The 115,343-nt window shown below is 44.3% G+C and carries 83 protein-coding genes, 3 pseudogenes, 1 riboswitch and 1 other annotated feature (1 of these 88 only partly in view); of the genes and pseudogenes, 71 read left to right on the forward strand and 15 right to left on the reverse strand.

Translation table 11 applies throughout. The features are described 5' to 3' along the window. The first annotated feature begins 35 nt into the window (after positions 1–35). The 15 genes from MCG46_RS05530 to MCG46_RS05600 all read left to right on the forward strand — a co-directional run bounded on the left by MCG46_RS05530 (position 36) and on the right by MCG46_RS05600 (position 21,349). Positions 36–1,571 carry an FAD-dependent oxidoreductase gene (locus tag MCG46_RS05530; RefSeq protein WP_240278370.1) on the forward strand — a complete coding sequence of 512 codons (1,536 nt, stop codon included), beginning with the start codon at positions 36–38 and terminating at the stop codon, positions 1,569–1,571. Between the two features lie 288 nt (positions 1,572–1,859). Then, the gene (locus MCG46_RS05535; protein WP_240278372.1) at positions 1,860–4,781 is read left to right on the forward strand and encodes an EAL domain-containing protein; all 2,922 of its coding nucleotides are present in this window, start codon (positions 1,860–1,862) and stop codon (positions 4,779–4,781) included. A gap of 113 nt (positions 4,782–4,894) precedes the next feature. Next, complete coding sequence (locus MCG46_RS05540) at positions 4,895–5,692, forward strand: Cof-type HAD-IIB family hydrolase (RefSeq protein WP_240278374.1); 798 nt, start codon at positions 4,895–4,897, stop codon at positions 5,690–5,692. A gap of 236 nt (positions 5,693–5,928) precedes the next feature. Further along, entirely contained in the window at positions 5,929–6,921 is a 993-nt protein-coding gene (locus tag MCG46_RS05545; protein WP_240278377.1) for a hypothetical protein, read from the forward strand. Positions 6,922–7,698: 777 nt separating this feature from the next. After that, on the forward strand, positions 7,699–9,450 hold the full coding sequence (locus MCG46_RS05550; RefSeq protein ID WP_240278381.1) for an FAD-dependent oxidoreductase: 1,752 nt from the start codon (positions 7,699–7,701) through the stop codon (positions 9,448–9,450). 71 nt (positions 9,451–9,521) lie between these two features. Further along, the gene (locus tag MCG46_RS05555; protein WP_240278382.1) at positions 9,522–10,418 is read left to right on the forward strand and encodes a LysR family transcriptional regulator; all 897 of its coding nucleotides are present in this window, start codon (positions 9,522–9,524) and stop codon (positions 10,416–10,418) included. 217 nt (positions 10,419–10,635) lie between these two features. After that, the gene (locus MCG46_RS05560; protein ID WP_240278384.1) at positions 10,636–12,090 is read left to right on the forward strand and encodes a 4Fe-4S dicluster domain-containing protein; all 1,455 of its coding nucleotides are present in this window, start codon (positions 10,636–10,638) and stop codon (positions 12,088–12,090) included. Between the two features lie 18 nt (positions 12,091–12,108). Then, on the forward strand, positions 12,109–12,357 hold the full coding sequence (locus MCG46_RS05565; protein ID WP_020224632.1) for a (2Fe-2S) ferredoxin domain-containing protein: 249 nt from the start codon (positions 12,109–12,111) through the stop codon (positions 12,355–12,357). Next, positions 12,354–14,036 carry a [Fe-Fe] hydrogenase large subunit C-terminal domain-containing protein gene (locus MCG46_RS05570; RefSeq protein ID WP_240278385.1) on the forward strand — a complete coding sequence of 561 codons (1,683 nt, stop codon included), beginning with the start codon at positions 12,354–12,356 and terminating at the stop codon, positions 14,034–14,036. Before MCG46_RS05565 ends, MCG46_RS05570 begins: the two co-directional genes overlap by 4 nt. Next, complete coding sequence (locus MCG46_RS05575) at positions 14,029–15,216, forward strand: SpoIIE family protein phosphatase (RefSeq protein ID WP_240278387.1); 1,188 nt, start codon at positions 14,029–14,031, stop codon at positions 15,214–15,216. The genes MCG46_RS05570 and MCG46_RS05575 overlap by 8 nt, the downstream gene beginning before the upstream one ends. 18 nt (positions 15,217–15,234) lie before the next feature. Then, positions 15,235–15,777 carry an NUDIX hydrolase gene (locus MCG46_RS05580; RefSeq protein ID WP_240278389.1) on the forward strand — a complete coding sequence of 181 codons (543 nt, stop codon included), beginning with the start codon at positions 15,235–15,237 and terminating at the stop codon, positions 15,775–15,777. Between the two features lie 552 nt (positions 15,778–16,329). Beyond that, entirely contained in the window at positions 16,330–17,157 is an 828-nt protein-coding gene (locus tag MCG46_RS05585; RefSeq protein WP_240278391.1) for a papain-like cysteine protease family protein, read from the forward strand. 151 nt (positions 17,158–17,308) lie between these two features. Beyond that, positions 17,309–18,475 carry a GGDEF domain-containing protein gene (locus tag MCG46_RS05590; protein WP_240278394.1) on the forward strand — a complete coding sequence of 389 codons (1,167 nt, stop codon included), beginning with the start codon at positions 17,309–17,311 and terminating at the stop codon, positions 18,473–18,475. Between the two features lie 461 nt (positions 18,476–18,936). Beyond that, entirely contained in the window at positions 18,937–20,529 is a 1,593-nt protein-coding gene (locus MCG46_RS05595) for an ABC transporter substrate-binding protein (RefSeq protein ID WP_240278396.1), read from the forward strand. Positions 20,530–20,770: 241 nt separating this feature from the next. Then, positions 20,771–21,349, forward strand: coding sequence for an ECF transporter S component (locus MCG46_RS05600; RefSeq protein ID WP_240278398.1), 579 nt, complete (start codon positions 20,771–20,773; stop codon positions 21,347–21,349). Between the two features lie 155 nt (positions 21,350–21,504). Here MCG46_RS05600 and MCG46_RS05605 read toward each other — a convergent pair whose 3' ends face one another. Both MCG46_RS05605 and MCG46_RS05610 read right to left on the reverse strand, forming a co-directional pair. Continuing rightward, the gene (locus tag MCG46_RS05605; protein WP_240278400.1) at positions 21,505–22,749 is read right to left on the reverse strand and encodes an MFS transporter; all 1,245 of its coding nucleotides are present in this window, start codon (positions 22,747–22,749) and stop codon (positions 21,505–21,507) included. Positions 22,750–23,073: 324 nt separating this feature from the next. Continuing rightward, positions 23,074–24,309: a pyridoxal phosphate-dependent aminotransferase gene (locus MCG46_RS05610; protein WP_240278403.1), complete on the reverse strand. Its 1,236-nt coding sequence runs from the start codon at positions 24,307–24,309 to the stop codon at positions 23,074–23,076. 97 nt (positions 24,310–24,406) lie between these two features. On the opposite strand from MCG46_RS05610, the gene MCG46_RS05615 reads away from it, so the two are divergent. Next, positions 24,407–25,537, forward strand: a complete 1,131-nt coding sequence (locus MCG46_RS05615) for a pyridoxal phosphate-dependent aminotransferase (RefSeq protein ID WP_240278405.1) — start codon at positions 24,407–24,409, stop codon at positions 25,535–25,537. On the opposite strand, the gene MCG46_RS05620 is transcribed toward MCG46_RS05615, so the two are convergent. After that, positions 25,521–26,102: a manganese efflux pump gene (locus MCG46_RS05620; protein ID WP_240278407.1), complete on the reverse strand. Its 582-nt coding sequence runs from the start codon at positions 26,100–26,102 to the stop codon at positions 25,521–25,523. The genes MCG46_RS05615 and MCG46_RS05620 overlap by 17 nt on opposite strands. Positions 26,103–26,233: 131 nt before the next feature. Here MCG46_RS05620 and MCG46_RS05625 point away from each other — a divergent pair, with 131 nt between their 5' ends. Beyond that, on the forward strand, positions 26,234–26,584 hold the full coding sequence (locus tag MCG46_RS05625) for a hypothetical protein (RefSeq protein ID WP_020224619.1): 351 nt from the start codon (positions 26,234–26,236) through the stop codon (positions 26,582–26,584). On the opposite strand, the gene MCG46_RS05630 is transcribed toward MCG46_RS05625, so the two are convergent. Next, positions 26,581–27,234, reverse strand: a complete 654-nt coding sequence (locus MCG46_RS05630; protein ID WP_240278409.1) for a YggS family pyridoxal phosphate-dependent enzyme — start codon at positions 27,232–27,234, stop codon at positions 26,581–26,583. The two genes, MCG46_RS05625 and MCG46_RS05630, sit on opposite strands and share 4 nt — an antisense overlap. Before the next feature lie 52 nt (positions 27,235–27,286). Between MCG46_RS05630 and MCG46_RS05635 the strand changes: the two genes are divergently transcribed. The 13 genes from MCG46_RS05635 (at position 27,287) to MCG46_RS05695 (ending at position 44,992) form a co-directional block, all read left to right on the forward strand. Next, positions 27,287–28,168 carry a PHP domain-containing protein gene (locus MCG46_RS05635; protein WP_240278412.1) on the forward strand — a complete coding sequence of 294 codons (882 nt, stop codon included), beginning with the start codon at positions 27,287–27,289 and terminating at the stop codon, positions 28,166–28,168. 309 nt (positions 28,169–28,477) lie between these two features. Then, positions 28,478–29,443: an ABC transporter permease gene (locus MCG46_RS05640; protein WP_020224615.1), complete on the forward strand. Its 966-nt coding sequence runs from the start codon at positions 28,478–28,480 to the stop codon at positions 29,441–29,443. Positions 29,444–29,456: 13 nt separating this feature from the next. Next, on the forward strand, positions 29,457–30,308 hold the full coding sequence (locus tag MCG46_RS05645) for an ABC transporter permease (protein ID WP_020224614.1): 852 nt from the start codon (positions 29,457–29,459) through the stop codon (positions 30,306–30,308). Positions 30,309–30,322: 14 nt separating this feature from the next. Next, on the forward strand, positions 30,323–31,291 hold the full coding sequence (locus tag MCG46_RS05650) for an ABC transporter ATP-binding protein (RefSeq protein ID WP_020224613.1): 969 nt from the start codon (positions 30,323–30,325) through the stop codon (positions 31,289–31,291). A gap of 3 nt (positions 31,292–31,294) precedes the next feature. Beyond that, positions 31,295–32,299 carry an oligopeptide/dipeptide ABC transporter ATP-binding protein gene (locus MCG46_RS05655; protein ID WP_240278415.1) on the forward strand — a complete coding sequence of 335 codons (1,005 nt, stop codon included), beginning with the start codon at positions 31,295–31,297 and terminating at the stop codon, positions 32,297–32,299. Between the two features lie 155 nt (positions 32,300–32,454). Next, positions 32,455–34,047: an ABC transporter substrate-binding protein gene (locus MCG46_RS05660; protein WP_240278417.1), complete on the forward strand. Its 1,593-nt coding sequence runs from the start codon at positions 32,455–32,457 to the stop codon at positions 34,045–34,047. Between the two features lie 169 nt (positions 34,048–34,216). Beyond that, the gene (locus MCG46_RS05665; RefSeq protein ID WP_240278418.1) at positions 34,217–35,818 is read left to right on the forward strand and encodes an ABC transporter substrate-binding protein; all 1,602 of its coding nucleotides are present in this window, start codon (positions 34,217–34,219) and stop codon (positions 35,816–35,818) included. A gap of 92 nt (positions 35,819–35,910) precedes the next feature. Then, positions 35,911–37,293, forward strand: a complete 1,383-nt coding sequence (locus MCG46_RS05670; RefSeq protein ID WP_240278419.1) for a M14 family zinc carboxypeptidase — start codon at positions 35,911–35,913, stop codon at positions 37,291–37,293. A 194-nt stretch (positions 37,294–37,487) separates the two neighbouring features. Then, positions 37,488–39,083 (forward strand): ABC transporter substrate-binding protein, encoded by a 1,596-nt coding sequence (locus MCG46_RS05675; RefSeq protein ID WP_240278420.1) that lies wholly within the window; start codon positions 37,488–37,490, stop codon positions 39,081–39,083. 238 nt (positions 39,084–39,321) lie between these two features. Continuing rightward, the gene (locus MCG46_RS05680; RefSeq protein ID WP_240278422.1) at positions 39,322–40,914 is read left to right on the forward strand and encodes an ABC transporter substrate-binding protein; all 1,593 of its coding nucleotides are present in this window, start codon (positions 39,322–39,324) and stop codon (positions 40,912–40,914) included. A gap of 105 nt (positions 40,915–41,019) precedes the next feature. Then, the gene (locus MCG46_RS05685; protein ID WP_240278424.1) at positions 41,020–42,597 is read left to right on the forward strand and encodes an ABC transporter substrate-binding protein; all 1,578 of its coding nucleotides are present in this window, start codon (positions 41,020–41,022) and stop codon (positions 42,595–42,597) included. Between the two features lie 197 nt (positions 42,598–42,794). Continuing rightward, the gene (locus MCG46_RS05690; RefSeq protein WP_240278426.1) at positions 42,795–44,384 is read left to right on the forward strand and encodes an ABC transporter substrate-binding protein; all 1,590 of its coding nucleotides are present in this window, start codon (positions 42,795–42,797) and stop codon (positions 44,382–44,384) included. Between the two features lie 56 nt (positions 44,385–44,440). Next, positions 44,441–44,992 carry a GNAT family N-acetyltransferase gene (locus MCG46_RS05695; protein WP_240278428.1) on the forward strand — a complete coding sequence of 184 codons (552 nt, stop codon included), beginning with the start codon at positions 44,441–44,443 and terminating at the stop codon, positions 44,990–44,992. Positions 44,993–45,005: 13 nt separating this feature from the next. Here MCG46_RS05695 and MCG46_RS05700 read toward each other — a convergent pair whose 3' ends face one another. Further along, positions 45,006–45,188 carry a hypothetical protein gene (locus MCG46_RS05700; protein WP_240278430.1) on the reverse strand — a complete coding sequence of 61 codons (183 nt, stop codon included), beginning with the start codon at positions 45,186–45,188 and terminating at the stop codon, positions 45,006–45,008. Between the two features lie 108 nt (positions 45,189–45,296). Continuing rightward, entirely contained in the window at positions 45,297–47,282 is a 1,986-nt protein-coding gene (locus tag MCG46_RS05705; protein ID WP_240278432.1) for an alpha/beta hydrolase family protein, read from the reverse strand. Positions 47,283–47,434: 152 nt separating this feature from the next. Between MCG46_RS05705 and MCG46_RS05710 the strand changes: the two genes are divergently transcribed. The 9 genes from MCG46_RS05710 to MCG46_RS05750 all read left to right on the forward strand — a co-directional run bounded on the left by MCG46_RS05710 (position 47,435) and on the right by MCG46_RS05750 (position 56,217). Continuing rightward, positions 47,435–48,574, forward strand: a complete 1,140-nt coding sequence (locus MCG46_RS05710; protein ID WP_240278434.1) for an amidohydrolase family protein — start codon at positions 47,435–47,437, stop codon at positions 48,572–48,574. Further along, positions 48,571–49,737, forward strand: a complete 1,167-nt coding sequence (locus MCG46_RS05715) for an amidohydrolase family protein (protein ID WP_240278436.1) — start codon at positions 48,571–48,573, stop codon at positions 49,735–49,737. The genes MCG46_RS05710 and MCG46_RS05715 overlap by 4 nt, the downstream gene beginning before the upstream one ends. 26 nt (positions 49,738–49,763) lie before the next feature. Continuing rightward, positions 49,764–50,873: a DUF362 domain-containing protein gene (locus MCG46_RS05720; protein ID WP_240278438.1), complete on the forward strand. Its 1,110-nt coding sequence runs from the start codon at positions 49,764–49,766 to the stop codon at positions 50,871–50,873. An 88-nt stretch (positions 50,874–50,961) separates the two neighbouring features. Continuing rightward, the gene (locus tag MCG46_RS05725; protein ID WP_240278440.1) at positions 50,962–52,134 is read left to right on the forward strand and encodes a CapA family protein; all 1,173 of its coding nucleotides are present in this window, start codon (positions 50,962–50,964) and stop codon (positions 52,132–52,134) included. A 121-nt stretch (positions 52,135–52,255) separates the two neighbouring features. Next, entirely contained in the window at positions 52,256–52,717 is a 462-nt protein-coding gene (locus tag MCG46_RS05730) for a VanZ family protein (RefSeq protein WP_240278442.1), read from the forward strand. Positions 52,718–52,956: 239 nt separating this feature from the next. After that, positions 52,957–53,952: a hypothetical protein gene (locus MCG46_RS05735; protein WP_240278444.1), complete on the forward strand. Its 996-nt coding sequence runs from the start codon at positions 52,957–52,959 to the stop codon at positions 53,950–53,952. Positions 53,953–53,956: 4 nt separating this feature from the next. Further along, positions 53,957–54,619 carry a radical SAM protein gene (locus tag MCG46_RS05740; protein ID WP_240278446.1) on the forward strand — a complete coding sequence of 221 codons (663 nt, stop codon included), beginning with the start codon at positions 53,957–53,959 and terminating at the stop codon, positions 54,617–54,619. 57 nt (positions 54,620–54,676) lie between these two features. Further along, positions 54,677–55,402 (forward strand): hypothetical protein, encoded by a 726-nt coding sequence (locus tag MCG46_RS05745; RefSeq protein WP_240278448.1) that lies wholly within the window; start codon positions 54,677–54,679, stop codon positions 55,400–55,402. 68 nt (positions 55,403–55,470) lie between these two features. Beyond that, on the forward strand, positions 55,471–56,217 hold the full coding sequence (locus MCG46_RS05750; RefSeq protein WP_240278450.1) for a hypothetical protein: 747 nt from the start codon (positions 55,471–55,473) through the stop codon (positions 56,215–56,217). 251 nt (positions 56,218–56,468) lie between these two features. Here MCG46_RS05750 and MCG46_RS05755 read toward each other — a convergent pair whose 3' ends face one another. Both MCG46_RS05755 and MCG46_RS05760 read right to left on the reverse strand, forming a co-directional pair. Beyond that, on the reverse strand, positions 56,469–57,080 hold the full coding sequence (locus MCG46_RS05755; protein WP_240278452.1) for a folate family ECF transporter S component: 612 nt from the start codon (positions 57,078–57,080) through the stop codon (positions 56,469–56,471). Between the two features lie 61 nt (positions 57,081–57,141). Then, positions 57,142–57,238, reverse strand: a riboswitch (THF riboswitch). 43 nt (positions 57,239–57,281) lie between these two features. Beyond that, positions 57,282–58,220: a calcium/sodium antiporter gene (locus MCG46_RS05760; protein WP_240278454.1), complete on the reverse strand. Its 939-nt coding sequence runs from the start codon at positions 58,218–58,220 to the stop codon at positions 57,282–57,284. Positions 58,221–58,547: 327 nt separating this feature from the next. On the opposite strand from MCG46_RS05760, the gene MCG46_RS05765 reads away from it, so the two are divergent. The 4 genes from MCG46_RS05765 to MCG46_RS05780 all read left to right on the forward strand — a co-directional run bounded on the left by MCG46_RS05765 (position 58,548) and on the right by MCG46_RS05780 (position 63,407). Then, positions 58,548–59,462, forward strand: a complete 915-nt coding sequence (locus MCG46_RS05765; protein ID WP_240278456.1) for a peptidase U32 family protein — start codon at positions 58,548–58,550, stop codon at positions 59,460–59,462. Next, positions 59,459–60,676 (forward strand): peptidase U32 family protein, encoded by a 1,218-nt coding sequence (locus MCG46_RS05770; RefSeq protein WP_240278458.1) that lies wholly within the window; start codon positions 59,459–59,461, stop codon positions 60,674–60,676. The genes MCG46_RS05765 and MCG46_RS05770 overlap by 4 nt, the downstream gene beginning before the upstream one ends. Continuing rightward, positions 60,673–61,392: a TrmH family RNA methyltransferase gene (locus MCG46_RS05775; protein WP_240278462.1), complete on the forward strand. Its 720-nt coding sequence runs from the start codon at positions 60,673–60,675 to the stop codon at positions 61,390–61,392. Before MCG46_RS05770 ends, MCG46_RS05775 begins: the two co-directional genes overlap by 4 nt. A 314-nt stretch (positions 61,393–61,706) precedes the next feature. After that, positions 61,707–63,407, forward strand: a complete 1,701-nt coding sequence (locus tag MCG46_RS05780) for a hypothetical protein (protein WP_240278464.1) — start codon at positions 61,707–61,709, stop codon at positions 63,405–63,407. A gap of 142 nt (positions 63,408–63,549) precedes the next feature. Here MCG46_RS05780 and MCG46_RS05785 read toward each other — a convergent pair whose 3' ends face one another. From MCG46_RS05785 to MCG46_RS05795, 3 genes are read right to left on the reverse strand one after another with little or no spacing between them, the layout of a single operon-like run. Further along, the gene (locus MCG46_RS05785; RefSeq protein ID WP_240278469.1) at positions 63,550–64,920 is read right to left on the reverse strand and encodes an FAD-dependent oxidoreductase; all 1,371 of its coding nucleotides are present in this window, start codon (positions 64,918–64,920) and stop codon (positions 63,550–63,552) included. Continuing rightward, positions 64,904–65,374: an RrF2 family transcriptional regulator gene (locus tag MCG46_RS05790; RefSeq protein WP_240278471.1), complete on the reverse strand. Its 471-nt coding sequence runs from the start codon at positions 65,372–65,374 to the stop codon at positions 64,904–64,906. The genes MCG46_RS05785 and MCG46_RS05790 overlap by 17 nt, the downstream gene beginning before the upstream one ends. After that, entirely contained in the window at positions 65,371–65,733 is a 363-nt protein-coding gene (locus MCG46_RS05795; RefSeq protein WP_240278473.1) for a rhodanese-like domain-containing protein, read from the reverse strand. The genes MCG46_RS05790 and MCG46_RS05795 overlap by 4 nt, the downstream gene beginning before the upstream one ends. 190 nt (positions 65,734–65,923) lie before the next feature. Here MCG46_RS05795 and MCG46_RS05800 point away from each other — a divergent pair, with 190 nt between their 5' ends. The 5 genes from MCG46_RS05800 (at position 65,924) to MCG46_RS05820 (ending at position 72,203) form a co-directional block, all read left to right on the forward strand. After that, positions 65,924–66,733 (forward strand): MerR family transcriptional regulator, encoded by an 810-nt coding sequence (locus tag MCG46_RS05800; protein ID WP_240278475.1) that lies wholly within the window; start codon positions 65,924–65,926, stop codon positions 66,731–66,733. Positions 66,734–67,121: 388 nt separating this feature from the next. Further along, a complete protein-coding gene (locus tag MCG46_RS19555; RefSeq protein WP_240278476.1) occupies positions 67,122–68,501 on the forward strand; it encodes a polysaccharide deacetylase family protein in 1,380 nt (459 codons plus the stop codon). Positions 68,502–68,600: 99 nt separating this feature from the next. Next, positions 68,601–69,338: a TrmH family RNA methyltransferase gene (locus MCG46_RS05810; protein WP_240278478.1), complete on the forward strand. Its 738-nt coding sequence runs from the start codon at positions 68,601–68,603 to the stop codon at positions 69,336–69,338. Next, positions 69,335–70,075, forward strand: a complete 741-nt coding sequence (locus MCG46_RS05815) for an alpha/beta hydrolase (protein ID WP_020224574.1) — start codon at positions 69,335–69,337, stop codon at positions 70,073–70,075. Before MCG46_RS05810 ends, MCG46_RS05815 begins: the two co-directional genes overlap by 4 nt. A gap of 67 nt (positions 70,076–70,142) precedes the next feature. After that, positions 70,143–72,203: a PTS sugar transporter subunit IIC/EAL domain-containing protein gene (locus MCG46_RS05820; protein ID WP_240278479.1), complete on the forward strand. Its 2,061-nt coding sequence runs from the start codon at positions 70,143–70,145 to the stop codon at positions 72,201–72,203. A gap of 408 nt (positions 72,204–72,611) precedes the next feature. On the opposite strand, the gene adhE is transcribed toward MCG46_RS05820, so the two are convergent. Then, entirely contained in the window at positions 72,612–75,239 is a 2,628-nt protein-coding gene (adhE, locus tag MCG46_RS05825; protein WP_240278481.1) for a bifunctional acetaldehyde-CoA/alcohol dehydrogenase, read from the reverse strand. A gap of 234 nt (positions 75,240–75,473) precedes the next feature. On the opposite strand from adhE, the gene MCG46_RS05830 reads away from it, so the two are divergent. Next, entirely contained in the window at positions 75,474–77,393 is a 1,920-nt protein-coding gene (locus MCG46_RS05830) for a peptidoglycan-binding protein (protein WP_240278483.1), read from the forward strand. A gap of 118 nt (positions 77,394–77,511) precedes the next feature. Here MCG46_RS05830 and asnB read toward each other — a convergent pair whose 3' ends face one another. Then, positions 77,512–79,092 (reverse strand): asparagine synthase B, encoded by a 1,581-nt coding sequence (gene asnB, locus MCG46_RS05835; protein ID WP_240278486.1) that lies wholly within the window; start codon positions 79,090–79,092, stop codon positions 77,512–77,514. A gap of 38 nt (positions 79,093–79,130) precedes the next feature. Further along, positions 79,131–79,387 (reverse strand) — a binding site (T-box leader). Positions 79,388–79,628: 241 nt separating this feature from the next. Further along, on the reverse strand, positions 79,629–79,901 hold the full coding sequence (locus MCG46_RS05840) for an acylphosphatase (RefSeq protein ID WP_240278488.1): 273 nt from the start codon (positions 79,899–79,901) through the stop codon (positions 79,629–79,631). A 397-nt stretch (positions 79,902–80,298) separates the two neighbouring features. Between MCG46_RS05840 and MCG46_RS05845 the strand changes: the two genes are divergently transcribed. The 7 genes from MCG46_RS05845 to MCG46_RS05875 all read left to right on the forward strand — a co-directional run bounded on the left by MCG46_RS05845 (position 80,299) and on the right by MCG46_RS05875 (position 92,075). Then, entirely contained in the window at positions 80,299–82,911 is a 2,613-nt protein-coding gene (locus MCG46_RS05845) for a calcium-translocating P-type ATPase, PMCA-type (RefSeq protein WP_240278490.1), read from the forward strand. Between the two features lie 185 nt (positions 82,912–83,096). After that, entirely contained in the window at positions 83,097–84,179 is a 1,083-nt protein-coding gene (gene serC, locus MCG46_RS05850) for a 3-phosphoserine/phosphohydroxythreonine transaminase (protein WP_240278493.1), read from the forward strand. Continuing rightward, a complete protein-coding gene (locus tag MCG46_RS05855) occupies positions 84,173–85,333 on the forward strand; it encodes a phosphoglycerate dehydrogenase (RefSeq protein ID WP_240278494.1) in 1,161 nt (386 codons plus the stop codon). Before serC ends, MCG46_RS05855 begins: the two co-directional genes overlap by 7 nt. A gap of 617 nt (positions 85,334–85,950) precedes the next feature. Beyond that, positions 85,951–87,444 carry a hypothetical protein gene (locus tag MCG46_RS05860; RefSeq protein ID WP_240278496.1) on the forward strand — a complete coding sequence of 498 codons (1,494 nt, stop codon included), beginning with the start codon at positions 85,951–85,953 and terminating at the stop codon, positions 87,442–87,444. 412 nt (positions 87,445–87,856) lie between these two features. Next, the gene (gene pheS / locus MCG46_RS05865) at positions 87,857–88,891 is read left to right on the forward strand and encodes a phenylalanine--tRNA ligase subunit alpha (RefSeq protein WP_240278497.1); all 1,035 of its coding nucleotides are present in this window, start codon (positions 87,857–87,859) and stop codon (positions 88,889–88,891) included. A gap of 23 nt (positions 88,892–88,914) precedes the next feature. Continuing rightward, a complete protein-coding gene (pheT, locus tag MCG46_RS05870; protein WP_240278498.1) occupies positions 88,915–91,308 on the forward strand; it encodes a phenylalanine--tRNA ligase subunit beta in 2,394 nt (797 codons plus the stop codon). A 224-nt stretch (positions 91,309–91,532) separates the two neighbouring features. Then, positions 91,533–92,075 carry a hypothetical protein gene (locus MCG46_RS05875; protein WP_240278500.1) on the forward strand — a complete coding sequence of 181 codons (543 nt, stop codon included), beginning with the start codon at positions 91,533–91,535 and terminating at the stop codon, positions 92,073–92,075. 102 nt (positions 92,076–92,177) lie between these two features. Here the strand turns inward: MCG46_RS05875 and MCG46_RS05880 are convergent, their stop codons facing one another. Further along, entirely contained in the window at positions 92,178–94,364 is a 2,187-nt protein-coding gene (locus tag MCG46_RS05880) for a glycoside hydrolase family 9 protein (RefSeq protein ID WP_240278502.1), read from the reverse strand. Between the two features lie 1,820 nt (positions 94,365–96,184). Between MCG46_RS05880 and MCG46_RS05885 the strand changes: the two genes are divergently transcribed. The 15 genes and pseudogenes from MCG46_RS05885 to MCG46_RS05960 form a co-directional block, all read left to right on the forward strand. Then, positions 96,185–97,276 (forward strand): acyltransferase, encoded by a 1,092-nt coding sequence (locus tag MCG46_RS05885; RefSeq protein WP_240278504.1) that lies wholly within the window; start codon positions 96,185–96,187, stop codon positions 97,274–97,276. 63 nt (positions 97,277–97,339) lie between these two features. Next, complete coding sequence (locus MCG46_RS05890) at positions 97,340–98,533, forward strand: glycosyltransferase (protein ID WP_240278512.1); 1,194 nt, start codon at positions 97,340–97,342, stop codon at positions 98,531–98,533. Positions 98,534–98,671: 138 nt separating this feature from the next. Continuing rightward, a complete protein-coding gene (locus MCG46_RS05895; protein ID WP_240278514.1) occupies positions 98,672–99,784 on the forward strand; it encodes a glycosyltransferase family 4 protein in 1,113 nt (370 codons plus the stop codon). An 89-nt stretch (positions 99,785–99,873) separates the two neighbouring features. Further along, entirely contained in the window at positions 99,874–101,169 is a 1,296-nt protein-coding gene (locus MCG46_RS05900) for a flippase (protein WP_240278516.1), read from the forward strand. Continuing rightward, on the forward strand, positions 101,166–102,395 hold the full coding sequence (locus tag MCG46_RS05905) for a glycosyltransferase family 4 protein (RefSeq protein WP_240278518.1): 1,230 nt from the start codon (positions 101,166–101,168) through the stop codon (positions 102,393–102,395). Before MCG46_RS05900 ends, MCG46_RS05905 begins: the two co-directional genes overlap by 4 nt. A 65-nt stretch (positions 102,396–102,460) precedes the next feature. Next, positions 102,461–103,633 (forward strand): glycosyltransferase, encoded by a 1,173-nt coding sequence (locus MCG46_RS05910; RefSeq protein ID WP_020226352.1) that lies wholly within the window; start codon positions 102,461–102,463, stop codon positions 103,631–103,633. An 801-nt stretch (positions 103,634–104,434) separates the two neighbouring features. Beyond that, positions 104,435–105,508: a glycosyltransferase family 4 protein gene (locus MCG46_RS05920; protein ID WP_240278521.1), complete on the forward strand. Its 1,074-nt coding sequence runs from the start codon at positions 104,435–104,437 to the stop codon at positions 105,506–105,508. A 97-nt stretch (positions 105,509–105,605) separates the two neighbouring features. Further along, positions 105,606–106,814, forward strand: coding sequence for a hypothetical protein (locus MCG46_RS05925; protein WP_240278530.1), 1,209 nt, complete (start codon positions 105,606–105,608; stop codon positions 106,812–106,814). Between the two features lie 1,293 nt (positions 106,815–108,107). Continuing rightward, positions 108,108–108,446 (forward strand): annotated as a pseudogene (gene tnpA, locus MCG46_RS05930) (IS200/IS605 family transposase); the annotation flags it as partial. Positions 108,447–108,963: 517 nt separating this feature from the next. Next, positions 108,964–110,540: pseudogene (gene ltrA, locus MCG46_RS05935) on the forward strand (group II intron reverse transcriptase/maturase). 85 nt (positions 110,541–110,625) lie between these two features. Beyond that, positions 110,626–110,751 (forward strand): annotated as a pseudogene (locus MCG46_RS05940) (IS200/IS605 family transposase); the annotation flags it as partial. 872 nt (positions 110,752–111,623) lie between these two features. Further along, the gene (locus MCG46_RS05945) at positions 111,624–112,634 is read left to right on the forward strand and encodes an SDR family NAD(P)-dependent oxidoreductase (RefSeq protein WP_240278538.1); all 1,011 of its coding nucleotides are present in this window, start codon (positions 111,624–111,626) and stop codon (positions 112,632–112,634) included. 18 nt (positions 112,635–112,652) lie between these two features. Further along, complete coding sequence (locus MCG46_RS05950; protein WP_240278540.1) at positions 112,653–113,771, forward strand: NAD-dependent epimerase/dehydratase family protein; 1,119 nt, start codon at positions 112,653–112,655, stop codon at positions 113,769–113,771. 29 nt (positions 113,772–113,800) lie between these two features. Beyond that, positions 113,801–114,928 carry a non-hydrolyzing UDP-N-acetylglucosamine 2-epimerase gene (gene wecB / locus MCG46_RS05955; protein ID WP_240278542.1) on the forward strand — a complete coding sequence of 376 codons (1,128 nt, stop codon included), beginning with the start codon at positions 113,801–113,803 and terminating at the stop codon, positions 114,926–114,928. A 100-nt stretch (positions 114,929–115,028) separates the two neighbouring features. Continuing rightward, positions 115,029–115,343, forward strand: partial view of a glycosyltransferase family 2 protein gene (locus tag MCG46_RS05960; protein WP_240278544.1) — the beginning only. The gene runs 351 nt beyond the window's last position; only the first 315 of its 666 coding nucleotides appear in the window; its start codon is at positions 115,029–115,031; its stop codon lies beyond the right edge, outside the window.

Consider the following 115,343-nt stretch of genomic DNA (forward strand, 5'->3'; position numbering starts at 1 on the left):
TGGATAATAAAATCACAAAACAGGAGGAAAGAAATATGGCAAAAAAATCAATCAGCCGCCGGGATTTCCTGAAGGGAGCGGCCGCATCCACCTTAGGTTTAGCGGCTGTCGGGATGTTAGGCGGATGCAGCAGTGAAGAAACACCGAAGTCTTCGGCATCTTCAATCAACTGGACAAAGGAAACCGATGTTCTGATCGTCGGCGCTGGCGGAACGGGGGTCTGTGCGGCGGCGGCCGCTGCTGAAGCGGGGGCGAAGGTTCTGGTTTTGGAAAAGGCCGGGATTGCCGGAGGAACCACTAATCTGTCCGGCGGCGTCATGCAGGCTGCTGGAACTACCTACCAGAAACAATTTACGCAATATCAAGATGACACACCGGAAAAGCATTTTGAATGCTGGATGGCAGAAGGCGAAGGCCAGCTAGATGAAGCGCTGGTCAAAGATCTGGCCTTGGGTGCTCCGGAAGACATTGAATGGCTGGCCAGCACCTGCGGCTTGAAGTGGACGAGTGTCTACGGTCATTGTCATGTGCCGTATTTAAAGGATGAAGTGTTAGCTGATCGAATTCATGTTTATGAGGGCGGCGGTGCTTCCGGCAGCGGCGGAATTTATGTTCAGGCCGTTTTAAAAGTTGCCGAAGGCTTAGGCGCCGTGGTTGAATATGAAACGGAAGTGACACGGCTGATCACAGAAAACGGCAAAGTCATCGGTGCGGAAGCGACACAGAACGGACAGACAATCACGATCAAGGCCAATCGCGGTGTTATTCTGGCTGCCGCAAGTGTCGATCAGAATGCTGATATGGCGAAGGAACTGAATCCGCAGCAATATTGGGATGATACGACACAGATCTGTCTGTGCGTGGCTACCGATACCGGCGATGGCATCCGCATGGGCATGGAATTGGGCGCAGCCTATGTGAGCGGCGGAACGATTGACTTCTGCGGCAAGACCGGAGCGGCGACGGACAACCGCAATCCGTTGTTCCCATCGTTCATCGTCAACCAGGCTGGACGGCGGTTTGTCTGCGAAGATGCGACCTATGCTTATCATTATCGTGCGATCTATCAGCAGGAAATGCAGCTGCAGGGCCCGACTTATATGATTTTCGGCACCAGCAGTCTGAATGCGCCAACTTCGCCATGGACGGCGGAAACCGCGGCTAAAGATGTCGAGGATGGCGTGCTGGTCATGGCAGAAACTTTGGAGGATCTGGCAGGAAAGCTGGGCATTGACGCGGCCGGTTTGGTCAGAACGATGCGGGACTGGAACGAAGACGTCGCGGCAGGAACGGATCCTTTCGGACGCAAAGACGGTCTGGAACCACTCAGCGGGCCATTCTATGCCTATAAGAACACTTCCTATAATCTGGGCGCCTTAGGCGGATTGAAGATCACGACAGACTGCGAAGTGGTCGATGTCAACGGCAAGGTCATTGAAGGCTTATATGCCGCAGGCTTAAATGCCGGCGGCTGGGTCGGTCCCTATTATCCAGGCAGCGGTACAGCGGTCATCGGTACATGCCACTTTGGCCGCAAAGCCGGAGCGGCTGCCGCTAAACGTTCAGCATAACAGAAGTTTATCGGGTAACGGTTCTCATTGACCGTTATCCTTTTTTCTTAAGCTTTAGTGAGGGAAAAGGTATACTGAATTAAAGCAGCGATTTCCATGGCGTCTGGGAAGTAAAAGAAGCAATTTCGGAGCAAACGGTTTGGCGCAAGAATCATTCACCTTTTGGATGGATCAATGTTATAATTAACATATGGAACTAATTGGAAAGTCACTTATGGATGACTGCCTGAAAATCGGCAGCGGCCTGAATCTGATCGTTCATCGGAAAGGAAAGATTGAGAAAGCTGAATGAAAAAACGCAGTTTTATTTTTATGCTTATCCTCTGCCTGGGATGGAGTCTTATCAGTCCTTTCTTTCAGCCTGCCTCGGTTCGTGCGCAGTCACCGGTGATTCGGGTAGGCTATATTGATTATGCCGGGTTTATTGAACCGGGCGAAGAAGACGAATATACCGGCTACGGTGTGGAGCTGTTGGAGCGGATCGCTGCGATTACAGGCTGGCAGTTTGAATATGTCTATGGCGACTGGCAGCAGATCCTTGAGCAAGTTCGCGAGGGTCAGCTGGATTTGACACTCTGTGCGCAATGGACTCCGGAGCGGGAAGCCCAGTTTTTGTTTTCCAAACAGCCGATTGGCAATGAATTGACGGTCGTTTATACCCGGGAGGAAATGCCGATTTATTATGATGACCCGGAGGCGATGGACGGGCTGCGCGTGGGACTGCTTGAGGGCAGTTACCAGAACCGCTGTTGGCAGGAATACGCTGAGAAACATCATCTGGAATGTCCTTTGGAGGAATTCAAAACTGAAAGTCAAATGATGGAGGCCTTGCTGAGTGAAAAGGTGGATCTGATTGTCAGCGGTGCACTGGCTTTGCATAAGGAAGCTAAGGTTGTACTTAAGCTAAAGCCCTCGCCTTTTTACATCATCACCAGTAAAACGAATACCCAACTGATGGAACAGGTCGACGAGGCGTTGGAGGAAATCTTGTTAGCCGATCCGTATTTTGAAGCCCATTTATATGATACCTATTACGGCGATAGTCAGTATTCAATTCAGCCGCTGTTTACCCGAGAAGAAGCGGCCTATATCCAAAACAGCGGTGAAATTCCTGTCGGCCTGGATGGCGGGCAGATTCCCTTTGCTTACGTCGAATCGGGAACACTGAAAGGGATCTGGCCGCAGCTGCTTGCATTGATTGAGAAGAAATCAGGTCTGCGGTTTTCATTGCAGCCGCAGTTCAGTCAGCCAGATTACACAGTGTTTTTAAACCAGAATCCGCAGCAGGGCTTATACGTTGGGATAACCCGGCAGAACTTGCGGCTGCGGGAAAATGAATCATTTCAGCTCAGCGATCCGCTGCTGGATCTGGACTTGATGGCAGTGGTCAGCCCGGATGAATCTTGGTCAGCAGGGGAACAATTCAGCTTGATCGTCACCGAAAACACGGCTCTGGGCAGCGAGTTTCTAAATCAAATCCCAGATGGAATCCTTTTGTATGCGGATACGCTGGAACAATGTCTGCAGGCGGTGGCGGATCATCAGGCAGCGGCCACGGTCTGCGATTCGTATACACTCAATTATTATAATTGGAAACCGGGAATTTCAGATTTGCGGGATGATTATCCGCTGGAATTTCCGTCCCTGCAGCCCTGTTTTGCGGCCAGCTCCAAGCTGGATCCGATGCTGATGTCGGTTCTGAATAAAACGATTGCCAGTTTGTCCCAAAAGGAAATCAATCAGGTCATCTACGAAGCCACGGTGGGCCTGCATTATAAACAATCCTGGACGGACTGGCTGAAAGCCAATGCGGATTTAGCTGCCTCTTTGGCTCTGGCTCTGATCTTGGGGGTTACGCTGCTCATCTACCGCCGCCGCAAGCAAACGGAGGAACAAATTCAGAAGCGCAGAACAGAAATGTTCCAGCATAAGGCCGAAGTGGACCGCATCAGCGGTTTGTATAATGAGGAGGCATTTACCGAAAGAGCAAGAACCTTTCTGCTTCAGAATCCGCAGCCTTATTATCTGGTTTATATGAACATTCAGCGCTTTAAAATCGTCAATGAATTAATGGGCGTGGAAATGGCCGACCAGCTGTTGGCTCATATCGGCACCCAGCTGAAAGCCTATTGCCAACGCTATCCTAGCTCTTTAGCCTGTCGGATTACCGCCGATCATTTTATGCTTTTGACTCCGCAGGCGGCTTATCAGAACAACGGTCCTGTGGATATTCTGAAAGATTATCATACCGAACTGAATCTATCCTTGGAATTTGGAGTATATCCGATTACGGAGCGGACCCTGCCAATGAAGCTCATGCAGGATCGGGCAGCTTTGGCAGCAAAGAATCGAACCGATCCGCTGTTTTCTCAGGTCGGCTTCTATACGGATGAGCAGCGCCAGCGCTTCATTCGCGAACAACAGGTGCTCGATGAAATTGAAGGTGCGATGACCCGTGGGGAAATCATCATTTATATTCAGGCAAAATACGACATCGAAGCGCGTCAGGTCATCGGCGGTGAAGCCCTGGTCCGGTGGCAGCATCCGGTGCGGGGCTTGCTGGGGCCCGGTCAATTTGTCGGCATTCTTGAAGAAAAAGGTCTGATCATGCACCTGGATTTGTATGTTTGGGAAAAGACCTGTCAGTTTCTGCATCGGCAGCGTGAACAGTACGGGCAGGTTCTGCCCGTTTCCGTCAATGTTTCCAAATATAACTTCTACCGTCAGAACCTAGTCAACTTATTTACGGATCTGATCGCAAAGTATCAGCTGGAAACGAAGGATCTGCAGCTGGAAATCACAGAAACCGCCTGTGCGGAGGATACCGAACAGATCTATGCCGCTGTCAGGCAGCTGCAGAAGGCCGGTTTCACAGTGCTGATGGATGATTTCGGGGCAGGCTATTCCTCGCTGAATATGTTCAAAGATGCACCGGTCGATATCATCAAGCTGGATATGGGCTTTATCAGCTCAGATGAAATCAATGCCCAGCGCAGCTTCGCGATTATTGAGGCGATCGTAAAACTGTCGCATTCGTTAAATGTTCCGGTCATCGTCGAAGGGGTTGAAACTCAAGCGCAGGTGGATTTTCTTAAATCGATCAATACCCGTTATATTCAAGGCTATTATTTCTCCCGTCCGGTCCCGGAGGAGGACTATGCGGCTTTGTGTCAAACAGCGGCTCTGCCGCAGAAAAAAGTCTCAGAATAAAAATATTCTTGACTTAGACCGCAGTGTCGGGGCCCAAGAATATTTTTTAATCCATGATTTGCATCTTTCTTGTTTTGAATTTCTGGTACAATAAAACTTGGGAGTGAGTGAATATGTTAAAACTACTGGTCTTTGATGTGGATGGTACGTTATATGATCTAAAAAACCATGAAATTCCTTCTTCATGCCAAAAAGCGATCGCCCAGGCCAAGCAGAACGGATTGATTTTCGTGATTGCGACCGGGCGGACGCATTATGGCTTGGGCGCGGCGCTGAACGCCTTGAATCCGGATTACATTTTGGCGGTGAACGGCGCTGTGGTCGCCGATGGCCAGGGACGAGTTTTGGCTCATCATGACCTAACGTCAACGCAAGTCGAACGGATCAATGATTTCTGTCATCAAACGCAGGCCGGACTGGCGTGGAAGTTTCTGGATCATTGCTATATTTATCAATATCCGGAAAAAATCGACTGGCTGCAGCCCCAAAAGGAATCTGACATTGGTTCTGAACCTTTTGTTGACTGTCCGGCCCAGGATCGGCATCAGCTCGATCTACCGCAAAGCGCAAGTGTGCATGCTGATCCTAAAGCGGTGGAAGCGGTCTTTAACAAAGATCCCGAATTGGCTTTTCTGCGCTACAGCGAGGATGGCTATGATGTTGTTCAGCGGGGGATGAACAAAGCCGTGGGCTTACAGGAGCTGCTGGATCAGCTAGGCTTCACTTGCAACGAAGTCGCGGCTTTTGGGGATAATTATAATGATATCGAGATGCTGAAGCTGGCCGGAACGGCAGTGGCCATGGGCAACGCTGTGGATGAAGTGAAACAGCTGGCTGACTATGTTACTTCCTCTACGGATCAGGATGGAATTGCTCGGGCTTTGATCCATCTGGGTTGTGTGAAGGCCTGAATTCAATCTTTCTTTGCAAAGCTTGAGAAGGTGCAGACGGACGGTGAGGCGGAGCATCGGTATGTTTAAACACACATGAAAACAAATTCGCACGGATCTTGAGTTTTGAACTATCCAGGTCAATCTGTCTGCAGCTTGGCGCTGAGGATGTCGGGATAAAATTCGGATTTTTATTCAGGAAAAGGGGTTAAGCCTGCCGAAACTTGGAAATACTGCAAGGGAAAGCAGGTGATTCCGTGCGGGCTGCACAAATACGCAAAGAAGAAATGGGGCTGCATTCCCTGGGTGAAAAAAAGAGTTATTTTGAAGGCTGGTATTTCCGCTTATGGGATGAGCGGTGTTCATTGGCAGTCATTGTCGGTTTCAGTCCCCAACGCCAGGAAGCTCCGTTTTTTATTCAGACAACGGATACTTTGACCGGCCGTTCCATCTGGGCGGAGTTTGCCTGGAATGAAGTGGTTCTGCGCCAGAAGCCTTTTCATTTGACCTTAGGTGAAAATGAATTTTCTTTAACGCAGGTCAGGCTGAACCTGCCGGATCTGCAGGTTCGGCTGCGGATGACCGATCTGACTCCACTGCCCTTTTCCCGTTATATGCCGACGATTATGGGTCCGTTTGCTTATCTGAACAATATGGAATGCATCCACGGCGTGATCAGTTTGCATCACCGTATGGAGGGGGTTGTCAGCAGTGCGGGCAAAACCGTCCCCATCGCAGGGACAGGTTATTTGGAAAAAGATCGCGGAACTTCTTTTCCGCAGCGGTATATATGGTTTCAGTCAAATCAATGCGGCGTTCAGGATTCCTGTTTTTTCTTCTCCCTAGCCAGCATCCCTATCGGACCGCTGACGTTCAACGGCTGTCTGATCGTCGTGAAGCTGCAGGATCAGCTGCACCGTTTTGCGACCTATACCGGCTGCCGTCTACAGTCGCTGCATTGCGATCAGCATCAGGATGGTTCCGGCTGGGCACAGCTGCGCTTTCATCAGGGAGCCTGGCAAATCTGGATTGATCTGGAATGCGGCCCGGCCTGCACCTTAGCATCGCCTAAGCAAGGAAAGATGCAGGGACGGATTCAGGAAAGTCTGAGCGGCAAGGCTCATGTAACCCTATTTCATCATGGAATGAAAAGGCATGAAAGCTTATGGGAGCAGGGCGGCATGGAGCTGCAATGGGAACTGGCAGCTGCTGAACAAGGACCGAAGAATAGAAAAAGAGGGTTGTCGTAAAAGACAGCCCTCAACAAATCTATTATAACATGAAAAAAAATTAAATGAAAGGGCTTACTTTTATGAGAAGTCTGACTATAATGTAGATGAAGATAAGGAAAGAGATCTTCAAATAGAGGAAGCAGGATCCTCATCCAGCCGATCAGAACGGTAGAGTCCGTTAAGGAAAGAACCTAGATTCTTAGATATTCAATAAGGCTGAAAAGAAATGAGGAATGAGGCTTTCAGAATAAACGTGATGTTTATTCTAAGGAGGTTAAAGTGAATGGAACCTGGACAGAGAGGAAACCGCCGCTAGTAAGCTGGCGTTGTGCGATGAATCGCAGATCCGTGTGATGCTTCTTACAACTTCCCATTTTGCTGAAAATTTGCAAAACAGCCATCGAATAGATAAACAGCCATTTTGTGAGTGTGAAGGGTAAACGCGAGGAAGAAATGAGAAAAGGTTTGGTTTCAGCAGTGGAATCGAATTGATGTCATAGTGATAGTTGCGGAAATGTTGGAAAACAGCCGCTGCGGTTCATCGGTATAAATTAGATTAACGATATAGATGAAGAACCTGCAAAAAATGCGGGTTCTTTTTTCGTTGGGGATCGTGGTCTCTGCCACTGAGATATGCAGATAATGCATGGCTCAGCAGTCCTAAACTGGCTTTCTATGCCCAAAGGTTTAATATTCATGACTTTTTCATCCCAATTCTGATTTTTGATATGCAGAACATCGATCACTGTGAAAACGTGAGCATGTTATATTTTGAACATAGGGAGGAAAATCGAAATGAAAAAAGCTTTTTTGATTCTTTGTTCGTGGATGTTGTGTTTCTCTTTGACTGCCTGTTCAGCAAAAGAGAATACTCAGCCGACTGCCAGCGGAACTTTTTCAGCGACAGAAAAGGGGTATGGAGGAGAGGTCGAAGTGACGCTGACGATCGAAAATTCAATATTAACCGATGTGATGATCGTTGGTGAGCAGGAAACACCAACGGTTGGCGGACAGGCGATTGAACAGCTTCCGGCTAAAATGATAGCAGCTAACAGTGTTGAGGTTGATGGAGTGACTGGAGCAACAATGACCTCCAATGCGATTTTAGCAGCGGCCAAAAACGCATTGGAAGTTTCAGGAATGACGCTTGTCCAAAAAGAAAAGGAAGTTTCAGCTGATATTACGCATGAAGATGTACAATCGGATGTTCTGGTTTTAGGCGGTGGATTGGCAGGGTTAAGCGCAGCCGTTTCGGCAAAAGAAAATGGAGCAGCGCATGTCATCTTGCTTGAAAAACTATCTTTCTTAGGAGGGTGTGCCTCCTTGTCCGGCGGTGTGCTGACGCGGGCAGCTCAGGCCGGTGATCCAGTTGGAACCTTTGATAAGGAACAATTAAACAATTATTTCAATATGCGAACAGGCGGACATGCGGATCCGAAGGTCATTCAGACTTATGTGGATCATTCTGTGGATGATTTTAACTGGATTGATTCGATGTATGAAACGGGTGTTGAATATGAACGTTTTGCCTTAAATCCGGAAGGGCTGATGGCGCTGCGGCCGAAACAGGATTCAGCGGTTGGTGCTGGGGCTCAGCTGATTGGAGCGATTGCCAGCAGTGCAGAAAAATTAGGCATTGACGTTCGCTTGTCACATCCAGTAACCGATCTGATTGTGGATGGAGATCAAGTGATCGGGGCGCAGGTTACCTTTGACGATGGCTCAATCCAGAATTTTTATGCCGATGGCGGGATTGTTTTGGCTACCGGCGGATTTGCCTTCAGCCAGGAAGCCCTAGCGGAATATTCCAGCTCCAATGCGGAACAAATTGTAAGTTATGCCAGTGCGGGTACGACCGGAGACGCGCTGAAATGGGCAAAAGAAATCAACGCAGACATTCAGTTCGGTGAGGATTGGGACAGCTGTGGTTCTTTCTCCTTAGCCTTTACCGGCTATCCGACTGAGGAACTGTTTAAGCTTGTGCTGTTAAATGCTGAGGGAGAACGCTTTATTAACGAAGAAGCCATGCAGCCTGAAATCTATCTGGAAATGCGTCATCAACTGGCTCAAGGAAGTTCTCACTTCTATTATTTAACAGATGAAACGATGGAGCAGGAAAACAAACAATGGCTGCTTGACAACGCAGGGGCATTTGTCTGTGAAACTCTGGAAGAGGTGGCTGAAAAGACGAATATGGACTTGGAAACGTTGACCCAAACACTGCGTTCCTATAATGATTGTGCTAAGACTGGAAATGATCCGCTGGGCAAGTCAGTTGCTTATAATTTGGGAATTGAAGCGCCGTATATTGTCATTCCAACAGATCCGATTCGCACAACTACAATCGGCGGTTTGGTTACCAATGAAAAAGCAGAGGTGCTTTCTGCAGACCAGACAGTTATTGAAGGTTTATATGCGGCAGGCGAAGTGGCAAATTACAGTTTCTTCTACAACGTTTACAGCTGCTGCGGAAGTGCTAATATGGATGCTGTTGTTTTCGGCCGTATTGCCGGAGAACAGGCAGCTCAGTGGCAAAGAGCACAATAGTCTGAAATTTAAGGGGACAATGTTCCCCTTTTTTAATTATAATATGAGAAGAGAAGAGGCAGGATAAGAGGATGAAATTAGAAACAATTCAATTATTTCTTAAAGTTGCGAAATATCGAAGTTTTTCAATCGCTGCCGCCAAGTTGTATACGACGCAATCGACGATCAGCCGCAGTATCCATGAAATTGAGGAAGAAATGGGCTGCCAGTTATATCAGCGAAGTGCGCACGGAGTCAAGCTAACGCCGGCTGGTGAAGTCGTTAAGGGCCATTTTCAAAGAATTATGGAGGAATGGAAGCTGACAAAAAAAGAAATTGAAGTTTTCCGCGGCGATTACAGGCCAAAACTCAGAGTCGGCTATACTTTTATCGGACAGCTGCAGTACATGATTAAGTCACTGGAAAAAAAGCGCTTTGCCTATCAGGACGTTGACTTTATTTTTCAGTTTGGCGACAGCACTCCGCTGTTGGAAAAACTCAGAAAAGAACAGCTGGATTGTATCGTGATGCATCGTCCAAGTCTGGGTGTGACGTCGGAATTCACCGCTGCCAGAATTCAGGAATGTTCGATGGATGTTCTTGTCAGCCGTCAAAATCCGTTAGCCTGTAAAAACTCAATTCTAATTCAGGATTTAATCGGTCAGACTGAAATACGGACATCCGGCGAAAAGAATTATTATCAGTCGTTGGATGAAGCTTTTCTGCAGGTGGGTGCACAGCCGTTAAAAAAAGAATATGCGGAAGCTCAGGAATGTCCTTATCTGGTTAAACTTAAAAATTATGTCTGCTTTAATCCGAGTATTTATAACAAAGAAGAGGAAGAACTGATTCAGCTGCCGATTTTGGATTGGTCCATTGATTATGATCTGGTCTTTGTCTGCCGTAAGGAAAGTACCAATCCAATGGCTCAGAAACTTTATCTTCTTTTAAGCCGACAATCAGAAGAGGAAGATGGCAGCGCCAGCTAGGTTTAACATACCAGAGTAAAGATTTCCTATCAGCAATCCGCAAACAGGATAAGCGTGTACGATTTCCCAGGAAATAGTAAACTTACCTGTGTTTCGATCACTATGACAATTATTTTGAAAGCCTATACAGAATATGCGATAATAAAATAGAGTTAGAGAATTGAAAATGTTCGCTATCTATGGTAATGTGAATTTGTTAGCAATGGAGGAGAAAACGATGTCCATGTTCAATCACGAAGCACGGCAGTTTAAGTTTGACGTGCTCAAAGAAATTTCACAGCTGGCTTATGAGGGAAACTTAACGGAGGACAGCGCGGCGGCGATCAGCCGCAAACTGATTCCCGGGCGCAAAGCGGAATTCCGCTGCTGCGTGTATAAGGAAAGAGAAATTCTGCGGCAGCGTACACGGCTGGCCTGCGGGAAGATGGCGGATGAGGGAGCCGCGTACAATCCACGTCAGATTGTTCAGGTTATTGATGCGGCGTGCGACGGCTGTACCATCCGCAAAATTCAAATTACGGATAACTGTCGGAAGTGCATGGCGAAAGCCTGTCTGGCTTCCTGTAAATTTGATGCCATCAGCATGGGGCTGCACCGTGCCCAGATCGATTATACGAAATGTAAAGAATGCGGGGCCTGTGCCCGCGGCTGTCCTTACAATGCGATTGTGGTCACAGAACGTCCTTGTTCGCAGCATTGTCCGGTGGATGCGATTCGCTGGGATGAAAATGGGATTGCTCAGATAGACGAATCCAAATGCATTAACTGCGGCGCCTGCCAAGCGGCTTGTCCGTTCGGCGCAATCGAGGATATGTCGTGGATTGTTCCGGTAGTCAGTTTGTTAAAAATGGGAACGCCGATGTATGCGATCATCGCTCCGGCCATTCAGGGGCAGTTTGACAGTGCCACCCTGCCGCAGATCAAAAAAAGCATTGAGCTGTTAGGCTTTGAAAAAGTCTACGAAGTTGCTTTGGGCGCGGATGCCGTAGCCTGGGAGGAACAAGCCGAGCTGGCGGAAAAGATGGAAGCCGGCATACCGCTGACGACCTCGTGCTGTCCGGCGTTTGTCAATCTGGCTAAGATGCACTTCCCGCAAATCTATGAAAACAACATGTCCACGGTGGTTTCACCGATGATGGCGCTGGCCCGCAAGCTGAAAAAGGATCATCCCGATCACGGCGTGATCTTTATCGGCCCATGCTTGGCGAAAAAACAGGAAGCCATGGAATCCTTTACCGCGGTGGATTACGTTTTGACCTTTGAAGAAGTAGCTGCGATGATGATCGCCAAACACATTGATCCATCAGAAGTTCAGGCCAATGAAGAAGACTATCCGTCTGTCTTTGGACGCAACTTTGCCCAAGGCGGCGGCGTCAGCAAAGCGGTCGTGCAGGCGGCAAAAGAAAAATCCATGACGACGCCGGTCGGCGTGTATGCCGATGGCTGTCAGGAATGCAAGAAGCAGCTGACGCTGATGAAGTTCGGCAAGTTTACCGGCAATATTCTGGAAGGCATGGCCTGTCCGGGCGGCTGCATCGCCGGGCCGGCGGTCATCGAACCGCCGATGATTACCAAAGGCCGGATGGCAAAAGAGAATATCGGCAATCAGAAGACAATTGAGGAATCCGTGGAAAGCTTTGATTTTACGGATGTACCGATGCATCGGAAATAAACGAAAAGGAGAGTCGACATGGTCACAGTTGAAGTTTGTATTGGAAGTGCCTGCTACGTCAAGGGCAGCAATGAAGTCGTAACGATTCTGCAGGAATTAATCAAAGAAAAGGGCTGGGAAGACCAGGTGAATGTCAAAGGAGCCTTCTGCATGCAGGTCTGCACACAGGGCCTGGGACTGCGCGTGAACGGCAAGCAGCTGCTGGGCGTCGGTCTGCATAATGTCAAAGAGGTGCTCCTGCAGGAAATTACGGCGGCTTTGGCATGAGCTATATTCAGCTTTCTGAAGCGAACTGCCGCAACTGCCTGCGATGTGTGCGCGTCTGTCCGACTAAGGCGATGACCTATCAGAATCATCAGCCTACCATTATTGAAGAGGAATGTATACTGTGCGGTAAATGCTATGCGATTTGTCCGCACAGCGCGAAAAAGGTTCACAGTGATATTGAGGCTGTTCGGCAGTGGATTCGTGAAGGACAGCCGCTGGCGCTCAGCATTGCTCCTTCGTTTGCTTCGGTCTGGCCGGATTATCCGCAGCTGAAGCAGCAGCTGCAGGCCCTAGGGTTTGCGGTTGTGGAGGAAACGGCGGTCGGCGCACGGTTGGTTTCCGAAGCCTATATGCAGCTGATTGAACAACGGCAGATGAAAAACATTCTGTCGACGTGCTGTCCGGCGGTCGTCACGTATGTGGAAAAGAATTTTCCGGAGCTGATCGATCAGCTGGCACCGGTCGTTTCTCCGATGATCGCTCATGGCTTTGATTTAAAAGCCCGTTTTCCGGGGTATAAGACTGTTTTCCTTTCACCGTGCATCGCCAAGCAGAAGGAAGCGGCGGATCCGCGGTTTGCCGGAGCGATTGACGCGGTCTTAACGATGCCGGATCTCTCCGCCTGGCTCAAGGATATTCCGGTTCAGGAAATGAGTGAAGCGGTACCGTGGGAAAATCTTCAAGCCAGTACAGTTCGGATGTATCCGACTCCGGGTGGGGTCATCCGTACCTTAAGCAGCTCGGATGAAGTTTACGAACGGGTCAGCGCCGAAGGCATGGAACGCGTAAAGGATGCGCTGAATTCGATTGCCCAGGGACACATGGAAGGCTATTTCTTTGAGCTTTCTGCCTGTGAACAATCCTGTTTGGGCGGCCCGTTGTTATGTCATGTCGACCACAGTGAATGGAAAGCCCGCAGCGCGATCCGGCGCAACATGGATCCGCAGGATCAGGTGCGGCAGGCTCAGCTTCCGTCAAGACTGCGAGCCGACTGGCAGGCCGATCCAATTCAGCGGTCGGTCCATACGGAAGAAGAAATTAAAGACATGTTGTTTCTGATGGGCAAAACGACCAAGGAAAAAGAACTGGACTGCGGCGCCTGCGGTTATGAAAGCTGCCGTGCCAAAGCGATCGCCGTGCTGGAAGGCAAGGCGGATCCAAAGCTGTGTCTGCCGTATGCGCTGGAACATGCCCAGTCGATATCCAACCTGATCATTGAGAATACGCCCAACGGCATTCTTGTTCTGGATGAAAACAACTGCGTGCGCGAGATCAATCCCGCAGCGCTGAATATGATGAACCTGCAGGAATTTGATCCGGTCGGCATGCCAGTGGAATCAATTCTGCCGGATCAGGGGCTGCATGAACTGCTTCAGGATTTTGTCGGCGTGCAGTATTACCGCTGCGAATATTCGCAGTATCATAAAATCTTAAACCATGCGATGATCTCGATTGAGGATCACCGATATGTCATTTTAATCTTAATGGATCTGACCGTCGAAGAAACCAAGGAAAAGGTCATTCGTCAGATGCAGATGAAAACAGTGGAAGTCGCTCAGACCGTCATTGATGATCAGATGCGGGTCGTTCAGGAAATTGCCAGTCTGTTAGGTGAAACTACAGCCAAGTCGAAGGTGGCATTGACGCGGTTAATGAAAGCGATGGATGAAGATGACTGAGGAAAAAATCCATGTGGAAACCTCGTTTTCCTCATTAATCAAAAAGAATGAGGAGCTTTGCGGTGACAAGGTGGCGATCCGCTACTGCGATCAGTTCTGCATTCTTGTTTTGGCGGATGGACTGGGCAGCGGGGTAAAAGCGAATATTCTTTCGACGCTGACCAGCACAATTATCTGTGAGATGATGGCGGAAGGGTCAACGCTGCAGGAGGCTGTCGATACGATTACGGCGACGCTGCCGCAATGTCAGGAGCGGGGAATCGCTTACTCCACCTTTACGATCGTTCAGATCTATTACGATGGAACTGCTTATCTGATCGAATTCGACAATCCGGCGGCGGTCATCATGCGCAGAGGGCAGTGCCTGGAACTGCCGCGGACAACACGGATGATCGGTCAGCGGAAGATTCGCGAAAGCAGTTTCCAAGTCGAACCGAATGATTTTATCGTGGTCTTTTCCGACGGGATTATTCATGCCGGAGTCGGAACATTTCTGAACTTTGGCTGGGACCATGCCGATGTCGAAAAGCATCTGACGGAATACTGCCGCTCGACCGATCCGGCCCGCGAGGTAACGCGGATCTTACTGGCCTGCGTCAATGATTTGTATCAGGGTAAGCCGGGTGACGATTCGACAGTCGCTACCGCTAAGATTGTTCCGGCTGCCGAAGCCCGCGTGATGGTGGGACCGCCGGAGCATCCGGAAGATGACCGTAAGGTGGTCGGCCGGCTGTTAAGCGCGACCGGAAAGAAAATCTGCTGCGGTGGAACGACGTCCAACATTGTTTCGCGGATTACCGGAAAAGAAATTCAGATCGAAAATCTTCTGTCATTAGCTTCCGATGTCCCGCCGATGGCCTATATCGAGGGGCTGGATTTGGTGACGGAGGGTGTCCTGACACTGCAGAAAGCCAATGAATATCTGCATGAATGCGCGCAGTCACCGCAGTTTTATGAACAGTTTCTGCTGACGAAGCAGGAAGACGGAGCGATCCTGTTAACCAAGATGTTTCTGCAGGATTGTACGAAAATTGTGTTCATGGTCGGCCGTTCGGATAATCCGGCACATCGCCAACTGGCCTATTCCACGATCTCCCTGCGGGCTAAAATCCGCATGATCGAACGGATGGCAGAAAATTTAAAGAAGCTGGGCAAGATCGTTCAGATTGAACTGTATTGATGAAAAGGAGTCAGGCGGATGAAGCTCACTTGCCGAAAACGTCAGCTCAAGGTTAAAAATCAATGGATTGAGGTTTATGAGGATGAAGCGGAATATGCGGACGGTCAAATTCTGCCGGTCTATACCGTGCTGCATTATCCGCAGGCTTCCGCCGCGCTCGTCGTGGAAAACACGCGGGGACAGGTGCTTTTGATCCGCAGCTGGCGTTATCCGATTCAGCAGGAAGGCTGGGAAATTCCGGCAGGTTCAGTGGATTGCGGTGAAGATCCCGCTGCCGCGGCGATCCGTGAGGTAAAGGAAGAAACCGGGTTGGATGTCAATCATTTAGTTCTGCTTTGTCAGTTTTATCCTTCTAACGGCATGTCGGATCAAAAGGTCTATGTATACGAAGGGAAGGCTGAGGAATCAGAGTTTATCTTGGATGAAAGGGAAGTCGAAGAAGCGCGCTGGTTTGCCCCGGAAGTCCTTCATCAGATGCTGAACAGCGGTCAGATTCAGTGCGGAATATCCCAGCTGGGTTTGCGAACCTGGCTTATGAAGCACGCGGAAACGGTGGAATAGAGAAACACGAAGGGTTGATCTCAGCAGGAAGAGTCAATCCTTTTTATTATGTTTTTTTGGTGGAAAATCTGTGAATTGGAAATTAAAATCAGCACTGTCATGAAAAAGGCAAGAAAAATAATTTAAAAGTTTAGTTATACTAAACAAACGATTTCACTCTATTAAATTTATGCTTGCGTTCACGGAAATTTTTGGTATAATTTTCCCGTGATTGAGATTGAAGGAGGGATGGGGAAAAGACGATCACACCCGTTCATTTTGAATGATTAGACGCACATCATTGCCGGTTATTGCTAACCGGCCGCATGACCTGATGTTCCACGAAGAACAGGCCTCGGACAGCCGGGTCAAATGCCGAAATTGAAACAGGGTCACCCTTGTTGATGCCAAAGCTAAGCTTTGAAAAAGTTCTGTGACACGCAATCACCAAGCGGCCAAAAGCCATCGTCTTGTCTTTCTGTCCCGGCGCATGGAGCGTACCGGAAGAAAATTGAAGAAACGAAAAGAACTGTTGTTTTTGTTTTTCTATTTTGAAAGGGGAATCATCATTTTATGAAAAAATTAATTTCTGTGCTCTGCGCACTGCTTTTCATTGCGGGCTGTTCCGCTTCGCCTGCCGCTGTGCCTACACCTTCAGCCCTTCCGCAGACTGGGGTTTCCAATTCTATGCAAGGCAACTTTACCGACGAGATGAAGCTGGCCTACCGCGATGATTTAGATCCGGAAGCGGGGGCGGATTCAGTGGAACGGGAAGGCGATCATTCAGATTCTCCGTATTTTTCCAGAGTTGATTTCTACAATGCGAAAAATACGGATACCCTGACGATTTTACCGCAGTTTCAGACGATGCAGCAGACGTCAGAATGGTCCTGCGGTGTCGTTTCCGCTTTGCTGGTGTTAAACTATTATGATCAGTTAGGGGATCAGACGGAGCGCACGCTGGCAGAGTATCGAAGCAATGGCTTGACGCCGGCTGCGACAGATATGGAATCGATGATCGCGATCTTTGACCAAATCGGCGGCTTTGAGCTGGAAAGCAGTCTGGATTATTCTGCGGATGAGCTTTGGGATGTCTTTCCGTTAGAACGTTTTGAAGCCTTGCTGAAAGAAGGGACACCGGTGATGGTGGCCTGGAATGACTGGGGCGGACATTGGCAGGTTGTGATCGGCTATGATAATATGGGAACGGAAACGACGCAGGACGATGTGCTGATTGTTGCCGATCCTTACGATACGACGGATCACAATCAGGATGGATATACAGTCTATGGTGCGGAACGGTTTTATTACAACTGGACGATGTATGATTTCTTTGAAGGCCAGGGGATTGAAAATCAGCGTGATCTGATGTTTTTGATTGCCAAGCCGATCGCTGAGTAACTCGGTCAGTCATCGATTTTGACGAAAAAAAGCTGCAGCGTCTTCCTCTTGTTCTGAAAGAGGAAGCGCTGCTTTTGTATTTGTTGGCGAAAGCCTGAGTTTCTTATGCTATACTAAATAAGAAATCAATACAGAAAGCGAGGTCAGCGGAATGATTGCGATGATAGAAGACGTCATGATCCTGTTTTTTAATCTTTTGATCTTTGCCCAAATGATTACGCTGAAGGATCATACGCGGCGGAAAATGATCGAACTGGCAGTCGGGTGTGCTGTCTTTTTCACGGCTTACGGCATTTCTGTCTATGTTTTGCATTTCCCGATGGTGCTGTCTTCGCTCTTGACGATGAGTCTGCCGAGTCTGGTGCTGTTCTGGCTGTTTTCAGCTTTTCGCGACGCCCGGTTTTTTCTGTCGTTTGCCTTGGCGGATACCCTGGCGATGATCACGGCGTCCTTCAGTAAATATCTCAGCTTGTTTTTTCCTCAGGGGGAGATTTTCTTTCTGGGGCTGACGCTGCTGCTGTTTATTGCGCTGCTTGTTTTTGCCAATCCTTATTTTCGGCTGTTGAAAACCTTAATGCGGCAAGTTGAGGATGGCTGGACGTCGATGGCGGTGACCGCGATGCTGATCTATTTTGTCTTGGGATTTATCGCAGCGTATCCCACGCCGATCGCTCAGCGGCGGGAATATGTTCCGGTCTTTATGGCCGTCTGCCTGCTGACATTTGCTTTTTATCTGGTCGTGCTGCATTCGCTGCAGAAAACCCAGAAAATTGTTCAACAGAACATTCAGCTTCAGGAAGAACAGAAAATTTATCACATCGCCTATACCGATGCGCTGACAGGACTGGGCAACCGCGCGGCGTATCTGGAGCGGATCAATCAGCTGGAACGACTGCGGAAAAACGGCATTTCGATCTGCTGCATCGAGCTGGACATGAACGGTTTGAAACAGGTTAATGATACATTAGGCCATGCGGCAGGGGACAGAGCGTTAAGAGAAATCGCTGCGGCTTTGAAGACGGTGTTTCTTTGCCGGCAGCCGGACAGCGTATTTCGGGTAGGCGGCGATGAATTCTGCGTGCTGCTCAGCGATGTTGAAGAAGATGAAACCGCAGAATGTCTGAATCAGCTGGAAAATCAGTTGAAGCAAAGCAGTCAGACGCTTGGGTTTTCCTTAGCGGCCGCGGCCGGTAGGGCCTGGGTTCAGCCGGAAGAGTCGATAGAAACCACGATGATCCGTGCCGATGATCAGATGTATAAGCATAAACGTGAGAATCAGAAAGTTTCTGAAAAAGAGAATGAAACAATTTCTTTGTGATGATGAATTTTCAGAAAAAGTTGAAAAAAGAATTGACAAGTTTTCTGCCCTGCGGTAAACTAAACCCATCAACACAAATGCATAGATCAGGAAATGAGAAACTGGAACGTCTGATTCAAGAGAGCTGCCGTCAGGTGCAAGGCAGTACAGACACCGGGGACAACTGCCCTGTTAGCAGCGAACTGAAAGGTTATCCGAGTAGGGGAAGCCGGGAATTCCCGTTATAGAAGAAGGCATTCTTGCAGCTGCAACGATGCCCGCAGAGTGATCCTGTTTTTATGGCAGGATAATAGGAGTGGTACCACGGATTGATCAATCCGTCTTCTAAACAGAAGGCGGATTTTTTGTGTTTGATTAAAGGGGGCATGAGAGTGTGAAACAGGTGAAATGTACCGGTGTTTCCGGAGCACTGCTTTTCTAAAACGGATGAACTAAGGTTTTAGAAAAAGGAGAAAACGAAAATGAAAAACTGGATAAAGAAAATGATCATCGGCGTTTGTGCCGTCATGATGACAGCCTGCGCAGTTCAGGGAGAAAATACTGCCGCACCGACCGCATCGGCTTCCAACGAACCGATTCAAGGCGGAACGTATATCGTCCGCGGCGCGGGGGACCCTTACAGCTTTAATCCCGATCTGAAAGTCGATGACTGGGGTGTCGTTGCTTATCAGAATATTTTTAACCGGCTGGTCAAACAGACGGTTTCCAATGAAGTCGTCGGCGATCTGGCGGAAAGCTGGGAGTTTTCCGAGGACGGCCTGACGCTGACCTTCCATCTGCATGAAGGCGTAAAATGGCATGACGGCGAACCGTTCAGCTCGGAAGACGTCAAATGGACGTTTGATAAGATCCGGACGGAAGGTTATCAATCCAACAGCTTCAAACAACTGAGTGAAATTACCTGCCCGGATGAGAATACCGTGGTGTTCCATCTTTCCGAACCGAATTCCGGGATCGTTGCGACCATCGGCTGGCTGGGGACGTTTATCATGCCGAAGCATATTTATGATACGCCGGACTATGACTGGTCCACCAATCCTGCTAACTTCCAGCCTGTCGGCACCGGACCGTTCAAATTTGTTTCTTATGAAAAGAGCGTCGCAATCCGAATGGAACGCAACGCGGATTATTTCAAGGGTGCGCCTTATATCGATGAGCTGATCATCTCGATCATTCCGGATGAATCGACAGCTTTCCAGGCCTGGCAGAATGGCGAAGTTGACGATATCCTCGGCAAGGCACCGTCTTCTGAGATCGCTTCGCTGAAACAGGATCCGAATTACAACGTTTATCAGTATGTTGCGACCGGCCGCGTCTATCTCTCGTTTAATCTGAAAGAGGGGCCATTCGCGGATGTCCGTGTTCGTCAGGCTGTCGATATGGCGTTGAATCGTCAGGAAATTCTCGACAAGGCGGCCAAAGGAATCGGCAGCGTACCTGAGACCTATATGTCGCCGGTCTTTGATTGGGCAATGAGCGAAACGGCTCGGATTCCGGAGATGGACCGTGAAGCCGCGAAGAAGCTGATTGAGGAAGCGGGCTATACTCAGGATGAAAATGGAATGTATTTCACCTGTTCGCTGGATACCTTTGAAAGCGGAAACTTCAAAGATACGGCCACAGTCATTCAAGCGCAGCTGAAAGAAATCGGCATTGATGTGAAGCTGAATATTTCTGAGATTGCCAACTTCCAGACCAAAGTCCTTGATAACTACAACTTCGATATGGCGATGAACTCCGGTGCTCAGGGGCCGGATGCCAATGCGATTGAAAATCGCATCAGTTCCAACGGATCGCTGAATATTTCCAAATATGCCAATCCAGAAGTCGATGAATTGCTGAAGCAGGGGATTGCCGTTTCAGACAAAACGCAGCGTGGGGAAGTGTATAAACAGATTCAGGAAATCATGAAGCGGGATCTGCCGATGGTGATTGTTACGGATGAAATTTACAGTTATCCGATCAAGGCCACGATTCACAATCATCCGCTGTCAGAAGAAAAATCAACGACTTTGGGAACCAATGAGTTCTCCGAAGTCTGGATTGAACAGTAAACAGAGAATTAGCGCTGTACCCATCCTCGGAAGACTCTTCCGGGGATTTTTATGATGCTGACAGAAAAAAACGAAAAAGGGAATCAATTCTGTACAGAAACCGCAAGTCTAAAGTCATTTCCCGCATTAAAAAGTTTCCTGTTGCAAGGTTTTGTATTACAATAGAAAAGGTTGTCAGGTTTGCCGATCAGGGAAAATCGGCATAAAACGGCAGCAGTGTAAAAGAAGAGGGGGATGAAAGATGAAAAAGAATACGAGGACAATGGCGTTTATCGCGATCTTTGCGGCAATCAATTATGTGGTTTTCAGTTATTTGAAGATTGATATCCCGCTGGCGGCTGGATCTTCGGTGGCGATTCATGTTGCCAATGCCGTCGTTGTGGTTTCAGCGTTTTTATTGGGACCTGTGGAGGGCGGAATTGCCGGAGCGATCGGTCTGTCCATTGCGGATCTGTTAGACCCGCGTTATGTCGCATCTGCGCCGAAAACATTTTTTCTGAAATTCTGTATTGGTTATATTTCTGGAAAAATGGGCCAGAAGTTAGGTCTGGCAAAGGCAGAGAATTCCCGCCAGGCAATCAAAATTGCCGCAGTCAGTGCGATTGCAGGGTTAGGCTTCAATGTGATCTTTGATCCGATCATCGGTTACTTGTTCAAAAGGTTTATCCTGCAGATCAATGCGGAAGCAGCAGCGATTATTCTGACTTGGACCGGCGGAGTTACGGCCTTCAATGCGGTGATCTGCGTCTTTGTTTCCGTTGTGCTGTATATGGCGCTGAGAAAGCCGTTCGCCAATCTTTATGGCAAAAATCGGCGCTGATCAGCATCAAGGTGTTTTATTGGAATTAGAAGTTTAGATCCGCTATGATCGGCAATCCGGAAGGTTTTCCGGATTTTTTTGCGTGCAGAAAAAAGAACGCATTCATGAAAATGCGTTCAGCGAACCTTGATTTATTCTGAGCAAAACGAAGATGCTTATAATTCAGGACTTAATTCTGCCTGCAAAAAGCGTTTCTGTACTTCTGGATAGATGAACATCAGGGCAAACGGCAGAATGGAGATCAGGCTGGATACGGTACCCAAGAGACTCAGATCCACAAATTCGGCAACCAAACCAAATACCAGTGAGGATAAAGCCTGTCCGCCGCTGGAGGCCATCATGATGAAGCCGGAAATCATCGCCCGTTTCTCGCGTGGGATGACAAGCATGAAGGCGGCGTTGAGGATCGCATTGGCGACGGCGCTGACAAAGAAGGTGATCAAAAAGGACAGAGCCAGGGTGTTGAAAGTTTGCATCGAATAGCATACGGCAAACAACAGGGAACTGAGCGGGAATCCGAACAACATCAGCTTGATCCGCAATTCAGGCCTGATGTTGAGCGTACCCATGACAATCGTTCCGATTAAGGCGGAAATCGACTGCAGCGACATCAGATAGCCATACTGTACGACATCCAGTCCTTTGCCTAAACAAAACGGGAGAAATACGGCATTCATGCCGGAACCGAAGAAGTTGGCCGTCACGGCGATCACAACGATGATGCGGAAGCAGCGGTCATTCAGGACATAACGGGCACCCTCTTTTAAATCAGCCAATAGGATCTTTAAGTTGATGGGCATTCCGGTTTTCGGAGCTCTTGGCACATCAATAAAGCATTCGGTGAAGGCGGAGATCAGCAGCGAAATCCCGTTGAGCAAGATGACAAAGGGAACACCTAGAAAAGCGATGATCGCCCCGCTAAGTCCCTTACCGATCATGGCAACCAAAGAACGCATCCCCCCAGCCAGTGACTGGGCCCGGACTAAATCTTTGGGCATGACCAGATCGGTCATGACGGTCATTGAAGCCGGTGTGAAGAAAGCGTTGCATAAGGCTGCGATAAAGGCCGTAGCCAGAACCATCCAGACTTCCAGATGCTGACTCATGGCGATAAGACCCAGTCCGATCATGGTTAAGCCGCGGATCAGGTCAGTGCCGACGATCATCCATTTGCGGTGGCTGCGGTCGATGATCGCGCCGCAGAAGGGCCCCAGAAACATCGCGACGAACATGGATATACTGCTCAGTAAGCCCATCAGGGCAGTGGATCCGGTTTTTTCGTAGACCCAATAACCGATGCAGATGCTGTAAAGAACATCCCCGAAAGTGGAGAACAGCGTACCCTGCCACAGCAGGATAAAGTTTTTATTCCAGAGCTTCAGTGTTTTCGTTTCATTCATGGTATTTACCTCTTGTTAGTTCTATGATATGACGTGAATGTTTATTTGTCAATTGAAAATATCAATTAGAAGTTAATTTATTTTAATTTGTTGTTTAATAAATTGAATTTTACTGTGAAATATCACGTCGATGAGTTCGAGTGATGAAGATTGGATAGAGAGACGGATGCTGCGGTTTCCGTTTTTTATATTTTATCTGACATCCTGCCGTGTTTTCTTGCAGGCAAAAAAAGATGAGCCGATTGAAAGCAGCTCATCTGTTACAGATTATATTTAAAACGAATTTTTAGCAGCGGATCTGGTTAAGCGAATTGAAGGCACTGATTACTGCATTGAGTTGAGAATCTGTTTCATTCGTTCTGCCAGTCCTTTGACTTTTCCGACGCTTAACGAACAAACGGCAACCCGGATGCCTTGGTTAACCTTCACGGTATAGATATGATTGGCGATCAGTTTTTCGTGGTATTGATCACGCAGGGTGTTGTCCGGTGTTTTCAGCGTGACGAAGAAGCCTTCCTTATAAGGATAATACGCCAACCCGCAGGCGTCGGCTTCCTGAATGAATAAGGCACTGCGCTGTTTCAGCAGATCGACATAGATCTGCTTCTCCGCTTCAAAGGCAGCGCGGTTTTCAGTGGTGATCCAGGTGAAGTTTTCCATCGCCGCATTGGGAATGTTGCTCCAGGTAGCGCGGGCCGTTTTTTCAAAAACGATTTCCGCTTCGCGCACACGTCGTTCATCCTGCCCTAAGATTAAGGCAGCGCCGCAGCGCAGACCGTAAGACGTCAGGGTTTTGGAACAGCTGAAGGCGATCACCGCCAGAACGTTTTCATTCATGGCGTTAAGGCAATTCAGGTAATCGCGGTTATGCTGTCCCTGATAGCTGTAGTCAATATAAGCGATATCATTCAGGATGACGCAGGGACCCTGTTCACTCAGTTCGTTGAGGAAGCGAACGACCTGCTGCCATTCATCGAGGGTCATGGAATAGCCAGTCGGGTTATGACAAGGATCGTTGATCACAGCCAGTAAGCGTCCCTGATCGGCCATGACGCTCCGGCATGTTTCCTTGAAGGAAGGGAGATTGAAGTGATCGCCGTCAAACATCGAGTAAGCGGCAGTCTTCAGTCCAGCCTGGGCTGCCATCAGGTTATACGAACCCCAGCAGATTTCCGGCAGGACGACAGTCTGCCCCGGTTCCAGGACATTGATCATGGTCATGTTGACAGCGCCGGTACCGCCGGGCGTAGCGATGACGGAAGCGTTCAGATGGATTGGCTGATCCTGCAGGACCCAGTTTTTGACCTGAGCACGATAGCCGGGATTGCCGGTAAAGCTGGCAGCGTAAGCAGCCTTCACTTCCTTGGCGATGGCGTTATAGTGGTCGAAAACATTCTGGTAAGCGACAAGCTTGCCATGTTCATCGTAAAGCGAACCAATTGTGGCATCGACGACGGCGTCTGCGCCATGCTCGGCGATATCCTGCTTCGCCATGGAAACAACGGCGAAAACCGTATCTTCAATCGGCTGCAGATTGGCGGATTGTTTCATAAAAGACATCGGGATCATCTTCTTTCCTTTTTTAATGACTTGATTATAACTGAATTGCACAGAATTGAAAAGAACCTTTCATACAATGAAAAGGAAGGAGGCAACTATGCGAATTCATGAAGAAGTACGAAAAATGCCGGTGAGTCCGATCCGCGCCTGGACAAGCCGGCTGCATGATTTAAGTCCGCGCGCAGAATTAACTCTGGGCGAACCCCCTCAAATCACTGACAGCCGAATCATTGAAGCAGCCAAGACGGCACTGGATCAGGGAATGACACATTATCCCCCAGCAGCCGGCCTGGAGTCTTTGCGTCAGGAACTGGCAACACGGGAGCGTCCGCTGCGCGGCTGGACGATTCATCCCCAACAGGTGCTGATCACAGACGGAGCACAGGAGGCGCTGGCGGTCTGCTGCCTGGCGCTGCTGAACCCTGGGGATGAGGTGTTAGTCAGCGATCCCGGCTATCCTGGGACACGCAGCGTAATCAGCCTGGCTTCCGCTGTGCCGGTCGCGTGCGCGTCGGATGAGCATCTGCAGCTGGATATCGCTCGGATGGAACGTCTGATCAGTGTCCGCACGCGGGCCATCATCGTGGCCAGTCCGAACAATCCGACTGGCCAGATTTTATCTCCGGCAACTTTAAACCAATTGGGGATGCTGGCGGAGAAATACGATTTAGCCTTCATTGTGGACGCAGCGTATGAGCAGTTAAGCTGGCAACCGCTCAATTTTAAGGTGCTGCGTCCCTATCGCCACCGTGTCATTTTTATCGGAAGCTTTTCCAAAACCTATGCGATGACCGGATGGCGGCTGGGCTGGATCAGCGCGCCGCGGCGTTGGGGAGCCGCTTTGTTAAAAACCCACCAGGCACTGGTGTCGGGAGTAGCAGGGTTTGTGCAGCAGGCAGCCTGTACGGCGCTGACGCTGCCGACAGAAGCCTGGCGCCAGGAAGTCAAAGAACAATGTGAGACTGCCTGGCGGCGCTTCAATGCCATCGGAATGTCCTGTCCTTGCCCCGGCGGCGGTTTTTACTGTTTTCCCGCCATTCCCACTCAGTTTGAAAGCAGTGAACCCTTTGCGCTGCAGCTGGCGGAGCAGGCCGGGGTCGCCGTATTGCCGGGGACGCTGTTTGGTCGGGGTGGGGAAAAGCATGTGCGTATATCCGTTGGCGTGCGGCGCGAAACCCTCCAATGGGCGCTGGATCAGATTGAAATGTTCGTCAAAGCAAACGGCTGAATGCCAAAATCAGAAACAACAGCGAAGGCAGGTATTCACTGCCTTTTTCCATGCGCCGCACAAACGGCAGCGTCTGGCAGAGATTTCCGGCCTTGACTAACAGAAAATTAACGACCGCAAAGCACAGCGCTGTTGACCAGACCGGGGCTCCATCCAGAGCGAAGCTGAATCCCAATACAGCGTTGTCCAGACTCAGTGCTAACCCCAGAAGCAAGGCTTCACGGCTGCTTAAATGCTGATTTTGATCAAGATCCGAACAGTAGGGATTGTTGATCACAGCGATTAACGATGGTGAACTGGAACTGCGTTTTTTCAACGCATCCGCAAAGGACAGATAGGCCAGACAGAAAAACAGGACGAAGCCTAATCCCTTGGAGGCCTGCGCAGGAATCTCGGCAGTTAATAACTGTGAGGATAACATCACCGCGGCAACGATAACCAGCGGACAAAGCGAAATCAAAAGCAGCTGCGGAAGCCGGATGCGGATTTTTTTCAGGCTGAAGCTGAATCCGCTGAAAAAGCCATCCAGGCTGACCAGCAGGCTTAAAAAGATCAAATGGGCCATAACACTCCTCCTCTATCGTCAGGGTATGAGCAAGCCAAAAGGGGTGGACAGGCGAAAGACCCGGGAATTTTTCTTTGTCAGATTCTGTCGAAGTCATGTATAATAGAAACCGTTAAGTTAGGAGTGAGTTTATGAGCTTTGCCAGAAGATACGGCATTCCCTTTCTGATCATGATTGTCAGCGGTCTGATCGTGCGGCTGTTTCAGCTTTATCTGCCGGCTTCGATTCGATCGGTGCTGGTTACGATTGCGATTGCCGTGAGTTTGTTTGCCTTCGGTCTGAGTCTGCATATCCATAAAAAAAGAAGAGATGAATCGTGGTTTAAAAAACTCGTCATCTCGTTCTTTCTGATGTTTTTCCTGTTGTGGGATCTGGGCTATATCGTTTTCCCGCAGCTGAAATCCATTTTCAACTTTCTGGGAATTCAGGGCTTTGTGATCTATATGGTTTATGTGTACTGCGGCTGGGCCTTTTTCGACTAATCTGCGGATTGATCCTCAAACAAAATCGTTCCCAAGCGCAGCTGGGTCGATCCCTCGCGCAAGGCGATCGGATAATCGTGGCTCATCCCCATCGAACATACGGTAAAGTGTTCACCACCCCATTGCGCTTTGAGCTCTTCAAACAGTGCGCGGGCTTCATGGAAGACGGCGGCAATCGCTGCTTCGTCATCGACGTGCGGTCCCATCACCATGATGCCTTCCGGGATCAGGTGTTCATATTGCTGCAGAGCCTGGAAAAAAGCCGCGGCTTCCTGTTTTGCCAGACCGGTTTTGCTGGACTCTTCGGCCAGGTTAAATTCGACCAGAACGCCCAGCGTCCGGTTCAAGCGGGCGGCTTCCTTATCTACAATTGCGGCTAAGGCCAGCGAATCCAGGGAGCAGAGCCGGCTGATATAAGGCATGACGGCGCGGACTTTGTTGCGCTGCAGATGTCCGATAAAATTCCAGCGGATATCCTGGGGCAGCTGCGGTGCTTTCTGAAGCAGCTCTTGAACGCGGTTTTCGCCGAAACTTCGGGCCCCCTGATCGTAATAGGCTTGAATTTGTTCGACTGAGCGATGCTTGGAGACGATCAGCAGTTCACATTGTTGTGAACATTGTTGTAAAATTGTTTTATAAAGATTCGGCATAGGATCCCTCTTTTCATGGGATATTATACCACCTTTCAAGGAGGAATGAAGGATGAAAGCAGATCTGCATATCCACTGCTCGGCCAGTTTTGACGCGACGGAGTCGATTGATACAATTCTGGAACTAGCGCGTGAAAACCAGCTGGATCTGATCGCTGTGAGTGATCACAATGAAATTGATGGCGCTTTGGAATTGGAACGCAAGGGCGAGGCGGCCGGTGTTGAAACGCTCTCAGCGATTGAGATCGACTGTTTTTTCGGAAGCAATATCGTGCATTTGTTAGGCTATGGCTGCAATCTGCGGGATCCCGGATTCACCCGGTTAAAAAATCATTATATCGAAGAACTGCGGCGGACAGGCCGGCAGCGGCTGCAGCTGATTGAAGAGCACTATGGCTTAAAACTGAACGAACAGGCGATTCTTGAGCGGGCCAAGGGGCGGCCTTATACCAATGTTGAAATCACTCAGGAACTGCTGGCCACGCAAACGCATCCTTCATTAGTCCCATATCAAAGCGGAGAGCGCAGTGCCAATCCAATCGCCAATTTCTATTGGGATCAGCTGGCGGTCGGCTGCTGGGGTTATGCTGAGCTGCGGCTGCCGGAGTGGAAGCAGGTCACAGATTATGTGCATCAATGCGGCGGCGCGCTGATCGTAGCGCATCCGATGCAGAATCTGAAGCTGGATGAAACCGCGGTGGAGCAGCTGCGTCAGGGCGGTGTTGACGGGTTTGAGGTTTACAGCTCCTATCACGATGGACGCGGCCGGCAGTTTTACCATGAGGTTTGTCAACGCTGGGGTCTGGCTGAAACCTTCGGCAGTGATTTCCACGGCACGACCAAACCGAATATCGTTCTGGGACAGACAGGATATGACGGCGATTGTGACGCTGCGGTTCAGATCTTAAAAGAACGCATTGCGCACTGGCGCTAAACTACATGTGATTACTGTCAGGCTTATTCTAAAGGGGAAAAATGAGAACTTCCAGCGGCAAAATTGCACAAGTTCAGGTTTACAAGCGCTTTCTGAAAAAGAATGTAAAAAATAAGAAAAACGGCGCAAAATGGTAAAAAAATCAGGAAAATTCTTTTCAGGTTATTCCATTTGACGGATTTTCGTGTATAATAGAAAGCAATGAAATTATGTTTCATTGAATGTAAAATTATGAAAATTTTACATTTTTATTTTCCCGTTTGAGAGGACAGAGGAAAAAGATTTTAGGTAAAAGGAGGAAATCTTGAAATGAAACGTTATATTGGAAAACGTGCATTGAGTGGTCTTCTCGTTGTCCTGTTGTCGGTCTGCTTCAACTTTACGTTGATCCGATTGGCGCCGGGCGATCCGATCCGCATTATGGCGGGTACGGATAATCCAAACGAAGAGATGATCGAAGCACTGCAGCAAAAATATGGCTTGGACAAATCCATTCCGGAGCAGTTCGTCATGTTTCTTGGCAATGTAGCGAAGGGGGACTTAGGCTATTCTTACATCAGTGACGAATCCGTCATTAAACTGATCGGCGAGAAGATCGGCCCAACACTGGCGCTGTCGTTAACCGCGGTGCTGCTGTCAGTCACTTTTGGTACATTGATAGGAATCTACGCCGCACGCAAAAATGGATCGCGGTTTGATCGCTTTGTGTGCAGCATTTCGTATGTGTTCGACGCGACGCCGGGGTTCTGGCTCGGTTTGATGATGATCCTGATCTTTGCTTCATCGCTGAAATGGTTCCCGACTTCGGGGATGGTGAACCTGCGGGCCAATTATAAAGGGTTTGCGTACTTCGCGGATGTCTGCCGCCATTTGGTGCTGCCGATTTCGACGATGGTGCTGACGCAGACACCGTATTATTTCCGAATCGCACGTTCTTCCGTTCTGCAGGTCATGTCGGAAGATTTCATTACGACCTTTAAGGCCACAGGCATGAAGGAAAGCCGGATTTTCAACAAGTATGTTCTGCGCAACGCGATTCTGCCGACCGTTACAGTTCTGGGGATGTCGCTGGCCTTTCTGCTTTCCGGTTCCGTCTTAATCGAAACCGTTTTCGCATGGCCGGGGATGGGCCGACTGATGTTCAGCTCGATTTCCAAGCGTGACTATCCGGTGCTGACAGGAATTTACCTTGTCACATCCGTCGTTATCTGTATCGCGATGATTCTGGTCGATATCCTCTATGGCTTTATCGATCCGCGGATTCGCTACGACTAGGAGGAACTGAACAATGAAAAAAGACAATATTTTTCAGGCGGTAATGCGGGTATTGAAGAAGAACTCGCAGCTGCGCATGGGTGTGATTCTTCTGATCGTCCTGCTTTGTGTAGCGCTGTTTGCACCGATTATCGCTCCATGTGATCCGTATAAATTATATGATGCGCTGGTTGCCGGACCGGGCACCCCGGGACATATCCTGGGCACAGACGGTTTAGGCCGCGACGTCTTAAGCGAAATTATCTATGGAACACGGACTTCGTTAATGATCGGTGTTGTAGCCGCGAGCATTTCCGGTATCTTAGGAACCTGCATCGGCGGAATCGCCGGTTTCTTCGGCGGCAAGATCGACCGCTTCATCTCAGAGTTCATGAACTTCTTCCTGATGACGCCGTCGTTCTTCTTGATCCTGATCATCGTTGCGCTGTTTGGCAGCAATATCATGTATATCATGATCGTTATCGGTTTGACTTCCTGGACTGGCAATGCCCGTCTGATGCGGGCTCAGGCGATCTCCTTGAAGGAGAGAACGTTTGTTAAGAGTGCTCAGGCGATGGGAGAAAGCCGCTTCAGCATCATGTTCAGACATATTATTCCAAATGGAATTTTCCCGATTATCGCGCAGACGACGATGAACGTATCGAGCGCGATCCTGTCCGAAGCCGGCCTGTCGTTCTTGGGCTTAGGTGATCCAAACGTCGTCAGCTGGGGTCAGATTATCTACCATGGCAAGCAGTATATGCCGAAGGGCTGGTGGATTTCCACCTTTGCCGGCGTTGCCGTTGTCTTCACCGTTCTGACATTCTTCCTCATCGGTGACGGCCTCAACCGCGTGCTCTCGCCTAAGATGGACGCCAATAACTAGGGAGGAAGGAAAAAATGGCATTATTAGAACTGAAAAACGTCAATGTACGTTATATTATGAAAGACAAAAAGGTCCATGCCTGTCAGCATGTCAGTCTGGAAATTGAGGAACAGGATTCAATCGGTATCGTTGGTGAATCCGGCTCCGGCAAATCCACGCTGGCCAGTGCCGTACTGCGCTTACTGCCGCAGCGGATTACGCAGGTCGACGGCGAAATTCTTTACAACGGCAAGGATCTGTTAAAGTTAACCAAGGATGAAATGGATGCGCTGCGCTGGACCGATCTGTCGATCGTTTTCCAGAAGTCAATGAGCGCGCTGAGTCCGGTGCATAAAGTCGGAGCTCAGATGGAAGACGTTTACCGCGTGCATTTCCCAAATGCACAAAAAGAAGAGATCAAACAGCGGGTTTATGATTTGTTTAAAGTTGTTAACCTGTCCGACCGTGTTTATGAGTTATATCCGCATGAATTATCCGGCGGTATGATGCAGCGTGTTTCCATTGCGCTGAGCTTGCTTCATAATCCGCGTCTGTTGGTTCTGGATGAAGCGACAACGGCTTTGGACGTTGTGACACAGAGCCAGATTCTGCGTGAAATCATGAGCTTGGAACAGAATTTGAATGTTACCCGCATCATGATTACCCATGACGTATCCGTCGTTGCTTCCACCTGCAAGAAGATTGCCGTCATGTATGCCGGCCGGTTGATGGAAAGCGGCGAAACGAAAGACGTTTTAGTCAATCCGCAGCATCCGTATACACAGGGTCTGCTCAAATCGTTCCCTTCCTTTAAGGGAGCGAAGAACGACCTGCGCGGTATTCCGGGTTCGCTGCCGGATTTAAGTCAGGAAATTCCAGGCTGTGTTTTCGCTCCGCGCTGTCCGTTTGCGACTGAAAAGTGCCGCACGGTAGAGCCGGAATTGAAGACTGTCAATGGAAAGGGCAACTGGAAGGTTGCCTGCCACAAGGTAGGAGGTGAATAAGCGATGTCGGATACAGTTATTCAGGTAAAAGACCTGACCCGCTGGTATATCCAGAAAAAGGTAACCAAGCAGGATGGCAAAGTCAGCAAAAAGCAGACGATCAAAGCTGTCGACGGCGTTAGCTTTGAACTGAAAAGGGGCGAAACCCTGGGCGTTATCGGTGAATCCGGATGCGGTAAATCGACACTGGGCCGAGTATTGATTCATTTGGAAGACCCAACTGCCGGTGAAATTTTATATGACGGTGTGTCCAGTACACAGCTGAAAAAGAAAGACCGTCTGGCGTTCTGCCGGACCTGTCAGATGATTTTCCAGAACCCGTTTGATACCTTTGATCCGCGTTATACGATTGAAAAAATCTTCATGAGCGTCCTGAAGCTGCACAAGATCGGTGCGAATGAAGAAGAGCGCCACAACATTATGATTAAGACGCTGGAAGATGCGGGAATGGCGCCGGCTGAAGATTATATCTATCGTCATCCGCATGAATTGTCCGGCGGCCAGCTGCAGCGTATTTCGATTTTACGAAGCATGCTGCTGCGCCCAACGTTCTTAGTTGCTGACGAACCGGTCAGCATGCTGGACGTTTCAATCCGTGCCGATATCATCAACATGCTGCAGACATTAAGCAAGGAAGAAAACACGGCGATGGTTTTCATCAGTCATGATATTGCGACAACCCGTTATATTTCCGACCGGGTTGCGGTCATGTATTTGGGTCGGATCGTGGAAACCGGCATTACCGATGAGGTTCTGCACAATCCGCAGCATCCGTATACCAAAGTTCTGATTTCCAACTGCGCGTCTTTGGATCCGCTGGAAAAACGTGAAATCATTGAAATTGAAGGTGAACCGCCGACCCCGATCAACACCGGCCCGGGCTGCTATTTTGCGCCGCGGTGTTATCAGGCCTGTGAAAAGTGCTTTAAGGAATATCCGGAAGCCAAGGATCTGGGCAATGGTCATATTGTGTCCTGTCATTTTGTCGGCAGCGACGCTGAAAAATAAATGGCATTCCAGGCTCATCTGACATTTCAGATGGGCCTTTTTTCAGAACTTTACTTCCTTCATTCATCGATAAGAATGTTTTGAAAGCAGACTAAGGGTGGGGAGTTTACCGCTCCGGTAAGGAAGAAAAAAATAGAAAACGAGGAGAGAGAAAGATGAAATTTGCAAGAAAAGCACTGACTGCTCTGTTAGCGCTGGCCATGCTGGCGGGTTGCTCATCAGCGCCGAAAGAAACCGGCGATGTGCAGACACCATCCGGCGATACCGGCGAGCCCGTTCAGGGAGGCACCTACATCGTTCGTCAGCCGAGCGATCCGGCCAGCTTTAATCCGGATGTCAAGGGCGACGACATGGCAACCTATACTGCAATGAACGTATTTAGCCGCTTAGTTAAAACGACAGCTTCGACGGAACTGGTTGGAGATCTGGCGGAAAGCTGGGAATTTAGCGAAGATGGCAAGACTTTGACATTCCATCTGCATGACAATGTGAAATGGCATGACGGCGAGCCGTTCAGCTCGGAAGATGTCAAGTGGACGTTGGATATGATCCGTACAGAAGGCTTCCAGTCCAACAGCTTCAAAATGATTGAGGAGATTACCTGTCCGGATGCGAATACTGTTGCAATTCAAATGAGCTCACCGAGTGCTGCTATTTTAAGCTCATTGGGCTGGTTAGGCACGTTCATTCTGCCGAAGCACATTTATGAAAATACAGATTGGGCAACCAATGAAGCCAATATGCATCCAATTGGTACCGGCCCATTCAAGTTTGAGAGCTACGAGAAATCGCAGACCATTACTTTAGTTCGCAACGAAGATTATTTCAAAGGTGCGCCGTATCTGGATAAATTGATCTTTACGATCATTCCGGACGCGAACACAGCTTACCAGGCCTATATGAACGGCGAAGTTGATGATCTGATGCTGAATATCCCAAGCAATGAGATCGCCGGTCTGAAAGCCAATCCGGATTATACCGTTTACGAACGAGCTTCCAATAACCGGACTTATCTGACGTTTAATTTTGATGAAGCTCCGTTTAATGATGTTCGTGTGCGCGAAGCAGTCAATCTGGGCATTGACCGGCAGGAAGTTCTGGATAAGGCTGCCAAGGGAATTGGTGCTGTCCCGCAGTATTACATGAGTCCAGTTTTTGCCTGGGCCATGAATGATGAAGTTACCATTCCTGCGCGCGATGTAGAAGCCGCCCGCAAGCTGATTGAAGACGCTGGTTATACGGCAGATGCCAACGGAATCTATTTCTCTGTAACCCTGGATCTGTTTGACAGCGGTGATTTCAAGGATACCGCGACGGTTCTGCAGCAGAATTTAAAAGAAATCGGCATTGATGTGAAGCTGAATGTCACAGAAATGGGAACATGGCAGCAAAAGGTTCAGGTTGACAGCGATTATCAGATGGCGATGTTGTCCGGATCGCAGGGTCCTGATGCGTCCGCCATCTCGATGCGTGTCCACTCTGCCGGTGCCTTCAACTTGGCCCATTGCAAGAATGCTGAACTGGACGCTTTGTTGGATGAAGGCGCAGTGACAACCGATGAAGCCGCGCGTGCTGAAATTTACAAACAAGCACAGGTAATCTTGGCGGAAGAACTGCCGATCGTTCCAGTGAAGGAAGCAACGTTCACCGTTGCCGTACGCAACACAATTCATGGCCATCCATATTCTGAGGAGGGCATTCACTCTGTGGCTTCCAATGAATTCTCGCTGATCTGGATCGAAGAATAGTAAAGAAGCTGAGGAAATGAGTTTGATCACAAATAAGATCGGACTCATTTTCATTTTGTGAAAGAGCTTTCTGAAAAACAGAAAATTTGATTAGAAAGAGATTGACTTGATTTACAGGAAGGAATAAACTTAAATTATCTCGAGGGGGAGAAAAGAAAGGATTAAAATTATGAAGAAACTGTTTTTAGGCGTAATGACCTTGCTTTGTGCAGCCTTAGTTTTATCAGGCTGTGCGGGTACGGATACTCCATCTACGCCGCAGCCCGAAAATGCCGATCAAACTGGCGAACCTGTGATGGGGGGAACTTACGTTATGCGCAGTTCCAGCGATCCGAATTCATTCAATCCGAATATGAAAACGGATGATATGCAGCTGCCGGCGACGTATAACATTTTTAATCGTCTGGTCAAGATGACCGTTGACAACCATGTGGTTCCAGATCTGGCTACAGATTGGGAATTCAGTGAAGATGGTATGGATTTGACGTTTAATCTGCGTGAAAATGTTAAATGGCATGATGGCGAACCGTTTACCTCTGCCGATGTTGTCTGGACATTTACTCAGGTTTTGAAAGATGGCTATCAATCCAACACATTAAATATGATTGATTCTGTCACTGCGGATGGAGATTATAAAGCTGTATTCCATTTGAAACAGCCGGATGCTTCTGTTGTCAGCGTATTAAGCTGGCTGGGAACCTGGATCATGCCGGCCCATTTATATGAAGGTACGGATTGGACGCAGAATGAACATAACATGCATCCAATTGGCACCGGCCCGTTTAAATTTGAGAAATATACACCGGGCGTTTCGATTGAAATGGTGCGCAACGAAGATTATTGGGATGGTGCGCCATATTTGGATAAATTGATTATCTCGATTATTCCGGATGCCTCAACAGCTTACCAGGCTTATCTGAATGGGGAAGTCGATGATATGCAGAGCGGAGTACCAACCTCCAATCTGCAGGAATTAATTAACGATCCGGAACATTATCAGGTTTATCAGTATGTTTCCAGCTCACGAACCTATCTCTCGTTCAATATCGGTGAAAATAACCCATTCCATGATGTCCGTGTTCGTCAAGCGGTTGATTTAGCAGTGGATCGTCAAGCGGTTCTCGATAAAGCGGCGAAGGGGTTCGGTGCTGTTTCCGAATATTACATTTCACCAATGTATCCATGGGCCTTAAATGACAACGCAAAAATTCCGGCGCGGGATGTAGAAGCCGCCCGCAAGCTGATTGAAGATGCTGGATATACAGCGGATGCCAACGGCATGTATTTCAGCTGTGAGCTGACAACCTTTGATTCCGGTGATTTCAAAGATTCCTCAATCGTTGTTCAGGACAGTTTGAAGCAGATTGGGATTGATGTGAAGCTGAACGTGTTGGAAATGGGTGCCTGGATGACCAAAGTTATTGATGATTACAACTTCGATATCGCTTTGTGTTCCGGCGGACAGGGACCGGATGTTTCCGCGATCCGCAACCGCGTGCATTCCGAAGGCTCATTGAACCTGACGAAGTACAACAACCCAGCTTTAGACGAAGCGTTAAACGAAGGCGTTAAGGTGTTCTCAGAAGAAGAACGTGCGCCATTCTACAAAGAAGCGCAGCAGATCATGCATGACGATGTGCCGATCGTTATTCTGAAAGATTTCACAGCTGTGTATCCAGTGAAAAACTATATTCATAACAGTCCGTTTGAACCAGAAATGGCCAGCTTGTATGGAACTTATGAAATGGCCAAAGTTTGGATGGATCAATAATTCAAAGTATGTAGAAAAAGACAGGCAAATCCAACCGATTTGCCTGTTTTCTGATATAATGATAACCATGAAAGAGAAAAGGAGAATTAAACATGGCTGATTTTATTCAAAAACTGATCGACAATATTCCTGATTATCAACAATTTCTTACCGTTGATGAAATGGATGAAAATTCAAAAAAACTAGCTGCCGAATTTCCGGATATCGTAGAAATTTTTGAAGCTGGAAAATCCCGCAAAGGGCATCCGATCTACTGCCTGAAGATCGGTAAGGGAAGCCGCAATGCGCTGATGTTCGGCTGTCCGCATCCCAATGAACCGATGGGAGCCATGCTGCTGGAGTATTTCTCCCGTGCTTTAGCGGAGGATGAAGGGCTGCGCAGCGAACTGGATTATACCTGGTACCTGATCAAAAGTATTGATCTCGATGGCACCCAGCTGAATGAAGGCTGGTTTAAAGGCCCGATTACCCTGACAAACTTTACCCGTCACTATTTCCGTCCGGCGGGCTATGAACAGGTAGAATGGAATTTCCCTTTCCACTATAAAAATTATACTTATGATACGCCGATTCCGGAAACCGTTTGCCTGATGAATTTGATTGATAAGATCCAGCCGCAGTTTATGTATTCGCTGCATAATGCAGGCTTCGGCGGAACGTATTGGTATTTGACAAGAGAAATTCCTGAACTGTGGGACAAGCTCTATGCGGCAACAGCCAAGCAGGATATTCCGCTGCATTTGGGCGAGCCGGAGGTTAACTATATCACACCGTTCTCCCAGGCGATCTACCCGATGATCACTTCCAAGGATACTTATGATTACAATGAAAAATTTGGAAAGGTAGCGCCGGAAAAACTGATGTCTACGGGTACCAGCAGCGCGGATTATGCCTTGCAGCAGGGCTATGATACGACGACGCTGGTCACAGAGTTGCCTTATTTCTATGAGCCGCGGATTCAGAGTGACAAGCTGATGGATTTCTCACGCCGGGAAGCTGCCTTAAAAGGCCGTGAGATCCTGCATGAAAACCGTAAGGCTGTCAAGGCTTACTATGATCAGATTGCTGACTTGATCAGCGACGACAATGGATTTGCAAAGATGGTCAGCAACGGCTATGAACATTTTGAAGAAGACTATCGTCAGGAATGTGATTTTATCCGCCAGGATCCAAATTATGAAGAACCGTGCAAAGAATCGGAAGCCTTTGATAATCTGGAAATTCCTAAGTATCGTGTCCTGCATCAATGGTCACTGTTAATTCGGGCCTGCGAACATGAGCTGGCTAAAAATCCGACGCCGGAGGCGGCTGCGCGGCTGCAGAGAGTCCATGAGGAAGGCGAAGCTGAATTTGCCAAACGTGCTGAAATTGCGGAAAAAGAACTGCATTATCAGGTCATTCCGATTCGCAAGCTGATTGCCGTTCAGCTTGAAAGCGGCATGCTGGTTGCGGATTATCTGCAGAAAAATCGGTAAATATGTTGAAACAGGAGTAAAAGAAACTCCTGTTTTCATTTCTTTCATTGTTCAATGAATAATTTCATAAATTTCACAGAAAATGTCTGATTTTCATTTTTACAATTATCACAAATCCTTCACATTTCATAAAAAATCGTTTATCATTATTCTAACGATTGCATCAAAACAATCGATAGAGGAGGAAAGAATACATGAAAAAACTGCTTAAAGTTTTAGTCGTGTGTCTGGCTCTGGCTTTGACGCTGGCTGGTTGTGGATCGAACAACAACGGCGGCGGAACTAACGAAGGCGGACAGACAGACGGCGGAAATGGCGGAATTCCTACGGATCAGACTTTGATCATGGTCACCACACAGGATCCGCAGAGCTTCAACCCGGATTTTAAGTCCGATGACGGCGCGTGGCCGATCAACCAGAACATTTTCAACCGTCTGGTTAAATTAGGCTCTAAAACTTCGATTAATTTAGACTTGGCTGAGTCTTATGAATTCAGCGAAGACGGCTTGACGCTGACATTCCATCTGCATGATGGTGTAAAGTGGCATGATGGCGAACCGTTTACTTCTGCAGATGTTAAATGGACGTATGATACTGCAATCGCTGAAAAATGGGCAAAAGCGGACAATCTGTCGAACATTGACAGCATTGAATGCCCAGATGACAACACAGTTGTCATGAACTTAAAGACTCCGGACGTTTCGATTATTGCGAAGTTAGCTTGGTATGGTACATTCATTATGCCGAAGCATATCTATGAAGGTACAGATACAGCAACGAACCCAGCGAACCAGAACCCAATCGGAACTGGACCATTCAAGTTCGTTGAATACAAAGCGGGTCAGTATGTTACTTTGGAACGCAATGAAGATTTCTGGGGCGACAAGGCAATTGCCAAGACGCTGAAGTTTGCGATCATCAATGATGATAATACATTGTGGGAAGCTTTCATGAATGGCGAAGTCGACGATCTGTGCAACATGATCCCGGCAGCTCATGATGGCGAACTGGATGGCAATCCAGATTATGTTTTCTACGAAGAAATGGGCATCAACCGTACTTATGTCACATTTAATTTAGCTGACGAACGTTTCCAGGATCCACGTATCCGTGAAGCCTTCGCCTTAGCGATTGATAACCAGGGCTGCTGGGACAGAACCATGGCTGCTGGCGAACCTTCTAAATACATGATTTCTCATGCTTTCACAGAATATCTGGATGAAGATTCCAAACTTCCTGAAAGAAATGTTGAAAAAGCAATGCAATTGCTGGAAGAAGCGGGTTTAACAAAAGATGCTGACGGCTACTATATGCATATTACATTAGATGCCTTTGAAAGCGGAAACTGGAAAGATCTGGCTGCGGTCATTCAGCAGAATGTTAAAGAAGCTGGAATTGATCTGAAGATCAACATGATGGAAATGGCGGCTTGGCAGGATAAAGTTCAGATCAATAAGAACTTTGAAATGACGATGCTGGCAGGCTACCAGGGACCAGATATCGCTGGTGTATCCGGACGTGTAGAAACAGGTGCGTCGATGAATATTGGCGGCTATTCCAATCCTGAATTGGATGCTTTATTAGCAAAGGGTGTAACTCTGTCTAATAAAGAAGAAAGAATCGAATGCTACAAAGAAATTCAGAAGATCATGCGTGCTGACCTGCCGATTATCCCAATTATCGACAATGGTTATAAATATGCGATCAAGAAGGAAATGAAGGGCATGCCGATTGAATTGTTTGATAAGGCAGCTTCTTCGGAATACACTTACACATACCGCGCTGAATAATTAAAGGTAGTGCTTGAAGACACATTCATCTGAGTGTGTCTTTTTCTTATGATCAAAAAACGATTTTTGTCTTTGCTCTGAAAAACAGCTTACATATAAAAATGAAATTTTTACAAAATGATATTGAATAATTTTTCAGAGTCTTGTATCATAAGCTTATGTGAATGGGAGGGATTCTATTGGAAAGTGATAATGCTCCGTAATTTTTTTATTTAGAAAGGGAAAGGAAAAATAAAAAATGAAAAAATGCTTTAAAATTCTAGCAGCTTTACTCAGTGCGGCACTCTTCTTAGGTGGATGTCAGAGCGGTGGGGATAATCCATCTCAAACGGCAGATTCAGGGACAGATAAGACAGAAACCATCGGTACGTTTATCACGGCTGTTCAGGGTGATCCATCCAGTTTTAATCCGGATATGAAATCCGATGACTATCTATGGCCAATGGCGCAAAATATATTTAATCGCTTATATAAATTAGCGCCGGGAGATGTCCCAATTCCAGATTTGGCGACCTCCTATGAATGGAGCGATGACAATATGACATTGACATTCCATCTGCGTGATGGCGTGAAATGGCATGATGGTGAACCACTGACTTCCAAGGATGTTAAATGGACTTATGACACCATTATTGAAGAAAAGTGGAATAAATCAGATACGTTCGTTAATGTCGATACAATTGAAGCTCCGGATGATTTGACCGTCGTCTTCAATATGAAAAATCCAGATGCAGGACTTGTTCCGTTATTGGCTTGGTATTCAACATTTATTCTTCCGGAACATATTTGGAATGATCCGCAGTATCCGGATTTCTCAAAGAACCCGGCAATGCAGAAACCAATTGGATCAGGGCCGTTTAAGTTTGTTGAATACAAGAGTGGACAAAGTGTAACCCTGGAACGCAATGAAGATTTCTTCAATGGCGCACCGGAAATCGAACGCTTGGTTTATCAGATTATGCCGGATTTAAATACAACGCTGGAAGCCTTTAAAAATGGAGAAATTGACTATATCGTAAGTCTTCCGACGGCGAATCTGCATGATTTTGATAATGATCCAAATTATGAAGTTTTCTCATTCTTAAGTATTAACAGAACCTATCTGACCTTCAACATGGAAAAAGAACCATTCAACAATCCGAAGCTGCGTCAGGCAGTGGCTTATGCCATTGATCGTCAGGCCATCGTTGACCGTATGGGCAATGGTGTCAGTGCTCTGCCGGAATATTTTATCTCTCCGTTGTTTACGGAATATCTGAATGATGATTACAAACTTCCGGAACGGGATATTGCCAAAGCTCAGGCCTTAATGGAAGAATGCGGGCTGAAGAAAAATGCGGATGGTTACTATATGACAGTAACTTTAGATGCATTTGAAAGCGGCAACTTCAAGGATGTTGCGGCAATTGTTCAGTCCAGCTTGAAAGAAGCTGGAATTAAGGTTGATCTGAATATGATGGAATATGCCGCATGGGGCGATCAGGTAAAACAGGGACGTAATTTCAGTATGACGATGCTGGCAGGCTACCAGGGGCCAGATATTTCTGGAATTTATATGCGTGTCGGAATTAACGGCTCGAATAACTTTACCGGCTATGCCAGCAATGCAATGGAAGCAGCTTTGGAAAAGGGCGCGCAAAACTCTGATCCGGCAGTTCGTAAAGAGGCTTATGATGAAGTTCAGCGGCTGATGAGCGAGGATATGCCAATTGTATTATTATTGGACAACGGACAGGTAATTCCAGTCAAGGCAAAATTTGACGGAACACCTTATCAGGTTCCTGATAAAGCAGCGACCAACGAACTCACTTACGTAACACTAAAAAAATAAACATTGTTCTATAAACGGAGTGTTTTTACAGAAATACTCCGTTTTCCTTGTTTTTTCTCGCTTTCATATTTGATATAATAAAGGCTGAAAGAAGAGGGAAAAAGTATGAAAAGACTGATTAAAGTACTTTTGGTGACCTTGGCATTATTATTGCCTCTGACAGCCTGCTCCGGCGGAAATCAGGGCAAGGATAATAATTCTGGGGAACCAACATTATCTGATGATACGCTGATGGCTGTATTGTCAGGAGATCCGACCAGCTTTCATCCGGATTTTAAGTCTGATGACAATGCATGGCCTGTCAACCAGAACCTGTTTAACCGTTTAGTGAAGCTGAATGCTTATGATCAGGTTCTGCCAGATTTGGCAGAAACCTGGGAGTGGAACGAGGACAGCACGCAGGTTACTTTCCATCTCCACGAAGGCGTAAAATGGCATGACGGCGAACCCTTTACATCCGAAGATGTCAAGTGGACGTATGATACGCTGATCGCTGAAAAGTGGAATAAAAGTGACAGTTTTGCTTCAGTAGATTCAATTGAATGTCCGGATGAGAATACCGTTGTCATGAATTTAAAGTATCCGGATGTTTCCTTAATTGCGAAGCTTTCCTGGTATGGCACGTTCATCATGCCGAAGCATTTATATGAAGGCACGGATACGGCAACCAATGAATACAACATGAAACCAGTTGGAACAGGGCCGTTTAAGTTTGTTGAATTCCAGAAGGGTGTTCAGGTTGTCATGGAACGGAATGAGGACTACTGGGGTGATAAAGCTAAAGTAGCAAGAGTTATTTACTCTATTCTTCCGGATCCAACCACAGCTTTGCAGGCATTTATTAATGGCGAAGTGGATTACTACACAGCCATTCCTACCCAGAATGCCAATGATTTTGACAACGATCCGAACTATGAAGTTTATCCAGTCATCGGAATGAATCGTTCCTATATTGCAGTCAATATTGAGAGTGAACGGTTTAAGGATGTACGGGTTCGTCAGGCGATTGCCTACGGCATTGACCGTCAGATGATTTGGGATCGCTGTGCCGGCGGAACTGGAGCGATCGCGAATACATTCATTGCGCCGAATACCGGTTTTGCGGATGAAAACTATCAGATGCCGCAGCGCGATGTTGCCAAAGCTCAGCAGCTGTTAGAAGACGCTGGCTTTACTAAAGATGCCAATGGTATCTATTTCTCGACGGAAATGAAATTCTTTGACAGCGGCTACTTCAAGGATGCAGCCACGATCATTCAGAATAACTTGAAAGAAGTGGGAATTGATCTTAAGTTAACGATGATGGAATATGCCGCTTGGGGCGATACTGTAAAATTGAATCATGATTTTGAAATGTCAATGTCCGCAGGTTATCAGGGACCGGATGTATCCGGTGTCTCCGGGCGTGTAGGTACAGGCACTTCGATGAATTTCATGGGATATTCCAATCCGGAAATGGACGCACTGTTGGAAAAAGGGGTTCAGGTATCGGATGAAACAGAAAGAAAAGCTGTTTACAGCGAAGTTCAGCGAATTATGAGTGAAGATATGCCAATCATTCTCTTCATGGATAACGGATCTAAAATTCCGGTGAAGAAAATTCTGAAAGGCACACCATACCAGGAGCCAACAAGAGCCTCCTCGTCAGAATTAACGTATGTAGAATTTGTTTCTGGAGAATAGGTGATACAAAAGAGCTTCCGGATCATTCGGAAGCTTTTTTAAGAATTGATATGAAAGTGTTTACATTCGCAATTGTGAAAAGTATACATTTTATGAAATAAATGTGAAATTTTCTGTTGACTGTCTTTTCAACTCCGTGTAAACTCAAATTATATTCTTCTAACGGATACGAAAGAAGAAGCAAGGAGGGAAAGGTTATGAAGAAATTACCTAAATTGCTGACAGCTCTGCTGATTGCTTGCTTGGCGTTGGCAGGATGCGGCACGAATGAAAAACCAGACAACAACGGCGATGGTTCGGGGGATACACCGGCTCAGGACGTCTTGATTTATGCAGTTCAGGGGGATCCGCAGAGTTTCAATCCGGATATGAAGTCGGATGATTATGCTTACAGTGCAAATCAGAATATCTACAGCCGTCTGGTAAAGTTAAATGCCAATGATCAAATTCTGCCGGACCTGGCAGAAAGCTGGGAATTCTCGGAAGATGGGCTGACATTAACCTTCCATTTACATGAAGGTGTGAAGTGGCATGACGGTGAACCGTTTACTTCGGCTGATGTCAAGTGGACATTGGATACGATGAAAGAACAGAAATGGACTAAGTCAGATTCAGTGGCTTCAGTGACTTCGATTGAATGTCCGGATGATAATACCGTTGTCCTGAATCTGAGTCAGCGTGATGTAGCGATTGTTGCGAAATTAGGCTGGTACGCAACGTTTATCATGCCGGAGCATATCTGGAATGATCCGCAGTACAGTGATTTTGTATCCAACCCGGCAACTTGGAATCCAGTTGGAACCGGTCCGTATAAATTTGAAAAATATGAAGCGGGTGTTGGAACAACGCTGGTTAAAAATGAAGAATATTTTGGCGGGGCGCCAATTATTGAAAAGCTGATTTTCCAGGTCATTCCGGATTCAACCACAGCTTATCAATCTTTACTGAATGGTGAAGTTGATTATTTGGGTATGTCGATTCCTACGGCGAATAAGCACGAGCTGGATAACGATCCGAATTATAAGCATTTCCACTATCTGTCGATTAACAGAACTTATATTACCTTCAATATGGAAACCAGTATCTTTAAAGATGCTCGGCTGCGTCAGGCTGTCGCTATGGGTGTTGATCGTCAGGGCATTTACAACCGTGTTGCTAATGATACCGGCGCGTTAGCAGAATACTTCATTTCCCCATTATGGGAAGGCAAGTATCTGGATAAGCAGTATACGATGCCGGCGCGTGATGTGGAAGCCGCTAAAGCTTTAATTGAAGATGCTGGGTATACATTACGGGATGATGGATTCTATTTTGATATGACAATGGATATCTTCGAAAGCGGAAACTTTAAGGATATTGCCCAGATTGTCAAAGAAAATCTGAAAGAGATCGGCATCAACGTGACCTTGAATATCATGGAAATGGCAGCTTGGCAGGACAAAGTTGTTACTAATTCCAACTTTGATATGACGATGCTGGCCGGCTATCAGGGACCAGATGTCTCAGGTATATCTGGACGTGTCGCGTCAAATGGCGGCACCAATGTTGGCCTGTATAACAACCCAGAGATGGATGCTGCGCTGCAGGCAGGCGTTGAAACTGCGGATGATGCTGAGCGGGCAAAGGCCTACAGTGAAGTTCAGCGGATAATGAGCGAAGATATGCCGATGGTCTTCCTGTTTGAAAACGGGGACTGTCTGCCAGTCGCTGCGAATTTAGACGGTACGCCGCGAGATGTTCCTGATCTTGCAGCAGCGAATGAATTTGCTTACGCGAATTACAAATAAGTGATTGTTAAGTTAAGCCGTCGATTTGACGGCTTTCTTTTGAAAGAAGGGATCGTATGCTCCTAGAAACACCAAGATTAATTCTTCGACCCTGGCAAATGACTGATTTGGAGGATCTGTACACGCTGGCAAAGAACCCGCATGTCGGACCGAGGGCAGGTTGGCGGCCGCATCAAAGCCGTGAGGAAAGCCGATTGATTTTGAGCCGGATGATCACGGCGCCGGATGTGTTTGCTATCGTTTTAAGGCAAAATGACAAAGTCATTGGAATGATCAGCGCCGGTGTGGATTCATCACGAAGAAATTTAGCTGCGAAATCCATCGGCTGCGCGCTGAATGAGGACTATTGGAATCATGGTTATATGAGTGAAGCTGTAAACAGGATGATTCAATATCTCTTTGCGGATCCTGGGACGGAACTGATTGCCATGGATCATTTTACGGATAATCCTGGCTCTCGGCGCGTCATTGAAAAGAACGGTTTTCAGTATGAAGGGACAATGCGGCAGAAATTTCGACTGTTTAACGGCGAAGTGAAGGACTGTTTGTGTTATTCGTTAACGCGGGCTGAATTTGAAGCTCAGACTGTTTCCAAAGATAAAGACTAAAAAATGAATCCGATCACTCGGATTCATTTTCAGCCTGGATGGACAACTTGATTTTCTTTTGAGCACTTTCTTTACGGTACTTATGAAACTGAACCAGAAAAACAGTTGGAAAAACGACAGCTGAAGCCGCGACCACAGACATCAGACCGATCATCATTGATTGATAGACCGTTTCCATCGGGGATTGTTTCATCATGTTCACTCTCCTTATAGATGTATTATAACGTGAATGGAAGTGAAAAAGAAACCGACAATTGCGGCGAAATGATAAAAGGGGCTTCTTTCGAACAGCCCCTTTCCCAATTTATTTACAATGTTTGTCGAACCATTCCACCATCGCTGTTAAACGCTGAATGCGATGGGTTGGCTTGCCAAAGATCGGCAATCCATGATGTTCGCCATGGAACAACAGGAAGCGGGTTTCCACTCCATGCAGTTTCAGGGCATAGAACATTTGAATCGGTTCGGCGATCCAGCAGCGATAATCCTGATCGGAATGAATGAACATTGTCGGTGTTTTCACTCGATCCGCATATTTTAGCGGGGACTGTTCCCAAACTAAGCCGACATCTGACCAAGGCGTTGCAGCCTGGTTGTCCATGTTGTAAGTGAAGCCGATATCCGTACATAAGAATTTGGTGACATAGTTGGAGATCGAAGCTTCCGGGATTGCGGCCTTAAACCGATCCGTTTGGGTAATGATCCAGTTGCTCATGTAACCGCCGTAGCTGCTTCCGGTAACACCTAAGCGTTCCCCATCCAGCTGCGGATATTTTGCCAATACCGCATCCGTAAAGGTCATCAGATCACTGTAATCCTCTTTGCCGAAACGGCCGCGGATATCGGCAAAGGCATTGCCGCGGGAATCGGAGCCGCGGGGGTTGCAGTAGAAGACAAAGTAACCATTAGCCGCAAAGACCTGCATTTCATGATTGATAACAGGACCGAAGGTCCCTTTGGGTCCGCCGTGAATTTCTAAAATCCCCGGATATTTCTTATTCACATCGAAGTCTGCCGGTTTAATCACAAAGCCCTCATGCCGGATGCCGTCATTGTAGAATTCAATTTTTTCAATCGGGGAGACGGCAGTGTTGGCATGATAATCACTGTTGAAATGGGTCAGCTGCGTCTCTGATTCATCTTTAAGGAAATAAATTTCCTGCAGCTTCTGATCACGCAGACCAATGAAAATGATGCCTTCATCGGTGACTTCAAAGTCTTCAATGCCGCCATGATAGCCGGACAACCGCTGCAGCTGACCGTTTTCATCGAAGCATTTCATGCAGCCATCGTTTTCATCCGTACAGCTGAAATAGATTTTATCCTTATAGGCTTTTACCGCGGTGCCAAACTGCTGGATGCAGTCAGAACCCAGTGAAGCCCCGTAGGAATTGTCATAATGAACCAGACGGGTACGCTGCTGATCTTCTTCTACGACAAACAAAGTAGCATGCTGATGGTAGCCGTATTCTTTGAAATCAGAGATTGCGGCAATGATCTTATGTTTGATATAGAAAGCCCAGCTGACATTCACCTCATGATCCGGAATCAGTGTCAGATCCTGCTTTGTTGTGCAGTCAAACTGGTGCAGCGAGCTTGGAATCTCACGGACCGAATTCATCGGATTGCTGATATAAAGAAGCTTGTTGCCCTGGATGTGCGAAATGGAGGCATTGGCTGACGGCTCGGAGATCGGAGTGGTCTTCTTGCTGTCCAGCTCCAATAAATACAGGCGTGAGCGCTTCATATTGGTGATGCCCTGTCCGTTCGCCCAGAATGGTATTTCATCAAACCATTCATAGTCTTTGTGAGAATCGCGTTCTTCTTTCCATTTCTTTTTCTCATCGTCACTCTTGCATTCAAAGTCGTTCATGCCGTCTGCACGATAAGCGACAGACAAAATCAGCTGGTTGTCATTGACCTTCTGGAAACTGCCGACCGGCATGGCCAGCCGGAACCATTCTATGGCTTCACCACCATGAATGTTCAGCTTGTAAAAAACCGTCATGCTTTCGCCTTCCGCGGTTTTCTCCTTTAATTTTGGATCTCGGCAGCCAGTGAATACAAGCGTATCCTTGTCCCACCAAATTGCTTTTTTCTCTTCATTGCCGGATGTCAGCTGGCGGGTCTGTTTTGTTTGCAGATCCAGAAGATACAAGTTGCCGGGATATTTGTCCCCCTCCAGATCTGCGGTGATGACGGTAAATACTGCGTGCTGCTGATCCGGGCTGACCTGCAGACTGCCCAGATAGCGATAATCCATAAAATCTTGAATCTGTACTTTTTTCATGCTTTCTCTCCCATCTATCGTCTATTTTATCACACGCTGTGCAGGAATGATTGAAAAAAGATGGAAGGAGAAAAAAATCGCAGCTGCGGACTAGGAATGTGTCTCGGAAATCATTATAATGGAAGCAGACAGAAAAGAATGGGGGTATTGATTTGATCTTAATACGGAACGGAAACGTGCATGATGGTTTGGGCCAGGTACTGGCAAAAACGGATATTTTGATCGAGAACGGAAAGATTGTCCGGATGGGGCAACAGTTGGAAGCCGCACAGGCAAAGGTGATAGAAGCCGAGGGAAAATGCGTCATGCCTGGCTGGATCGATCCGTTAAGCGGCTGGGGAACAGCTGCAGGTCGCGGACAGGCGCGGGATAATGATGAAACAAGCGATCCGCTGACGCCGCAGCTGGACGTTTATTATGCGTTTGATCCTGAAAGCATGATGTATCAGGAGCTATGGGGGTACGGAATTACGGCTGCGGGTGTTGCGCCGAGCAACAACAACATTCTCGGCGGCAGTACGGCCGTGTTCAAGGCTTACGGCAAAACGGCTGAAGCAATGTGCGTCAAAGCACCGGCAGCATTAAAAGGCTCCGTGGATGAAAAGGTTAAACAGACCTATGGCCCGCGCAATATTGCGCCGATGACTAAAATGGGTATTTTCTCAGCCTTGCGCGAACTGATCGCAAAATGCCGTTCGGACAAAGCGGAAGATCAGAAAGATCTGAAGGTTCAAGCTTTCCGGCCTGTTTTAGAAGGCAAGCTGCCGTTGATTCTGAACTGCAATACCCAAGCGGAAGCAGAAGCGGTACTGAAGCTGTTTGAAAAAGATCCGGTTCAGCTGATCTTGGCGAATATGTATCAGCTCGATGAAAGTCTGATGGAGAAAGAGTGCGGCCTGATCCTGGGGGATCTGACCGATGGCTTTAACCGATACAATGCCGCCATTGATTACAAGGCGCTGTTTGATTTGATCAAAGCTGGCAAACCGGTGGCGCTGAGTGCGTTTGGCGATGCGGTTTCACCCGGCCGGGAAATTCTGATGTGGAATGCGCATGGTTTGTTGGCGCAGGCCCGGCGGCTGGGGGCTGAAATCACCAGTGAAGATGTGCTGAAAATGCTGACAAGTGTTCCGGCTCAGTTGTTAGGCGTGGCTGATCGGATTGGTTCCCTGACTGAAGGCAAAGATGCCGACGTCGTAATCTGGTCGAGAAATCCGCTGGAAACCTTCCGGGCCTTGCCGGAAACAGTAATCATTTCCGGGGAAATTGTAAAGGGGGAAAAAGCGGCATGAAACGATTGATCAAAGGCGCAAAAATCTTGACAATGGGCACGCTGGGAACGTTGGAAAAAGGCGATATCCTGATGGAAGACGGGAAAATCACCGCGATCGGCGAAGGCCTGGAAGCGCAGGAAGCAGAAGTCATTGATGCTAAAGGACTGACGGCAATTCCTGGAATTGTTGATGCACACAGCCATATCGGCGGTTTTGAGATTGCTACGGGAGCCCAGGACGTCAATGAGATGGTTAAGAATGTGACGGCCGAAGTGGAAGTGATCGACGGACTGGATCCAATGTCGCCGTCGTTTAAAGAGGCGCTGGCGGCAGGCGTAACCTGCAGCGCGATTGCCCCGGGCAGCGGCAATGTCATCGGCGGTGTCGTCTGTGCGGTGAAAAGCGCTGGGCAGGGAACGATTGATTCCATGTGCATCAACCGCCATGTGGCTTTAAAAGCAGCGATGGGCGGCAATCCGAAGGGTGTTTACGGCAAACGCAATCAGATGCCGATGACGCGGATGGGCGTGGCAAGCATCCTGCGCCAGTATTTCCGTGATGTTCAGGAATACATGAAAAAACAAGAAGAAGCCAAAGCCGATCCGGCAAAGATGCCGAAATGGGATCCGGCGATGGAGAATGGAGCCAAAGTTCTGCGGCATGAAATGCCGGTGAAGATGCACTGTACGCAGTTTGACATGATCACCGTTATTGAACTGGCAAAGGAATTCGATTTCGAATTCACCCTTGATCATGCCTGGGGTGCTTCTGATTATATGGAACCGATTGTCGAAAGCGGCTGTCCAGTGATCTTTGGTCCGATTGCCGTGGCTAAAGGCTTCGGCGAATCGATTAAGATCGATATTGACAGCGTTGTGGAAATGGACAAGCGCGGGGTACTGTGCTCCATCATGACTGACGGTCCGGTATACCATCCTTGGCTGATTGTGGAACAGGCAGGCGAAGTTGTCCGGTATGGCGCTGATGTTGAACGGGCGATTGCGATGCTGACAATCAATCCGGCCAAGACGATCGGCTGTGATCAGCGAATTGGCTCGCTGGAAATTGGCAAGGATGCGGATATCGCTTTGTTTAACGGAATGCCGACGCTCGATCCGGCAGCGGGAGTTGTGATGACGCTGGTCAATGGTGAAATTGTGTATCAAAGTAAGGGCTTCTAAGCCCTTTTCTTCTTGAGGAGGAAGCGATGAAGACAAAGGAAAAAGTGGCAGCTGTGCGCTGCACAAGTTATGATGAAAATCAAGTCGAACGCCAGCTCAATCGGCTGATGGAGGCAATCGATGCCGCAGCTTTGATCCAGCCGGGCATGAAGGTACTGATCAAACCGAATTTATTGTCCGCTAAAAATCCGGAAGAATTTACCACTACCCATCCAGAAGTTCTGCGGGCGTTAGTTCGTTATGTGAAACGGCACGGCGCACAGGTGATGCTGGCGGACAGTCCGGCCGGGCGATTCACGCTGGATTCCCTGCGTTTAGTTTACCAAAAGACGGGATTGAAGGCGTTGGCTGAACAGGAGAACTGTCAGCTCAATGAATCGCTGGACAGCGTTGAAAGTGAGCTGAAGGTTGGCGCCGAAGCGGTACCGATTTTAAAATGTGTCGCGGATGCCGATCTGATCATTGACTGCTGCAAGTTTAAAAGTCACAGCTATACTCTGACCAGCGGTGCGGTGAAGAATATGTTCGGGGTCATTCCCGGCCTGGTGAAAGCTGAAATGCATGCCCGGTTTCCCAAGCGTGCGCATTTCTGCCGCTTCCTCTGCCAGCTGGCGGCAATGGTCAAGCCGCAGCTGTGCATCATGGATGCGATTGAAGGAATGCAGGGCAACGGCCCCAGCGGTGGAGATCGGTATGACGGCCAACGCTTGCTGGCGGCTCAGGATCCCTTTGCACTCGATTATGGAGCGCTGAAGTTGTTTGGTCTGGATCCGAATCAGATGCCGATTCATCATGCGGCCTGTGTGTTGGGGCTCGTGGATCCGCAAAATGTAGAACTGTGCGCGCTGGAAGAATCCTGGGAAGCTTTATCATGTCATGATTTCAGACTGCCGGAAACGGTTAAAGGTCTGATTCAGTTGATTCCTTCCCCCGTTGAGGCACTGCGCCATGTTTTTGCCCCTTATCCCAAACCGGATCTAAAGCGATGTGTGGGGTGTGGAGAATGCCTTCGGGACTGTCCGGTTCACGCGATTACGTTGGTCAATCAGAAAGCGGTTATTGATCGCCGCCGCTGTATTCGCTGTTACTGCTGTCAGGAAGTCTGTCCGATTCATGTCGTGCAATTAAAGCGTTAAAACCTTACAAAAATCTTAATTGTCCGTGAAAAACAGGAGCGGAACCGGAAAAAAAGGTATAATAAGACCAGCGAATGGGAGAGAAGTTATGAATCAGAAACAAACGATGAAAAATCTGATGCGCACGGTGATCGCCCTGTTGATCTTGCTGGGGGCTTTATTGATGGTGCTGGCCGTGATTACGCTGCAGAGACCCAAAGATGGCGAAGTTCAAATTACGGTTACGCCGCAGACAACAAGCACGCCGCAGCCGACGCCGATTGTGGAAAAAGCTGAGCTGATTATGGCCGGAGATGCTTTGCTGCACGGTGCTGTGTATACCGATGCCAAGACGGCTGAAGGCGGCTATGATTTTACTGAAATGATGAGTACGCTGAACCGTGTAGTGGATCATTATGATTTAAAGTATTATAATCAGGAAACAATTTTAGGTGGAACGGAATTGGGTTTATCCACGTATCCCTGCTTCAATTCCCCGCAGGAATTTGGAGATACGATGATGAACCTGGGGTTCAATCTGGTATCACTGGCAAATAATCATACCTTGGATCGGGGTGAACAGGCAATTCTGAATTCTCTGGATTATTGGTCAAACCAAAATGCCTTGACAGCGGGTTCTTACAGTTCCTTTGATGATCGGAAAGAACTGCGTGTTCGTCAGATCAACGGCATCAGCTATACCTTGCTGTCCTATACCTATGGCACCAACGGTATCGCCGTGCCGAAAGGCAAAGAATATCTGGTGAATGTCTATACGGATGAGATGCTGCTGGAAGATATCGCCAAAGCCCGTGGGGAAGTGGATGTCCTGATGGTCGCGATGCACTGGGGCGAGGAATATACGCATGAACCGACATCGGAACAGCGCCGTCTTGCACAGCTGTTGGCAGATGCCGGTGTGGATATCATCATCGGCAGTCATCCGCATGTCGTTCAGCCGATTGAGTGGATCGACGATACGCTGTGTATTTATTCATTAGGCAATTTGATCTCCGCCCAGGACGGAACCTATAAACGAATAGGATTGTTGGCGGGAGTAACGATAACCAAGACTACCTTTGAAGGGCAAAGTCACATTCAGCTCAGTGCCCCGCGTGCGGATCTGGTGTATACGCAGTATACGAAGGGATATCACAATTTCAAACTGAAGTTCTTTGATGAAATTGAAGAAAGCGAACTGAAAGACATCTGGGGTGTATATGATCAGTATGGAAAGATTATCACCGATGGCGGCGCGGTGGATCAGTTAGGCGGGTTATAAACTTCCTGGCAATCAGGAAAAAGGGCAAAAGAATGGACAGCGGCTTCGGGAGTGAATCATGATGCGCTGTCTTTTTGTTTACACTTGCAAGTCTAAAAAAGTAAAGGATCGGAGGCGTATTATGGATCGTCAAATCAGAAAAGCGGCAATTTTGTTGTTGGGAATCTGGTTAATCATCATTTTATGGATCACTTTGCTTAACCAAAACTACGCGATTGCGATGCGAATTGTGAATGGAATTCCTTTTCTATGGATTGCAGAGCTGTTTCAAATTTTTAAATCAGGCCGAGCTGTTCTGTTTTATGTTCGGCTGGTGATGAAAGGCCTGTTAATCAATCTTTGGATGTTTGCGCCTGCCGGATTTTTGATGCCGCTGGCTTTTCCTGCTTTTAGAAATGGAAAGCGGGTGATAGCCGCTGGAATACTTTTTTCTATCCTTATCGAATCTCTGCAGTTTATGCACGGCGGCCGCGTTGTGGATATTGATGATGTCTTGATGAACGGTTTGGGAACCGGACTGGGATTCTGTATTTATCAAATTGGTCTGTTTTTGATCTGTATATTACAATCGGAGAAAGTATAAACTCCAAAAAAAGGAGGTTTGCAGCAGATTGGCTGAACGGAAGCGAATTTAAAAAATAATTCTGTGAATTATAAGCCGTGGTGTGCATATTTTTGTACACCACTTTTGTTATACTGAGATCATCACGATAAACGAATCGGAAACAAATTTATTGAAAAGAATGAAGACCAATTCAGAATAGATATGGAATTGAATAGATTAGTAATTCTACTGTGATAGAAATATGAGGAGGAGTCGATATGCGTATTGTCATAACGGACAACGGATATATTTGGAATCATCTTAATCCTGTATTAAAGTCTTTCCAGCTAAATGTTCTGGTTATTTGTTTAAATGGTAAAAAAGTAACCGATGAATATCAATGTTTTGTCACGGATTTCAATTCCAAAGGTTTTTTAGGCATGGATCCATATGGAATACAAAACAGGAAATATCAAGCACTGAAGAAGAAATCAATTCAGCTTATTGAAGAATTGAGATATCATGATGAGATTGTATTTCTTGCTGATTTTTCTCCTGAATCTTTATATCCTTATTCTGTGGTAAGTCAATTGAATAGATTTAATCGGCTGCATCTCTGTACTATGTCACCTTGGAGCTTTTATGGGAAACAGGAAATAAAAGCGCATCAAGAAATGCTCACTTATCTTGCTGCTGCTACTTCTTTATTTTATGTGAACAGTGATGTTTTGTTGTCTGAAATGAAGGAACAGTTCAGATTTCCTGACTTATTGAAGAGAGCAACGGAGACATATAATGACCTGCTTCCTAAGATTTTATATGGAATTGAGCATATGAAAAAGGGAAAGTTTTATTTTGATTTTGCAAGCACGAGCTATGTTCCGATTAAAGAAGGATTTCATCAAATTGATCTTTCACTTCGATCACAAGATATTCCTATAACAAAAATTAAAGCACACTTTATTTATGCAACAATGGGGTATGTTTGCTTTGCGAATTATCCAGATGAGAATTCTAACACTAAAGACCGTGTAGAAGAATTAATTCCTCGCTTGGAGGGGAAGAAAATATGTGATTTTTTGCGGAAGCAAAGAATTAGACTTGCCAATGCTAATCATATTGAGTTTTCAAGTGAAGAATGTCCGTCATTAGGACCCTGTGGCGGAACTTGTCAGAAATGCGACGATGAAGCAAATTATCTGATGGCTGAGTTGGAAAAGATTCCGGAAGATCAAAGAATTTATCCAGAATTTACAATAAAGGAAATGGAGTAAGCATATGATTGGAGATATTATGGGCATTTCAAGGCTAAGAATGGGAACGGATGGAGAAGGAGTAACAACATTAGTGGCTTTCTTCGGCTGTCCGCTAAACTGTAAGTATTGTATTAATGATTTTTGCCATGAAATGGAACCGCAGATTATTTTTACTACTCCACCCAGAGGTGCTTACACAGCTGAAGAATTAGTTAAAATATTAGCTAAGGATGAAATCTATTTTAGAATGTCAAAAGGTGGAATTACCTTTGGCGGTGGAGAACCATTGCAGCAGGCAACCTTTATTAAAGAAGTATGTAATTTGAGTAGTAGCAAATGGAAGAAGCGAATAGAAACTTCATTGTATGCTTCTTGGGATAATATTGCTTTGCTTACTGATTTGCTTGATGAATGGATTATAGATATCAAAGAGATGAATGATGATATCTATACAAAATATACGAAGAAAAGCAATCGTAAAGTTATATCAAATCTGCAAAAATTATTGAATGTTGTTCCAGCGGATAAGGTGCGAATCAGACTGCCGCAGATTCCGGGATACAATAATAAAGAGGATATTGAGAAATCTATTCTTCGGCTAAAACAATTAGGTGTGGTACAAATTGAAGTATTTGAGTATGTCGTAATAGATTCTATTAGAAGAGAACGCAATGATATAAAATAAGAGTACTATTGATTATACGTAAAAAGAAACTAAAATAAAAAAGAGAGAGAAAATACGATGAAGAACAAAGAGAGAATTGCCGAGTTTTTGCAAGCCATTGCAGATCAGAAAGGACTTCTGTATTTCAACAGAGATGCCTATTCCGTTTATCAAGAAATGCTTGAAACAGATTGGATTGAGCCGAAAACAGCGCGGATGATCCTCATTACATTATTAGCGAAGATTATGGAAAAAGCAGAACTTCTTGAGTATAATAAAACTGCGATAACGGCTTTGATTCAGGAAGAATGCGGCTTCACTGAACGGATTGCAGAGGAGATTTCCGCAATTTATGCAGCCTTTCTGAGTGCGGAAAATTGGAAGCGATGGAACTGTAAAAAGGATGCGGGTTTGGATGAATTCTGTGAGAAATCATGGCATTTTGATCTGGAACTGGAACGCAGCTGGTATTCTTACTGCGTACATGTTGATGCAGAGATCCGCACCTCGATCGATATTCGAGTTGACGATAAGCGAAAAATCAGGGCGGAAATCCAGGCGGAGCTGGACCAGAATCCATGGATAACCGCCGAGAGTATTTTCACAATCTATACTAAAAAAATAAAAATAGGTGTAGCAGATGATTTTGAACGGTATGTACAGGCAGAAGATGATTATCCGCCTGAGGCAGAGGATTACGAAGGAAATTTTGAAGAGATCATTTCTGACTTCTGTGACCGTTATGGTTTTGAGCTTCTTGATTATTCATTTGTAGGCATGACTTCAGATTATATCCCAAATTAAGCTGTGAAGCCGTATTCTGTCATTCATTTCATTGAAGATATAGATTAAAGCTTAGGAGGAAAATTGTTATGGAAAATCAGACGATAAAAGTTGAGATTGAAGGAAGCCCTTTTTTACCGGAGGAACTGGAAAAATGGAAAGCAAAGCGGGTTAAAAAGGCTTGCCGAACATTGCGCTTAAAATTGGATTCCAAGGGATCCGCATCGGAAATCGCACAACAATTAACGACACGAAAAATCCAGATGAGTACCGACGAAATGCTGGCTTTGCTGAAAGGAAAGCTAGGGTTAAGCCGTTTGGGCATGAAACTGATCAGCGGACTTTCAGGAAAGCGGCGGCGAATGGCTAAAACGCGAATTACAGCTCAGGGAATCAGCGCCGAACGTTTCAGCAAAAGATTAGAGGCGTTGATGATTGAGCCTGATCAGAATTATCGCCGAGTTAATTTATCCGTCTATCCTGAACATTACGTTTTAAGACCAAATCACGGAACATTGGAAGTCGTTGAAACAACGGGAAATGCACCGCTGCCTACTCAGTTCTTTATCACGTTTGGGGATGAAGCCGGCTTGATGGAGCCTCGTGATCCTCGTTACCCATTTCAATCGGCAGGGATAGCCAGACTGAATGATCAAACGGAAATTGGCGGTGTACGCCATCAGTTTCGGGATACCGCGGAGGGGCTGGAATGTCTTTTATGCGTGGAATTTCCTGGCTTGTGTCCTAAGTTTCTCGTCAAGGCACATCAAAAACATCTGGCAGTAGAATTTACCAATTGGCTGACATGGATTCTTGCCCATCAGAATGAAGAATAAAGAAATTGTTAAGGATGCCATCCGATACGTCAGCCAGCAACGTAGGACTAGGAGGATATCACGGATCGGTACGCAGAATTTTGCGCACCGTTTTTACGCGGATCATTGATGAGATATCCCTTGAATAAAACGGCTTGAAAAATAAGGAGGGTATCCACTTACATCGTGATGGGTCCAGAAACAAAAAAGCGAAGCGAAATTAAAAACACTCGCTAAAGGAGTGTTTTAGATAGGAAGTGTCAGGCGTGTGTTTACCACCATGGCAGTTTTTTCTCACCTTGAGGTGCAATCCAGTTCTTTCCTTCCAAGTAAGGAATCAACATGCGGAAAAACAGCACAAGCAGGATGACTTCAATTGGCAGCATAATCGTATTTTTTACGATGCTTTTGGCGAAGTAATACAAATAGCCTTTCGAGTACAACATATAACTCCACAAGGAACCCAAACCGACATTGACAAATAAGTTGATCAACAGCCGGCTGAGTGCCAGACGCCAAACCGTAATTTGGGTACGGTATAAAAATAAGGCGAAGATCAAGGCGCCGGCCATGCTGGATAAAGTGTAGCCGGGGAAAAAGGGACCGGTAGGATGAATCGCGAATTCGATCAAATCGCCGATGCCGCCGCACAGGACGCCGACCACCGGACCGGCAACGGCACATTGCACCGCCGTGATCAGATAGGTGAAATAAATATAGAGATTGTCAGCCACCGGAATTCGAAACGAAGCAATGGCCATTTTTAATGCCATGCACAGGGCGGCGACAGCCAGAACTCGGACGCGCCGGGTTTCTGCCGACGCTTCTTTCCAGTAAGCACGGGAAAACGGATGAGAAAAGAGAGCTTTGGAAAACTGAGCCATAAAAAAACCTCCTCTTTTCCCTCTGACAGGTAAAAGAGAAGGTCATGCCTTCGTTTTTCGGGTCAGCGGGATGCGGAACCTGCACCGCAAGAAACCTTTTCGTCCTTCTGACAACTCCCCGTTCAGAAAGCACTTAACGCGCAGGAACCTACTCTGTTTGTGAAGAATATACCCCGAAATAAGCAGAATGTCAAATAAAAATTATAAAACAAAGAACAGATAGAGAGAGTAGCTCAAGATTAAGCTTAAGCCTTGGATTTTAGAACCTTTTTCTTTCATTAATAACGGAAGCAATGCTACGATAGTAATCAACAGACAGGCCGGCATATCCAATGCCAGACTTTGGGCGGAAACCGGCAGCGCCTGTCCGGATACAAACGAACAGATCGGCAGGATTAGAGTCAAATCGAGGATATTGGCGCCGATCAGATTGCCGATGGACAGACTGGATTCTTTTTTGATGATGGCGGTCACTGTCGTGACCAGTTCCGGCAGCGAAGTGCCGATCGCAATCATGGTGACAGCGACGATGCGTTCCGGAACTCCGAAGAAGGCCGCCAGCGCACTGCCGCTGTTGACTAACAGCTGGGATCCGGCAACAATACCTAAAGCACCAAATAAAAACATGACAATGCGTCGGATGATTTCTTTGTGCGTCGTTTGAATTCTTTCCGTATCCTCCTGCTGCTGCATTGCGTTGCGGACATTCAAAACCATCGAAATCAAAAAGATGCCGATTAGAATCAGACTGCCGATGAAGCTCAGGGCGCCGGATAAGCTGAATAGAAACAAAACCGCGGCCGCGGCGATCAACAAGATGCAATGCTTGATGTAGTCTTTGCGCTGAATCGCAATTGACATGAAAACCATGGCAACCGCTAAGATCAATCCCGTATTCGCAATGACGGAACCCACAGCGTTGCCAATGGCCATTTCCGTTTTTCCCTGCAATGCTGCAATAACGGACACAATCATTTCCGGCAATGTGGTTGCCAGACTGACGATCGTGGCACCGACGATAAAGGATGGGATACCGGAAGCTTTTGCGATCCAGCTGGCAGCATCGACGAACAGATCGCCGCCTTTGACAACCAGAAAGACTCCGGCAAGAAACAGTATAAGTGCAACTTCAATACTCATTGTGCAAACTCCTCTTCTTCAAATAACGATGATGATAAAAAAAGAAGACCTGTCTGCACTTTCCCGTAAGCGCCAGACAAGTCTTGTCAATTACCTCTAAGCCAGACGGAAAGCTCCGTCATTCTGTTGACTTAGCAACGCAGCATCAATCTGCGGTGACTACTCCCTTATCAATCGTTGATATTTTATCAAAAGAATGTTCGGCAGTCAATCGTTAAATCATCATCAAATCGTGCTGAAAGCGCGGAATGATTGACTTTTCAGTTGTCGACCGTATAATTAAAGCGCAAGCTGTCCAACGAATAAACAGGAAAGAGGGGGACACGAATGAAACAAATGAATTGGATTGCGGCACTGCAGCAGACAGCGTCGCTGCCAGCATTGAAAAAAAGTGGAATAACAACGATCCGAATCGGGGTTGAAGGCTATTCAGTCCGTACAGCCCGGCTTTTTTCAAGGGAAGAAGCTGCGGTGATTGCCGCTGCCTGCCGAAACCTGGGACTGCGGTGGGAAATTGTTTTCAATCGATTGTGGATGGAAGAAGAGCTGCCGGAGATGGAAGCCAAGCTGAAGCAAATTCAAAGTTGGAATCCGGATGGCATTGTTTATATGGATCCGGCGGTATTCATGCTGGCGAAAGTCTTGGGTATCCAGGATCGGCTGATCTATGCTCCAGATACACTGACGACCAATTCTCAGGATATTCAGCTGATGCTGGACATGGGGGTGGGCCGCGTTGTGCTGGCGGCTGAGATTACGCTGGAAGAAATACTGCAGATCGCTGAGAAAGTGGAAGGTTCCAGACTGGAGCTGCAGATTCATGGCCGGCAGGTTATGGCGTATTCCCGCCGTCCGTTAGTGTCCAACTATTTACAGATGATTCATAAAACCGTTGAAGATCTGCCGCATCAGCGCGGACTCTATCTGATTGAGGCCACCCGCAGCGGCAAAATGCCGATTCTGGAAGAGGCGGCCGGGGCAGCTGTTTATATGGAAAGTACGCTGTGTTCCTTCGCTCAGATCCGACAGCTGGCGGCCAGCGGCATCGGCAATTTTGCGCTGGACAGTCTGTTTTCCTGTGATCAGCAGCTGATTGAAGCTCGTCAGGCATATGCCGCTGTTCTTGAAGGGGCCGATCCGATGGAAATGCAGGCGCAGCTGACAGAACGCTGGCCCCAAATGAATTACGGATCAGGCTATTATGCCATGAAGACCAATTTAACCAAGGAGGATGCCGCATGAATAGAGCGATTGAACTGTTGGCGCCGGCCGGAGACTTGGCGCGTTTAAAAACGGCGGTTCGGTATGGGGCGGACGCGGTCTATTTAGGCGGCAAGCGTTTTTCGCTGCGGTCCCGTGCCAGCAATTTTGAAATTGCGGATATTGCGGAGGGCGTTCAGTTTGCCCGTGAATATGGCGCTCATGTCCATGTGACCGTCAACATTATTCCGCATGAAGAAGATTTTGACGGTCTTGACGATTATCTGCGGCAGCTGGAAAGCATCGGCGTGCATGCCGTGATTGTCGCTTCGCCATCGATCGTTAAGCGTGTGAAAACCGTGGCGCCAAGGCTGGAAGTTCATCTCAGCACGCAGATGTCCAGTACCAATTCTCTGGCAGTTCAGTTTTACCGGAACCTGGGGGCAGATCGGGTTGTGCTGGCCCGGGAATGCACAATGGAACAGATTCGTTCCCTCTGCGCGCACAGTGAAGCACCAATTGAAACGTTTATCCATGGCGGCATGTGTGTGAACTATTCTGGGCGCTGTACGCTGAGCAACGCAATGACTCTGCGGGATGCCAACCGCGGCGGATGCGCGCAGTCGTGCCGGTGGCGCTATCATCTCTATCAGGATTCGCAGAAACTGAGCGAGGATCACCTGTTGTTTTCAATGGGTTCCAAAGATCTGATGGCCGCTGACTATGTTAAGGATATGATCGAAGCCGGCGTCGCTAGCTTGAAAATTGAAGGCCGCATGAAATCCGCCTATTATATCGCCGTTGTCGTGCGTGCTTATCGCCAACTGATCGATTGGCTGATGGCACATCCGGATGAAGATCCAAGCGCAGCGGTGCAGGCCGCGCAGCAGGAATTAATGCGGGCGGAGAATCGGCCTGCCTGCACGGGTTTTCTGGCTGGAATTCCCGGGCCGCAGGATCATTTGTATGACAATGCCCCGTCGCGGGTGACGCATGATTTTTTAGCGCAGGTTCTGGATTATGATTCAGCACGCGGACAGGCGCTCATTGAGGTGCGCAATCATTTTGAAATCGGTGAAACGCTGGAAGCGTTTGGGCCGCATTTAAAGAATACGTCATTTGTTTTAGAAACCATGGAGGATGAGGAAGGAGAACTCGTTGCCGTGGCCAATAAACCGCTGCAGCGCTGTTGGATCAATGCGCCGGCAGTTTTCCATCCCTATGATTTGATTCGGCGAAAGGAGCGTAAGTTATGATCTGGTTTGAAGGGGCGCTGAGCGTAAAAGCCGTGATGCTCTCAGGCCGCCGGACGGTGGCTAAGCTCATCGTTGATCAGCGGAAAAAAGATAAAGACACCGCTTTTATTCTGCGCCAGGCTGCCCAACGTGAAATTCCGGTTGAACGCTGGGATCGTGAAGCGATTGATCAGCAGGCATCCGGACGGACGCATGGCGGAATTTTAGCGCTGGCTGGAGAACGGCAATATCAAACAGTGGAAGACTGTCTGAAGGATCCCAAGCCGTTTGTCGCAGTCTTGGAAGGAATCGAAGATCCGTTTAATCTCGGTTACGCTTTTCGGACGTTATATGCCGCCGGCTGCAGCGGAGTTTTAATGGGCAGCCGGGATTGGCAGAACGCGCAGGCAACGATTGTGAAATCCAGTGCGGGAGCGAGTGAACAGCTGCTCTGGTGTCTGTGCGAGGACATCGGCGAAGCTGTCCGGCAATGCCGTCAGGCTGGCTGCGTGCTGTACTGCGCCCAGCGCAGTGAGGCAATCGATTATTACGACGCAGATTTTAACCAGCCCTTGGTTCTGGCCATCGGCGGGGAGCTGCGCGGGCTGAGCCGCGATATTCTCGAACAAAGCGATCAGAATATCGTGATTCCTTATGCCCGGCCGGTCCGCAGTGCGCTCAACGGCACCAGTGCTGTCGCGGCGATCAGTTTTGAGGTTGTTCGGCAGCGCCGGTAATTCGGACGGAACTTTTCCTGCCGATCATCATAAAAAAGCCGCGCAGGGAACAGGGCTTGTGCATAGACTAAAGTGAAGCGGCTATGCATCCGGATTGACCTGGACTCAGAGCATCGCGGAGAAGTCAATGGTCAGGATTCAATTTCGCTGCTTGAAGCTAAATAAAAAATCCAGTCTTATTCTTTAAAAATAAACAAGCTCCCAATCAAACAAGAAAATAGAACAAAAACAATGAAAGAAATGAAAGATCAAAAGAAAATCTTTCATTTCTTTTTGAAAGTGATATAATGGACTGGTGTTGAAGGAGGCCCGGCATGAAAGAAGCGATTTATCTCAAACGCAATATGGCGTTGATTAATTACACCAAGGCGTACTACACGACGGCGGAGGAGCTGTTGTCAAGCGAAAGCTTTTCCTTATTTCTTGATTTGTATCTGAATTATTGTTCCCATACAGATCCGCAGCTGTTCGATTGGCTGCGGCGCGGACTTCCCATCGAAGAAGTAAAAAAAGATTTAATCCGTTTGTTAAAGGTGATGCAGGTGCTGGAGGTCGAAGAGATCGCCCATCCGTATTTCCGTGAACGCCAGAAAATGTTGGCAGTGATTGAAGATTGTTATCATTTCTGGCGGAATATGCAGCGGTATTCGATTATTTATACACGCAATGAGGAAGGGTTGCAGCTGGCTAATTTTATGGAAGCCGATGCCCAATTCCATCAGATGATCCTGGATTTTTACCGCACGGTTCAGCAGAAAACACAGGGTTCCCGCAACCGTGTTTACCGTCAGCTTCAGGCCGGCACCAATGCCAGTCTGCTGCTGCGGGATTACCCGTGGCCGATGCCGGAAGGCTATCGCGAATTAGGCGATATTCCGTTTGTGCATACCATCATGATGCGCACGCCGCTGATCATCCATCCCCGCAGCAACAAGCGTTTAGGCATGTTCACAGAGGTGGACGTCAATCCGATGGCGCAGTGGATCAAGGGTGAGGAAGAATGGATGTGCTTCCCGCTGAAAGTGGGATCGCTGTTATGCTATACGTATTTTCATCGTGATTTTACTGCCGGGGCTGTGGCGCTGGCGAATCTGTTTGAATTGGCTTCGGATGAGGACTGCATCGGCGCCAAGCCCGATCTGCTTTTATTGTTCGGCAATCCTGACGGTCAAAATGATACGGTCTTTTATCATGATCAGGCCAATGCGATGTGGGTGGGCAAGGTCTCTTATGCCGATGTTATCGAATATTTCGGTTATTTGAAAAAGATGATTCTGACACTGCATAATCTGGCCATGATTGAAAAGGGCTGGCTGCCGCTGCACGGGGCAATGATCAACCTGACGCTCCAGGATGGAACAAAGAAAGGCGTGATCATGATTGGGGATTCCGGGGCCGGCAAATCAGAAACGATTGAGGCGCTGACGAATTTGAGCGAAGATGTGATTGTCAGCCGGGAAATTGTGTTTGACGACATGGGTTCGCTGCACTTGGATGCCCAGGGACAGATCCGCGCGCAGGGAACGGAAATCGGCGCGTTTGTCCGCCTCGATGATCTGGACAAGGGCAGTGCTTATCGGGATATGGATCGGTCGATCTTCTTTAACCCGGAAAGTGCCAATGCCCGCGTGGTCATCCCTGCGGCGCCGTATGATACGATCATTACGGATCAGAAAGTCGATCTGTTTCTGTATGCCAACAATTATACTGATCAACGTGGTCTGCGCGCGTTTGACAGCAAGGAAGAAGCAGTCCGTACCTTTATTGAAGGCAAACGGTTTGCTTTGGGTACCACTCAGGAAAAAGGACTGTCAACAACGTTCTTTGCCAATCCGTTCGGTCCAATGCAGAAGCAGCCGGAATGTTTGAAGATCATTGATCAGATGTTCGCAGCGCTTCTCGAGCAGCATATTTTCCTCGGTGAAATCTATACAGGTCTGGGCTTACCGGAAAAAGGCGGCAATGCCTTGGAAATTGCGGCGAAGGAACTGCTTGCCAAAATCAGTGAAAAATAACGGAAGCGATTCGCATTTATTTTCTGACAGGAAAGTCTAGGAGAAAAGAGCGGAATCTGCAGCCACCAGTAAAAACAAGAGTAAAAAGCGTCGGTTCTTCACAGAGCCGACGTTTTTATAGGATCAGGGAAAACCGAAGAAATTAAGCAGGATTGACCACTGCGAACAAATCGTTAAAGCTTTCGCTCATCGTCGGATGGGTATAAATGCCATCCCGCAGAACGGTATACGGCAGCTGGGCATCCATGACCAGCTTAACCAGATTGATCATTTCATGGGATTCTTCACAGAAAAGATGAGCGCCGAGGATCTGATCGGTTTTCGCATCAATGACGGCTTTCAGCAGGCCTTCAGTCTTGCGCAGAACCTGAGCTTTCGGGATTGCGGCGGCTGGAATTTTGGCAATTTTGATTTCATAGCCGGCTTTGCAGGCCTCTTCTTCGCTCATTCCAACGCGGGAGAACGGCGGATCCATAAACACGCTGTATGGTACGGCGCCCCGATTGGCCGTTGTGCGTGGTCCGCCGGTTAAAGCGTCATGGACAATCCGTGAATCATCCAGCGAGATATAGGTGAACTGCAGACCACCGGTGACATCGCCCATCGCCCAGATATGATCGACGGAGGTCTTTAAATGCTCATCCACGGCGATTGCTCCGCGTGCGGTTAAGGCGATCCCTGCGGCTTCCGGGTGCAGTGCATCTAACTGCGGCCGGCGTCCGGTCGCCACTAACAGCGCATCACAGCGCAATTCGCTGGCAGTTTCTTTTTCCATTAAATGGAGAATCGTTTCTTCCGCTTCATCGCGGACTTCCGTCAACGCTGTATTGCGCATCAAACGCACACCGCGGCGGTTCAGGCTGGCCTCCACAGCAGCGGCGATTTCAGCATCTTCCCGCGGCAGAAAGCGCTCGCCAGGCTGCAGTAGGGTAACCTGGGAACCAAAGTTCGCAAACATCGACGCAAATTCCAGACCGATATAACCACCGCCTAAGATCACCAGCCGCTTCGGCAGCGTTTCCAGCTCCATGAGGCTTTCGCTGAGATAAACACGGCGGCTTTCCTTTAATCCTGCAATGTCAGGGACAAAGGGTTTCGCTCCGGTGTTGATAAAAATCCGCTGCGCTTCGATGATTTCTTCTTTATCCCCTGTGCTAATGCGGACATGATGATCATCCAGAAAAGAAGCTTCACCATCGATGACTTCAACACCAGCGGAGGTCAGCTTATCATAGTTCTTTTTTCTTAACATTGAAGTTAAACGGCGCTTTTCCTCAATCGCCTGGTAAAAATGAAGCTGCCGGGCTTGTTCGTCACCGCCCTGAATTACAGACTGCCGGGCGCTGTTTTCCAGCGATTTGGTTGGTAGACACGCAACGTTGATGCAGGTGCCGCCGTACATCCTTGGGGATTTCTCGGCCATAAGCGTGCTTTGTCCTTGCTTGGCCAGCTGGGCTGCCAGTGTTTTTCCGCCTTTGCCGAAGCCGATGATCAGATTATCGAATGTTCTCATGAGATTGTTCCTCCTTTTTCTTCATGATGATATTGTGCGGCTGCGAAGCGAAGAGATTTTGAAGCAGATCCCAAAGCGTCAGCCGATTTAAGCTTTCCAGACATTGTTCATTTAACTGATGATAGATTTTATCCATTTCCTTGGCCATGCCGGAAGCGACCAGACAGGCCATTTCCGGATCTCCGCTCTGCCATTTGCTTTCAACCAAGGCAACGTTGAGAGCTTCGGCGATTTGCCGCAGCGTAATTTGATGCGGGTCGTGGTTGAGCCGGTAGCCGCCTTCGCTGCCTTCCTGGGATACGGCGATACCGGCCCGGCACAGCGCGGCCATCAATTTTCGGACGCGTACCGGATGCGTGCAGATATTGGCAGCCAGCTCATCACTGGACTGGGGAGCATTTTTATGCGCCAGGTACACGGCGGCATGAATCGCAACGGTCAGATCGCTGGTCATTTCCCTTCCTCCTTGGTGATTTCGTAGGGCCACTGAAGCAGACCGCCGAAATCGTAAACATGCTTATAGCCAAGCTGAACTAATTTATTGGCAGCCTGAGCGCTGCGATGACCGGAGCGGCAGTACACCAACAAGACAGCGTCTTCCTCCTTCAGCTTGGATAAAGCCATGTGAGCAATCGTTTCATTGGGCAGATTGATCGCATTGGAAATGTGCCCCTGTGCGAATTCATCAGGCCGGCGGACATCGATCACGATCACCTGTTCACTTTCCATTTTCTGCTTAGCCTCTGCCGGGGTTAAGCGGCTGACCGGCTTTTTCCGGGTTTGGTTTTTAAGATAAGATAAGAATGAAAACATAATTCCCTCCGCAAGAACAAATGTTCTTTTGATACTGTAATCATAATGGTTACAGTTAGCTCTGTCAACCGTGATGCTCGAACATAAAACTAAAACCGGAATTTCGTGATAAGATTAAAAGATCAAAAAAAAAGCCTTGACTCTCCCGTTAAGGGAGGGCCTATGATGCCAATGCGGAGGAGGAAATACAATGCTGAAAATTGGAGATTTTTCAAAGATGGGTAAAACAACGGTCAAAACGTTGCGGTATTATGATTCGATCGGACTGCTGCGGCCGAAGCAGATTGATGCGGATAACGGATACCGCTGGTATGCTACAGATCAGCTGATTGCCCTGTATCAGATTCAGCAATGGCGTCAGTTGGGCATCAGTGTGGAAATGATCGGCAAAATTCTGCGCGGTGAAGCGAGTGAAAGTGCGGTGCTGGATCAGCGCCGGCAACAGATCAGCACGGATCTTGACATGATGCAGTATCAGCTTCGCCGCATTGAGCGTGTCCTTACGACAGACACAAAGGAGAGAATTATGAAAATCAATGTTATCGTTAAAGAACTGCCGGCCTGTATTGTCATGGCCCGCAAGGCAGCTTTGCCGCACTATCGGGATCTGCTTCGTGAAATTCCCGCGACCGGAGCTAAGGTTGGACAACAGTATCCGGATCTGAAATGCACCCAGCCGGAATATTGCTTTGTTAAGGAACTGGATGGCGAATATCGGGAAAAGGATATCCATGTCGAAATCTGCCAGGCTGTTGAAACATTAGAATCCAATTTTGATGACGTCGAATTCCGCAAGGAACCCCAGGTCACTGCGGCCTGTGCTCTGTTTCAGGGCAGCTATGACCACTTTGGCGAGGTGTATGCCGCTTTGATGCAGTGGATCGAAGACAATCAGGCGGAAATCATTGGTGAACCCCGTGAAAGCTTTATCGATGGAATCTGGAATAAAGAATCCGAAGAGGAGTGGCTGACCGAAGTTCAGTTTCCCATTCGTCTTTAATAAGTCCAGCTGCCCAAACCGGGGATAAACAAAGTTTCACAGTACAGGTTTAAACAGCGAAGAAACAAACAGAAAAAAGGATGTCGAAGAGGAATTCCCCGTATTTTGATTCTTTCGTCGATCCTTTTTTCTTGTTCTAAAAGGACTGAATGATCCTAAGTTCTGCGCAATGATCATCATTCCTCTCATCCTCTGTTTCCTGTTTTCCACTTTCCGAAGCTGATTTCTCACTGAAGCTGCGCCGACATGCGGTGTCCATTCACGGCAATCCCATATGATTTTACAGGGCTCGAGTTTTTGCCAAGACTCACGGCTTTGAGCTTAAGCGAGTCAATGCCGCGTCTTTTTCTTAGGCGCGGGGCATACAGTGATAACGAAGGTGAGAAGCGTGAAAACAAAAACGAAATTACGATTAGGGATTTACCTGCTTCTTTTTGCGGCGATCTGTGTTGTGATCGGTCTGTCCTGGCAGCGGGAAAGTCAGAGAAAACATCTGCCGGAAGCGATGCGTCAGACGATTGAAGAGAATCATCGAATTGGGAAGATGAAGCAGAAGATCAAGGTTTCCGGTCACCAGGCCATTGCCATTTATTACCCCCATTTGGGCAGTGCGGAAGTGGATGCCAATATCGAATCCGCCATCGCGGAAGCGATTGAAAAATTTGAACAGGAAAATCAGGGGGTGGAAGGATTATGTACGCTGTATGCGGATTATGAATCCTATGAACTGAATGAACGCTACGGATCCGTTCAGATCAGCTTTGAGCGGACTGGTGCGGTGAATATGAAAGAAGTGCGGGCCTGGACGTTTGACTTGCAGCAGGACCGCCTGATTCGATTCAGCGACCTGTTCTCAGCGGAAGGGATGAAGCATCTGGCGTTTTTAACCCGCAGTTTTCTGACCACTCTGGCACCGGGGCAGGAAAATCAGGACTATGAAATGGATGAAAATGTCTTGATCAACAACAAGGCTGAACTGTATTTAGGCGAGGATGAGCTGCGCGTTGTTCTGCCACCGCAGACCTTAAAGGCGCAGAAGGAAGAATTGATCGCCGTGATCCCGCTGAACAAAGTCATCGGTTATGTTGCCGAGGACACCCGCAATCTGCTGGGACTGCAGACGCATGGCCGGATTATCGATCCCACCCGCCCGATGGTGGCGATGACTTATGATGACGGGCCAAATCGTCAGGTAACGCCGGTCATTCTGGATGCGCTGAAAGAACACAATGGGGCGGCCACGTTCTTCGTTCTGGGAAGCCGGGTGGCGAATCATCAGGACATTGTCAAGCGGATGCTCGATGAGGGAAGTGAAGTCGGCAATCATACTTTCGGCCATGTGGATCTGACGAAGCAAAGCAGCCAGGGCATACTGGATCAGCTGGCGGCAACCTGGGAGGCTATTCAGGAAGCAGGTTCGCTGGATCATCAGGAACTATTAGTTCGGCCCACTTATGGCGCTTATAACGATACCTTGAAGAAGACTTCGCCGTATCCTTTGATTCTATGGTCCATTGATACGCGTGACTGGGCCCATCAAAACGCGGATAAATCCGTGGATGAGGTGATGCGCGAGGTGCAGGACGGCGATATCATCCTGATGCATGACATGTATGAACCGACGGCCCAGGCCAGTGTTCGGGTCATCGAGTGGCTGAGCGAACAGGGGTATCAGCTGGTTACAGTCAGTGAACTGTTTGAGGCGCGCGGCATTCAGCTGGAACCGGGCAAAACTTACAACTGTGCTTATCCAACAAAGACCCATTAAGCGGAAGCAGGATAAAAAAACGGAGCCGGAATCGAAAAGATTCTGGTTTTTTCCGCGCTGATTGATTATCATAAGGGTAGAAAACAGGAGGACGATTTTATGGAAATCAATTCCCCAACCAATGAAAGAATAAAAAACTGGGCAAAGCTCCAGCAGAAAAAATATCGGGATCAGAGTGGTCAGTTTCTGATTGAGGGTGAACATTTGATCGGCGAGGCATTGCAGGCCGGCGTAGTTGAGCATCTGTTGATGGAAGCCGGACGGATCAATCCGTTTGCCAGTCAAAGTGAAGCGATTGTGTGCAGTGAGGCCGTGATGCGCAAGCTCAGCACGAATGTTTCCGGGGCGTGGCTGATTGCCGTCTGTTCGCAGAAGTCAGTACCCGCTCAAAGCGGATTTCGGACAGTGGTTCTGGATGGCGTGCAGGATCCCGGCAACGTGGGCACGATTATCCGCACGGCCGTCGCGTTCGGATTTGATCAAGTCTTGCTTTCCCCTGACTGTGCTGATGTTTACAATGAAAAATGCGTCCGCTCGACCCAGGGAGCATTGTTTCATATCGCAATTCAAAGAACGGAGCTGCTTGAAGCTCTGGGCGCTTTGAAGGAAGCCGGCGTCATGGTGATCGGGACGGCTTTGCATAAGGCTCAGCCGCTGGCTCAGCTGCCCGTGGTTGAAAAGGTGGCGATTGTGTTGGGCAATGAGGGACAGGGCATCCGTACGGAAACGCTGGAAATCTGTGATCAGCGGGCCTTGATTGAAATGTTCAGCTTTGAATCGCTGAACGTCGCGGTTGCGGCGGGAATCTGTCTGTATCGGTACCGGAGGGAAGCTTGATCCGTCATGGCCTGTTTGCTCCGCGGCGCAAGAAGCGGGTTCTGATTGCCATTCATGGCTTTGGACGGCGCAAACAGGAAGATTTTCATTATCTGAAAGAGATGTGTGAGGCGGATCCGGGATTGGAATATCGCTGCTTTGATCTGTATGATGAAGATAAAAATGAAAAGGAATGGCTTGTCTGGGTGGCCCGGGCCAATCAGGAGGTTACTGCCTATCTGGAAAAAGGCTATGAAGTAACCTTGTTGGGATTTTCCATGGGCGGTGTCATTGCGGCGTTTCTGGCTTCTTTTCTGGCGGTGGACAAGCTGATTTTGGTCGCACCGGCATTTGAGTACATGAGCTTAGAAACAGTCAGTCGGCTGATTCCTAAATACGCTGCGATCCTCAAGCAAAGCGAATCGCAGTTTAAGGCTTATATGGAGGAGCGGTTGTTGGAATATGAATATTTTCCGCAGTTTTTTGAGCTGGTGAAAAAACTGAAGCCGGCCGTCAGAAAGGTGAGCTGTCCGACGTTGATCCTGCAGGGCCTGCAGGATGAATTTGTGCCGCTGTCTTCTTCGCAATATGCTTATCATCAGATTCAGAGCCAGCGTAAACAGCTCGTCTGTTTTGAGGCCTGCGGTCATGAGCTGCTGGAAAATGAGAGCTGCCGGCAGGATGCGTACAGTCTGATTCGGCAGTTTATGGATGATCGTTGGGGACAGGCGCCCTCTGTTTCTCAGGGCCGTTCGTAATTCGGACAAATAACCCCGCCTTTCTCAGCGAAATGCGGTATAATAGAAGAAAATTGGGGAGAAAAGCATGCGGATAGAAAAGCTCAGTGCCAGCCTGGTCAAGCTGGAATCTTATCGGCTGATTCGTGCGGTCAGAACGGGATTAACGATTGCGATTCCGATTTTAATGATCGGCTCTTTTTCGTTGTTGATCAGAACGTTCGCCGGTTATTTTCCAATGCTGAAGGGAATTCAGGAATTGGCAGAGCTGCTTTATCAATGTACGTTCGGCATCCTGTCTGTCCTTTTGACCGGCTGTCTGGCCTGGGGTGCGCTGCAGACACAGGATCAGCCGCTGGCCGGGGACTGGATTGTTCCTCCGGCCGCAATCATGGTGTTTATTATTCTCAACGGCGGCCTGAAGCTGGAATCGGCCGGAGCTGTCGGTACCTTTACGGCAGTCTGCGCAGCCTTGTTCACAAGCTTTACCTATTGTTGGCTGCGGCGCAAAATGAAGGACGAACAGTTTTTCACGCCGGGGGCAGACTACAATTTCAATCAGGCGCTGACAGCGATCGTGCCTCTGTTGGCGGTGCTGTTGACAGCGGCGGTGTTCAATGAGGGAATCCGGCTGATTTTCCATATCGAAAGTTTTCAGGATGTGTTTGTGCTTTTGTCCAATACCCTGTTTCGGCATATGGGACGAGGATTTGCCAGTTCCGCGCTGTTTGTTTTTCTTTCCTCTGGGCTGTGGCTGTTGGGAATTCATGGATCCAATGTTCTGGAGAATGTATCGCGGACTTTGTTTCAGGAAGGCATGCAGATCAATGCGGCTGCTTCAGCGGCAGGCTTGGCACCGACCGAAATCTTCACCAAGACGTTTCTTGATAACTTTGTTTTTATTGGCGGCTGCGGGACGCTGATCTGTCTTTTGATCGCGTTGATGCTGTTCAGCCGTCAGCGCGTCAATCGGACGCTGGCAAAAACCGCAGTGATCCCGATGTTGTTCAATATCAATGAGCTGATGATTTTCGGTTTGCCGGTTGTCTTTAATCCGGTGTTTGTGATTCCGTTTTTGCTGACACCCTTAGTTTGCCTGTTTACCTCTTCCCTAGCAATGGGCTTAGGTTGGGTGCCAATGTGCGTGCAGAGTGTGGAATGGACAACGCCGGCGCTGATCAGCGGCTATCTGGCGACCGGTTCATGGACTGGCGCGCTGCTGCAGATTGTCAATATCGGGATCGGTGTGGGAATCTATACGCCGTTTGTTCTGCTTTATGATAAGATCCTGATTCGGCAGTCGCAGCATCAGATGAGTGAGCTTGCCGAATTGCTGGATGAACAGATTGAACAAGGAAAACCGCTGAATTTGATCGGAGCGCATGGCCGCTTGGGAAATTTCGCAAAGCTCTTGGCGGCAGAGATTAAAAATGATCTGCTTCAGAAACCGATTGAAATGGGATACCAGCCGCAGTTTGACGGACAAAATCGCTGCTTTGGCGTTGAAGCACTGCTGCGGTATACGCATCCGCGCTATGGCAAAGTCCCGCCGCCGCTGATCATTGATCTGGCGAAGGAAACCGATCAGCTGCAAACTTTGGAGCTGGCTGTCTTTGAGCAGGTGCTGCAGGCGGATTTCAGCGGAATTGAAGCGATGATCTCGATGAACGTTACCGTCGATACGTTAAAGTCCGAGGCGTTTGCGGATTTTCTGCGTGCGCATCCAGTTGCGCAGGGGCGGTATTGTATCGAGGTTACAGAACAAAATACGCTGCTTCTGAATGAAGCGATGCGGCAGCGATTGAAAGAGTTTAAAGATTTAGGCTATGCGCTGGCGGTGGATGACTTTTCCATGGGCAGCACCTCGCTGAAATATTTGCAGAGCAGCCAGTTTGACATTGTGAAGCTGGACGGCAGTTTGGTAAAAAATGCTCAGGAAAATGCCAGCGGCCGGCAAATCATTCAATCCATTCTGTATCTGGCACAGTCGATGAATTTTACTGTGATTGCAGAATATGTCGAAAATGAGGCAGTGCGGGATTTGTTAAAAGACCTGGGATGCACGCACTATCAGGGATATTTATACAGCCCGGCCGTACCGTTGAAACAACTGAGGACAGTCATCAGAAAAATTGAGGAAAAGAAATAGAACGAAAAAGCATCATACTGTGGAAAGGTCAATACTCGAATTTGGGTGAATCAAAAAGAGAAACAGCGAAATCATGCGCAGCGGACTGCATAATCTTACTGTTTCTTTTTATAATGTCTTTAACTATACCCTTAGCTGAATAAGAACCGACAGGGGAAACCTTGTCTTTTTTAGTTCTCCACGTGAAAGTTCAGATTAAAAGGCAAGATGAGGTTTACAGTTCATGCTGACACTGAGAAGGACGGAATGATCGTATTCCTGAGTGTAAAAATTAAGGCTTTTAAAAAAATCCCGACCCAGCGAAGCGGTGCTGAATCGGGATAAGGAAAGGCTGCGGAATGTCCCAAGCTTCCTTGTTGAGCTAGGACAGAAATAAAGATTTAATTCGTTCTGAAACGAAGTTCAGACTTATTTTGTGTAGTAGCCGGTGTCGCCTTCGTAAGCAGCTGTCAGGATTTCAACCATGTCCTGAACCATCGGTACACGCGGATTGGCTGGGGAGCACTGATCTTCATAAGCCAGATAAGCGATTTTTTCGCGGGCTGCCATCCAAGTCTTGCTGTCTAAGCCCTGTTCCTTGAAGCTCATCTTAATGCCGCAGTCAGCACCCAGCTCAGCACAAGCTTTGGCATAAGCGACTACGCCTTCTTCTACGGTGTTGAATTTCAAGCCGATCAAACGTGCAAGTTCAGCATATTTTTCATCGGCTTTGTAATAGTTGTACTTCGGCCAGACACCCGGTTTTTCCGGTTTGGTGCCGTTGTAGCGAATGACGTATGGCAGTAAGATCGCATTGGCACGGCCGTGCGGTACATGGAATTCGGCACCGATTTTGTGGGCCAGGGAATGATTCATGCCTAAGAAGGCATTGGCAAAGGCCATGCCCGCCAGCGTGGCGGCGTTATGCATTTTCTCACGGGCTTCCGGATCGTTTTTGCCGTTAGCGACAGCCCGCGGCAGATATTCAAAGACCATCTTCACTGCCTGCAAGGCTAAGCCGTCGGTGAAGTCGGAAGCTAATGTAGAAACGAAGGCTTCCGTGGCATGGGTCAAAACGTCCATGCCGGTATCAGCGGTGATCGAAGCCGGCAGGCTCATCGTCAAAGCTGGATCCACGATCGCTACCGTTGGTGTCAGCGAGTAATCGGTCAGCGGATACTTTTTGTTTTCTTCTTTATCGGTAATGACGGCGAACGGCGTTACTTCGGAGCCTGTACCTGAGGTTGTCGGAATGCAGACGAGCTTGGATTTTTTGCCCAGTTCCGGATAACGGAAGGCCCGCTTGCGGATATCCATAAATTTCTGTTTCAGATCATCGAAGTTCACGTCCGGCTGTTCATAGAATAACCACATGCCTTTTGCAGCGTCCATGGAAGAACCACCGCCGATCGCAATGATCGTATCCGGCCGGAATGCCTGCATCAAGCCCAAGCCTTTCTTAACGGTCTGAATGGAAGGATCCGGTTCTACGTCGCAGAACAGCTGAACCTGAACTTTGTTGCGGCGCTGTTCCAGCTGATCGGTCACGCGGGTGACATAGCCCAGATCAACCATCGAACGGTCAGTGACGATGAAGACCCGTTCAACATCCCGCATGCTGTGCAGATATTCGATGGAATCTCTCTCAAAGTAGATCTTGGACGGAACTTTAAACCATTGCATATTGTTTCTCCTCTTGCCGATCTTCTTGATATTCAGCAGGTTGATCGCGCTGACGTTATCCGAAACGGAGTTATGGCCATACGAACCGCAGCCTAATGTCAGGGAAGGAATGAAAGCATTGTAGACGTTGCCAATACCGCCGAAGGTACTCGGTGAGTTCCAAATGATCCGGCAGGCTTTGATCCGTTCGCCAAACCGTTTCGCCAGATCGGCGTTAGCGGTATGGATCGCGGCGCTGTGACCAATGCCGTTGAACATGACCATCGCTTCCGCTTTATCGAAGCCGTCATCGACGGAATCTGCTTTCAGCATCGCCAGAACCGGAGATAATTTTTCCCGTGTCAGCGGTTCGTTCGGTCCGACTTCCTTGCATTCCGCAATGATGATGCTGGTGCGCGGATTGACCGTGAAGCCTGCCCGTTCGGCAATCCAGGCCGCCGACTTGCCGACGATATCCGGATTCAGCTTCGCCGCACCGACATTTTTGGAGAAGGCTTTGACACCGAACATGTATTGTTCGAGCATTTCTTTTTCTTTTTTATTGGCATAGTGGACGTTGTAATTCTTGAATTGATCTTTGACGTCGTCATAGATTTCCTTGTCGACGATGACTGCCTGTTCCGAAGCGCAGATCATGCCGTTGTCGAAGGCTTTGGATAAGGCGATGTCGTTGACCGCCTGCTTGATATCGGCCGTCGTTTCAATATAGGCCGGAACGTTGCCGGCACCGACACCTAAGGCTGGCTTGCCGCAGCTGTAAGCCGCTTTGACCATCGCGTTGCCGCCGGTCGCTAAGATCGTCGCGACACCCGGATGATTCATTAATGCGGAAGTGGCTTCCATGCTTGGATGTTCGATCCACTGAATGCAGTTTTTCGGAGCTCCGGCTTTGACCGCTGCTTCATAGACAACTTTGGCGGCAGCGATCGAGCACTGCTGCGCATTGGGATGAAAGCCGAAGATGATCGGGTTGCGGGTTTTCAGGCAGATTAAGCTTTTGAAAATCGCGGTTGAGGTTGGATTGGTAACCGGGGTAACGCCGGCGACGACGCCGACTGGTTCTGCCACATAGGTCAGACCCTGGACTTCATCTTCCTTGATCACGCCGACGGATTTCAGATGCCGCATGTGGTTCACTACATATTCGCAGGCAAACAGATTCTTAGTGGCTTTGTCTTCAAAGACACCGCGCTTGGTTTCTTCGATTGCCAGCTTGGCCAGCTCGCCATGTTTGTCCAAAGCCGCGACAGAGCATTTAGCGACAATGTAATCGACTTGGTCCTGATCCAGTTTCAAAAAATCATCCAGGGCCTTCAAGCCGTTTTCAACTAACAGATTGACTTCTTCCTGAGCGGGGCTAAGTTTTTCTTCCATCTGAATTTCCTCCTATTGTGAAATCTTTCACTCACTTACGGATGTGATTATAGCATGCCGGATTTTGTCTGACAATAGGGTAATGACAACATTTTCACAAGTAAACGGTTACATCTGAAAAAAGTTTTTGAGTATGCGCTTACATCGAAAAACCTTGAGAAAAAGGCAATTTTAAGCGTGCCAGCCCAGTTGAAAAACGGTAGCTTGCATATTGTAGCAATGGAGGTGACAGCGATGCAGTATGGTACTTTAATTGTTGAAGTAACTGTCGCTCAGCAGGCGTTGCCGATTGAAGGGGCTGAGATTATCGTCACGAATGATGATCAGTCCGTGGATCTGCACCTAAGCAGCGGAGCGAATGGTAAAAGTCCTGTGATCCGGATTGAAGCACCGGATCGGGAATTGAGCTTGAATCCAAACAATCAGGATATCCCGTATGCCAAGGTTCATGTAACGGTGGGCAAAGCCGGCTTTGCGACCCGAACGTTTCGCAACGTTCAGATTTTCGCTCAGGAGGAAGCGCTGCTTCAGGTTGATCTGTTAAGCGCAGATGAGGAGCTGGCTCCGCAGTTTGAGGAGTATCTTGAAATTCCGGAGCATGCCTTAACCCGAGCCATGGCTCGTTCCTGCGGTTGTTCGCGCGGGGGATGCTGCGGTTTCAGCGACAGCGTCAGTGCTGGGGATGCGGAGGAATCGATCGCTCCTTATGTATTGGATTATCCGATCATTCCGAAATATGTGACGGTTCATTTAGGCCGGCCGACAGCCAGCGCACAGAATGTAACCGTAACCTTCAAGGACTACATTAAAAATGTAGCGTCCAGCGAAATTTATCCAACCTGGCCAGAACAAAGTCTGCGTGCCAATATCTATTGTCAGATTTCTTTGTGTTTGAACCGGGTGTATACTGAATGGTACCGCAGCCGGGGGTATTCGTTCGATATCACCAATAGCACGGCGTTTGATCAGTATTTTGTTTACGGCCGGGATATTTTTACAAGTATCAGCAAGGTTGTCGATGATATTTTCAACGAATATATCCGTAAGGTCAACACGGTGAATCCGTATTATGCGGAGTATTGTGACGGACGGCAGGTTTGGTGCAAAGGTTTGAAGCAATGGGGAACGGTGGACCTGGCGAATAAGGGCTACAATGCCTTTGAAATTCTGCAGAACTATTATGGTCAGGATATCGAATTGATCGACACCAATCGCATCGAAGGGGTCAGCGGATCTTTCCCGGGACTGAATCTTCAGCGTGGGGTCCGCAGCGACAGCGTAGCGATCATTCAGAATCAGCTCAACCGCATTGCAGTGAATTATCCGAATATCACGCCGACCTATCCGGTTGACGGTATTTTCGGAAGTGGTACGGAAAATGCGGTTAAAGCCTTCCAGCGCCAGTTTTCACTGACTGCGGACGGGATTGTTGGCAAGGCAACCTGGTATAAGATTTCTTATATTTACGTGGCCGTTAAAAAATTAGCGGAGCTGACCTCCGAAGGGGTTGAGGAACGGCTGCCGGGCGTTTATCCGGGTCGGGCAATCCGCCAGGGCGACCGCAATGTCTATGTGCAGGAAATCCAGTTTTATCTGCAGAAGATTGCCTTGTTTACCTCAAGGGTACCTACCGTGAAGATTGACAGCAGCTTCGGGGCAACGACCAAAGCCGCGGTTGTGGCTTTTCAGCGCTTGGCGGGAATCAGCGCGGATGGCATTGTCGGGCGTCAGACCTGGGATATTTTAGTCCGGGCTTATCGTGAAACCCAGGCGATTCAACCGCCGAGTGCTCAGATGATCCCTCCTTATCCGGGGACAGCGCTGCGTTTGGGCAGCCGAGGTGAAAATGTCAGCATCGTCCAATGGTCGCTGAACATTATCAATCAGGGCTGGGGCGTTACGAACCAGCTGAGTGTTGACGGTATTTTTGGTTCCGGAACCGAAGCGGCGGTTATCGCTTTCCAAAGACGAGTAGGATTGACTGCCGATGGTGTTGTCGGTCGGCAGACATGGAATGCAATGTCAGAACAGTACAGCATTGCGACCAACAATGCCGTAGCTTTATCGGAACAGAACTTTGAATTATATCGATTCTTGTATGAGAATTATACAAGTCTGATGTATGCGATGGACAACCATCAGCCAAATCTGTAATCAAAGATTAAGTCTGAAATTCACGGTATAGTCATGAATGACTATACCGTTTATTCGTGAAAGCATTTTCGTTTTCTTATGGACGAATTCAGATCTGTGGTTCAGTGTCCGCGTATCCTTAGTTCCCGCTGTTTCCATAGTTGGAAAGATAGCGGGCGCTGGGATCCTGGACCTGACAGCCTGGCCAATCTGGGTTTGGCATCCAGTAGGCGGGAATCAGCTCTGCCAGGCCGGGATAGTATTTTTCAAAGATTTCCCGATAGCACAGGCTTTCCTTCGTATAGGGCGGGCAATAGGCATAACGTTTTGCCCGCGCTTGAAATTGAGCGTCGGGATAGAGCGTCTCGGCATATTGTTTTAAATCCTCGACCAAAGAATGGCCTACTGCGTCGCTGAAGGCGGCCTTGTCCCGGAACAGAATGGTTTCAGGGAGCAGATGATCGGCTTCAAATGCTTTGCGCAGCAAATATTTTCCCATTCCATAAGTATTCATCTTTTGGCTGGGATGAATGCTCATCACGGTTTTGACAAATTGGAGATCGCCGAAGGGTACGCGGCCTTCCATCGCGTTGTCGGAAATGCAGCGGTCAGCACGTAAAACATCATACATATACAGCTCTTCTATCCGTTTTTGAGCTTCCTGCTGGAACGCCTGGGCGCCAGGAGCAAAGTCAGTATACTTATAGCCGAACAGCTCGTCGCTGATTTCTCCGGTAAACAAAACCTTGATATCGGTTTTCGCATGGATTGCCCGGCACAAAAGGGCCATGCCGAGCGAAGCCCGAATCGTGGTTATATCCCAGGTTTCCAGGGTTTTGATCACAGAATCCAGGGCTCCCAGAACGTCTTGCCGCGTGATAATGATTTCAGTATGTTCGCTGCCGATAAACTCAGCCACCTGCCGGGCGTATTTCAGATCGATGGCATCGAGATCCATGCCGATGGAAAAGGTGCGGATCGATTTCGCTGAGTGCTTTTGAGCAATGGCACAGACCAGCGAAGAGTCCAGGCCACCGCTGAGCAGATAGCCTACCGGTGCATCGGCATCCATCCGCTTCAGCACACCTTCGATCAGGCGATCGTGAATGTTCCGGTAAATTTCCGCTAGGGGCTGAACTTCCTGTGTTGGAGTTTGAGCAATTCTGTTATACGCTGAGAATTTTCCATCACAGTAAAAATGACCTGGCGGGAAAGGGCGGATATCATGGCAGAAGGGCTGCAGGGATTTTACGGTGGAGCCAAATGCGATTTTGTGATTTACCGTATAACCATAAAACAAGGGACGGATACCGATGGGATCACGCGCGGCAATCCAACGGTCTGTTGTGTGATCATAAAGGACCATCGCGAATTCTGCATCGAGCTGATGGAACATTTCTGTTCCCATTTCTTCATACAACGGAAGCAGGATTTCACAGTCGCTGTCAGAAATAAACTCAAAATTTTGCCGCAGCCATTCTTTGATCGGCCGAAAGCCGTAGATTTCGCCGTTGCAGACAACGGCTGATGCTTTGAGGTGAAACGGCTGCATTCCCGCTTCGTTGAGTCCCATGATGGCCAAGCGCTTAAACGCCATTAAGCCGCCGCTGACGATTTCGATGCGGGTCGCATCCGGACCGCGCAGATCCAACGTTGCCAGGCCTTGCTGAAACGCTGAAAGATCAATGTTCAAATCGGTACTGACTAAAATTCCGCACATTTTTGCTACCTCCGGAAAATAAGAAAACAGTCACTCATCACAGGGACGAATGACTGTTGATCCGCGGTACCACCCTCATTATCCTGTATGTTGCAACAGGATCGCTCTGCTTCACCATCATGAAGCGGCAGCCAGATAACGGACTGCGTCCGTCTTAGTCTACTTCACTGTAAAACAGTGTTTCGGTAAGCTCCTGGCAGGGGTTCTTCGCCGGGCTTCTTGTCGGCAGTTTTCACTGGCCTGCCGTCACTGTAAGCTGAAGGATCCGACTACTTTTCCTGTTCAGTGGATTTAATGAACAGATTATATTGAAAACAAAATGAAAAGTCAATGTAAATTTGAAATGAATATGAAAAATGATGGTAAAAATACAAATAGGAAGATAAGCTTCCGTCATGGGACTAAGGTTGAGGATGAAAAAACGGACTGATTCCTTTCTCCTTTACAGAGCCGTTGAGAAAAAACGGCATCGCAGTTAAAACAGAAACCCTGGAATTTTAATTCGTCTTCTGATGATCGAGCGGAGAATCTTGTCATCAATATCGCACTGTGAACCGCTTTTCTCGATGATCAATCGCAATCGTTTTGCAGCTGATGTTTTCTACCTGAATGAAACGATCGCCGGTGCGGATGCGGCTGATCAATTGGTGCAAACTGGCAGTTTCACCCTGCAGCTCCATTTCCACCATGCCATTTTCCATATTCCGGATCCAGCCGGTAAGGTGCAGAGAATTCGCCAGAGATTGAACAAACCAGCGAAAGCCGACGCCCTGAACCTGACCTTCAACAACGGCATATATTCTTTCCATGACGCGCTCCTCCTTATCCTTTTGTTCTTTTATTGTAACGCAGAAGAACATATCCTGTCCAGAAAAGTTCTGGTAAAGAAACACTGTAATTGATGATGATTTGGTCATTTTGGGTTACAATAGAAGAGAGACATTGAAATCCCCGGGCTACACTTGTGGTTAAATGTCTAAAACTGAGTGAGGGAATCTTGACAGTTCTTCAACTGAATGATATATTACGCTTGCCATTGGAATAGTGGGGAGTAGCTGCGCAGCGATGCGTGCTGTATTCGTCATCACGATCTGCTTCAGTCAGATCCGGATGCAGCGATCAGAAATGATGGGCAAGACCGTTATCTTCAGGTTTTGAAGGTAGGCTTGCCTTTTTTTAATGAAGGCAGCGAAGGAGGAAATGGGTATGAAAATCAATCAAACCGCGTCGGAAGTGATCGAGGAATTGGGCAGTGATCTGTCCGCGGGTCTGTCCGAGCCGCAAGTTCAGCAGCGCATTGAGCGCTATGGTTATAACGAACTGCAGGAAGTTCAAAAGGATTCGCTGCTGAAGCGCTTTTTACTGCAGTTTACCGATCCGTTAATTGTTGTTTTGATCCTGGCAGCGCTGATCTCGATTGTCGTGGATCCTGGCGAATGGATCGACAGTCTGATCATTGTGATCGTCGTGCTATTCAACGCGATCTTGGGCGTCGTGCAGGAAAACAACGCAGAAAAATCGTTGGAAGCGTTAAAAAAGATGAGTGCGCCGCAGGCTAAGGTGATCCGAGAAGGGCAGCGCAAAGTGATTTCGTCCCGAGAATTGACGGTGGGCGATATTGTGCTGCTGGAAGCTGGGGATTTCATTCCTAGTGATGGCCGGATTGTTGAGTCGTTTAATCTGCAGATTGATGAATCCGCTTTGACGGGTGAATCGGTTCCAGTCAATAAGACCAGTGCAGCGATGGAAAGTGAAGATCTGCCGTTAGGAGATCGCAAAAACATGGCTTTTTCCAGCACGGTGGTCACCTATGGGCGCGGCACGATGATCGTGACGGCAACGGGGATGGAAAATGAAGTCGGCAAGATCGCCGGCATGTTGATGAGCGGCGGCAAGGAAACAACACCGCTGCAGAATAAATTAGCGCAGATTTCCAAGACGATCGGTATGCTTTGCCTGATCATCTGTGTGATTGTATTTGCGATGGAAATGTTCAGCGGGATGGGGATTCTGGAAGCCTTCAAAACCGCTGTGGCTTTAGCGGTGGCTGCCATTCCGGAAGGCTTGGCAACCGTTGTAACGATCGTTTTAGCCTTAGGTGTCAATAAGATGGTCAAATGCAATGCGATCGTCAGAAAGCTGCCGGCCGTGGAAACCTTGGGTTCGGCCAGCATTGTCTGTTCCGATAAAACCGGCACATTGACGCAAAACAAGATGACGGTCGTTAAGACCTATCTTCCGCAGACTGGAATTCAGGATTTCAAAGCGGAAGCGGCGGACAATGAGGTCAAAGAGCTGATGCGCTGGTTTACGTTATGCTCGGATGGTGAAGTCATTCCGGAAGATGGAAAACTGAAAATGATTGGTGATCCGACCGAAACCGCTTTGGTGGAAGCCAGCTATAAAATGGGTGAAACCAAAGCCGAGCTGGCAAAAACCTATGTCCGCAGCGAGGAGCTGGCGTTTGATTCCACGCGGAAGATGATGACGGTGTTCTATCAAGTGAAGGATGGGTATCTGGCGATGACCAAAGGGGCACCGGATATCGTATTGGGACGGTGTGAAGATTTTGCACTTAAAGAAGCGTCGATCAAAGCCAATGAAACGATGGCGAAGGAAGCGCTGCGCGTTTTGGCAGTCGCGGTTCGTCATTGGGATGCGATTCCGGAAACCTTGGATAGTGAAGAAGTGGAAAATCATCTGACTTTTGTCGGCTTATGCGGGATGATCGATCCGCCGCGGGATGAGGTGCGGGATGCGATCGCGCAGGCCAAGCAGGGTGGTATTCGAACGATTATGATCACTGGTGACCATGTGGTTACAGCCATGGCGATTGCCAAGAATTTAGGAATTCTCGAAGAAGGACAAAAAGCTATTTCTGGTCCGGAATTGAGTGCGATGAGCGACGCTGAATTAGAAGTGCAGATCGAAAACATTTCTGTCTATGCCCGGGTAGCACCGGAGCATAAGGTGCGGATCGTTAAAGCCTGGCAGGATCAAGGCCATGTTGTAGCGATGACGGGCGACGGCGTCAATGATTCCCCAGCGCTTAAAGCCGCGGATATCGGCTGTGCGATGGGGATTACCGGCACGGACGTTGCCAAGGGGGCTGCGGATATGGTGCTGACTGACGATAACTTTGCGACGATCATCCATGCGGTGCGGCAGGGACGCGGAATTTATGACAACATCCGCAAGGACGTTCAGTTCTTGCTTTCCAGCAACATCGGCGAAGTGCTGACGATATTCGGCGCTTCCTGCCTGTCGTTAATCCCGGGCTGGAATCTTGGCGTCCCGTTAATGCCGGTGCATCTGTTGTGGATCAACCTGATCACCGATTCCTTGCCGGCCTTTGCGATCGGCATGGAGGAACCGGAGCCGGACATCATGAACCGCAAGCCGCGCAGGAAGGATGAAAGCTTCTTTGCCCACGGATTAGGCTTTACGATCGCATGGCAGGGCATCATGATCGGCCTGCTAACGTTAATTTCGTATGTTTTAGGTAATCGGGATGCGCATGAGATCGGCATGACAATGGCGTTTGTGACTTTGGCGCTGTCGCAGCTGTTTCATGCCTTCAATGTCAAAAGTGAACACAGCATCTTCTCGCGTCAGATCTTCTCCAACAAATATTTGTGGGGAGCCTTTGCGGTCGGTGTTGTACTGCAGCTGTTGGTGATGTATGTACCGTTTTTGGCCAAGGCCTTCTCGATGGCAGCTTTGGATCCGAATCATCTGATGATTGCGGTCGGATTGGCTTTTGTTCCGGTGATCGTTGTGGAAATCACAAAGCTGGTTCATCGGCTGTCGCAGCATTAATCTGTTTTAAAATAAAAGGAATCGGTTTTTCCCTTTGATCGATAAAGGCGAAAAGCGGATTCTTTTTTTTGTTTCACTTATGTTACATGAAATAATGAAACAAAATTGTAATAATACTGAAAATTACGTTGTAAGCATAAACCAGTAGTGCTAGAATGAGAAGTATTAGAAAAGAGGATGGAGTTATGACAAGAGTACTTAATTTCAGCGCTGGTCCAAGCCAGTTACCTTTGGCAGTCGTTCAGAAAGCGGCAGCTCAATTATTGGAGTATGGAACTTCCGGACAGTCTGTTATGGAGATGAGTCATCGATCCTCCACCTTTTTGGAAATCGTCCGCGAAACTGAGCGGCGGCTGAGCACATTGCTGCAGATTCCGCAAAATTATCGAGTTCTGTTTCTGCAGGGCGGGGCTTCGCTTCAATTTTCGATGGTGCCGATGAATTTACTGAAACCTAAAGGGAAAGCAGGAATTATTCATACTGGAACATGGACGAAAAAAGCGATTGAGGAATGCCGTAAGTTCGGCGAATGTGTTGTGCTGGCCAGCGGCGAAGCTGATCATTTTCATTCTATTCCCAAAGATGTGAAAGTACCGCAGGATTTAGACTATGTTTATCTCTGTGAAAACAACACGATCATTGGAACCAAGTATAAAAATTTACCAGAATGTGGTCATGTTCCATTAGTTGCGGATTGTTCCAGTTGTATTTTAAGCGAGCCCATGGACGTCTCCCGCTATGGCTTGATTTTTGCGGGAGCGCAGAAAAATATGGGGATTGCCGGATTGACCGTGGTGATTGTGCGTGATGATTTAATCGAAGAACGGCCGGAGCTGCCTTCGATGCTGAGCTATGCCGTTCAGGTAAAACAGGAATCGATGTTCAATACACCGCCAACGTTTGCGATCTATATGTTAGGTCTGGTGCTGGAATGGATTGAAACGGAATTTCAGGATCTGAAAGCGCTGCAGAGCTATAATCAGCGCAAGGCAGCGCTGCTTTATGATTATCTTGATAGTTCAGCCTTGTTTAAGAATGAAGTCAAAAAAGAAGATCGTTCGATGATGAACGTACCGTTTATGACGGGTGATCCACAGCTGGACGCCAAGTTTATTGCCTATGCCCAAGCTGAAGGGTTAGTGAATCTGAAAGGCCATCGTTCAGTCGGTGAAATGCGCGCTTCGATTTATAATGGCATGCCGATAGAGGGTGTTGAAAAACTTGTTGAAGTCATGAAACGGTTTGAGGAGGCTCAGGCGATATGTTAAATATTCAATGTTTGAATAAAATTGCGGAGGCTGGGTTAGCTAAGCTTCCATCGGATCGTTATCAGCTGACAGATCAAACTGCGGATGCCGATGCGATTTTAGTCCGCAGCGCTGATTTAAAAGAATTGGTTTTTCCATCCAAGTTAAAGGCGATTGCCCGAGCGGGTGCAGGAACGAATAACATCCCGATTTCCCGATGCAGTGAAGCGGGAATTGTTGTTTTCAATACACCCGGTGCTAATGCGAATGCGGTTAAAGAGCTTGTATTGGGTGCGCTTGTATTGTCGTGTCGGCCGGTGATTCCTGCGGTCAATTGGATTACTTCGCTTGGCACAGACCCGCAGATCACTCAGCGGACAGAGAAAGAAAAAAGCCGATTTGTCGGAACCGAGCTGAAAGGGAAGACACTGGGCGTTATAGGTCTAGGCGCAATCGGCATTCAAATCGCCAATCTGGCGGTAGCCTTGGAAATGCGGGTCATCGGCTATGATCCTTATATTTCTGTGGATGCCGCTTGGAAACTGTCGCGTGAAGTCCAACATGAAGAAAAGTTGGAATCGGTATTGAAAAAGGCAGACTTTATTACTTTGCATGTACCGCAGAATGCGAAGACACAGAATATGATCAATGCTGAAGCATTGGCTTTGATGAAGAACAATGCTGTGTTGTTGAATTTCGCAAGAGGTGGATTGGTTGAGGAATCCGCAGTCGTAACCGCTTTGGCAGAAAAACAGCTGCGGGGATATATTACAGACTTCCCAAGTCCGCAGCTGGCCGGTCAATCAGGGGTGACCATCATTCCACATCTGGGGGCTTCAACGGAAGAAGCGGAAGAAAATTGCGCAGTGATGGCGGTCCAAGAGCTGATCGATTATTTGGAAAACGGAAATATCCGTCATTCTGTTAATCTGCCGGATGTCGTCATGGAACGCAGTGGTCAGGCACGAATTTGTTGCTTTCACCGCAATGTTCCCAACATGTTGGCGCATATCTCAGGGATGTTTTCCAAAGAGGGCGTCAATATCGAGAATCTGGTGAATCGTTCTCAAGGTGATTATGCCTATACATTGTTGGATGTGGATACTGCCGAGGTGGAAAGGATTGCGGATGAGTTACGGGAGCAGGAGGATATTTTGCGAGTGAGAATCATTTAGCATTTAGTTACTTTAGAATATAAAACATGAACTTTCCTTAAAGTCTAATTGATCTGAAGGAAAGTTTTTTTATGTCTAAAAGCCACACCAACGCCTGTTCATTATTCAACCTAAACAATGAGGGAATTTCATCATAACAAGTTGTTGAGTATTGAAACACTACACTTATATATTAAGAGGATGATCAAAAAAAGTAGACTTTTTATTACATGATATTTGATCTCAAAAAAAGCTATAAAACAGTCTGTTTTCTTGTACAAATTTATTATATTCGTCTCGTCAAAAAAAGTCTGATTTAAATTACAGAAATATTGATTACTTTAGAGGGAAGGAAAAGAGATTGTTTTTATTACATACAGAGTTATTTGGTAAAAGGTAGAAACATCAAGCGTCGTTAACGTCTTTTGACAATATGTATGGCAAAATCTATTGTTTAGAATCTCCATGATTGGTTTTTATTGATATTCGTAAAGAGATCTTAGCTTTAAAACAAATAGATAAGTTAGCCATATAATTTTTATTTGTAATGTTTGAAGAAACATAAATATTTGAGATTATTTAGATTTTAGAAGGAAAAATATCAGAATATGATCTTTGGAAAGTTAGGGAACGATTTTATGGGAAAAAGAAAGAAATATATCTGGTTTTATATAGGCTTTTCTATTACTCTTCTTTTTGGAGTATTATTTTGTTTTGCCAAACGGACTTTTAATGTAGATGAATCACTTAGTTATGCTTTAGCTAATGCTCCAGGTGGTTGGATAACGTATGAACCCAATGGTTGGCTTCAAAAATCATTATTTAGTAATTATGCTGTGATGGGAACTCCTTTTGATTACTCACAAGTTTATTTTAATCAAATGAATGATGTGCACCCACCACTGTTTTATAATCTGTTACACACTATATCATCATTATTTCCTGGGAGATTTACGATTTGGTATGGCTTAATTATTAATTTGATTTCTTATCTTTTTAATGCATGTGTTTTGTTTTTTTGGACAAAAAAAATCACTAAGGATGAATTTTTGTCTTTTTTAGTTATGCTATTATACGCATTAAATACAACTGTAATAACGGATGGTTTAATTTTCATTAGAATGTATCAGTTAGCTAGCAGTTTTGTCTTATTATTAACAATTTCAGCATATAATATATTAACTGATTCGGAAATTCATTATCGTTGGTATTTTTTATTGTTTATTTCTATTTTTCTGGGAGGACTAACACATTATTATTTCTATATTATTTTAGCGCTGACTTGTCTGGCTTGTGCCTTGATTATGCTAAAAAATCGCGAATTTAATAAATTATTTGCGGCTAGTATTATTGTTTTAGTTGCCTGTGGAATAAATGTCATATTATTTCCACCCATTTTTAAACATTTGTTTTCATCGACACATGGTCAAAATGCTTTGAATAGTGTGAGTTCATTTAACTTAAATATTGATAGGTTTCTAGGTTATTGTAAAAATTTTGTTCTGGGGAAAGCTTTTGCTTTTGTAGGAATAATAATAGCGTCTTTAACAATGATTATAGGAATTCGAGATAAAAAGAAAATTATGTGCATCAGTGCATCATTTGTTTTAATATATTATATTTATCTAACTGTTATTTCACAAATAAGTATGCACGCAGTCAATCGTTATATACTCCCTTTTGATATTATTTATATCTTGTTCATTATTGTTTGCATTTATGAGCTGTTACAAAAAAATAAAATTATCATATATGTTATTACTATATTTCTCATATTATCGAACTTGAGTTTAGAGATTTTGAATGATCTTATGACAAAATGTTCGTGGGAATATGCAGAGGAAAATCAAAACAAGGTTGCAGTTATTATTACTGAGGAGGAAACTCCAGATTACAGTATAAATACATTATTTGCTGATTTAAGGTGGTATTTGGCTACAGGGATTACTCAACTTACTCACAAATTTGAAAATGATATCGATAAAGATTTTATTTTATATATACAAAAAGGTATTTCGTTTGAAGAATCTGAAAAATATTTATGCAGAAATATTTCTGGAAATTTACAGTTTGATCTGCAAAAAGACATACGCACTACTCTTTTCGATATTTATTATGTTAGCGTTAAATGAATTTAGGATCAAAGGGATATGCAATAAAAATATGAATAAGAATGTTGATAATTAAAAAAGAAAGGAAATTTAGTTTGTATAATAATATTTTTTTGGTTTCGCTTGCAAAAAAAAAATCATCTGGCTATAATAACAACTAGAAAGCGGTTTAACTAAAGGCCTAGTAACAGAAGAACCTGGGAAAAGAGAGGGATGGTGACCCGCTGAGAGCCATTCTGCCCGGCAGGTTTCTGCGAATTCACCTTTATAGTGGGAGTAATGATCCCCGTCTTTCCTCACGTTACGGGAAAATTAAGGTGTATCTTTAGACTGTCTGTATGAAGACAAGAAGATAAATCAGGATGGTACCGCGAGCCGTCGTTCCTGAATCAGGGACGACGTTTTTTTGTTGAATGATGAAGGAGAACAGTTTATGGAAAAAGTTCAGCAAGTCCAGGCTCAGGCACTGGAAGACATTCAAGCCTGCCAGGATCTGCAGCAGCTGCAGCAGATCCGGATTACAACCTTAGGGAAGAAAGGACCGATTCAGTCATTGATGACGATGATGAAGGATCTTTCACCAGAAGAAAAGCCAGCCTTTGGCCAGGAAGTCAACGAATGCAAGAAAGCAGTCGCAGCCGCGATTGAAGAAAAAATGGCAGTCCTGGAAAAAATCGCAATGAATCAAAAGCTGCAGGAAGAAAAAATTGATATCACGCTGCCAGGTGTGTCCTTTCGTACGGGTACGCTGCATCCGCTGACGCTCATCAGTCAGGAAATTGAAGATTTGTTCATCGGAATGGGCTATACGGTTGCTGAAGGTCCGGAAGTCGAGCTGGATTTCTATAACTTTGAACGCGCCAATATTCCAGCCGATCATCCGGCTCGTGATATGCAGGATACATTCTACATCAATCCGAAGGAATTACTGCGCACGCATACGACGGCAATTCAGATGCGTGAATTGGAAAAGGCGCAGGGTCAGCTGCCAATTAAGGTCATCTGCCCTGGCAAAGTTTACCGTCGTGACGATGATGATGCGACCCATTCTCATCAGTTCATGCAGGCCGAAGGATTAGTTGTTGATAAGAATATCACGCTGACAGACTTGAAGGGAACACTGCAGTTTTTGGCTGACCGGATGTTTGGTAAAGGCCGCCAGATCCGTTTCCGCCCTTCTTATTTCCAGTTCACTGAGCCCAGCGTAGAAGTGGATGTCAGCTGCCATATCTGCGGCGGTAAGGGCTGTCCTGTCTGCAAGGGAACTGGCTGGATTGAAGTGCTGGGCGCGGGAATGGTGCATCCTAACGTTCTGGAAATGGCTGGCTTTGATTCTACCCAATGCTCCGGTTTCGCTTTCGGCGTGGGGATTGAACGGGTAGCGATGCTGAAATATGGCGTTGACGATATTCGTAATTTCTACATCAACGATACCCGATTCCTCAAAATGTTCGATCGTTTTGATTAATCGCAGAAGGAGGAAAAAAGAAAATGAGAATGAGTATGAATTGGCTGAAGGAGTACGTCAATTTAGATGGCGTCACACCAGAGGTCTTAGCTGAAAAATTAACGATTGCCGGACTTGAGGTAGAAGGCATTGAAAAGATGGCCGAGGGCACAAATTTGGTAATTGGCAAGATTTTAACTTGTGAGAATCATCCAGACAGTGATCATCTGCATGTAACAACTGTCGATGTTGGTGATGAAGTGTTGAACATTGTCTGTGGCGCTCCGAATGTCAAGGCCGGCCAAAAAGTCATCGTTTCTAAAGTCGGTGCTGTGTTGGCAGGTGGGTTTCAGATTAAGCCAGCCAAGGTACGCGGCGTCGAATCCAATGGAATGATCTGCAGTCTTTCAGAGCTGGGCGTGGATAAAAAAGCCCAGACTGAAGAACAGCTGAGCGGTATTTATGTGTTTGATGAGGAAGCACCGGTTGGGGAAACTCGTGTTCTGGAATATCTGGGGCTGGATGATACGATCCTTGATATCGGTTTAACGCCGAATCGTGCGGATTGCAACGCGATGTGGAATCTGGCTAAGGAAGTCGGTGCGGTGCTGCATCGTAAGGTGACCTGGCCTTCTTGCCAAGAGGCAAGCAAGATCGGAACGGCCGGCAGCTTCAAAATTGCGAGTAAGACTGAGAAGTGCCCAGTTTTTGTCGGCAAGGTTGTCAATCATGTTAAGGTTGGGCCATCGCCAAAATGGCTGGCAAACTATCTGCATGCTTACGGAATTAAATCGATTAACAATGTGGTTGATATTTCCAACTTTGTCATGGTGGAAACCGGTCAGCCGCTGCATTACTATGATCTGAGCAAGCTGCCGCATCATGAAATTACAGTTGTTGATGATGTGGAAATGACAATGCAGGCGTTGGATGGTCAGGACTATGAAATCAAAAAAGGCGATTTGTTGATCACGACAGGCGGACAGCCGACAGGGATTGCCGGAATTATGGGCGGCGAGGAAAGTAAGATTGATGAATCCACGACGAGTATCTTTATTGAAGCCGCGGTCTTCAATGCGGTTTCGATTCGGAATACAGCTCGTCGGCTGGGACTGAGCACAGAAGCTGCCATGCACTTCACCAAAGGTATTGAACCGATGGCACCGATCAAAGCTGTGGATCGTTCTGTTCAGCTGTTAAAGGAATTGGCAGAAGCGGAGGACTTTGAGGAAAACGTTATGGTCGGTACGATTGAGGACTCCGTTAAAACTGTGACGGAAACGTTGACCCACTGCAACACGCTGTTAGGTACGGCATTCACAATGGATCAGGTTGTCGGTGTCTTGAAGGATCTGGATCTGAATCCGATTGTCAAGGGTGACAGCTTCACCTGCACCATTCCTTCTTATCGGACAGATTTGAATATTCGTGAGGATATCGATGAGGAAATTATTCGGCTTTTGGGCTATGAAGATCTGAAGACAACGCTGCCAACCATGGAAGCCACGGTCGGTGAGTTGACGGATCGTCAGCAAATGCGCCGCAGTCTTCGCACATCGCTGACGGGTTTGGGTCTGTCTGAAGTCGTCACCTATACTTTGGTATCCCAGAAATTTATTGATAACGCGCTGATGCCGCTGGGTGAAGCCGTGGCCTTGGCTGCCCCAATGAGTGAAGAGCGCAAATATGTCCGGACGTCACTGATGATGAGCCTGCTGGAATGTCTGGCTTATAATCAAAATCACAAGAATGAACATGTCAATCTGTTTGAAATTTCCAGTGTCTATGCTATGGGTCAGCAGCAGGAACGCTTTGCGATGGTTCTGTCCGATTCGCTGCAGAATTCCAAATTGAATCGAATCGATATCCGCAGTGATTTCTTCACGGCTAAAGGTGTGCTTACAGAGACTCTGCGCAAATTGGGATTTGCCGCAGAACGCATCAGCTTCCAGGAGAATAACATAGATCAGGAGCATTTCCACCCATACCGCAGCGCCTGTGTTATGCTGGGCAACCAGTGCTTGGGTATATTGGGTGAGATTCATCCAGTGCTGGCTAAAGAACTGGGTATTGGCAAAGCCGTTTATGGTGAATTTAAGCTGGATTTACTGCTGGATAGTAAAGCCAGCAAGGTGAAGTTCTCAGCGATTAATCGATTCCCGGCCGTCCATCGGGATATTGCCCTGGTGGTAGAGGAAAACATCAAAGCTGAGCAGCTGATGAAGACGATTAAAGCGGCGGGTAAGCGGATGGTGAAGCAAGTTGAAGTCTTCGATGTCTATCAGGGGGAACGTGTGGAAAGCGGGAAAAAATCGATAGCGCTGTCCATTGTCTATCAGTCGGAAGACCATACCTTGACCGATCAGGAAATTCAGGAAGTTCATCAGACAGTCTTAGCACGTTTGGAAAAAGACTGCCAGGCTGTTCTGCGCGGTTGAGTTATATTTTGATTAAGGATGAAGGCTCGAAGAAATTCGGGTCTTTATTTTTGCAAAAAGAAGCGAAAAAGAGGTAAAAGAATTCCTGAACGGTGGGTAAGTTTAACATTTTTTCCATTCTTTGATCTATTTTTTTCTGAACTCCGAATTCTCCTCTTGTCTTTAATTCAAGAGTGCGGTAAGATGAGGAAGTTCACGTTTTTGAGTGAAAGAGAGGGAATATTGTGGTTGAATTTAACAATGAAGAAATGCAAGGTGAAAGACGTGAGACCTTCGTTGTCCTGGAAGATCGTTTAAGCGAAGACAGCGCTTTAAAAGCGATTCAGGAAAAACTGAGGCCATTATTAAAAAGAGGATTTGCCGGTATTGCAGAAAAGCGGATGGCAGAACGTGGTCTGTTCAATCCCTATGTATATCGTGCATCCTTGGCTCGGGCAAAAGCAATCTTAGGCGGCTACTTAGTTTGGAATAATGGTGAAGACTGGCTGGTCAATGGCGATCAGCGGGTACTGTTAAAAGAAACTTCATTAGAAGGTACTGCCTGGCTGGTTACTTTGTTATATTATATGACCGTGTTTGAAACTGGAGCGAAGTTAATCATTGAGGAGCCTCAGCAAGGTCTCAATCTCAATCAGCAGAAAATGCTGAGTGAAATGATGGTTTTGTATGAAGCGGTAGACGGAATCGTGGCGATTACAAAATCAGATTCACCTTACTTTCAAATCAATCAAGAGGAAAGCCTGCCGTCAGCGAATCATTGCAAATAATTTGATTTCTGCCAAAACGCTGACATCCAAGAGTAAAAAAGATCAGATTCCCTTAAAGTGATGGGAACTCTGATCTTTTTTCATGGTTATTCAGGACTGAAATCAGTTGGCTTTTTCAACTGCACTGATCAAGGCAACGAGTGGTGAATTCCAGTAAATCGCAACTTCATTGGTCGAATAGCTTTCGGCATCATCGACATAACATTTTGCCGGTGCTGTTTCGCCATTGAACATGGATTGCGTAATTGGATCCTCTAACGCAGAATCCGGTCCGCCCACCAAAGCACCTGGAAGCAGAGCTTTCGCTGCTGAGGCTGGGCGATGATGCAGATGCTGCGGGGAAAGTGTTCCAGTATTGGTGACGAAGGAAATATTCAGACTATTGCGGCCCAATAAATAATGCAGGTGATCAGCTGAACTGTTGGCGTAATTGATATTCGCACGAATATCATTGGCCAAGGCTAAAAGCATGCCATTATTGGCAATATCCGCATTGCTGCCCCAGGCATAGGCGGAGTATAACGAAACAAAGTAACCATCATTGGAAGTCGCATTGAGAACATGTTCTGCATCGGAAATCAGTTTGGAAAGCAGCTGCTGATAAAATGCAGCATCTGTAGTCTGAACATCAGACAACTTCAACATCAGATAGGTACCGTAAGAGCCCATGGTTTTCCATTGTACGCCAGTCAACTGATCGGCACTGGCCTGGAAGATTGATTTTACAGAATCAAGATATTTCTGTTCACCAGTCACAGCATACAAGGCTGCAGAGGCAAGGTAACGTTCATCTGTATCGTTGTCGTCACTGTACTGGCCAGCAGAGAAGCCTTCTGGGTTGGTGTAGACGGAAAGTGTGGCTGACTGCAAATAGTCCCAGGAGAGCTTGGCTGCGTCCAGACAACGCTGCGCAAAATCTGCATCTACATCTTTGAATACCGAATAGGCTAAAGCCATGGCTCCGACAAAATCCCCAGCGGATGTGGTCATTTCTTGCATGACATAAAGAGTAGCAGTGTCTTGATCGGGTTTGATGAAATCAGGAAATTGGGCCGTGACAACTTTATCATAAACGCCGCCCCAGCCATTCTGCATTTTAAGCAGCCATTCTAATTCGACACGAGCCTCATCCAGAATATCTGCGATGCCATTGCCGCTTTCTGGAATTCCAATAGTATCTGTAAATAAATCAGGATTGATCTGATAGGCGAGCATCAGATCAATAACAGCTTTGGCACCAGTAGGGACATAGCGACCATAGTCGCCAGCATCATGCCATCCCCCGCTGACATCAAGTTCTTGATCTGTGCCGTAGAGAGTTGCAATCTGCGTGTGGCATTGAGCATGGGCAAAAGCGCCTGCCCAGTCTTCTGTCAGCTCCGCCCCACATCGCTGTAAGGAGAGCATTTTCACAGTCTGATCCAATAAGCTATGGTACAGATTGTCCTGAATTTCAAATTCAAAGGAAGTTCCATTGAGCTGAGACTGCAGGCGGTAACGACCCGGTGTTGTAAAATCGCTGAAGTCACCGTAGAATGTTGTTTCTTTGGTGCTCTCGTTATAGAGCTTGCGTAAGATCGGGGCAGTATAGACAATGGTGTTGGTATTAACATCAATAACCTGGAAACAATCTCCCTGATCGAAAGGGAAGACCACCTTTTTTTGACTGTTCGGCAGGTAACCAGTCTGATTGATTTTGATATTGGGCTCTGTTTGACCGTTAGAAGCCTCCTGGAAGATTAAATTGGAAATGGTGACTTCATGGTAGTCGTAGGTTGTTTCAGCTGTTGGTGCGCCTGTATTGAAAGCCAGTCGGCCATTCCATGATGTATTGCCTTGGATTTGAATGTCAAATTCATAATGTGTACTGTTTTCACTGGCAGACAACATTTGATTGAATTCAATTGCACTGTTGTCCACGTTCATGATAAACACTTCAACCGGACGCTCAATTGTTGAACTGAGATCAAAGCTGAGGTGATAGGTAACTCCGTGGATTAAGGGTAATCCTTCGTGATATGTTTGAACACCGAATATTTCAGTGCCGGGTGAATTCATAATAATTTTGATTTTGGAAAACGTACTTTCGAGTACGCCATAGCCGTCGGTTGAAGTCAAAGCCCAGGTAGTTTCAAATTCCGGCTGGGCAATTGGCGCCTGAGTTTCCGGCAGATCGACAACACTGATCACGGGATTGGAACTGAGTTCAGGTGTTGTTTTATTTTCAGCCTGCGTGCAGGCGGTCATGACACACATTAAGGCTAGCAAAGATATTAACTGTTTTTTCATGAGATTCCTCCTTGAAGAATAGTACTATGATACAACAAAATGAAAAAAAACGGGGTGGAAAATTCTGAACGTCTGAAAATTGTAAGAAGTTGGATTTTAGAATAATATACTTCTAATAGAATATTGAATTAAAGTCAAATCAATGAAAAATAGCTAAATTGAACTTCATATCTTTGAATTTATCTTGGCCTTATGTTTATTTTACTTTTTCGTTTCTAGGTAATAAAGGTAGGGTGTAAAATTATTTTTGAGTTTCATCCACTATCTTTCCATATAACTTCGTAAAATCTTATACACATCTTCTTTATATTTCACCTGCTTGTTAGTTAGTAACATCATTGGTTTGTCATCACTTAATCCGTAGATCATGGCAAGCATCAGAGCTGTTCCCTTATGACTCGATAGTTCTACTTTCGCTTGTGAAACATTTTATCTGCTGAAATACATCTGAATCTTTATTTTTCCTTTGCGAGCTTTCGTGATCTCCTATACATTTTTAGATTTCTCTTTAAATAGTAGGTTTCTTGTTTCTTTTAGCCTGATAATAAAATCATCTTGCTTGTTATTATCATCAATAAAATAGTTAAAGAGCACATTCGCATCGTGCTTTCTATCGTAGGCAAAGGTACATCTTTTTGTGATGACAGATTTGACTTTTTTTATACTTTTCATAGTTTCATCATTCATTGACTTGAAGCTTTTGCTTTCTGCTGAATAGATTTTGCTATAGAGTGATATAGGTTGTTTCTCTTTTTTGTAAATACAGTAGCTTCGCATACCTGGTAATGCAGGTAAAATGTCATTATTTGATAAGTTAGCATCTCGTACTTGATATAAGTCTTCAAAATGTTTGCCGTTTTTTTACTATTTTTGAATTATCCAATAGGCCTAAGGGTTCTTCATCAATATATTTTTTACTTCCGTAAAGAAATTTGCTTTTTATGATTTTCAGATCATGATCATTAAAAGATATCAAATGATCGGATAATCGTTCTACTTTATTTTACAGTCGAATAGGTTCTGCTGGTGCTCTGGTTATTTCAATTAAGAGCATACTTTGCCATACATCATATCCATAAAAAACTCTTCTTTGGTGTTTGATAGTCCGTTGGATATTTTTTTGAAAAATTTACAATGTCCTGTTTCGTTTGTAATAAATGCATTAAATACGATATTGATAATGCACATAGAACAAATAGGAATGCTGGCAGAGAAAGTGAATGAAAAGTTGATAGTGATAAAGCTGATAGGCTGATAGAAAGAGGGTAATTACTGCAAAGGGGGAGTTTATCTGTGGTTTTACCAAATAGCAGAAGGAATGAAAAGAATATTAAACTATGTCTAAGAAGGAGCCAATGAATTGCAGAAGATAAAATAAAGCCAAGAATATAAACAATTACAGCAGAAACTATGGCTGAAGATACTGAATATTAAAAAATGTTATGAAAATGACATTCTTAAACATGGGATGATAAGAGAAATAAGCGCTGGGAAGTTGGATGTTTTTTAAATTTTAGTTCAACGATGATAAACTATGCGAAAAACGTTAAAATCTAAGTCAAAATACCGAAACTCAAAAAAATTATTGTTTTGTTTTCTCTTATGTTATATGTTAAAATACACTTTAAGTAGTAAGTATCTAATTTCTATTGGTACTTTTACTTAAGGTAGAAAATGGATTGTTTATTAAAAGCTTGGTATGTGTTTTTTTTGAATACTATTTAAAGAGAAAAGGCTTAAGAAAAAACTTATTCTTTTTGCAGAAATGTAATATGAATATGTTCCTAGATTTAATCTCTAAAAATCTGGAGGGAAAACAAATGAAAATAAATATTGCGAAGGATGAAGAAAATAATTTAGCAAGACGAAATTCAGCAGTTGAAGTTCTAAGAATTGTTGCTATGGTTTTTATAGTGTGTTCGCATTATTCATTCCATGGCATGATCGCTGTAGAGAATATGCAATTTGGATTGAATCAATTTATTCTTCAGAGTTTTGTGCTTGGAAATTTAGGTGTGAATTTATTCGTTTTAATAACTGGTTATTATAATTATCAAGCACAGTTTGACATTAAAAGACTTTTAAAGATATGGCTTCAAACTATTTTTTATTCAATCATATTATTTCTTGTTTTTTCTACATTTCAAAACCTGACAATTGATAAATTTGATTACTTAAGAGTGTTATTTCCAATAATTTTTAAAGAATACTGGTTTGTTAGTGCCTATTTTGTTTTGTATATTATATCGCCCTTTATTAATGCTTTTTTAAATGCTCTAGATAGAAATAAATATAAAAAATTCATTATTATTGCTGTGATTTTGTGGTATTTAATTCCTACCCTTTTTTTTGGAAGCATATTTGGAAGTGATATGTTTGGAAATGAGCTTTGTCAATTTTTAGTGCTGTATAGTATCGGACAATATATGAGAAAATATCATGATAATATTATATACGATAGAAAGAATTCTTGGAATATCTTAATTTTAAGTTGGGGTCTATTGATACTTTCAACCTTAAGTATTGATTTGCTAAGTTTAAAATTCCCATCGCTTGTATATCAAGCAAATTATTTTTATTCTAGATCCTCCATTTTGATTTTGTGTATTGCAATAAGCTTATTTGCTATTGCAAGTTCCGCCAAAGTTTTTTACAATAAATATATTAATAAAATAGCTTCTTGCACTTTAGGGGTATACCTAATTCATGAAACGCCTTGTGTCAGAGAATGGTTGTGGAGTAAGTTGCTAAATAATTCTATATATGCTAATTCAATTAACCTGATAACACATATGATTTTTAGCGTTTTCATAGTTTTTACCGTTTGTTCTTTCATTGAGTATGGAAGAAAAAAGTTTGTAGAACAACCGATCTTTAAAATTATTAACAAATCAGTATGGAAATTTAAATAATAAGAACTGTTTAAATATTGTAATATTAATGAGAAAAAAATATATTTAGAAAGGAGATTATGGATGAAGGTTCTTGAAATAAACTCAGTTTATCATTTTGGAAGTACGGGAAAAATCGTAGAAAATTTGCAAAACTACTTAGTAAATCATAATAATGAAGTTGAAGTTATTTATGGGAGAAAACGAGGAAATTATTCTGCAAAATATGTTGGTAATACAATTATCATGATTAGTGATGTTATTATGAGCCTGCTCTTGGATAGACATGGCTTAAATAATAAATTAGCAACAAAAAGAATTATAAAAATAATAGAAAGCTTTGATCCAGATATTATACATTTACATAATATTCATGGGTTTTATTTATCTTATGATGTATTGCTTGATTATTTGACTAAAAAAAATAAAAAAGTTGTAATCACGCTTCATGATTGTTGGTTGCTTACAGGCTTTTGCTCTCATTTTGAACAAATAAATTGCGAGGAATGGAAAACAAATAATTGTAGAAAATGTAATGTGCTGAAGGTTTATCCCTATCGTTTTTTTGCATTAAACCATCGCGAAAATTTTTTGATAAAAAAAGAGAAACTTCTAGCTATAAAAAATTTAACTTTAATCTCACCTTCAGAATGGATGGACAATATAGTCTGTCATTCCTTTTTAAAAAATAAAAGCCATTATGTTATCAATAATGGAATTAATTTAGAAAAATTTTTCCCAGAAAATCATAATAAAATAATTGAGTGGAAACGAAAATTAAATGTTGAAAACAAGAAAGTTCTATTAGGCGTAGCAAATGTATGGAATAAACAAAAGGGTTTAGAAGATTTTCAACAATTGTGTACTCTGCTAGATGATGAGTACGTAATAATTTTAGTTGGAACTAATTTAATACAAAAAAAGAAAGTTAAGAAAAAGATAATTTGCCTACCACGAACAGAATCAATAGAAGAATTAAGACTTATATATTCAAGTGCTGAGTATTTTGTTAATTTTACCTATCAAGATACTTTTCCCACAGTGAATATTGAGGCACTGGCTTGTGGAACACCTATTATTTCTTATAGAACAGGAGGCTGTGCTGAAATAGTTAAAGACTGTGGCTATCTTTTGGAAAAAGGAGAATTTGCACAGGTGCCCTCTTTATTAAAACGAAATATAAAGTTTAATGAAGATAAATGTGTGGCACGAGCGCGGGCATTTGATAAAAAAATAATGCTAAGAAAATATATGAATTTGTTTAATGGATTAATATAGGTTTTAAGTAATTAATATAATATTAGCATTATATTCCGATATTAAATGGATGTTAATATTAGATTCTAGAGCTAAAGTTATTGAAAAAATTTTAGTGTGATATTGTGATTTGTTCACATCTTGTTAATGGAGGTAAATATGAAGCTAACGTTTTATTCGAATTTTTTAAATCACCACCAAATTCCTCTTTGTAATGAATTCTATGATATATTGGGAGATGATTTTTGCTTTGTCGCAACTGAACCAATAAATAAGGAACGTCTAGCACTTGGATATAGGGATTCGAATTCTCGTTTTCCATATTGTTTGTCAGCCTATGCTTCGCTTGAAAATCAACAAAGAGCTATTGATTTAGTGGTAGAATCTGATGTAGTGATACATGGATCTGCGCCAACTTTTTATTTAACAGAGAGAATGAAATTAAATAAGATCACATTTAAATATACGGAAAGACTCTTTAAAAAATGGTACTATTACTTCATGCCAGGATTTTATAGGCTTTATCGGAGATATACAGGTAAGAATTTGTTTTATTTATGTGCTGGAGCGTATGTCCATAAAGATTTAAAGTTAATTAGCAGAAAAATAAACGGATGTTTTCGTTGGGGATACTTTCCAGAATTTTTACTAAATAATGCGGCAAGTAAAAGCGAGAATAGCCCTGTAGAGTTATTGTGGTGTGGAAGAATGATTAAATTTAAGCGCCCAGAAAAAGTTATTTATCTGGCGAATAAATTAAAGAGAGAAAAAATAGAATTTCATTTAACGATGATTGGAACTGGTGATTATGATCAAAAGATAAAAAAAATGATAAAGGATAGAAACCTAGAAGAGTATATAAGTTGGAAAGGCGCTTTACCAGCTGAAGAAGTGCGTAATTATATGATGAATACTGATATATTTGTATGTACTAGTAATAGATTTGAAGGTTGGGGTGCTGTTTTGAATGAAGCAATGAATAGTCAATGTGCTATTGTTGCATGCAACCGTATTGGCAGTGTTCCATTTTTAATTGAAGATGGAGTTAATGGTTTTACATTTTTAAGAGATCGAGAATTGTATCAAAGTGTAAAAAAGTTAATTAATAATAAAGCCCTCAGAAATGATATGAGTTATAAAGGCTATAAGGTTATTCAAGAGCTGTGGAACTCTAAAGTTGCTGCTCAACGCTTTTTAAATTTATCTAATTCTATAATAAATGGAGAAGTTATTGTTGATTATAAAGAAGGCCCTTGTAGTAGAATTGAGTAAGATTCGGACTTCTTCGTGCAGTTAGTAAGTAGTAAATGTAAAGATAAGAACTTAAATTATTTTTAGATAGTCATGAAAGGATTGATATTGTGTATATAAAAACTAATAATAGGTTTATAAGTAACACAGCTTGGATTATTTCAGGGCAAATAATTCAAATGCTAATTTCCTTCGTAATAAGTATGCTAACTGCACGTTATCTTGGACCAACTAATTACGGAGTGCTCAATTATTCAGCATCTTATTTATCGTTTGCAAGTGCTTTATGCACTTTGGGACTCAACAATATAATTATTAATGAGCTCATTAAAAATCCTACTAAACAGGGGAATATTCTTGGAACATCCATTTTATTAAGGCTTTTGTCGAGTGTAATTTCTTTATTTTCAGTTACATTGATTATTGCAATTACTAATAGTTTTGATAAAACAATTATTTTTGTCGCAATGTTACAATCACTATCCCTAATGTTTGAATCAGCTGATGTACTTAATTATTGGTTTCAGTCGAAACTTTTCTCAAAATATGTGAGTATTGCCAAGATTAGTGCGTGCTTAATTGTGTCATTATATAAAATATATATTTTAGTTAATGCAAAAAGCATTTTTTGGTTTGCATTCTCAGCTTCTTTTGAAATGATTTGCTATATAATTATATTGATAATTATATATTGTAGAAATGCGGGTCCTCGTTTTCATATATCGAAGGATGAAGGAAGAATATTAATTAATAAAAGTAAGCATTTCATTATCTCTGGAATTATGGTTGCTTTTTATTCTCAAATTGATAAAGTGATGATAGGACAGATGATTGATCAAACATCTGTTGGTTTATATTCAACAGCTATATATATATGTAATATATGGAGCTTTATTCCAATGGCAATTATCGATTCTGCAAGACCGGTTATTACTGAAAATAAAATTTCTAATGAATATATTTATAAGAAGAGAATTATTCAATTATATTCTGCAATAATATGGATCTGCATTGCTTTTGGCGTATTCATATTCTTTTTTGGAGACATTGTTATAAAAATTATGTATGGGCAAGCGTATATTAATGCAAGCACGCCTCTTAAAATTGTATCATGGTATTGCATGTTTTCATTTCTAGGTGTAGCAAGAAATATTTGGATGATGAATGAAAATATGTATAGATACGAAAAAATGATTGCATTTGTAGGCGTTATTTCAAATTTTATATTGAACTATATTTTTATACCTATATGGGGAATAGAAGGGGCTGCATTAGCAACTTTATTAACTCAGTTTGCAACAAATTTTTTAAGCCAATTAATAATAAAGGATTTAAGAGATAATGGCATACTCATATTAAAAGGGTTATGTTTGAAAGGGTTTAGTAAGAAAGAAGGATTAAAATGAAGATTTTAATATTGGCGAGTAAATTTTCTCCAAAAATTGCAGAAGTTTTTGGTCTAAGGGCAGATCCATTCGGAGGGTGGTTTGAAGGAATATCTATTAACCTAAGCCAAAGGGATGATGTTACGATTAGTTATTCCGTACTTGAAAAAGGGATGCATAATAAGAAGGTAACACATTTTGAAAAGATAAAATATCAACACATCACGTATAAAAATTTAAAAGGTTTAAAAGAAATGCTATTAAGTGATGAGTATGATGTTTATCATATTTTTGGAGCTGAACAAGACTGGGCCTTTGATGTGGCTTGCATTCTGGATTTATCAAAAACTGTTGTATCTATTCAAGGCTTAATTAGCTTTTGTTCTTTTCATTATTTGGCTAATTATAATATGTATAGTAAAGCTTATAATTTAATATTGCCGATTTATATGAAATTAAATCAAAATGTTTTTGTTAAACGAGGGCTAAAGGAAGTAAAAGTATATGAAAAAGCAAGATATTGCATAGGTCGTACTGATTGGGATTATGCAGCGGTTAAGATTTTGAATCCACGTATTGAATATTTTAAAGTCAATGAAATTTTGAGAGCGTCTTTTTATTCCGGAGAATGGACGATAAAAACATGTAAACGAAATACTATTTTTGTTTCACAAGCAGGTTATCCATTAAAAGCAATGCATATGATATTAGAAACATTAAAACTATTAAAGCAGACTATGCCTGATGTGCTCTGTCGTATAGGTGGAGATGATATTACAAAACAAACATCCTTAGCGATAAAGCTCGGGGTGTCATATAATAATTATATAAGAAAGTTGATAAAGTCATACGGCTTAGAAAATAATGTTGTTTTTTTGGGGCTATTAACGGAGGAAGAAGTTAAGAGAACGCTTTTAGAAAGCCATGTTTTCTACTGTGCCTCTTCAATAGAAAATAGTTCTAATTCTTTGGCTGAAGCCATGTATTTAGGGGTGCCAAGTGTAGCAAGCTATGTAGGTGGCAGCAGTTGCTTCGGAAAACATAAAGAGAGTTTATATTTTTATCCATTTGATGAACCATACTTAGCTGCGCATTATATTCAGGAAATAATGCAAAACGAAGAAATTGCAAACAGTTTGTCTTTAAATGCTCGAAAAGAAATGAAATTAAAATTCGATCAGAAAAAAAACACTGGCGATCTGGTTAAAGTGTATAATAAAATTTATAAGCACAATACTCAAGGATAGCATAAATTAATTTTAAAGCATTAATTTAGAATTATTTAAAATCATTGATAAAGGAGAATATCCACATGAAGACTAAAACTGTTATCTATACATCTTACCTTTGCTCCGAAGTAAAGTATAAAGAATTATATGTGAATTCTGCGGTGAAGCCGGGAATACAAGTTCAAAAATTTAATAGATTATTAGTAGAAGGACTAAGTTTAAACGGCATTAATGTACAATGTTTGTCTTCTTTGCCAATGAGTCGAATTATTTCACAAAAAATATTTATTATAGAGCGAAACGACTCGGTAGAAAATGTTAAATTTTATTATTTGCCTATACTTAACATTCCTATAATAAAAGATTTATTGATTTTGGTTTTAAGTTTTTTTAAAGGGCTTTTTTTTGCATGTAAAGAATCTAGTTCGTTTATGGTATGTGATATTTTATCTATGCCTAATTCATTAGGCTGCGCAATTGCTTATCGATTACTTGGAAAAAAAGTATTAGGTATTGTTACAGATTTACCTGAAGATGTAATAAGTACCAAAATTTTTTTAAAACTTTATTATCTTGTAATTCAAATGTGCACACATTATGTTTTCATGACAAAAGAAATGAACTTAAAATTAAACAAAACTGGAAAACCTTTTAAAATAATTGAGGGAATATCAGATATCAAACGAGTTATTGAAAAACAAGAAGAAAATAAATTTAGTTCTGCAAAAATTTGTCTGTATGCAGGAAATTGTAACAAAAAAAATGGAGTTGATAAATTAATTGAGGCAATATTGCTATTGAAACATAAAAATATTATATTGCATATATTTGGTTCAGGAGATGAAGTTGGCTATATAGAAAAAGTGGCAAAAAAAGAGAAACAAATCCAATATCATGGTATTCAACCGAATGACGAAGTGCTTGTATATCAAAGTAATTCTGATCTATTAATAAATCCTAGGCCATCAGAAGAAGAATTTACAAAATATTCGTTTCCTTCAAAAAATATGGAGTATATGACATCGGGTACACCTTTATTAACAACAAAGTTAGTGGGAATGCCAGAGGAATATTATGAATATGTATATCTGTTTGATGACGAAAGTGTTGAAGGAATGTCAAAGAAAATAGATGAAGTATTGAGTTTGTCGGAAGAAACCCGTAAAAAAACTGGATTAAAGGCTCGGGAATTTATATTAAAAGAAAAAAACAATGTAATACAAACTCGTAAAATGATAGATTTAATGAAAGATTAGCAGGAAAATGTTATAATCAATTAGTAAACGTTAAATGGGTGATTAATCTATTTAACCTAGCTTATTTATTAAGATGAAAGGAGAACTGGGCGTATAGCTTAAAAGTGGAATATGTTTAAGAATAAAGTGATAATGATAACAGGAGGCATAAGTAGTTTTGGAAATACAGTTGAAAATCGATTTTTAGAAAGTGAAATAAAGGAAATACGTATTTTTTTAATAGATGAGAAAAAAACAAGATGATATGTGTAGATTATATTATAATAATAAACATAAATTTCATTAAGAAGCTGCTGAACTAATTGTATTTGCATTTGAAAATGATAATAGTGGTGATCTATTAGTGTAAAAAAACGTCTTGAAGTATTAAAGTTCTTGCAACTGTTATTAAAGAATTGTTTAATTGTAAAAGAGAGAATTGAATAATTGGATTCTGAAATAGAGAGAAACTATATGAAACATTGCTAAAAAATGAAGAAAGAATATGTTCATACAATTGATTTTGGAAATTTCTATCGTGTACCTTGCGATAAATACTTTGTCGATAGTGATCAGGATAGAGTTAGATTTAAGAAATTTAGTCCAATAATACGATTTTATTAGATGTTATTCAAGTGAAGAATAAACTTTTGGAACTAGATTGTGCCAAAAATGAATAAAAGTGTGAAAATTGGACTAATTGTAAATATATGTATTAAAAGGATAAACTCAATGAATCAAAAGAACACAAAAAAATTTAAAGTGAAGAAAGGGATACTTGATAATAAACTCTAATTTAGTAAGAGCAAGTATTTAAAGTTTATGGAAAAAATATTATGGTTGACAAATTTACCAGCGCCGTATCGTATAGAGTTTTTTAATCAACTAGGAAAATATGTTGAATTGTTTGTTATTTTTGAAGGAAATAGAAGCGAAGACAGAGATGCTAATTGGTTTAATTATGATTTTAAAAATTTCGAAAGTCTCTTTTTAGAAAATGATTATAAAAAAAATATTATATCAATTAGAAAAGTATTAAAAAGCAGGAAATTTACATGGGCATTCAATACAGATTATTCTAGCATAAATGGTCTAATATTTTTAGGATTATGTAAATTAAATGGTGTGTCTGTAATTCTTGAAGCAGATGGGGGGATACCAGTAAACAGAGGATTCATTATGAATAAACTGATTTCAGGTGTCATGTTGCTTCACAGTTACTATTTTAGTACAGGTAAATACACTGACGATTATTTTTTCTATTATGGTGTTAAGAACGAAAAAATATGGCATTATCGATTTTCGTCTCTTACAGAAAAAGAAATTAATAGAAATAGATTAGTGTCTAAATCAGAAAGGAATGAAAATTTTAATATTCTGTCGATAGGACAACAAATTTACAGAAAAGGCTATGATATATTAATTGACGCAGTAAATAAATTAGATATACCAATTGTTTTAAATATTATAGGAGGTATCCCATCAGAACAGTTATTAAATCGTATTTCAGTAAAGAAAAAAGGTAATATTCATTTTTTTCAATATATGGATAAAGTAGATCTAGATAGGTATTTTAGAAGTGCTGATCTATTCGTATTACCTTCAAGGGAAGAAATATGGGGATTAGTGATTAACGAAGCAGCATCATATAATATTCCAGTAATAACCTCTGATAATTGTATAGCCGGGAAAGAATTCTGTTTGAAGAACAATATTGGATTAATATTTAAAAATGAAGATATCCAAGATCTGGTTGATAAAATCATGATTATGTATCATGATAAAGATGCTAGATATGAATTTTCCAGAAATTGCAGTGAAATTAATGATAAGTATACGATAGAAAATATGGTTCTTGATCATTTAAAATTCTTTAATTTTGAAAAATCGAACTAGTTGATTTCATTATATATTTTAAGTATATAGATGTCACTGTGATGATAAAAGAAGTCAAGAGCGATTAGTTTAATATAATCTATAAGGGGGAATTAATATGAGTTCAGTTGGTGCTAATAAAAAATTTATAAAAAAAATCATATATTTATTTATATTCTTAATGCTATTCTACATATTTTCACTAACTATTTCCATGGCAATAAATACTAGCTCAATTACTGATAATGCTCTTAAATCAATAGACAAACTAATGAATGAGGGGTATGGATGGAGTACATTCAGATTTTATACTCTTGCAAGTTCAGCAGATAATCCAACAGATATTCTTATGTTGCAAAACAGTATGCAGTTAAATGGACAAAACTGTCTTTATAATGCAATGAATGTGAATAATTATGCACGATATTGGCACGGGTATTTAATTCTATTAAAACCATTACTGATGTTTACAGATATTCAGGGTATCAGGATAATAAACATGGTTATTTTTTATACTTTAATTATGTATTTATTAATTAATTTAAAAGAGACGTGTCAATCCTATATGTTACCATTATCTTTATTAATAGGTCTCATTATGTGCTACATATATATTATTCCTATCAGTATGCAATATATGAGTGTTTTTATTATTATGCTAATATGTTCGCTATTAGTGCTGAAAAATAAAGGAAATATAAAAAGGCTCTATTTGATATTATTTACTGTTGGTTCAATTGTCAATTTTTTTGATTTTTTAACAGTGCCGATATTATCAATGGGAGTGCCTATTATAATTTATATTTATATAAATTATAATGAAAAAACATTCAGTATTTTAATGAAAGAAGTGATTTTACTTTCTGTTTATTGGTGTTTAGGATATGGACTAACCTGGATTTCAAAATGGATTGTCGGATCCTTAATTCTAAATAGGAACATCATTGTGGAAGGGGTTAAACAAAGTTTATTTAGAATAAATGGCAGTACTGAATATGTTATTGACTATAAAAGAATGCTACACGATAATATTTTGAATTTTTTTGGAAAAAAAGAATATTTTTACTGCTATATTGGCATTGTTTGTTCTTCATTTCTGTATCTTTGCTTTAAATTGAAGAAAGAGATTATATCGTTGCTTCCTTTATTATTTGTAGCTTCATATCCTTTTATTTGGCTTTTGATATTAGGAAATCATTCGCAAATACACTATTATATGACATATAGAAATATTTTAGTTTTCTTTTTAGCAATGAATATTTTTGTTGTTGAAGCTTTTAAAATAAATATAATAAAAATAAAGAACAAAGAAAGAGTAATTAAATGAGGCTCAATTGAAAAGTTAAGTTTCACTTCTGAAAGATGAAAATAAAACTTTGAATTTACTCGTATAAATGAGATAAAATAAGGTCAAAAATGCTGATAAGTTGTAGAAATTGCTCCTCGTGTCTATGCTGTATTGACTTTTTTATAATATGTATATGAAAAATGCATAAAAAATGAGCGCATTAAAAGCTAATGGAAATCGACATCTTTTTCAAATAGGTAATAAAACAGTATAGAGTTTTAAAAAAGGACGCTTCAAAAAAGTGGTCTGGTGCTCAAATTAGTTTTAAAATAATAAAGGTTGACAACAATCCCGAAGAGATTTAGAAAATTTCAATTGAGATGCATCGTAGAGTAAAAAACAACTTAGAAAATAAGACGGAATGGAACTTTACAATGTTAATTGGTTTCGGGTAATGAAAAAATTGAGCATTCAGGTTTAAGTTCAGCTACAAATGAAAAAAGAAGCAACAAATTCAGTATTTAAGTCTTTAATAGCTAACTGTAAGTAATTGGAGTATTCTTGAAGAATTAGTTTTGCGTGTTTACCTAGATAGTAGTGCAAATAAAGGATTATTGCCTATTACAACAACGGCAAATTTAGAAATTGTTGCTTCAGATTTTGTTTGTAGTTTTTGTATAAATCATTGAAATTTTATATGCAAAGGATGTTTTCATTTCGTAGAATAGCATTTTATAGGAAAGAGAGACGATCACCAATCCAAAAGAAAATGAAGTTGAATTTGCTAACCTGAAATATTGTTTGCACTCTACAATTAACCCGATAAATCAAAGCGAAATTTTAACAAGTTAAAAAGTCCAGTAATCTGTTATGATTATAGGTTCGCGTTGCTTATAGCATAGGCGAAGTGGGTGATCCAATGTGAGCTATCTTGTTTACCACATTCTTTGTCCAGTAAATACCGATCAGACATTGATAATCATCTTTTAAACTTGCCTTAAAATAGGCTAAGGAATTAAGGTAATATAAAATCGTATAGGGTTTGAAAAAAGAAAAAATAGATAGAAAGTCAAAGCGATAAAGCGCAAAAAGACTGAATATCCCTTTTTTATTACATTCATTGAAAACACAGAGAAATCTGTGTTTTTTATCATACGGAGAAATCCACAGAAGGTGGATTTCGGGAAGACTTAAGTCGGTTGGGCAGGCGAAGCCCGCGAAACAAAAAACCACCCGCTATGCGGGTGGACAAAAAAAGTTATACAGTGGAATCACCTTTCCGAATAGAATAGAGTTGTTCAAGCTACTATTAAGAAAGGAAAGGTGATTCAAATGGCTAAGAAATACAATTCATTAGCCCACACAGCATGGATGTGCAAATACCACATTGTGTTCATCCCCAAGTATAGAAGAAAAGTGATCTATAATCAATATCGAAAAGATTTAATCGATATCATCAAAGCACTGTGTAAATACAAAGGAGTGGAGATCATTGAGGGGCACATGATGCCAGATCATGTACATTTACTGTTAGCTATTCCACCAAAATACAGTGTATCCTCATTCATGGGGTATTTGAAAGGAAAATCAGCGCTGATGATGTTTGATCAGCATGCAAATTTGAAATACAAGTTTGGGAATCGACACTTTTGGGCGGAAGGATACTACGTAAGTGTGCGACCTTAGAGAGGTCATTTTGAATTGTACGTAAAGTACTGCCTGTTCATCTTCAGCTATCTCTACCAATTGGTGCGCACGAAGTAATTTGTGGGTATTAAGCAGATTGGAACAACGGGGTAAGTACAGTATCTACAACTGTAACTGCAACTAGAGAAAAGTTTATATGGATAACATCAGTGAAGTGCTACAGAATCGTCAAGTATAAGAGATGAAATGTAGATGAAACACCTTACTCAAAAAAAGAGAATGTAGAGTGACTGCCATAATTGTTTACGTATGGCAGTAAGATGACGGGGATGAAATCCCAACTCTATCGGTTTATAGGCACATCCTAAGTAAACTATGATTATTCAAATGACAAAACAAGGAAAACCCCTATGACTTCCACAATTGAGTGGTAGGCAAATCGTGAGAAATGTACAACAGTCAGAGGGAGCAGGACGTCAAAGAAGCGAAAGGTTTCATGTAATATGAAATATAGGGATTCAAGCTTTGTCCCGGCCGAAAGGTGGCAGACTTTGACGCGTCTTTTATTACAGGAAGGAGTAGAATTACTCTGAATGAACTAAGATTCAATGACGCGCAACGCGAGAACTGTTCATGCATATCTTTAGAAGCGCAATGGCAATCGATAGATTGGAAGAAAGCCGAAAGATATGTAAATAGACTTCAACTCAGGATTGTAAAGGCAGTAGAAAAGGGGATTGGAATCTAGTAAAAAGACTACAATACCTTATTACGCATTCCTTTTATGCGAAGGCTCTGGCCGTCAAACAGGTAACGCGAAATAAAGGCAAGAAAACAGCAGGAGTAGATGGAGTGATATGGACAACCAATAAGCAGAAGATTCAGGGAGTAGCAAGTCTACAAACAAAAGGATACAAAGCACTGCCAACAAGGAGAGTTCATATCAAGAAGGCAAATGGGAAATTAAGACCTTTAAGTATACCGTGTATGAAGGACAGAGCAATGCAAACATTGTATCTATACGCATTACAACCAGTCTCTGAAACAACTGGAGACAAGAGAAGCTTTGGATTTCGAAAATACAAAAGTTGTGCGGATGCAATGGAACAACTATTTGCAATACTATCATCAAAGAGAAGCGGACAGTGGATACTTGAGGGAGATATCAAAGGATGTTTTGATACAATAAACCATGAGTGGCTACAAGAAAACATATGTATGGAGAAAGCAGTTTTATCTAAATTTATTAAAGCAGGATATGTATATCAGAAGCAAATGTTTCCAACAATAAAAGGGGCAGCACAAGGCGCTTCAATAAGTCCAACATTAGCGAATCTAACGTTAGATGGAATGGAAAACGAAATAGAAAAAAGATATTTTCTAACGAAAAAGGGTAAGTTCAGTAGACATCAACGATGCAACCCAAACCTTATAAACATAGTACGCTACGCTGATGACTTTGTGATTACAGCAAACAATAAGGAGGTATTGTTGGAAATAAGGGGAATTATAGAGCAATTTCTCAAAGTTCGAGGGTTGGAATTATCTTTAGAAAAGACACTTATAACGAACATAGAAGATGGATTTGATTTTCTGGGTTGGAACTTTAGAAAGTATCATGCGAAATTGATTATAAAGCCATCAAAGAAATCGTTGGATACAGTAACCAAGAAACTAAGTGAGATTATAAAATCTAATAAAACAATCAAACAGGAGAACCTGATATACAAACTAAACCTCGTCATAAACGGTTGGTGTAATTATCACCAGTGCACATGTGCAAAAACAGCTTTCGAGACATTAAACCACAGGTTATTTAATATGTTGTGGAAATGGGCTAAGCGTCGTCATCCAAACAAAAGTAGCCAATGGATAAAAAATAGATATTGGCATACAAAAGAAAGAAGAGGCTGGATATTCTCGAGTGAAAAAGCTGTTCTAGCGAGAGCATCGGATATTCCGATTGTAAGACATGAACGCATTAAATTAGGGATGAATCCATACATAGACGAAAAATACTTTAAAGATAAGAAAGTAAATAGAAAACAGAAAAAGAAGAATGCATACAAAGAAACTGTCGCCTATAGATTCAATCTGACGAAAATGGAGAGTATATAGGTTAAGAAGGCGTGAGCCGTATGAAGGGAAACTTTCACGTACGGTTCTTAGGAGAGAAGGAGCTCGCAAGGGCTCTGACTTATCCAACACAGTGGGATTGAATGAAGCGACAATAGCAAAATACATAAGGGAACAAGAAGAAAGAGATAAAGTGTTGGATAAACTGAGCGTAAAGGAATACGAAGACCCTTTTAAGGGTCAGGGCAAGTAATCCGAACGCTCCTTTAGGGGCAGCAAAAGAGACAAAATGTAATAGGGGCTTGAACAAAGTGAAAGCCAGCGCCTTGAGGCGCTGGCTAGGAACAGAGCCTTATAGGCTCAGAGCAAACCATCCGTTTTACGGGTGGTTTTGATTTGCTAAAGGTTCAAAGTAAGTAAAATAAGTAAAATGAGATCAAGTTTATTGAAGATCAGAAGTGTTATCAGCGGGCGGCTGTGGGTTGGATTTGCGATAATGGCCGCGTTTTGTGCTTTTCTGTCGCTTTGAAGATAGCATAGGGATTAGGGAATAAAAAAGAGAAGGGTTTAAGCAATAAAGAGCGCGAGCGCGAAAGCGATCAAGGTTAGAAAAGCCGTGAGAAACAACGATTAATTCACGAATCTTTTCATTGAGGCTTTTTCAGTTAAGGCGTTGGTTTGCTTGCGATTCTGGTAAGAATGATGGAGCTGTTGATAATTTCAACACGCCAGTGCTTCAACAGAGAATAAGCGGGGCTATGATAGGCGGATCGATTCATTAGATCCATACGAATACGTGTGAAATCTAGGGTAAGATGTTCCACTACGTGAAATGGGTCCACCGCCACTTCAGAGTTTTTAAAATAACGATGGGCAAGATCACGATCTCTATATTCAAACTAAAATTACCAATAAAAAAGTGCATCATAGTAAAAAAAACAGACGAATATTCTGAAGTTAAGAAACATGTTGTCTGACTATTATACGGAGACTCTATGAGATTACTAGAAGAAGAAATTAATATAATCAAAGCAAATTAATTTATGATGTTAAAGTTATTATGAAAAAAAGATTAAAAATCTAAAAAAATAGGATATAATTAAAGTGAAAAAGGAGTGTAATAGAATGTTTAATAATAAGGTTTTGTTAATCACTGGTGGAACTGGATCGTTTGGAAATGCTGTATGCCAAAGGTTTTTAAAAACGGGTATTAAAGAAATTAGAATATTATCACGCGATGAAAAAAAACAAGATGATATGAGAAAATATTATAATAGTGACAAATTAAAGTTTTTTATAGGTGATGTTCGCGATTATAATTCAATTAAAGGTGTATTTCGCGGCGTTGATTATGTTTTTCATGCGGCTGCATTGAAACAGGTTCCTTCATGTGAGTTTTATCCTATGGAAGCGGTTAAAACTAATGTTCATGGAAGCGATAATGTTATAAATGCTTGTGTTGAAAATAAAGTAAAAAAAGCAATTTTTCTTAGTACGGATAAAGCAGCTTACCCTATAAACGCCATGGGGATGACAAAAGCGTTAATGGAAAAGAATGTGATTGCACGAAGCAGGCAATTACAGGAAGATGATACAATTCTCTGTTTAACAAGATATGGAAATGTTATGGCTTCAAGAGGGAGTGTTATTCCGCTTTTCTGCGATCAGATAGATCATGGCAAAGAAATAACGATTACTAATCCTGACATGACACGCTTCATGATGACTCTAGAAGAAGCGGTAGAATTGGTTTTGTATGCTTTTGAACATGGTAAACAGGGTGATCTTTTCGTACAGAAAGCCCCATCCGCAACTATAGAAACATTAGCTAAAGCAGTTTTAGAGTTGAAAAAATCAGATTCGAGAATTTCATATATAGGAACTAGACATGGAGAAAAATTATATGAAACTTTAATAACTTCAGAAGAAATGATAAAAGCTATTGATTTAGGTGATTATTATAGAATTCCTGCGGATAATCGTGATTTAAATTATGATAAATACATAAGTTCAGGTAATCATGAATTAGCGGAATTAGTAGACTACACTTCTCATAATACTAATCGTTTAGATATAGATAGTATGAAGCAATTATTATTAAAGTTAGAATTATTTAAAGATGAAATAAATAATTAGAAGGAGTAAGTTATTTATATGGAAGGTAGTTCAAAAAAGAAAATATTAGTAACAGGAGCGGGGGGTTTTATTGGTAAAAATTTATGCTTGACTCTAAGAACGGAAGGATATGAGGTAATTTGCTTTGATAACAGTGGAGAAATATCTTTAGAAGATGCAATATGTTCTTGTGATTTTATAATGCATCTAGCAGGAGTAAATAGGCCTAAAGACGCAAATCAATTTTATGCTGTTAACACCGATTTGACGTCAAAAATAATAGATTTATGCAAATTGCATCAGAGATTCTTGCCAATTCTATTTAGTTCATCTATTCAGGCAATTCTGAATAATGATTATGGGAAAAGTAAAAAAATGGCTGAGGAATTATTAAGAAATTACCATCGTGAGACTGGAGCGAATATTTATATTTTTCGGTTAACCAACGCTTTCGGAAAATGGTGTAAACCTAATTATAATAGTGTCATTGCGACATTTTGCTATAACATAGCACATAATATTGATATTGTTATAAATGATCCTGAACGTGTAATTGAGTTTGCTTACATAGATGATATCGTGGCTGCGTTTATAAATTGTATAGAAATGAAGAGCAATAATGAAATCTATACGGTTGAGCCTTCTTATAAAAAATCTTTGTCAGAAATAGCTTCATTAATTAAGGCGTTTAAAAAAAGTAGAGAAAATTTGTCAATTGCTAATATGAAGGATGAGTTTTGTAAGAAATTATATGCAACATATTTAAGCTATTTACCATTAGATGAATTCTCCTATCCTCTAAAGATGAATATAGATAGTAGAGGTTCCTTTACTGAATTGATTAAAACGATTAGTCAAGGTCAAATATCAGTAAATATTAGTCATCCAGGTATAACTAAAGGAAATCATTGGCACCATACTAAAAATGAAAAATTTATCGTAGTTGCAGGAGAAGGGGTTATACGTCTACGTTCTTTATGTAATGACGAGATTGTAGAGTATTACGTCTCTGGAAAAGAGATTCAAGTTGTTGATATACCTGTAGGATATACTCATTGTATAGAAAATATAGGAACAACTGACTTAGTTACGATTATGTGGGCTAATGAGGTGTTTGACAGTAATAAGCCTGATACATTTTATGAATCAGTAGTTTAAATGAAGTATAACTAGTAAAGAGGGAGAATATGAAGAAACTAAAACTAATGACTATTTTGGGAACTCGTCCTGAAATTATTCGTTTATCAGCCTGCATAAAAGCTTGCGATAAATACTTTGATCATGTACTTGTGCATACAGGACAAAATTGGGATTACACATTAAATCAAGTTTTTTTTGATGAATTAGGTTTGAGGTCTCCTGATTTTTTTCTGAATACAGTAGGTGAAAACTTAGGTGAGACTATGGGTAATATTATTAGTAAAAGCTATGAAATTATTCTTAGCGAGAAACCTGATGCAGTATTAATATTAGGCGATACCAATAGCGCATTAAGTGCAATCAGTGCTAAACGTTTAAAAACGCCAATATTCCATATGGAAGCAGGAAATCGATGTTGGGACTGGAATGTGTCAGAAATGATTAATAGAAAAATTGTTGACCATATTTCTGATGTTAATCTACCTTATACAGAGCATAGTAGAAGATATTTATTAAATGAAGGTATAGACGGAAAAACAATTTTCGTTACAGGTTCTCCTATGAAAGAGGTTTTATCAACCTATCGGGATGAAATTGAAGAATCAAATATACTAGAGCAATTGAACTTACATAAAGGAAAATATATCCTCGTGTCAGCACACCGAGAAGAAAATGTTGATATCGAATCTAATTTTATTTCTTTAATGAATGCCATAAATAAAGTAGCTGAAACTTATAACTTACCTATTATATATAGTACACATCCGAGAACGAAAAAATGGTTAGAAAAACGCGATTTCAAATTTAACTCGCTTGTAAAAAATATGAAACCGTTTGGTTTTTTTGATTATAATAAGCTTCAAAAAAATGCTTTTTGTGTTCTCAGTGATAGTGGAACTCTATCTGAAGAAAGTTCTATCTTGAAATTTCCGGCTGTTTTAATAAGAACGAGTACAGAGAGACCTGAGGTCTTAGATAAGGGATCTTTAATTATTGGAGGTATATCAACTGAAACTGTTATTCAAAGTGTAAATATGGCGATCGCTATGAATGAGAATAAAGAAATTTCTATAGAAGCTGAGGATTATAATGATGATAATATTTCCATTAAAGTAGTTAAAATAATCCAAAGCTACACAGATATTATTAACAGAACTGTTTGGCTAAAGGACTAATATTGTAAAATACATATCAAATCACTTGAGTGAAGATAAGATATGTATTTTTATTTTAAACTGTTTAAAATTTATGTTAAACTATCTGTGGTGATAAATGATGAAAGTACTTGTGATAATTCCAGCATATAACGAGGCAGAGAATATACCGAATCTTATGGAGAAAATCAATGAGCTAGGCTATGACTATTTAGTAATTAATGATTGCAGTAAAGATGACTCAGCTCTCTTACTTAATTCGATGAGATTAGCTCATTTAGATTTGCCTATTAATATCGGGTTAGCCGGTGTAACGCAAGTTGGTTTTAGATACGCATATGAGAATAATTATGATGCAGCAATAGTAATAGACGGTGATGGTCAACATCCTCCAGTTTATATTAAAAGTTTAATTGAAAAATTAAATGAAGGATAC

The organism is Holdemania massiliensis (assembly GCF_022440805.1).
In the GTDB taxonomy this organism is placed as follows: Bacteria; Bacillota_I; Bacilli_A; order Erysipelotrichales; family Erysipelotrichaceae; genus Holdemania; species Holdemania massiliensis_A.

Bases quoted from the DNA above. Each gene is read 5' to 3' on its own strand.
- MCG46_RS05530 (WP_240278370.1), top strand. From the start codon at position 36: ATGGCAAAAAAATCAATCAGCCGCCGGGATTTCCTGAAGGGAGCGGCC.
- MCG46_RS05535 (WP_240278372.1), top strand. From the start codon at position 1,860: ATGAAAAAACGCAGTTTTATTTTTATGCTTATCCTCTGCCTGGGATGG.
- MCG46_RS05540 (WP_240278374.1), top strand. From the start codon at position 4,895: ATGTTAAAACTACTGGTCTTTGATGTGGATGGTACGTTATATGATCTA.
- MCG46_RS05550 (WP_240278381.1), top strand. From the start codon at position 7,699: ATGAAAAAAGCTTTTTTGATTCTTTGTTCGTGGATGTTGTGTTTCTCT.
- MCG46_RS05555 (WP_240278382.1), top strand. From the start codon at position 9,522: ATGAAATTAGAAACAATTCAATTATTTCTTAAAGTTGCGAAATATCGA.
- MCG46_RS05560 (WP_240278384.1), top strand. From the start codon at position 10,636: ATGTCCATGTTCAATCACGAAGCACGGCAGTTTAAGTTTGACGTGCTC.
- MCG46_RS05565 (WP_020224632.1), top strand. From the start codon at position 12,109: ATGGTCACAGTTGAAGTTTGTATTGGAAGTGCCTGCTACGTCAAGGGC.
- MCG46_RS05570 (WP_240278385.1), top strand. From the start codon at position 12,354: ATGAGCTATATTCAGCTTTCTGAAGCGAACTGCCGCAACTGCCTGCGA.
- MCG46_RS05575 (WP_240278387.1), top strand. From the start codon at position 14,029: ATGACTGAGGAAAAAATCCATGTGGAAACCTCGTTTTCCTCATTAATC.
- MCG46_RS05580 (WP_240278389.1), top strand. From the start codon at position 15,235: ATGAAGCTCACTTGCCGAAAACGTCAGCTCAAGGTTAAAAATCAATGG.
- MCG46_RS05585 (WP_240278391.1), top strand. From the start codon at position 16,330: ATGAAAAAATTAATTTCTGTGCTCTGCGCACTGCTTTTCATTGCGGGC.
- MCG46_RS05590 (WP_240278394.1), top strand. From the start codon at position 17,309: ATGATTGCGATGATAGAAGACGTCATGATCCTGTTTTTTAATCTTTTG.
- MCG46_RS05595 (WP_240278396.1), top strand. From the start codon at position 18,937: ATGAAAAACTGGATAAAGAAAATGATCATCGGCGTTTGTGCCGTCATG.
- MCG46_RS05600 (WP_240278398.1), top strand. From the start codon at position 20,771: ATGAAAAAGAATACGAGGACAATGGCGTTTATCGCGATCTTTGCGGCA.
- MCG46_RS05605 (WP_240278400.1), bottom strand. From the start codon at position 22,749: ATGAATGAAACGAAAACACTGAAGCTCTGGAATAAAAACTTTATCCTG.
- MCG46_RS05610 (WP_240278403.1), bottom strand. From the start codon at position 24,309: ATGTCTTTTATGAAACAATCCGCCAATCTGCAGCCGATTGAAGATACG.
- MCG46_RS05615 (WP_240278405.1), top strand. From the start codon at position 24,407: ATGCGAATTCATGAAGAAGTACGAAAAATGCCGGTGAGTCCGATCCGC.
- MCG46_RS05620 (WP_240278407.1), bottom strand. From the start codon at position 26,102: ATGGCCCATTTGATCTTTTTAAGCCTGCTGGTCAGCCTGGATGGCTTT.
- MCG46_RS05625 (WP_020224619.1), top strand. From the start codon at position 26,234: ATGAGCTTTGCCAGAAGATACGGCATTCCCTTTCTGATCATGATTGTC.
- MCG46_RS05630 (WP_240278409.1), bottom strand. From the start codon at position 27,234: ATGCCGAATCTTTATAAAACAATTTTACAACAATGTTCACAACAATGT.
- MCG46_RS05635 (WP_240278412.1), top strand. From the start codon at position 27,287: ATGAAAGCAGATCTGCATATCCACTGCTCGGCCAGTTTTGACGCGACG.
- MCG46_RS05640 (WP_020224615.1), top strand. From the start codon at position 28,478: ATGAAACGTTATATTGGAAAACGTGCATTGAGTGGTCTTCTCGTTGTC.
- MCG46_RS05645 (WP_020224614.1), top strand. From the start codon at position 29,457: ATGAAAAAAGACAATATTTTTCAGGCGGTAATGCGGGTATTGAAGAAG.
- MCG46_RS05650 (WP_020224613.1), top strand. From the start codon at position 30,323: ATGGCATTATTAGAACTGAAAAACGTCAATGTACGTTATATTATGAAA.
- MCG46_RS05655 (WP_240278415.1), top strand. From the start codon at position 31,295: ATGTCGGATACAGTTATTCAGGTAAAAGACCTGACCCGCTGGTATATC.
- MCG46_RS05660 (WP_240278417.1), top strand. From the start codon at position 32,455: ATGAAATTTGCAAGAAAAGCACTGACTGCTCTGTTAGCGCTGGCCATG.
- MCG46_RS05665 (WP_240278418.1), top strand. From the start codon at position 34,217: ATGAAGAAACTGTTTTTAGGCGTAATGACCTTGCTTTGTGCAGCCTTA.
- MCG46_RS05670 (WP_240278419.1), top strand. From the start codon at position 35,911: ATGGCTGATTTTATTCAAAAACTGATCGACAATATTCCTGATTATCAA.
- MCG46_RS05675 (WP_240278420.1), top strand. From the start codon at position 37,488: ATGAAAAAACTGCTTAAAGTTTTAGTCGTGTGTCTGGCTCTGGCTTTG.
- MCG46_RS05680 (WP_240278422.1), top strand. From the start codon at position 39,322: ATGAAAAAATGCTTTAAAATTCTAGCAGCTTTACTCAGTGCGGCACTC.
- MCG46_RS05685 (WP_240278424.1), top strand. From the start codon at position 41,020: ATGAAAAGACTGATTAAAGTACTTTTGGTGACCTTGGCATTATTATTG.
- MCG46_RS05690 (WP_240278426.1), top strand. From the start codon at position 42,795: ATGAAGAAATTACCTAAATTGCTGACAGCTCTGCTGATTGCTTGCTTG.
- MCG46_RS05695 (WP_240278428.1), top strand. From the start codon at position 44,441: ATGCTCCTAGAAACACCAAGATTAATTCTTCGACCCTGGCAAATGACT.
- MCG46_RS05700 (WP_240278430.1), bottom strand. From the start codon at position 45,188: ATGATGAAACAATCCCCGATGGAAACGGTCTATCAATCAATGATGATC.
- MCG46_RS05705 (WP_240278432.1), bottom strand. From the start codon at position 47,282: ATGAAAAAAGTACAGATTCAAGATTTTATGGATTATCGCTATCTGGGC.
- MCG46_RS05715 (WP_240278436.1), top strand. From the start codon at position 48,571: ATGAAACGATTGATCAAAGGCGCAAAAATCTTGACAATGGGCACGCTG.
- MCG46_RS05720 (WP_240278438.1), top strand. From the start codon at position 49,764: ATGAAGACAAAGGAAAAAGTGGCAGCTGTGCGCTGCACAAGTTATGAT.
- MCG46_RS05725 (WP_240278440.1), top strand. From the start codon at position 50,962: ATGAATCAGAAACAAACGATGAAAAATCTGATGCGCACGGTGATCGCC.
- MCG46_RS05730 (WP_240278442.1), top strand. From the start codon at position 52,256: ATGGATCGTCAAATCAGAAAAGCGGCAATTTTGTTGTTGGGAATCTGG.
- MCG46_RS05735 (WP_240278444.1), top strand. From the start codon at position 52,957: ATGCGTATTGTCATAACGGACAACGGATATATTTGGAATCATCTTAAT.
- MCG46_RS05740 (WP_240278446.1), top strand. From the start codon at position 53,957: ATGATTGGAGATATTATGGGCATTTCAAGGCTAAGAATGGGAACGGAT.
- MCG46_RS05745 (WP_240278448.1), top strand. From the start codon at position 54,677: ATGAAGAACAAAGAGAGAATTGCCGAGTTTTTGCAAGCCATTGCAGAT.
- MCG46_RS05750 (WP_240278450.1), top strand. From the start codon at position 55,471: ATGGAAAATCAGACGATAAAAGTTGAGATTGAAGGAAGCCCTTTTTTA.
- MCG46_RS05755 (WP_240278452.1), bottom strand. From the start codon at position 57,080: ATGGCTCAGTTTTCCAAAGCTCTCTTTTCTCATCCGTTTTCCCGTGCT.
- MCG46_RS05760 (WP_240278454.1), bottom strand. From the start codon at position 58,220: ATGAGTATTGAAGTTGCACTTATACTGTTTCTTGCCGGAGTCTTTCTG.
- MCG46_RS05765 (WP_240278456.1), top strand. From the start codon at position 58,548: ATGAAACAAATGAATTGGATTGCGGCACTGCAGCAGACAGCGTCGCTG.
- MCG46_RS05770 (WP_240278458.1), top strand. From the start codon at position 59,459: ATGAATAGAGCGATTGAACTGTTGGCGCCGGCCGGAGACTTGGCGCGT.
- MCG46_RS05775 (WP_240278462.1), top strand. From the start codon at position 60,673: ATGATCTGGTTTGAAGGGGCGCTGAGCGTAAAAGCCGTGATGCTCTCA.
- MCG46_RS05780 (WP_240278464.1), top strand. From the start codon at position 61,707: ATGAAAGAAGCGATTTATCTCAAACGCAATATGGCGTTGATTAATTAC.
- MCG46_RS05785 (WP_240278469.1), bottom strand. From the start codon at position 64,920: ATGAGAACATTCGATAATCTGATCATCGGCTTCGGCAAAGGCGGAAAA.
- MCG46_RS05790 (WP_240278471.1), bottom strand. From the start codon at position 65,374: ATGACCAGCGATCTGACCGTTGCGATTCATGCCGCCGTGTACCTGGCG.
- MCG46_RS05795 (WP_240278473.1), bottom strand. From the start codon at position 65,733: ATGTTTTCATTCTTATCTTATCTTAAAAACCAAACCCGGAAAAAGCCG.
- MCG46_RS05800 (WP_240278475.1), top strand. From the start codon at position 65,924: ATGCTGAAAATTGGAGATTTTTCAAAGATGGGTAAAACAACGGTCAAA.
- MCG46_RS05810 (WP_240278478.1), top strand. From the start codon at position 68,601: ATGGAAATCAATTCCCCAACCAATGAAAGAATAAAAAACTGGGCAAAG.
- MCG46_RS05820 (WP_240278479.1), top strand. From the start codon at position 70,143: ATGCGGATAGAAAAGCTCAGTGCCAGCCTGGTCAAGCTGGAATCTTAT.
- adhE (WP_240278481.1), bottom strand. From the start codon at position 75,239: ATGGAAGAAAAACTTAGCCCCGCTCAGGAAGAAGTCAATCTGTTAGTT.
- MCG46_RS05830 (WP_240278483.1), top strand. From the start codon at position 75,474: ATGCAGTATGGTACTTTAATTGTTGAAGTAACTGTCGCTCAGCAGGCG.
- asnB (WP_240278486.1), bottom strand. From the start codon at position 79,092: ATGTGCGGAATTTTAGTCAGTACCGATTTGAACATTGATCTTTCAGCG.
- MCG46_RS05840 (WP_240278488.1), bottom strand. From the start codon at position 79,901: ATGGAAAGAATATATGCCGTTGTTGAAGGTCAGGTTCAGGGCGTCGGC.
- MCG46_RS05845 (WP_240278490.1), top strand. From the start codon at position 80,299: ATGAAAATCAATCAAACCGCGTCGGAAGTGATCGAGGAATTGGGCAGT.
- serC (WP_240278493.1), top strand. From the start codon at position 83,097: ATGACAAGAGTACTTAATTTCAGCGCTGGTCCAAGCCAGTTACCTTTG.
- MCG46_RS05855 (WP_240278494.1), top strand. From the start codon at position 84,173: ATGTTAAATATTCAATGTTTGAATAAAATTGCGGAGGCTGGGTTAGCT.
- MCG46_RS05860 (WP_240278496.1), top strand. From the start codon at position 85,951: ATGGGAAAAAGAAAGAAATATATCTGGTTTTATATAGGCTTTTCTATT.
- pheS (WP_240278497.1), top strand. From the start codon at position 87,857: ATGGAAAAAGTTCAGCAAGTCCAGGCTCAGGCACTGGAAGACATTCAA.
- pheT (WP_240278498.1), top strand. From the start codon at position 88,915: ATGAGAATGAGTATGAATTGGCTGAAGGAGTACGTCAATTTAGATGGC.
- MCG46_RS05880 (WP_240278502.1), bottom strand. From the start codon at position 94,364: ATGAAAAAACAGTTAATATCTTTGCTAGCCTTAATGTGTGTCATGACC.
- MCG46_RS05885 (WP_240278504.1), top strand. From the start codon at position 96,185: ATGAAAATAAATATTGCGAAGGATGAAGAAAATAATTTAGCAAGACGA.
- MCG46_RS05890 (WP_240278512.1), top strand. From the start codon at position 97,340: ATGAAGGTTCTTGAAATAAACTCAGTTTATCATTTTGGAAGTACGGGA.
- MCG46_RS05895 (WP_240278514.1), top strand. From the start codon at position 98,672: ATGAAGCTAACGTTTTATTCGAATTTTTTAAATCACCACCAAATTCCT.
- MCG46_RS05905 (WP_240278518.1), top strand. From the start codon at position 101,166: ATGAAGATTTTAATATTGGCGAGTAAATTTTCTCCAAAAATTGCAGAA.
- MCG46_RS05910 (WP_020226352.1), top strand. From the start codon at position 102,461: ATGAAGACTAAAACTGTTATCTATACATCTTACCTTTGCTCCGAAGTA.
- MCG46_RS05920 (WP_240278521.1), top strand. From the start codon at position 104,435: ATGGAAAAAATATTATGGTTGACAAATTTACCAGCGCCGTATCGTATA.
- MCG46_RS05925 (WP_240278530.1), top strand. From the start codon at position 105,606: ATGAGTTCAGTTGGTGCTAATAAAAAATTTATAAAAAAAATCATATAT.
- MCG46_RS05945 (WP_240278538.1), top strand. From the start codon at position 111,624: ATGTTTAATAATAAGGTTTTGTTAATCACTGGTGGAACTGGATCGTTT.
- MCG46_RS05950 (WP_240278540.1), top strand. From the start codon at position 112,653: ATGGAAGGTAGTTCAAAAAAGAAAATATTAGTAACAGGAGCGGGGGGT.
- wecB (WP_240278542.1), top strand. From the start codon at position 113,801: ATGAAGAAACTAAAACTAATGACTATTTTGGGAACTCGTCCTGAAATT.